Source organism: Pseudomonas sp. Z5-35 (assembly GCF_051131945.1).
Classification (GTDB): Bacteria; Pseudomonadota; Gammaproteobacteria; order Pseudomonadales; family Pseudomonadaceae; genus Aquipseudomonas; species Aquipseudomonas marvdashtae.
This window is the reverse complement of sequence record NZ_CP071640.1, coordinates 171,438-283,134: the sequence shown is the minus strand read 5'-3', so window position 1 is coordinate 283,134 and position 111,697 is coordinate 171,438. Positions and strand designations below refer to the sequence as shown.

The window sequence follows — 111,697 nt, the reverse complement described above, 5'->3', positions numbered from 1 at the left end:
CACGACCTGCTTCACCGCCAGGATACGCCGGACGTACAGGTCAGTGGCTCGACCCGTGAACAGGTTCGCGACCTGCTCGATCGGGTGGATCTGGTACTCGCCACCGATCCGGACGTCAGCAAGGGCTGATTCGGGCGGCTGCCTGGGGTATACTGACGTCACTCCCTGGGGTGCTTGCCAGTTGGTGATGTCCCTGAGCCGATACGCACAACCACGGGGGTTGCACGTTGGGGCCGGTGTGCATGTCCGCTTGACGGAAAGCCTTAACGCCTCCTGCAACTTCCACCTTGAACTTTCGGGTTCAAGGGCTAAGCCGACAGCGGTTCATCCGGGGAGCCTGATTCTCGAAACAATGCCAGTCATTGATGACTGGCATTGTCGTTTCTGGCGTTTGGCATTTCTGGTCGCATCGTTTGCGGTTACGCTGTCCGATGTCGCCGAATCGGAAGCATCGATATGACTGAACCTGCGTTGCTGCCTCGCCCGCAACTTCGACGCCTGCTGCGCCAGGCCCGTCGCGCCCTGACACCGGCCCAGCAGCGGCAAGCTGCTCGCGGGCTTAATCGGCAACTGGCCCAGCATCCGCTGTTTCGCCGCGCCAGACACATCGCCCTCTACCTGCCCAACGACGGCGAGATCGATCCGCGCCTGCTACTGCGCGCCGCCCAACGCCGGGGCAAGGCGGTCTACCTGCCGGTACTCAGCCCATGGCCGCAAACCAAGATGGTCTTCCAGCGAATCCAGCCCGGCGAGAAGATGCAGCCCAATCGCTTTCGTATCCCTGAACCGCGCAAGAATATCGCCCGGCAGCGCAAGGTCTGGACACTGGACTTGGTACTGTTGCCGCTGGTCGGATTTGACGATGCGGGAGGTCGACTGGGCATGGGTGGCGGCTTTTATGACCGCAGCCTGGCGTACCTGTCGCGACGCAGACAATGGCGCAAGCCGACGTTGCTGGGCTTGGCCCACGAGTGTCAGAAAGTCGAACGATTGGCGCAGGCAAGCTGGGATGTACCGCTACAGGGAACGGTCAGCGACAGGCGTTGGTACTTTGCACGAGAGACGCCGCGAGAATAGCGGCGTCCTGGAAAAGAAGCTCAGCGCTTGAGCGAGGGCGCTGGTTGGGTGATTTCCACCGGAGCATCGGTCTTATTGCTCCATAAACTCTGGGCGTAACCCGTGGTTACGACCCCGAGGCCGAACAGGATGACCAGTACCCACAACAAATCCGGTTTGCGTTTCATCGATTGCCCCCCTCAAGGCAGATCACACACGATGACAGCAGCGGTTTTCTTATTGGCCGTGCAGCAGCGTCAAGCTTGGAAGGCCGGCATTTTGCGGCAACCTGAACCCACACGCAAACTCTGGCGTCAACCGACTGTCGGTTTGTCATAAAATCGCTGAAATTTTTTAACTCAACATCCCCCAGGAGTAGAAATCATGGCCTATTGGCTGATGAAATCCGAGCCCGACGAATTGTCCATCCAAGGCCTGGAAAAGCTCGGCCAAGCGCGCTGGGACGGGGTTCGCAACTATCAGGCGCGCAACTTTCTGCGAGCCATGACAGTCGGCGACTCATTTTTTTTCTACCACTCCAGCTGCCCCGAGCCCGGGATCGCCGGGATCGGCAAAATCATCAAGGCCGCCTACCCCGACCCAACGGCTCTTGAGCCTGACAGCCATTACTTCGACGCCAAGGCCACCCTGGAGAAAAATCCCTGGACTGCGATCGACGTGGCCCATGTCGAGACGTTCTCCCGCGTCCTGAAGCTCGACTACCTGAAACAGCAGGCCGCCCTGGCCGAGATGCCGCTGGTGCACAAAGGCTCACGCTTGTCGGTGATGCCGGTAACGGCCGAACAGTGGGCGGCGGTCATTGCATTGAAATCTTGAACAAGATGCGGCTGGCCGCTGACCGGCGTGATTGGGCTTACTGGATGATCAGGTTGTTGAACAACAGATCCTCAACCATCGGCTTGCCGGTCTCGTCGTTCATGACCTGCTGGGTCTGCTTCAACGCTTCCTGACGGAGCTTTTCCTTGGCTTCGAGGTTATTCATGGTCTCGCTGGTCTGCTGGGCAAACAGCGCCACCAATTGATTGCGAATCAACGGCTCGTTTGCCTTCACCGCTGCAGCGGCGGCATCGCCGGTCACGCGCAAGGCAACGTCGGCCTTGTAGACCTTCAGCTTCGTCGTACCGTCCAGCCCATAATTGCCCACGAACGGTGGGCTCAGGGTGATGTAGCTGACCTTCGGCGGCGCCTCGCCCTCTTTGGCTTCTTCGGCCATCGCAGCCACAGGCAACGACAGGGCCAGCAACAACATGATCCACGCTTTCACATTCGACTCCTCATCCGATTTGCGGCCCAGCATACCGACCCGCCGTCCAAGCACAAGCTTATGAACAGCTATCAGGGCGGGGCATGCTCGTTGACCCCTTGACTCTCACACCTACACTTATCGGCCATCACTCCCAAAGGAATAGCCCTGATGAAAGCCGTGCTGTGCAAAGAATTCGGTCCCGCCGAATCGCTGGTGCTGGAAGACGTCGCCAGTCCCGTCGTAAAGAAGAATGAAGTGCTGCTGGACGTGCATGCCGCCGGGGTGAATTTTCCTGACACCTTGATCATCGAGGGCAAATACCAGTTCAAGCCACCCTTCCCGTTTTCCCCGGGCGGCGAAGCGGCGGGCGTCGTCCGTGAAGTGGGAGAAAAGGTCAGTCACCTGAAAGTCGGCGACCGGGTCATGGCGCTCACCGGTTGGGGCAGCTTCGCCGAGCAGGTGGCGGTACCGGGCTACAACGTGTTGCCGATTCCTTCGACCATGGACTTCAACACCGCTGCCGCCTTCAGCATGACCTACGGCACCTCGATGCACGCCCTCAAGCAGCGGGCCAACTTGCAGCCCGGTGAAACCCTGCTGGTGCTCGGCGCCTCCGGCGGAGTCGGCCTGGCGGCGGTGGAAATCGGCAAGGCCATGGGCGCCAGGGTCATTGCCGCCGCCAGCAGCGCGGAGAAACTCGCCGTGGCCAAGGCCGCCGGTGCCGACGAATTGATCAACTACAGCGAAAACAGCCTCAAGGATGAAATCAAGCGCCTGACCGACGGCCAGGGCGCCGATGTGATCTACGATCCGGTGGGCGGAGACCTGTTCGACCAGGCCATCCGCGCCATCGCCTGGAACGGCCGGTTGCTGGTCGTCGGCTTCGCCAGCGGACGCATCCCCGAACTGCCGGTGAACCTGGCCCTGCTCAAGGGCGCCGCCGTGGTCGGCGTGTTCTGGGGCTCATTCGCCCAGCGCCAGCCCCAAGACAACGCTGCCAACTTCCAGCAATTGTTCGGCTGGTTCGCCGAAGGCAAGCTCAAGCCGCTGGTGTCACAGGTGTACCCGCTGAGCAACGCCGCACAGGCGATCAATGACTTGGGACAGCGCAAGGCGGTGGGGAAGGTGGTTGTGCAGGTGCGTTGAAACCACGTCGGACAAAAAAAGGCCAGAACCGCTGATGAGGTGGTTCTGGCCTTTTTCTTTCTGCGAACCACGATTCCCACAGCGCCATTAGCTTATACGCACGCGACATGTTCGCTTAAGAACATCACCAATCGAAATTTCCACTATTTACGCGACAACGAGCGATGCTATTTTCGGTAACGAAACTGTAACATTCGCATCCGCCGTTATAACAAGAACTGGAGCACTTGAATGTTTGCCTTCTTCCGACCAGCCGCACACCAGGCAGTCCTGCCTGAAGAAAAAATAGACAGCACCTACCGACGCCTTCGCTGGCAGATTTTCGCCGGGATTTTCATTGGCTATGCGGGTTACTACCTGCTGCGCAAAAATTTCTCCCTGGCCATGCCATACCTCATCGACGAGGGTTACACCCGCGGCCAATTGGGCTTGGCCATGTCGGCCATTGCCATTGCCTACGGATTGTCGAAATTCTTGATGGGCCTGGTGTCCGATCGCTCCAATCCACGCTACTTCCTGCCATTTGGATTGTTGGTGTCAGCCGGTGTGATGTTCGTTTTCGGTTTTGCACCGTGGGCAACGTCCAGCGTAACCATCATGTTCATCCTCCTGTTCATCAACGGCTGGGCCCAAGGCATGGGCTGGCCGCCGAGCGGACGGACCATGGTGCACTGGTGGTCGCAGAAGGAACGTGGCGGCGTGGTGTCGGTGTGGAACGTGGCGCATAACGTCGGCGGCGGCCTGATCGGTCCGCTGTTCCTGCTGGGCATGGCCTGGTTCAATGATTGGCACGCGGCCTTCTATGTGCCGGCCACGGTGGCGCTGTTCGTCGCGGTATTTGCCTTCGCGACCATGCGCGACACCCCGCAATCGGTGGGCCTGCCGCCAATCGAGAAATACAAGAACGACTACCCTGAAGGCTACGACGCCAGCCACGAGAACGAATTCAGCGCCAAGGAAATTTTCGTCAAGTACGTGCTGCACAACAAGATGCTGTGGTACATCGCCATGGCCAACGTCTTCGTCTACTTGTTGCGCTACGGCGTGCTGGACTGGGCGCCGACCTACCTCAAGGAAGCCAAGGGCTTCACGGTGGACAAGAGCTCCTGGGCTTACTTCTTCTACGAATGGGCAGGTATTCCGGGCACGCTGTTGTGTGGCTGGATGTCCGACAAGATCTTCCGTGGCAATCGTGGCCTGACCGGCATGGTGTTCATGGCGTTGGTGACCGTGGCGACCCTGGTGTACTGGCTGAACCCGGCCGGCAACCCGACCGTCGACATGATCGCCCTGGTTTCCATCGGCTTCCTGATCTACGGCCCGGTCATGCTGATCGGCTTGCAAGCGCTTGAGCTGGCGCCGAAGAAAGCCGCCGGTACCGCCGCGGGCTTCACTGGGTTATTCGGTTACCTGGGCGGCTCGGTCGCGGCCAGCGCCGCCATGGGCTACACCGTGGACCACTTCGGCTGGGACGGCGGCTTCGTACTGTTGATCGGTGCCTGCCTATTGGCAATGGCATTCCTGGCGCCCACCCTGTGGCACAAGCAAATCGCCAGTCAGAGCCGCGAAGCGGTCGTCTGATCCAGCGTTGATTGGCAGCGCCTGAGCCGCGCCTCCAGATTCCGGTCTGGCATGGCGTGGCTGCGCAGGGCGTGGATGGTCTGCTCGACGTAATCGCGAGTCGTGCCATAACGCCCGCAGGCACTTTCGAACACTTGGCTCAGCACATGATCCGGCAGATTGCCGGCATAGCTGGGCAAGTGTCGCTCCAACACGAAACCCAACGCTTGGACCCGAGTGCCATCCTCAAGACGGCAGGTGAGCCAGTGCGGACGGTAGGACGGGACCGGCATTTCGCGTTGCCAGAGGGCAAACAGCGAATCTTCAAGATTCTCTTGTGGCAACCGGTAAGCGAAACCGCTGCAAGAACCGCCGCGATCCAGCCCGAACACCAAGCCCGGCAATTCGGGTGTACCGCGGTGCTCATGAGACCACAGATACAATCCGCGATGATAACCGTGGACCCGACCGCGCAACCGCTCCACTGCCGTGCATTCCGGCCGCCAGATCAACGAACCGTAGGCGAACAGCCAGACCGGGCCGCCCTGGTGAAGGCTCATGGTTGACTGCATCGAGGCGAGCAATTGCTCGCGGGTCAGCTGTGGACCCCATTCGAGTCGTGGCGGGTAAAGGGCGCAGGTTATGGCGGATTCGATAGCGGTCATGGCCGGTAGCGGTTGGCTCCTCGCGAATTGGCAACGCCAAGGGGCTGGCGTTTACCAGGAACGAAGGCAAGTTAGATGCCATCGGACTTCTATATACGTTATCGGTATCTAGCCCAAAGACTAAATATCGAAACGAAATATAAGGTGTTATATCGACGGGCCTTCGTTCTTGTGGCGAGGGAGCTTGCTCCCGCTGGACTGCGCAGCAGTCCCAGATGAGGCGGTCGCTGCGCAACCGAGCGGGAGCAAGCTCCTTCGCCACAAAGAGCTCACCGAGCCTGGATTGGACGAACGGGGCTTAAGCCCGCGGTGCGTATGCAAACACATCGGCACGCATCTGATGGGCATCCATGCCGGCTTCCACCAGCGCATCGAGCGTGGCGTAGATCATCGCTGGCGAACCGCTGGCGTAGACGTAGACACCCGAAAGATCGTCGATGTCCTCGCAGACCGCTTCGTGGAGCATGCCGCAGCGCCCTTCCCAGCCGCACAAATCGCTGACGACTTTGTGCAGGTACAGATTGGGCAGCGACTTCCATTCGTCCCAATGCTCGATCTCATAGAAATCTTCCGGACGCCGCACGCCCCAATACAGATGTACCGGGTGCTTGAACCCCTGCGCGCGGCAGTGCTCAATGAGGCTGTGCATCTGCGCCATGCCGGTCCCGGCGGCGATCAATACCAGCGGGCCATCCGGCAGCTCGGACAGATGTGTGTCGCCAAAAGGCATTTCGATGCGCACGTTGGGGTTGCGCTGCAGCTGCTCTAAAAGGCTCTGCGCACTGCTTTCGCGCACCAATACATGCAATTGCAGCTCGCGCCCCGAGTGCGGTGCAGAAGCCAGGGAGAACGCTGACTTTTCACCGTTCTCCCGCTCGATCATCAAATACTGCCCTGCGTGATAGCGCGGCGGCTTGCCCGCTGGCGCACGCAGGCGTACCCGCCAGACATCGCCGCCTACTTCGGCGCACTCGATAACCTGACATGCCAGGCTGCGTACCGGCAATTCTCCCGGCGCCAGCACGCCATCCCATAGCAGCACGCAATCCTCCAGGGGCTCGGCGATGCAGGTGAAGATCTCACCGTGATCGCGCACCTCTGCGGCCTGCTGCACGCGGCCCTCCACCAGCAACGCGCCACAGACGTGACAGTTGCCATTGCGGCAGCTTTGCGGGCATTCGTAGCCCAGGCGCCGCGCGCCATCGAGAATCCGCTCGGCCGGCTGTATCTCCAGCACCGCGCCGGAAGGCTGCAACGTTACACGCATCAATCTATTCCTAACTGATTCCAGATGGCATCGATCCGTTGGGTAACGGCCTCATCCTTGACGATAACCCGGCCCCATTCACGCGTGGTCTCACCGGGCCATTTATGCGTGGCATCGAGCCCCATCTTCGACCCCAGGCCGGACACCGGCGAGGCGAAGTCGAGATAATCGATCGGTGTGTTCTCGATCATTACCGTGTCGCGCTTGGGGTCCATGCGCGTGGTGATGGCCCAGATCACATCGTTCCAGTCTCGTGCATTGATATCGTCGTCAGTGACAATAACGAATTTGGTGTACATGAATTGTCGTAAAAACGACCAAACGCCCAACATGACTCGCTTGGCATGCCCTGGATACGACTTCTTCATGGTTACCACGGCCATGCGATACGAGCAGCCTTCCGGTGGCAGGTAGAAATCGGTGATCTCCGGGAATTGCTTCTGCAGGATCGGTACGAACACTTCGTTCAGCGCCAGGCCGAGGATCGCCGGCTCATCGGGTGGACGACCGGTGTAGGTGCTGTGATAAATCGGCTTGATCCGATGGGTGATGCGTTCAACGGTGAATACCGGAAAGCTATCCACCTCGTTGTAATAGCCGGTGTGATCGCCGTAAGGACCTTCGTTTGCCATTTCGCCCGGGTGGATCACGCCCTCGAGAATGATCTCGGCCGTGGCGGGCACTTGCAGGTCGTTGCCACGGCATTTCACCAGTTCGGTGCGATTGCCCCGCAGCAGGCCGGCAAATGCATATTCGGAGAGGCTGTCCGGCACCGGCGTGACGGCGCCGAGGATGGTCGCCGGATCCGCGCCCAGGGCCACCGATACCGGGAAAGGCTGGCCAGGGTGTTTTTCGCACCACTCACGATAATCCAGCGCACCGCCCCGATGGCTCAGCCAACGCATGATGACCTTGTTGCGGCCAATCACTTGCTGACGATAGATACCGAGGTTCTGGCGATCCTTGTTTGGCCCCTTGGTGACGGTCAGGCCCCAGGTGATCAGCGGCCCGACGTCGCCCGGCCAGCAGGTCTGCACCGGAAGCATGGCCAGGTCGACATCGTCGCCTTCGATTACCACTTCCTGGCAGATTGCGTCCTTGACGACTTTCGGCGCCATGGAAATGATCTTGCGGAAAATCGGCAGCTTCGACCAGGCGTCCTTCAGCCCCTTCGGCGGCTCGGGTTCCTTGAGGAATGCCAACAGCTTGCCGATTTCGCGCAATTCGCTGACCGCCTCGGCGCCCATGCCCAGCGCCACGCGCTCCGGCGTGCCAAACAGGTTGCCCAATACCGGAATGTCGTAGCCGGTCGGGTTCTCGAACAGCAGCGCCGGGCCTTTTGCGCGCAAGGTGCGGTCGCAGACCTCGGTCATTTCCAGCACAGGGGACACGGGCACCTGGATGCGCTTGAGCTCGCCGCGCTGTTCCAGACCGCTGATAAAGTCGCGCAAGTCGCGATACTGCATGCAAAGCCTCATGGTGACCGTGACGTTCGGGGGCCCCGAGTTTAACGCCGCCCGTTCAGAATAGTGAATGCACAGATAGCAAAAAGCCGGGTTTCCCCGGCTCTTGCTGGCCTGTTCGACTTACTTGCGTTTCATCGACAGGAAGAACTCATCGTTGGTCTTGGTCGTCTTCAGCTTGTCGATCAGGAACTCGATGGCTGCCACTTCATCCATTGGATGCAGCAGCTTGCGCAAGATCCACATGCGCTGCAACTCGTCATCGGCGGTCAGCAATTCTTCGCGACGGGTGCCGGAACGGTTGATGTTGATGGCCGGGAACACTCGTTTCTCGGCGATGCGACGGTCCAGGGGCAGTTCCATGTTGCCGGTACCCTTGAACTCCTCGTAGATCACTTCGTCCATCTTCGAGCCGGTTTCAACCAGCGCGGTGGCGATGATGGTCAACGAGCCGCCTTCTTCGATGTTCCGCGCGGCGCCGAAGAAACGCTTCGGTTTCTCCAGGGCATGGGCATCGACACCACCGGTCAGGACCTTGCCGGAGCTCGGGATCACGGTGTTGTAGGCACGGGCCAGACGAGTGATGGAGTCGAGCAGGATCACCACGTCCTTCTTGTGCTCGACCAGGCGCTTGGCCTTTTCGATCACCATTTCGGCAACCTGCACGTGGCGGGTCGGCGGCTCGTCGAACGTCGAGGCAACCACTTCGCCGCGCACAGTACGCTGCATCTCGGTCACTTCTTCCGGACGCTCGTCGATCAGCAGCACGATCAGATGAACTTCAGGATTGTTACGGGCGATGTTGGCCGCGATGTTCTGCAGCATGATCGTCTTGCCCGCTTTCGGCGGCGCCACGATCAGACCGCGCTGGCCTTTGCCGATAGGTGCGCACAGGTCGATGACACGACCGGTGAGGTCTTCGGTGGAACCGTTGCCGGCTTCCATCTTCATGCGCACGGTCGGGAACAGCGGGGTCAGGTTCTCGAAGAGAATCTTGTTCTTGGCGTTTTCCGGACGGTCGAAGTTGATTGTGTCGACCTTGAGCAGGGCGAAATAACGCTCGCCTTCCTTCGGAGGTCGGATCTTGCCAACGATGGTGTCACCGGTGCGCAAGTTGAAGCGGCGGATCTGGCTCGGCGAGACGTAGATATCGTCTGGGCCGGCAAGGTAGGAAGCGTCTGCGGAGCGGAGAAAGCCGAAGCCGTCCTGGAGAATCTCCAGCACGCCATCACCAGAGATTTCCTCGCCGCTTTTCGCGTGCTTCTTGAGCAGGGAGAAAATCACGTCCTGCTTGCGCGAACGGGCCATATTTTCTATGCCCATCTGTTCGGCCAATTCGAGCAGTTCGGTAATCGGCTTTTGCTTGAGTTCAGTCAGATTCATATAGGAATGACGTAATCATTTATGGAGGGGGAAATTAAGCTTTTGGCTTAATGAGGCCGCGCCGCGGAGAAGGCGACAGGATCGCGTACTTATTCGAAAGGAGAGCGTCGGCGACGGCTTGCAGGGGGCAATGGAGAAACCAGTGCGGGGCCGAATGTACCACCTGGGTTTGCAAGCGTCTAGCCCCGGATAACGAAAAAGCCCCGCGATTTGCGGGGCTTTTCCAGTGGCATTCGGCGCTTAGATGTTGGCGTCGAGGAAAGCAGCCAGTTGCGACTTCGACAGCGCGCCGACCTTGGTGGCCTCGACGTTGCCGTTCTTGAACAGCATCAGCGTCGGGATACCGCGCACGCCGTGCTTGGCCGGGGTTTCCTGGTTCTCGTCGATGTTCAGCTTGGCAACGGTCAGCTTGCCCTTGTAAGTCTCGGCAATCTCGTCCAGGACCGGAGCGATCATTTTGCAAGGACCGCACCACTCAGCCCAATAGTCGACCAGTACCGCGCCTTCGGCCTTGAGTACGTCAGCTTCGAAGCTAGCGTCGCTAACGTGTTTGATCAGATCGCTGCTCATGGAAATCTCCGGGGTCATCAGCAAAAAAACGTGGCCCATCATAGCTGCCCTTCCCGGGTTCAGGAAGCCGCAGTTGATTGAGTCTCGCTATGACGCTCGATGGCTTTGGGTATGGCTCGCCTCACGAAGCGGCAGGCGCAACGAAAGAAATACCGGTACGCAGGGCAGCGTTACGTACATGTTCCTGCATGGCTTTTTGCGCGGCGCCCGAAGCGCGACGAGCCAGGGCACGAAGGATCTTGCGATGCTCCTGCCAGGTTTCCATCGCCCGCTCCGCCCTGATGAACGGTAGCTTCTGACTTTCCAGGAAGATCTCCGCGCTGGCGGTAAGAATACTCAGCATCGCCTGATTTCCACTGGCCAGAAGGATCTGTCGATGGAAGTCGAAATCCAGCCGCGCTGCGGCGTCGAAGTCCCCTGCCTTCAACTCCCGGCGCATGGCTTGGACATTGTCATCCAGCGTATCGAGGTCATCAGCGCTCAACGTCACCGCCGCCAACCCGGCCGCGAACCCCTCCAGGGCATAACGCAGTTGGAAGATATCCACAGGCGAAACCTGGGACGCGAACGGCCAGCCCGGCGCCGGATCATTGGTGAGCACCCTTGCCGGTGATTGCACGAACACCCCTTTGCCCGGCTGGACGCTGATCATCCCCAGCGCACTCAACGATGAAAGCGCCTCGCGCAACGACGCTCGACTCACGCCCAACTGCAGCGCCAGGTCCCGTTGCGAGGGCAGCGAATCCCCCGGACCGAAGCCTTGGTCGGCGATCAGTTTGCGAATGGCTTGCAGCGCCACTTCAGGAACGGCACGGGAGATGGAATTCATGTTTTTCAGACGAACCAGGCCACTGAGCGGCTAGTTGTAAAGCTATTCACAGCGCCCGGCAAGTCGTGCCCCAGCGGGGTTCGGCGGCCAATACCGACGCCCGATAAAGGTGCGAAAAACCGCGCAACTGTTCAGACCAGTAAGACCGCGTCCCACCAGCAAACCTGCGGCTTTGGAGGACCCAACGGCTGCTTGGCATGGCCTGTGCTCTGTCCGAACGCAGAAATCACATCACCGATTGCGGAGATTCGCCATGATTCAGCGTTGCAGCGTTCTGCTCACAGCCTTGTTTGCCAGCCTGATGCTCACCCAGCTGCCCGCCCACGCCGATGGCCTGGAAGACGTGGTCAAGCGCGGCACGCTCAAGGTCGCGGTGCCCCAGGACTTCCCGCCCTTCGGTTCGGTCGGCCCGGACATGAAGCCCCGCGGCCTGGACATCGACACGGCGAAACTGCTGGCCGACCAGCTCAAGGTCAAGCTTGAGCTGACGCCGGTCAACAGCACCAACCGCATTCCGTTCCTGACCACCGGCAAGGTCGACCTGGTGATTTCCAGCCTGGGCAAGAACCCGGAGCGGGAAAAGGTCATCGACTTCTCCAGCGCCTATGCGCCGTTCTACCTGGCGGTGTTCGGCCCGCCTGACGCCGCCATCAACACCCTGGACGACCTCAAGGGCAAGACCATCAGCGTCACCCGTGGCGCCATCGAAGACATCGAGCTGAGCAAGGTCGCCCCCGAAGGCACCACCATCAAGCGCTTCGAAGACAACAACTCGACCATCGCCGCCTACCTGGCCGGCCAGGTTGACCTGATCGCCAGCGGCAACGTGGTGATGGTCGCCATCAGCGAACGCAACCCCAAGCGCGTTCCGGCGTTGAAAGTGAAACTCAAGGACTCCCCGGTGTACGTGGGCGTGAACAAGAACGAGCCGGCGCTGCTGGACAAAGTCAACCAGATCCTCGCCACCGCCAAGACCGACGGCAGCCTGGAGAAAAATTCCCAGACCTGGCTCAAGCAGCCGCTGCCGGCCGATCTCTGACCGTCGCTTGAGAGGCTGAGCATGGCTTATCAGTTCGATTTCCTGCCGGTGGTGCAAAACACCGAGCTGCTGTTGCGCGGCGCGCTGTTCACCCTGGAACTGACGGCCATCGGCACGTTGCTCGGGGTCGGCCTGGGCATCGTTGGCGCGGTAGTCCGGGCGTGGAATATCCGTCCGTTCGCGGCGATCTTTGGCGTGTACGTGGAGTTGATCCGCAACACGCCGTTCCTGGTCCAGTTGTTCTTTATCTTCTTCGGCTTGCCGTCCCTGGGCCTGCAGATTTCCGAATGGCAGGCCGCGGTGCTGGCGATGGTGATCAATCTTGGCGCGTATTCCACCGAGATCATCCGCGCCGGCATCCAGGCTATCCCGCGAGGGCAATTGGAAGCCGCTGCGGCCCTGGCGATGAGTCGCTTCGAAGCGTTTCGCCACGTGGTCCTGCTGCCGGCGCTGGGCAAGGTCTGGCCGGCGCTGAGCAGCCAGATCATCATCGTGATGCTTGGCTCGGCGGTCTGTTCGCAAATCGCCACCGAAGAGCTGAGCTTTGCCGCTAACTTCATTCAGTCGCGCAACTTCCGCGCGTTCGAAACCTATGCGCTGACGACACTGATCTACTTGTGCATGGCGCTGTTGATCCGTCAGTTCCTCAATTGGATCGGGCGTCGCTACATCGCCAGGAGCAGCCAATGAGCGATTTCACCTTCTGGGACGTGGTGCGCAACCTGCTCACGGGCCTGCAATGGACCTTGGCGCTGTCGCTGGTGGCGTTTATCGGCGGTGGCGTGATCGGGTTGCTGGTCATGGTGCTGCGCATCTCCAAAAGCGCCCTGCCCCGCAATATCGCCCGCACCTACATCGAGTTGTTCCAGGGCACGCCGTTGCTGATGCAATTGTTCCTGGTGTTCTTTGGCGTGGCCCTGGCCGGGGTGGAGATTTCGCCGTGGACGGCGGCGGCCATCGCCTTGACGCTGTTTACCAGCGCCTACCTGGCAGAGATCTGGCGCGGGTGTGTCGACTCGATTTCCAACGGTCAATGGGAAGCCTCGGCGAGCCTGGCCCTCAACCCACTGGAGCAGTTGCGCTACGTGATCCTGCCCCAGGCCCTGCGCATCGCCGTGGCGCCGACCGTGGGCTTTTCCGTGCAGGTGGTCAAGGGCACGGCAGTGACGTCGATCATCGGCTTTACCGAGCTGACCAAGACCGGCGGCATGCTCGCCAACGCCACCTTCGAACCGTTCATGGTCTATGGCCTGGTCGCCCTCGGTTACTTCCTGCTCTGCTACCCCTTGTCCCTCAGTGCGCGCTACCTGGAAAGGAGACTGCATGCCTCTGCTTAGAATTACCGCCCTGCATAAATACTATGGCGATCATCACGTACTCAAAGGCATCGACCTGAGCGTCGAGGAAGGCCAGGTGGTGGCGATCATCGGCCGCAGTGGCTCGGGAAAATCCACTTTGCTGCGCACCCTCAATGGCCTGGAGTCGATCAACGACGGTGTGATCGAAGTCGATGGCGAATACCTCGATGCCGCCCGCGCCGATTTACGCAGCCTGCGTCAGAAAGTCGGGATGGTGTTCCAACAGTTCAACCTGTTCCCGCACCTGACGGTCGGCGAGAACGTCATGCTGGCGCCGCAGGTTGTGCAAAAAGTGCCCAAGGCCAAGGCGGCCGAGCTGGCGCGGCAGATGCTGGAACGGGTCGGGCTCGGCGAGAAATTCGATGCATTCCCCGACCGCTTGTCCGGAGGCCAACAGCAACGGGTCGCGATTGCCCGCGCGCTGGCGATGTCGCCGAAAGTGCTGCTGTGCGATGAAATCACCTCGGCCCTGGACCCGGAGCTGGTCAATGAAGTGCTCAGCGTGGTGCGGCAATTGGCGAAGGAAGGCATGACGCTGATCATGGTCACCCATGAAATGCGCTTTGCCCGGGAAGTGGGCGACAAGCTGGTGTTCATGCACCAGGGCAAGGTGCATGAGGTGGGCGATCCCAAGGTGCTGTTCGCCGTCCCGCAGACGGCGGAGTTGGCGAACTTCATCGGCATGGTCGAGCCTGCCTGACGGTCAGTGAAAGCGCTTGTGGCGAGGGAGCTTGCTCCCGCTCGACTGCATAGCAGTCGCAGGATCTGCCTACCGATTCCTGCTGTTCCGGGTTGATTGCTTTGGGGCTGCTGCGCAGCCCAGCGGGAGCAAGCTCCCTCGCCACAAAGACATCCTGCAGGCTGCTCTGGCTCAAGGGTTTGGTTCAGGCGCGTTGGCGTAAGCGGTCGATCGTGGCAGGATGGCGAGGTTATCGACCGAGACTTTTTGACCATGCCGCCATCCCAAGCCAAGAATCTGTCCCTGATCGCTGCCATTGACCTGGGCTCCAACAGCTTCCACATGGTCGTCGCCAAGGCCCAGAACGGGGAAATCCGCATTCTTGAGCGACTCGGCGAGAAGGTTCAGCTGGCCGCAGGTATCGATGAAGAGCGCAAGCTCAGCGAAGAATCGATGCAGCGCGGGCTCGATTGCCTGAAACGTTTTGCCCAGTTGATCAACGGCATGCCCCTGGGTGCCGTGCGGATCGTGGGCACCAATGCCCTGCGCGAGGCGCGCAACCGGGGCGAGTTCATCCGCCGCGCCGAAGAGATCCTCGGCCATCCGGTGGAAGTCATTTCCGGCCGCGAAGAAGCCCGCCTGATCTACCTTGGCGTCTCCCACACCCTGGCCGACACCCCGGGCAAGCGCCTGGTGGCGGACATCGGCGGCGGCAGTACCGAGTTCATCATCGGCCAGCGCTTCGAGCCGCTGCTGCGTGAAAGCCTGCAGATGGGCTGCGTCAGCTACACCCAGCGTTATTTCCGCGACGGCAAGATCACCCCGGCCCGCTACGCCCAGGCCTACACGGCGGCGCGCCTGGAAATCATGAGCATCGAGCATGCGCTGCACCGCCTCACCTGGGACGAAGCCATCGGCTCCTCAGGAACCATCCGGGCCATCGGCCTGGCGCTCAAGGCCGGCGGCCATGGCACTGGCGAAGTCAACGCCGAGGGCCTGGGCTGGCTCAAGCGCAAGGTGTTCAAGCTCGGTGAAGCGGACAAGATCGATTTCGAAGGCATCAAGCCCGACCGCCGGGCGATTTTCCCGGCGGGCCTGGCGATTCTCGAGGCGATCTTTGACGCCCTCGAACTGCAACGCATGGACCACTGCGAGGGCGCCCTGCGCGAAGGCGTGCTGTACGACCTGCTGGGGCGTCATCATCACGAAGACGTGCGCGAACGTACCCTGGGCTCGCTCATGGAGCGTTATCACGTCGACCAGGAGCAGGCGGCGCGGGTCGAGCGCAAGGCGCTGCATGCCTTCGACCAGGTGGCCGATGACTGGGACTTGAACGACGGGGTCTGGCGCGAGTTGCTGGGTTGGGCCGCCAAGGTCCATGAGGTGGGCCTCGATATCGCCCATTATCACTACCACAAGCACGGCGCCTACCTGATCGAGCACTCGGACTTGGCGGGTTTCTCCCGGGAAGACCAGCAGATGCTCGCGCTATTGGTCCGCGGCCACCGGCGCAACATTCCCAAGGATAAATTTGCCGAGTTCGGCGATGACGGCATCAAGCTGATTCGCCTGTGCGTGTTGCTGCGCTTCGCAATCCTGTTCCACCACATCCGCGGCACCCAGGAAATGCCCCAAGTGGTCCTGCGGGCTGATGGCGATGAACTGGACGTGCTGTTTCCTGAAGGCTGGCTGGAAGAGAACCAACTGACCCAGGCCGACTTTGCCCAGGAAGCGGAATGGCTGACTCGGGTCGGGATCATGCTGAATATTCATTGAGTCCGGCGACAACACCCACCCTTGTGGCGAGGGAGCTTGCTCCCGCTCGGCTGCGCAGCAGTCGCAGGATCTGTCTGAAATGGAATTTCCCCTGACACACCGAGCTGAATGGCTTCAGGGCTGCTTCGCAGCCCAGCGGGAGCAAGCTCCCTCGCCACAAAAGCCAAGCTCGTCTCCGGACGTTTAACGAACAGCCAACACCGGGCTGCTCAGGCGATCCAGCAAGGTCGCCTGGGCGCTGCGCGGGTTCTGGTTGCCGGTCGGCGTGTTGCGGATGTAGCGGCCGTCCGACTGCAGGCTCCAGCTGTGGGTATTGTCGGTGAGGTAGCTTTCCAACTCTTTCTTGACCCGCAGGATCAGCTTCTTGCCTTCCACCGGGAAGCAGGTCTCGACACGCTTGTCGAGGTTGCGCTCCATCCAGTCGGCGCTGGACAGGAACATCTGCTCCTCGCCGCCGTTGAGGAAGTAGAACACCCGCGTGTGCTCCAGGAACCGCCCGATGATCGAGCGCACGTGGATGTTGTGGGAGACCCCTGGGATGCCTGGCCGCAGGCAGCACATGCCGCGCACCACCAAATCGATACGCACGCCCGACTGGCTGGCCTTGTACAACGCACGGATGATCTTCGGATCGGTCAGCGAGTTGAACTTGGCGATGATGTGCGCCGGCTTGCCGTCCAGGGCGAACTGCGTCTCCCGGGCGATCATGTCGAGCATGCCCTTTTTCAGGGTGAACGGGGCATGCAGCAACTTCTTCATGCGCAGCGTCTTGCCCATGCCGATCAACTGGCTGAACAACTTGCCGACGTCTTCGCACAAGGCGTCGTCGGAGGTCAGCAGGCTGTAGTCGGTGTACAGGCGGGCGTTGGCGGCGTGGTAGTTGCCGGTGCCCAAGTGGGCGTAACGCACGATCTCACCGGCTTCACGGCGCAAGATGAGCATCATCTTGGCGTGGGTCTTGTAGCCGACCACGCCGTAGATGACCACCGCACCGGCCGCTTGCAGACGGCTGGCCAGCTGCAGATTGGATTCCTCATCGAAGCGCGCCCGCAATTCGATCACCGCCGTGACTTCCTTGCCGTTTCGCGCCGCGTCCACCAGGGCATCGACGATTTCCGAATTGGCGCCGCTGCGATACAGCGTCTGGCGCACCGCTAGGACGTGCGGGTCCTTGGCGGCCTGGCGCAGCAGGTCGACCACCGGCGTGAACGACTCGAACGGGTGCAGCAGCAGGATGTCCTGCTTGCTGATCACGCTGAAAATATTCTCGCTGTTTTGCAGCAGTTTCGGGATCTGCGGCGTGAACGGCAAGTATTGCAGTTCCGGATGGCTGTCCAGGCCAGTGATGCTGAACAGTCGGGTCAGGTTGACCGGGCCGTTGACCTGGTACAGCTCGGTCTCATGCAGGTTGAACTGCTTGAGCAGGTAGTCGGACAGGTGTTTTGGACAGGTGTCGGCCACTTCAAGGCGCACCGCATCACCGTAGCGACGGGAGAACAACTCGCCGCGCAAGGCGCGGGCCAGGTCTTCGACGTCCTCGGTGTCCACCGACAGGTCGGCGTTTCGGGTCAGGCGGAACTGATAGCAACCCTTGACCTTCATGCCCTGGAACAGGTCATCGGCATGGGCATGGATCATCGACGACAGGAACACATAGTTGTCGCCTGGGCCGCCGACGTCTTCCGGCACACGGATGATTCGCGGCAGCAGGCGCGGCGCTGGAATGATCGCCAGGCCGGAATCGCGACCGAAGGCGTCGATGCCTTCCAGTTCGACGATGAAGTTCAGGCTCTTGTTGACCAGCAACGGGAACGGGTGCGTCGGGTCGAGACCGATCGGGGTGATGATCGGCGCGATCTCGTCGCGGAAATAACGGCGCACCCAAGTCTTGATCTTGGTATTCCAGTTGCGGCGACGGATGAAGCGCACCTGATGCTTTTCCAGCTCCGGCAACAGGATGTCATTGAGGATCGCGTACTGGCGGTCCACGTGACCGTGGACCAGTTCGCTGATACGCGCCAAGGCCTGGTGCGGTTGCAGGCCGTCGGCGCCGGCCTGTTCACGGGCGAAGGTGATCTGCTTCTTCAGGCCGGCGACGCGAATTTCGAAGAACTCGTCCAGGTTGCTGGAAAAAATCAGCAGGAACTTCAGCCGCTCCAGCAACGGATAGGACTCATCCAGCGCCTGTTCCAGCACACGGATGTTGAATTGCAGTTGCGACAGCTCGCGATGGATGTACAGGCTGCTGTCATCCAGGTTCGGGATGGCAATCGCCGGAGCCGGGGCCGGCTCGGTGACGGCCGGGGGAGCGGGCTCCAGCTCCGGCGGGGTCTCGACGACTTGCTCGACCACGGGTTGAGCGTCTTTTACGGCGACTTCAGAAAGTCCTTCGGTATTCATCGCAAGTTCCTGGGAGGCTATTTCTGCTCTCGTAACAATTGGGCGGCGCGCACGGCGAAGTAGGTCAGGATGCCATCAGCACCCGCACGTTTGAAAGCGGTCAGGGACTCGAGAATCACCCCTTCGCTCAACCAGCCGTTCTGGATCGCGGCCATGTGCATCGCATACTCACCGCTGACCTGATAAACAAAGGTCGGCACTTTGAATTCTTCTTTGACCCGGCAAAGAATGTCGAGGTAAGGCATGCCCGGCTTGACCATGACCATGTCTGCCCCTTCTGACAAGTCGGCAGCTACTTCGTGCAGGGCTTCATGGGCATTGGCCGGGTCCATCTGATAAGAGGCCTTGTTGGCCTTGCCCAGGTTCAGGGCCGAGCCGACCGCGTCGCGGAACGGGCCGTAATAAGCGCTGGCGTACTTGGCCGAATAGGCCATGATGCGCACGTTAACGTGGCCTGCGATTTCAAGGGCCTCGCGGATCGCCTGGATGCGCCCGTCCATCATGTCCGACGGCGCCACCACCTGGGCACCCGCCTCGGCGTGGGACAGCGCCTGCCTGACCAGTGCATCGACGGTAATGTCGTTCTGCACGTAGCCTTCTTCATCGAGGATACCGTCTTGCCCGTGGGTGGTGAACGGGTCCAATGCCACGTCGGTGATCACCCCCAGTTCCGGGAAGCGCTCGCGCAGGGCACGGGTCGCACGCTGGGCAATGCCCTCCGGGTTCCAGGCTTCGGCGGCGTCCAGCGACTTGAGGTCTGGCGGCGTGACCGGAAACAGCGCCAGCGCCGGAATGCCCAGCTCGACCCAGTGGGCGGCTTCTTCGAGCAGCAGGTCGATGGTCAGGCGTTCAACCCCAGGCATCGACGCCACCGCTTCGCGACGGTTCTCACCGTCCAGCACGAATACCGGCAGGATCAGGTCATCGGTGGTCAGCACGTTTTCACGCACCAGCCGACGAGAAAACTCATCACGGCGGTTGCGACGCAGCCGGGTGGCGGGGAACAGACGATTGGCGGGGGTAAAGCTCACGGCAGACTCCTGGGCCCGCAAACGGGCGAGCGTGACAGTTATATGCGGACATTATGACGAACGTATGACAGTTGTGCTAAGGCGCGACCGGTAGTCGCAGGCATTGTCTTCTGTAGGAAATGTTCACGTCGAGACACATCTCGATACTTTCCTGAATGTGCCTGAAGGGTTAGGCTGCGCGTTCATTTCGCCAGCACCCAGACAATGCTCCAACAATTTCTGCATGACTTCGGCTACTTGGCCTTGTTTATCGGCACGTTCTTCGAAGGCGAAACCATCCTCGTGCTCGCAGGTTTCCTGGCGTTCCGTGGCTACATGGACATCAACCTGGTAGTGGTCGTGGCGTTTTGCGGCAGCTACGCGGGCGATCAGCTGTGGTATTTCCTGGGGCGCAAGCATGGGCGCAAGCTCCTGGCCCGCAAGCCACGCTGGCAACTGATGGGTGATCGCGCGCTGGAGCACATTCGCAAGCATCCGGACATCTGGGTCCTGAGCTTTCGCTTTGTCTATGGTTTGCGCACGGTGATGCCGGTGGCGATCGGCCTTTCGGGCTATCCGCCGGGCCGCTACCTGCTGCTTAACGGCATTGGCGCGGCAATCTGGGCGACAGCGCTGGCCGCCGCTGCCTATCACTTCGGCGCGGTGCTCGAAGGCATGCTGGGCAGCATCAAGAAATACGAGCTGTGGGTTTTGGGTGCCTTGCTGTTGCTGGGCTTGGGCTTGTGGCTGCGTCGACGCATCAAGAATGCGCGACTGGCCAAGAAAGTCCTTGAGGCCGAGCGCCTCGAACAAGCCAAGGCCGGCGAACCTACGACGCCAACCGAGTAAGCCGGCTGCGGCAGCCGTACAGCTTCATGTCCACGGGCGATTCTCCTGGGCTACAACATCACCGCGTCCCTTATCAAGTCCTTGATAAGCCACCGCCGCATCGGCCCATAACTGCGCATTGAACTGCAGGTGTGCCCAGAGTGGGTTACAGCCCGCCAGCGGCGTGGTCACGCCAAAAATCACCGGCTCGCAATCGTCTTCTTCCTGAAAGACACCGAACAGACGGCCCCAAATAATGAACACACCGCCGTAGTTGCGATCCATGTAGAGAGGGTCGGCCAGATCCCCCTATGGCAACGAGTGGCAAATTAGTGGACATTTAACGCCATGTATCTGGAGAAAAGCCCATGAGCAAAAAAGTTGCAGTGATCCTTTCCGGCTGTGGCGTGTATGACGGCGCAGAGATCCACGAAAGCGTGATTACCCTGCTGCGCCTGGACCAGCGTGGCGCTCAGGTCCAGTGCTTCGCGCCCAACATTGCCCAACTGCACGTGATCAATCACCTGACCGGCGAAGAGATGCCCGAGAGCCGCAACGTCTTGGTAGAGTCGGCGCGTATCGCCCGGGGCAACGTGAAAGACCTGCGCGAAGCCAGGGTCGAGGATTTTGATGCGCTGATCGTGCCCGGTGGCTTCGGCTCGGCAAAGAACCTGTCCAATTTCGCCATCGAAGGCGCCGGATGCAGCGTCCAACCAGAAGTCCTGGCACTGACCGAGGCCTTTGCCGAGGCCGGGAAGCCAGTGGGGCTGATCTGCATTTCACCGGCCCTGGCGGCAAAGATCTATGGCCCGGGAGTGACCTGCACCATCGGCACGGATGCCGACACAGCTGCGGCCGTGACCAAGATGGGCGGGACGCATGAAGAATGCCTGGTCACCGACATCGTTGAAGACACCGCCCGCAAACTGGTCAGCACGCCCGCCTACATGTTGGCGCAGAACATCAGCGAAGCTGCTTCAGGCATCAACAAGCTGGTGGACCGGGTGTTGGAACTGACGCACGAAAACGACGCCTGACACCATCCGACCTGGCGGGAAGGCTCAGGACAAGCGGGCCAAACGCGTCAGTATCCGGTCCAGCGCATTGGCAAACCCCTGCTTGTCCCGTTCGCTGTAAGCCGCCGGGCCGCCGGCCATATGCCCCTGTTCACGCAGATCGGTGAACAGGTTGCGCACCGCCAGGCGGTCACCCATGTTCTGCGCGTCGAACTCCTTGCCGCGGGGATCCAGGGCAGCGACGCCCTTCTTCACGAGACGGTCGGCCAACGGCACGTCGCTGCAAATCACCAGTTCACCCGGCACGGCATGCTCCACCAGATAGTCGTCCGCCGCGTCAGGACCGCTGGGCACCACGATCAGCTTCACCAGGGCCAGGCCCGGCTTGGTCTGCGGTTGCCCGGCGACCAGCAGCACCTCGAACTGGCGCTTCAAGGCGAACTTGACCACCAGCTCCTTCGCCGCCTTCGGGCAGGCATCGGCGTCGATCCATACACGCATTGCGTTGTTTCCTCATGTTGATGTTCAGGAAACCTGAACTCGACGCTTCTGCGCCACCCAGCTACGCCCGTACAACACAACGATGGCCGTCATCGCCACAGCCTGGGCCGCGAGTGAATACGCATCGGCATGGATGCCCAGCCAATCGAAGTCGAAAAAGGCCACCGGGTGGGTGCCGAAGATCCCGGCTTCCTGCAAGGCCTTCACCCCATGCCCGGCGAATACCACCGACAACGCACATAGCAGCGCAGCGTTGATGCTGAAGAACAGCGCCAGCGGCAATTTCGCCGAACCTCGCAAAATCACCCAGGCCAACCCTACCAGCAGGACCAGCGCCGTCGCGCCGCCCGCCAGCACGGCGTCATGCCCGGCAGGACCGGCCTGCAGCCATAGGGTTTCGTAAAACAGGATCACTTCGAACAGCTCCCGATAGACCGAGAAGAACGCCAGGATGGCAAAGCCGAAACGACCACCGCCGCCCACCAGGCTGCTCTTGATGTAGTCCTGCCAGGCCGCTGCGTGGCGTCGGTCGTGCATCCACACCCCCAACCACAGCACCATCACGCTGGCGAACAACGCCGTCGCACCTTCAAGCAGCTCCCGCTGCGCGCCGCTGACGTCGATCACATACGCAGCCAGGCCCCAGGTCGCCAAGCCGGCAAGCAATGCCAACCCCCAACCGACGTTGACGCTGCGAACCGCCGATTGCTGCCCGGTGTTGCGCAGGAACGCCAGGATAGCCGCCAGCACCAGAATCGCTTCGAGGCCTTCACGCAGCAAGATCAGCAAGCCGGAGATGTAGCTCAGCGACCAGCTCAATCCATCACCGCCCAACAGGCCGGCGGACTCCTTCAACTTGGCCTTGGCAACGTCCAGACGCTGCTCGGCCTGCTCGACTGGCAAGCCATCCTGCAGTGATTGACGGAAGGCCATCAAGGTCTTTTCGGTGTCTTTACGCACGTTGGCGTCGACGTTATCGAGGGAGCTTTCCACCAGCTCGAAGCCTTCCAAGTACGCCGCTACCGATAAGTCGTACGCCTGGTCACGATCACCGGCACGATACGCCGCGATGCTTTTGTCCAAAGTCGCGGCGGTGTAGTCGAGCAACTGCGCCGGACCGCGCTGCACTTGTGGTGGCTGGGCCCGCTGGGCGCGGAAAGTTGCGGCCGACGCAGGGCCCTGGGCGGCCAGGATTTCCGCCGGGGTCTGGCGGGCGAGGTCGGCGAGGTTGTACGGCTGTTCACTCTTGGCCGCCGCCGGGTCGGCGCTGAAGCTGGCAATGTAGGTCGCCAGGTCCCAACGCTGACGGTCATCGAGCTGGTCAGCGAAGGCCGGCATGTCCGTGCCTTCGACGCCCATGCCCAATGTGTTGTAGATCGCATAGAGGCTCAGCCGATCCAGGCGTTGGCCGTCACGCAGGTTCGCGGGTGGCGGCTCCAGGCCGACGCCGGCAGGACCGTCGCCGGCGCCAGTGTCCCCGTGGCAGACCGAGCAATGCTGGGCGTACAGCGGCGCACCGCGGGTCGGATCCGGGGTGATGATCGGCGCCTGGCTGACTTCGTACGCCACGGCCAGCTGTGCGCCCAACTGCCGCGCCAGGCGGGAAACGTCACCACCGTCCTGGCGCTCGGTAATCGCCTTGTGCAAAGAATTGATGCCTTGACTCAACTCGGCCTTTTCCGGTTTGGCCGGCAGTGCGCCGACCAGCCCCTCCAGCGCCCCGGTAAATTCAAGTTGCTCACGGTATTCAGCCTCGTCGACGACCTTTCCGGCCTCGACAGTTGCCGGGTAATCCGCCCCGATGTAATCCAACAAATGCAGGGCCTGGGGCGCACCTTCAATAGGGTCAGCCAGCAAGCTGGCACTGCATAGCGCAAGCAAGGGCAACGCCAGCCAGGCCAGGAAACGAAACGGGGCAGTCATGAATGACTCTCGATTGGAAATAAGAAGTAACACATTGTTCACTTCCAATGCCCTTGGCTCAAGTGCCGATGCGCTTTCGGCGCACATTTTCATCGGATGTTCATGCTTTGGAGATGACATCACAAAAACATCATTTAGCGATTAAAAAGCCACTATCTAACTAAAACCCCTGTTTATAATGCGCGGCCCTCTTATAGACAGACGGCATAAACGCTCCTCTGGTCTTGAGGAACCGACGGCACCCCGGTGCCTGTCCGTGGATCGTCCCAGCCCGACCCGCACACCCGGCTGATACTCAGGGAAGAAGTGTTCATGGCATCCCGTGCCCTTTTTTCGGTCGCCCTTGGCGCGATCACTTTGCTGTCCGGCTGTTCTGCCTTTCGCAATTACGACAGCGAGTTGGCCCAGACCAATCAGCAACTGGCCTCCGGCAACGTCGACGCGGCGTTGACCCTGCTGGAAAAGAACAATTCCGGCCAGGACAAAGACCTGCTGTATTTCTTCGAAAAAGGCGAGCTGCTGCGCGCCAAGGGCGACCTCTCCGGCAGCCAGACCGCCTGGGGCAGCGCCGACCAGCAAGTCGGGCAGTGGGAAGACGCCGTCAAGCTCGATACCGCCAAGTACCTGGCGCAGTTCGGCAGCTTCCTGGTCAACGACAAAGTCCGGCGCTACGAGGGCTACGACTATGAAAAAGTCATGCTCACCACGCAGATGGCCTTGAACTTGCTGGCCGTGAACGATTTCGACGGCGCCCGGACGCAGATCAAGAAGACCCACGAGCGCGAAGCCGTGATCGCCGACTTGCGCGACAAGGAATACCTCAAGCGCGAGGAGGACGCCGAGAAGCAAGGAGTCACGACCGAATACAAGGACCTGCGAGGTTATCCGGTGGCGAGCCTGGACGCCCCGGAAGTGGTGAGCCTGAAAAACAGTTATCAGAGCGCGTTCAGCCATTACCTGGCCGGTTTCGTCTACGAAGCCCTGGGTGAAAAAGATCTGGCCGCCCCGGGTTATCGCAAAGCCGCCGAACTGCGCCCCAACACACCGCTGCTGGAGCAGGCGCTGCTCAACCTCGACAAGCCTGCCGCCAAGGACGACGACAGCGACATCCTGGTCGTGGTGCAGAGCGGCCTGGCACCGTCCCGGGATTCAATCCGCGTCCCGCTGCCCTTGCCCATCAGCGGCAATCTGGTCATCACGCCATTGTCGTTCCCGCTGATCAAGCCAGACACGTCCACCGCTACCTTTACCCAGATCGGCATCGACGGCCGTCAGCTGGACCTGACCCAGCTCAACAGCACCACGGCCATGTCCCGCCGCGCCCTGCGCGATGACATGCCAGGGATCATCCTGCGCACTTCCGTGCGGGCGATTACCCGTGGCGTGGCGCAAAAACAGATCAACGAAACCAATCCCCTGGCCGGCCTGGCCGTGGGCATCACCTCGGCCGTGCTCGAAGGCGCCGACACCCGGACCTGGCGCACCCTGCCGGATTACACCCAGGTGGTGCGCCTGCGCCTGAAAAAAGGCGAACACCAGGTCACCCTGCCCAGCGCGGTAGGCGGCTCGGTGGTCAAGGTCAAGATCGACCAGCGTTACCAAGTCATCAGCCTGCGGGCGGTGGGCAATCAGGTCTTCGCCGGCGGCCTCGCGGCCCAGGTGATCCCGAGCGCCAACCCGACCGCCATCGCTCTCAAGCAACCTTAAGAACGGAGTCTTGTTCACATGCGTTTAAAACTGATCGCCGTCGGCGTCCTGGCCTTGCTGGCCGGTTGCGCCACCCCGCCGCCGGAACCCGGCAGCGCCGCCAGCAAGGTCGTGGCGATGGGCAAGACCAAGAATATCGTGGTCGGCGCCATGCGCGTCGCCCGGGAAAACGGCTACATGACCGTCAACGTGCAGTTGAGCAATACCAGTTTCAACAACAAGACGATGTATTACCGCTTTGCCTGGCTGGGGCCGGAAGGTTTTCCGATCGCGGAAGAGGAAAGCTGGAAAACCCTGACGCTGTATGGCGAACAGACGCGCTTCCTGCCGGCCATTGCGCCAACATCCAAGGCGGTGGACTTCCGTTTGGAAATCAACACCCCGTAAGGCTGGCCGGACAAAAACCTTTTTGCAGTTATTTGAGAGCACCCACATGTTTGTACGCATTTCATCCCTTGCCCTCGTCGCCCTGCTCGTCAGCGGCTGCGCCAACAATTCACCGGTCCTGGGCAACAAGAACATCAGCTATGGCGACACCAAGGCCGTGGAAACCGTCACCAACGAGTTCGGCTCCACCGACCTGCAAATGATCGCCGAATCCATGACCCGCTCCCTCGCCCAATCGGGCGTCTTGCAGGGCCGTCCGGTGGTCCAGGTCTATGACGTGAAGAACAAGACCAGCGAATACATCGATACCCGCGAAATCACCACCAGCATCAAGACCCAACTGATGAAGACCGGCGCGGCACGCTTTGCCAGCGACAACAACGCCATGGACAGCCAGGTTGACCAGCTCAAGCTGCAAAACCAGAGTGGCCTGTACAAAAAGAGCACCGTGGCCAAGACCGGCAACATGATCGCAGCCAAATATCGCATCGAGGGTTCCATCAGCTCGATCGTCAAGCGCAGCGAAGACTACAAGGACGTCTTCTACAAATTCAGCCTGCAATTGATCGACGTTGAAAGCGGTCTGGCCGAATGGATGGACGAGAAAGAAATCCGCAAGACGACGGAGCGCTAACCCATGCGCACATGGATCGGCATTATGGCCCTGGCTTGCGCGTTCAGCGCGCAGGCGGCCCCAAGAGTCGCAGTGACTGACCTGGCGTATCAGGAACGCGTGGAGGAATACATCCATACGGTTTCGGCCCAGAGCAATTTCCAGGCGAACCCCTACAGCGCCAGCGCTTCGTCAAGCTACAGCGAGATGGAGGCCACCAGCAGCTATATCGAGCAAGGTGAACTGCGCAAGTTTACCGGTGACATCAAGGGTGAAATCCTGCGCAGCGGGATGTTCCAGCTGGTGCAGGGCACGCCGTATACGGCATCGTCCAAGGGCGACGTCTACGACGTGATCAAGCGAATCAAGGCGGGAAATTTCAAGGGCGCCGACTACGTGCTGTTCGGCACCGTGTCGGACATCGATTTCACCCGCGACATCAACGAACTGGGCACTGCAGACAGTTACTCGGCTGTGCTTGCGCTGACGCTGGTGGCCGATTTCAGCCTGATCAATACCAAGACCTTTGAAATCACCTCGGCGTTTACCGCCATGGGCGAAGGCCAGGACACCAAGCTGTTGAACCATCGGGACGTGCGCATAAGCCTCAATCGTCCGCGGGTGGTACGTGAGGTGTCCAAGGCCCTGGGAGAAGACGTGGCGCGGCAGATGAGCGAGCAGCTCGGCGGCCCGAGCCATGAACGGGCTGGGGAACCGGTGCAGCGTAATAACCTGCCGAGGGATACGGCGCCGGTGATCCTGCGCTGAATCGCATTGCCAGCTAACTGCTTTTTCGTGGCGAGGGAGCTTGCTCCCTCGCCACAAAAGCTCACCTTCGCCGCAGTAGCTACACCGAAGCCCTGCGAATCGTCGCCAGCAAACCCGCCGCGCCGATGAACAGCCCGGCAAAGGTTCGGTTCATCCGCCGTTGCTGTTTCGGCGTGCGCAACAGGCGCAGGACCTTGGACGCCAGTCCGGTGTACCCGGCCATGACGATGAGGTCGACGCAGATCATGGTCAGGCCCAGGATCAGGTATTGCTTGATCAAGGGTGCGTGGGGATCGATGAACTGCGGCAGCACCGCAAGCATGAACACCAAGGCCTTGGGGTTGCTGATGTTGACCAGGAAGCCTCGAAACACCAGCGCCAGCGGCTTGCCGATGGGTCGCACGGCCGCGTCGTCGCTGAGGTCAGCGGGAATGGCCCGCCACTGCTTGACACCCAGATAGACCAAGTACGCGACGCCAAACCATTTGATCGCATAGAACGCGGTGGCGGACGCGGTGAGGATCGCGCCAACACCCGCCGCGACGATCACGATTTGCAGCGCCAGGCCCAACTGCAAGCCCAGGGCGTTCCAATATCCGCGCCAAAAGCCGTATTGCAGGCCGCTGGACATCGATGCAATCGCACCCGCGCCCGGCGAAAGGCTGATAACCCAACATGCGGCGAAGAACGCCAGCCACGTTTCCAGCAACATCGCACACCTCGGCTCAGACTCGTCGAAACGAATAAGCTAATGCGCCGCCGTGCGGATCACCACCGTTTTTTTCCGAAACCAGGGGGAATCGGTCTACTCGACAAAACCGCCGACCGGGAAGGCCTCGCTGCCACGCCAGCGTCGGACCGAACGCTGGAAGAACAGACTATTGGGCACTTGCACCATGGAACTACCGGTACCCAGTTCTTCGGGTTCGATCAGCGTGGTGTAGAGCAGGTTGATGGCCACGACCCGCCCCTTGATGCCGGGTTTGTCGGTGGCCTCTACCAGCTCGACCACGTCACCGAGGCGGAACGGCCCGACGGTGTAGATCAGAATGGCGCACAGCAGGTTCGACAGCACGCTCCAGATCGCGAAGAACGCCACCGCCGCCACCGCGACGAACCCCGACAACGCGGTCCACAGCACGGTGGCAGACACGCCCAGGCGCTCCAGGGCCACCAGCACCGCGCTGCCCATGATCAGCCAGCGCAGCACGCCACGCAGGATGATCACCAACTGGGTCGGCAATGGGTAGCGTTCGCCAAGGCCCGTCAGCGCGCGCGCCACGAAACGTTGGGCAACATAACCCGACAACAGGATCAGCAGGATTTGCACGCCGAGCCAGATCGGCTCGATCCACATGACGGGTATGGGCAAGGACAACGCTTCCATCAGGACAACGCCTCCAACTCCGCTTGCAGGTTTTCGAGCAATTCCAGGGCTAGCATCCACGCCTCCTCAAGTTCCGCTTCCTTGACCTTCAGCCTGGCCTGTTCAGCCAGCAGATCACGCAGCTCATCCTTGCGTGCCGCCTCGTAGAGACCACTGTCGCCAAGGCTGGTTTCGATTTTCTGCAGTTTCTCATGCAGCTTGCCCAACTCGGCTTCGAGCTTGTCGGCCTCGCGCTTGTGCGGCGCCAATTGCTGACGCAACGCCGCGGCGGCCTGGCGCTGGGCTTTCTTGTCGGTCTTGTCCGGGTTCACCGGCGTGCTGCTGACGGGTGCGTTGCGCTGGCGATATTCCACCAGCCAGCGCGCATAGTCTTCGAGGTCGCCATCGAACTCTTCGACTTTGCCGTCGGCCACCAGGAAAAAGTTGTCCGTGGTGCTCTTGAGCAAGTGCCGATCGTGGGACACCACCAGCACCGCCCCGCTGAATTCCTGCAAGGCCATGGTCAAGGCCAGGCGCATTTCCAGGTCCAGGTGGTTGGTCGGTTCGTCGAGCAACAACAGGTTCGGCCGGTCCCAAGCGATCAGCGCCAGCGCCAGTCGAGCCTTTTCGCCACCGGAAAAATTCAGCACCGGCTCGTCGATCCGTGCACCGCGGAAGTCAAAACCGCCAAGGAAATCCCTCAGCGTCTGCTCGCGCTCGGTCGGCGCCAGGCGTTGCAGATGCAGCAACGGACTGGCCTTGGCATCCAGGGAATCCAATTGATGCTGGGCGAAATAGCCGACCACGGTGTTTTCACCCCGCGTCAGGCGTCCGGCCAACGGCTGCAGCTCACCGGAAAGGTTCTTGATCAGGGTCGACTTGCCGGCACCGTTGGGCCCCAGCAGACCGATTCGCGCACCGGGGGTCAATTGCAACTTGACCTTCTCCAGAACGGTTTTATCGCCATAGCCCAATCGCGCGTCGGACAGATCGATCAGCGGACTGGATATCTTGGACGATTCGCGGAAGACAAAATCGAACGGCGAATCGACATGGGCCGCCGACAGCTCTTCCATCCGCTCCAGTGCCTTGATCCGGCTCTGGGCCTGGCGGGCCTTGGTGGCCTGGGCCTTGAAGCGAGCGATGTAGCTTTCCATGTGCGCACGCTGCGCCTGCTGCTTCTCGTACGCCTGCTGCTGTTGCGCCAGGCGCTCGGCGCGGGCACGCTCGAAGGCGCTATAACCGCCGCGGTACAAGGTGATCTTGCGCTGGTCGACGTGCGCGACGTGATCCACCACGGCGTCGAGGAAGTCGCGGTCGTGGGAAATCAGCAGCAGCGTGCCGGGATAGTTCTTGAGCCAGTCCTCAAGCCAAATGATCGCGTCGAGGTCGAGGTGGTTGGTGGGCTCGTCGAGCAACAGCAGGTCCGACGGGCACATCAAGGCTTGCGCCAGGTTCAGGCGCATCCGCCAGCCACCGGAGAAATCGCCGACCTGGCGATCCATCTGCTCGTTGGTAAAACCCAGCCCGGCCAGCAATTTGCGTGCGCGGGCATCGGCGGTGTAGCCGTCGGCGCTATCGAGCTCGGAGTGCAGGCGAGCCTGGGCGGCGCCATCATGGGCCGCTTCGGCGGCCTCAAGGTCGCGCTGAACCTGACGCAGACGCAAGTCGCCGTCGAGCACATAATCCACCGCCAGGCGTTCGAGCGTATCGACCTCCTGGCGCATATGGGCAATGCGCCAATCGGCCGGCAGGAAGCAATCACCGGAATCGGGGTGCAACTCGCCGCGCAACAAAGCGAACAGGCTTGATTTGCCGGCGCCGTTGGCACCGATGAGGCCGGCTTTGTGGCCGGCGTGCAGGGTCAGCTCGGCGTCTTCTAGCAGACGTTGCGGGCCACGCTGTAAAGTCAGGTTCTGAAGTCGAATCATAATGGCGGCGGAGTCTACCAGCTTCGCTCGCAACTGGCGCGAGTAGCACGATGTCCTCTGATCTATGGAGCTTTGCGGTCAACCTTTATGCCAAGCCTGGCGTGGAGCCTGCGTGCCTGGCGCTACAGGCGTGTGGCGCGAACGTCTGCCTGGTGCTTTGTGGGCTGTGGCTGGAACGACGCGGTGTGATGTGCAACGAACAACGACTGCAACAGCTTTGGCAGCTGGCCGAGCCTTGGGACGCAGCGGTCGTACAACCGTTGCGCACGTTGCGTACCCGATGGAAAGAGCACGCCCTCCGGAACACAGGGCTGAGTGATCTTCGCGAACAGGTCAAGAGGCTGGAACTGGAAGCCGAACGGCAATTGCTCGAACGATTGGAGGCAGCGGCCCAAAGCTGGCCAGAAGGACAACAGCAAGATGCAGCGCAATGGCTGCCAAGGCTGGCGGCGAGCGCCGACCTACCCAACCACGACGCGCTGCATCAGCTGCGCGTCGCGGTATCGCGTGCTTAAGAAGCGCTAGGTGGCGTGGTGCTCGATGCCGTGGTGACGCTTGGATTCAGCGCCGGTGCTGGCGTGCTCGCCGCAGGAGCGGATGTCGCTGCTGGCGTGGTTGCTGGAGCCGCAGGCTTGGCGGCTGGAGCAGTCGCCGGTTTTGCCGCAGCGGGCTTCTTCACGGCAGGCTTGGCAGCAGGTTTTGCAGCGGCCGGCTTGGTCGCGGCGGGTTTAGCGGCAGGCTTGGCCGCAGCAGGCTTGGCCGCAGCTTTGGCAGCAGCTGGCTTGGCCGTTGGCTTCGCAACTGGCTTGGCCGCGGCGGGTTTTGCAGCAGCAGTCTTGGCTGCCGCAGGCCTGGTTGCCGGTTTGCCAGCGGCAGGTTTCGTGGCTGCTTTGGCAGCAGGTTTGGCAGCAGCAGTTTTCGTCGCGGCGGGTTTGGCGGTGACGGTCTTAGCGGCAGGCTTGGCAACCGGCTTGGTGGTCGCTTTTGCAGCAGGCTTGGCAGCAGCGGGTTTGGCGGCCGCGGTTTTTGCAGCAGGCTTGGCGGCAACCTTGGTGGAGGCGGTTTTCGCGACAGGTTTCACAGCGCTGGCGGCAGCGGTTTTTTTCGCGGCGGGTTTGGCCGCTGGCTTGCCAGGCGCTTTTGCCCCAGCCTTGACGGCTGGCTTGGCAACCACCTTGGCCGCGGGTTTTGCCGCGACAGGTTTAGCGGCCGGTTTCTTGGCCGATACAGCGGCAGGCTTGGCAGCACGAAGACTCAGCGCCTTGCTCGCAGCTTCCTGGACGCGACCGACACCTTGGGCCAACTTCAGGCTTTCCTGGGCATCACGTTTGAGTTGGAGGATGTACGCACGGGTTTCGGATTGACGATCCTTCAAGGCATCGAGCAAGTTTTCGAGTTCTTTCACGCCGTCCTTGGCCTTGGCTTGTGCCTTGGCCTTGCCGGCGGTTGCCGCGTCTTGCAGCTTGGTGCGCGACTTGTGCAGTTTTTCCTGCGCCTTGCCGCGTTGCTTTTCCAGTTTGGCGAGCAGTTTTTCAGCATCAGCCAGGGCTTGGGAGCAGGCATTTTCCAAATGCTCGAGCAAGCTGCCCGACAGTTGTTGGAGCAAGTGCAACGGAGTATTTACAGGCTTCTTGGTGGCCGACATGGTTTACCTCCTGACTGACGTGAGTGCGGCTCATACTAGACCTCTGCTTGAACCGCCGCTAGGGCATGTTGACACTACTCATGGCGTTGCGTTGCACGAGACGAAAAATCTTCTGCGTCGTCGCCTGGGCAACTCGCTTTTATTGATATCGGCACTGGCATAATCCCTCGAATCGAGGCCGGAGAAAGAACACATGTCGCGTCACCTTTTTTTACTCCTTTGCATGGTTTGCTCCATGGCTCAGGCCGCCGAAAAAACCAACGCAAACGATGCCCGCGACCTGGCCTACAGTCTCGGCGCAAGCCTGGGCGAACGCCTGCGCCAAGACGTGCCCGACCTACAGATACAGGCTCTGGTCGAAGGTCTGCAACAAGCCTACCTCGGCAAGCCATTGGCCCTGGAGGATGAACGCATCGAACGAATCCTGGCCGAACACCAGGCGCAACTGACGGCGCAGTCGGCAACACCGCAAGAAGCAATGGCGCTGAAGACGGAGCAGAAATTTCTCAGCGAGGAAAAAAACCGGCCAGGCGTCCAGCAACTGCCGGACGGCATTCTGCTGACCGAACTCAAGTCAGGCAGCGGCGCGAAAGCCGGACCCCACGGCAAGGTCCAGGTGCGGTATGTCGGTAAATTGCCGGACGGCACCGTATTTGATTCCAACCATCAGCCGCAGTGGTTCAACCTTGACAGCGTGATTGATGGCTGGCGCAGCGCACTGCCGCAGATGCCGGTGGGCGCGAAGTGGCGCTTGGTGATTCCCTCGACCCTGGCCTATGGCGCCGAAGGTGCAGGAGACGTGATTCCTCCATTCACGCCGCTGGTGTTTGAAATCGAATTGCTCGGCGCGACGACCTGAAGCCTTGAACGAAAAACGGCGCGCAATGCGCACCGTTTCCTGTTACTGCAAGCCCCTCAAGCCTGGGCGGTAGCCTCTTCCTTGTGGGCGTTGTGCAGCACCTCGATCAGGCAATCCTCCAGCTCGAAACGCTCATGCAACAAACCGCCCAGTTCCTTGAATTTTTCCGCTACGCATTTGCCTTCATCGCAGAGGTCATTGAAGGCCAGCAGCTTCTCGGTAATGACGTCGATGCGCGGATAAATCGTATCGGCCAGTTCCAGGCCACGCTTGTCATTGAAGGCCTTCGCCTCGCCCGTCAGCTGTTCGTAGATCTCGAAATGACCGGCCGACACATAGTCCACCAGCACACCGCAAAACTCCTGCAAAGGCTTGCGACTTTCACTCAGTGCTTCAGGCTTGTCGCCAAGAGCATCATAGGCTCGAACCAGTTCGTGACGCTCCTGCAACCAGCGGTCGATCAGCAGATGCACCCCACCCCAGCGTTCCTGAGCATTCTGACAACTTTCGAGCATGGTGATTTCTTCCCTTCTGAGTCATCCCCTCGCAGTCTGAAACACGCCTGTATAACCAGGGGCAAGCCAGACACAACATGATCGAGTGGCATGATTCCAATGATACGTGCGGGCCAGATTATGCCCGCACGACAGCTGCTTCAAGGTACGCAGGAGATAAAGTTCATACAAGTGTTTAATCCAGCGCCCGGACCAACTGCGACGTCTTGCCACTAAAGGGCCGTAGCAGGGCATTCCAGGCCAGGCGCAACAGCAGGTAGGTCATCGAAACAGATACGGCGAGAAAAAACAGCAGGCTCCATTCGGGGACGCTCAGATCGAACAGCGTCCAAGTGATGTTCGTGCAATCGGACGCGCCATTGGCAACGTGACGCATGGCGTGCCACCAGGAATCTGCCCCTCTCAGGTGGGTAATGCAGTCAGGCCAAAGCTCATCAGAACCGGTCTGCACCAGAACATTGCGCCACGCCAGGGCCAGCCCTGCCGACGCGAAAATCACCGCCGTTGCTGCATAAACCATGCAGCCCCTTCGGCCTGGGCCATGTACGCATGCACCCAGGCAATTCATCAGGAACAGCATCAGGCATAACCGTTGCAGAATGCACAAGCTGCACGGGGAAAGGCCGACCGCGTATTCCAGATAACTGGCGACGCCCAAAGCCAAGGCTGCTGCGATGGAAGCCATGAAAAACAAGAAGCGTGAGCTGGCCAAAGACATGGCGGTTCCGTAACAGGAGAGACAAGCTGTTACGGTAGAGGAAAGCCCTCTGGCCTTTCAAGGCAGGCTGTTGCGGAGAGTTCGCCAGGAGTGGATGGAATTCCCGACAGACATCATGGGACTTAGCGTCATCAGCCGTAGGACTTTGCTGAAGGCACGCCGGGAGCCCCTAAATCGGACGAAATTCAACGCTTCCCCGCTACAGTGCCTTCGCCACAAACAACATCCGTCTCAAGTGGCCAGGACTTGGGACGAAACCGGCAAGGGCGCCGCCAGCAAGCGCTCATCCAGCAATCCCAAGCCCTCCTGGAACAACTGATTACTGCGCTCGGCGTCCCCCAGCTGTGCCAGCAACCGGGCCAGCTCCGCACACGCCTCGGGATTGCGCTGGGCCCGCAGGCTGCTTTCGAGATAATCCCTGGCCTTGCCCCATAAACTGTTTTGCAGGCACAGGCGCCCCAACGTCAGGAGCAGGCTCGGATCATTCGGATGGTCCTTGAGCCAACCCTCGGCCGCTTGAAGTTGCCGGATCGGATCACCGCCACGAACCAATCCGTACAAACGTGCCAGGTGGCTGTCGTAATGGCGCTTGAGCGCGGCCCGCAAAACCTCTTCGGCTTCCACTTGGGCCCCCAGTTGCCGAAGTTGCTCGGCGTAGGCCAATACCAGTGCCGGCTCCTGGCGCTGGGCGGAGGTCAGCTGTTGCCAGGCGCGGCTGAGCGATTGCAGGCCGACACTGCCGTCGGCTTCGCGTTGAGCCGCCAGGGTGAGGTTCTCGCCCCAGGCCCGACGCTCCAGTTCCGCCAGTTCGGCCGCTGGCAGGACTTTGTCCTTGCGCAACTCCGGCAGCAGCCGGATCACCGCCGACCAATCCCCGCGTTGCTGGTGCAGTCGCTGGAGTTGGCGCAAGGTCTGGGCATTATGGGGATGACGTTCATGCATGGCTTGCAGCGTGCCCAGCGCACCGTCGGTGTCGCCCCGATCCGTCTGCAGTTGCGCATGCGTCAACGCAATGGCCAGCTCAGCCTGGGGCTGGCGCTCCAGGGCACGCTCCAGCAGACTGTCGCTTTGCTCGTAGAGGCCTTGCTCATTGGCCGCACGGGCGGCACCGAGGTAATACAGCAGGGGTTGGCGCTCGGCTTCGGCGGCACGATGCAAATGTCGCTGGGCGCTGGCCCAGCGCCCTTCGGCCAAATCCAACTGGCCGTGTTCGATCGCCACTTGCACGCGACGGCTGCGATTGCGTCGCGACCACGGGTTGACCACGCCACTGGAAGTAGTCACCAGCCCGATCAACGCACTCGCGCCCCGCCACACCAGCCAGAGCACCGCGACCAACGCCAGGGTGACCCAGAGTCCGGCTTCGTAACGGAAATTCTTGTACGCCACCAGCACGTAACCCGAATGCTCGGCAATCGCCATGCCGAGCACGGCGGCAACGGCAATGACGACGAACAGAATCACGTAGAGGCGTTTCATGGCGTGGTCTCCTGCTCGCCCGCCTTGGGCATCGGCTTGACCGATTCCTCGGCATTCACATTGCGGCGCTCAAGATAGGCCTGGACGGCGCTCAGGGTGCCGGTCAGGTCCGGCGTGACCACCGTCACCGGCGACTTGCTCAGTTCAACGACTCGCTCAAGCATGACTTTGCTCTGCGGGTTGTCCTGATTGAAATTGTTCTTGAGCACGTCACGAGCTTCGGCCAGCGCCTGGGTATACACCGCTGCCTGGCCGTTGAGGGCGGCCCATTGCGCCTGCTCCAGCGCCAGGCTCAAGGCCAGGCGCACCTGCATCAGGCTCTGCCCGGCCAGGAGCGGGCGGACGTTTTCGTCGGCATTGAAATCGATGCGGATGTAACGCGAGAGTCGGTCCCACCACTGCGCCCACCGGCTGGCGCCATCGCCATCGGCGGTCAGGCCCAACAGGGATTCACCGCGATCCTTGTATTCGGGAGCCAGCTCCGAAAGCTTCAGCACCTGGTCACGCAGGGCGCCCAGTTGCAAGAACAAGCCGGTGCGATCCGGTTGTTCGGTACTGCGCAGCGCTGCAAGGGTCTTGGCCAACTGCTCGCGAGCGGCGAACGAGCCCGGGTCGTTCTGTTCGCGCAGGATTTCGTCCGCGCCCTGGACCAGCGCCTGAGCGCTGCTGATGTCTTGCAGCGCTGAAAGACGCAGGCTGGCCAGGCGCAACAGATGTTCGGCCTCGGCCAGGCGCCAATCCTTGCGACTGGCACCCAACACGGTTTCCAGGCGCTGATTGAGGCGTTGCTGATCGCCTTGCAACTGGGCGACCTGGCGCCGCCGCTCTTCCAGCTCTTGAGCCGGCGGCAGTTGCTCCAGGCGCTCGTTCAGGCGTTGATCATTGAGCTTCAGGCTCTGAGCCTGGTCATTGAGCGCCTGGACCTGGGCGGATTGTTGTTGGGTATTGGCCTGCAAGTGACGCACTTGCCAGATGCCCCAACCACCCACGGCTACGCCAGCGGCGCCCAACAACAACGCGACAATTGCCAGGCCGTTGCCGCGACGCGGCGCCGTGGGGGCCGGCGTTTCAATCGGCGCTTCGATCGCTGGCTGGTCTTGATCTTTTGGCAAGGCTGTTTCGCTCACGTATCCATCCTTTGCATTAGAAAACGGCACGGATTGTTCCCGTAAAGCCGCCAGCAAAGCCGCGGCGCTGGCGCCACGGCAATCCACAACTGTCCGGGCCCCGGCGGCACGCGCCAACTCGGCGACCCTGGGGCTTGGAACAAACAACGGTAGCCGCGCCAGGGCGGGCCACGCTTGACCGGCAAGCCGGTGCAGATGCTCGAAGCTCTGCCCACTGCTGACCACCAGCGCGTTCAGGCGTTCCGCTTCGACCTTCGCCGGCAACTCACCTTCGTGGTAATGCGGCAGGCCGCGCCGGTACAGTTCCAGGTAATCGACACTAGCACCTTGCTCGCGCAAGCGCTCCGCCAGCAAGCCGCGCCCGCCTTCACCACGCACGATCAAGACACGGGCCTCGGGCCGTTCGATAGCCTCCCGCAATGCTGCGAGTTCAAGCAAGGCTTCGCTGTCATCGCCGTCATCAGGATAAAAAACGCTCAGGCCGGCGTCGGCAAGAATTCGCCCGGTCGCGGCCCCTACGCTGAACCATGGCAGCTGCGGCGGATGCGACCCGTGTTGGCGCAACAGTTCCACGCACAGACGCGCGGCGGGTTTGCTGACTACAATCACCGCACAATACTGATCCAGCGCCTTGAGCATGGCGAGCCCGGACTCGGACACGGGAACCGGCTCGATATCCAATAACGGCAAGCTGCTGCTATAGACCCCCGCTTGCGCCAACACAGCCGCCAAGGCCGAAGACTCGTCCGCCGGCCGGGTGAGCAGCAGCCGCCACCCCTTCACGCGTGACCTGCCTCGCCGTAGACCTTCTTGAGGATGTCGTCGGCGCCCTGGCTCAACAGGTCTTCGGCGACCCGCACACCCAACGCTTCGGCGTCGCGGCGCGGCGCCCGTGCTTCGGCGCTGAGCAGTTGGTCACCGTTCGGATCGCCCACCAGGCCGCGCAACCAGACCTGCTCTCCTTCAAGCACGGCGTAGCAGGCAATCGGTACCTGGCAACCGCCGTTCAGATGCTTATTCAGCGCTCGCTCAGCGAAGACTCGCACCGCGGTGTCTTCATGGTGCAGCGGCGCCAGCAGGGCGTGAATTGCGCTGTCCGCGCTGCGGCACTCGATACCCACCGCACCCTGTCCACCGGCGGGCAGGCTGTCATCGACGCTGATGGCTGAGGTGATGCGGTCCTCGAAGCCCAGGCGTATCAAGCCTGCGGCGGCCAAGATGATGGCGTCATACTCGCCGGCATCGAGCTTGGCCAGGCGCGTGTTGACGTTGCCTCGCAGGAAACGGATCTGCAGGTCGGGACGACGGCTCAGCAATTGCGCCTGGCGACGCAGGCTGGACGTGCCCACCACGCTCCCGGCAGGTAGCGCTTCCAGGCTGGGAAATGTATTTGAGACGAACGCATCGCGCGGATCTTCCCGCTCGCAAATACAGAAAAGGCCCAGGCTTTCAGGGAAGTCCATGGGCACATCTTTCATGGAATGCACGGCAATGTCGGCCTCGTTGTCCAACAAGGCGGTCTCAAGCTCCTTGACGAACAGGCCCTTGCCACCGATTTTCGACAGCGGCGAGTCCAGCAGCTTGTCGCCGCGACTGACCATGGGCACCAGCGTCACGGTCAGGCCCGGATGGGCGCTCTCGAGGCGGGCTTTGACGTATTCGGCCTGCCAGAGGGCGAGGGCACTTTTACGGGTGGCGATGCGGATCTCGCGAGAGGACATGGATCAATCCGTACTTAAAAGATACGGCAGATAATAACAGCTCAACCAAATCCGCTTTGACTTGAATCACGACGTCAATGCCTCCCTGGCCGCCAGTCCCGAAAAACGCATCGCTTTGGAAAGTTATTAGAGCTGCTGCATCATTTTGCGGACGCCCGCCACATGTCGTCGGCTGACAATCAACGCATCGCCGTTGAGCCCTTTGAGATAAAGCTGGAAATGTCCCAGGGGGGTGCGCTGCAAACGTTCGATACGTTCACGAGCCACCAAGGCATTGCGGTGGATGCGCACGAATCGCTCGCCGAACTCATCTTCAAGTGCCTTGAGTGGCTCGTCCAGCAGCACTTCGCCGCTTTCATGGCGCAAGGTCACGTATTTATGGTCCGCGATGAAATAGACCACTTGGTTCAAGGGAATCAGCTCGATCCCCTTGCGAGTCCGCGCGCTGATATGGCTGCGCGGACCGCTGCCGCTTTCCGCAGCCGGACGCGTGAGCGCTGCCAGTTGCGTGCGGTTAGGCCGCTCAGCCTTGCGCAGCGCCTCTTCCAGCGCCTCGACAGAAACCGGCTTGATCAGATAACCCACGGCACCGGCCTGCAACACCTCAGGAGGAAAGTCGTCCCGAGTGGTACAGAACACCACCGCAGGCGGTGACTCTCGTTCGCACAGTTTGGCCGCGACCTGCAAGCCGTCCAAGCCAGGCATGCGAATGTCGAGCAGCACGATATCCGGTTTGTGGCTGTCGATAAGGGCCAATGCCTCTTCGCCATTGGTGGCGCTCGGCTCCAGGACACTGTAACCCTCGAGTTCACCGAGCGTTCGGCTCAGGCGCTCGCGGGCCAGTGGTTCGTCGTCAACGATCAGGACATTCATATTGCGCTGGATTCCTGCGTGAGTCTCGCACAAGGATAGCGTAGACAGGGGAAGTGACATCCGTCACCGCGATCCACGCTAAGACTCGTTCGAGGGCCAAAAAGTGCCGCGAGGCGGTTGCCTATCTTTACCAGCGCTTGCCGACCGATGCTCGAGGCCTGTTGTCGCACAGCGTCGCCACAGGGATTGTGATCACTCGATCTGACCAATATGGGTACCCCCCTTTGTTTAATGGGTGCGTCCGATGCGTCTTGGATGAAAAGCAAAACCCCTACCGTCCACTGTAGACGGTTGCCAAGACGATATTGCTCAATCGAAAAATAACCTTGAGCAAAAAAACCGCCGGACGCCGGCAAAAAACCTGCCGACCAGTGCCAGCGCCAGCCCCGGCAACCCTGTTATCATCCGCCGCAGCCTTCAACCGCTAATTTTTTCCAGCCGATCACGAGCGAATTCATGAGCACTGACAAGACCAATCAGTCCTGGGGCGGCCGCTTCAGTGAACCCGTCGACGCCTTCGTCGCCCGCTTCACCGCCTCCGTCAACTTCGACCAGCGCCTGTATCGCCACGACATCATGGGCTCGATCGCCCACGCCACCATGCTGGCCAAGGTCGGCGTGCTGACCGATGCCGAGCGCGACAGCATCATCGATGGCCTGAAGACCATCCAGGGCGAGATCGAGGCCGGCCAGTTCGACTGGCGCGTGGACCTTGAAGACGTGCACATGAACATCGAAGCGCGCCTGACCGATCGCATCGGCGTGACCGGCAAGAAGCTGCACACCGGTCGCAGCCGCAACGACCAGGTCGCCACCGACATCCGCCTGTGGTTGCGCGATGAAATCGACCTGATCCTGGCTGAGATCACTCGCCTGCAAAAAGGGCTGCTGGAGCAGGCCGAGCGCGAGGCCGAGAGCATCATGCCGGGCTTCACGCACCTGCAAACCGCACAACCTGTAACGTTTGGGCATCACATGCTCGCCTGGTTCGAAATGCTCAGTCGCGACTATGAGCGCCTGGTCGACTGCCGCAAACGCACCAACCGCATGCCCTTGGGCAGCGCCGCGCTGGCCGGCACCACGTACCCGATCGATCGTGAATACACCGCGCAGTTGCTGGGCTTCGACGCCGTGGGCGGCAACTCGCTGGATAATGTCTCGGATCGCGATTTCGCCATCGAATTCTGCGCCGCCGCGAGCATCGCCATGATGCACCTGTCGCGCTTCTCCGAAGAGCTGGTGCTGTGGACCAGCGCGCAGTTTCAATTCATCGATCTGCCCGACCGCTTCTGCACCGGCAGCTCGATCATGCCGCAAAAGAAAAACCCCGACGTGCCGGAACTGGTGCGGGGCAAGAGCGGCCGGGTGTTCGGCGCGCTGATGGGCCTGCTGACCCTGATGAAAGGCCAGCCGCTGGCCTACAACAAGGACAACCAGGAGGACAAGGAGCCGCTGTTCGATGCCGCCGACACCTTGCGCGATTCGTTGCGCGCGTTCGCCGACATGATCCCGGCCATCAAGCCCAAGCATGCGGTCATGCGCGAAGCGGCCCTGCGCGGCTTCTCCACCGCCACCGACCTGGCCGATTACCTGGTGCGCCGTGGCCTGCCGTTCCGTGACTGCCATGAAATCGTCGGCCACGCGGTGAAGTACGGCCTGGACAACGGCAAGGACTTGGCGGAGATGAGCCTGGACGAGCTGCGCCAGTTCAGCGATCAGATCGAGCAGGACGTGTTTGCGGTGTTGACCCTGGAAGGTTCGGTCAACGCTCGTGACCACATCGGTGGTACCGCACCCGCCCAGGTAAAAGCCGCGGCTATTCGAGGCCAGGCGCTGCTCGCCAGCCGCTAGCACCTGAGTTTGCGAGCAAGCCCCGCCCTCACATTGGACCTCTGGTGAACAAAGGTCTGGTTGGGGGGCGAGTTTGCCCGTGCAGGGATCCTTCAGAACAGCAAGAAATCACTTCCGGGCGGAAATCTTTGCCAGAAACGCTGGCATCTCTGCGTCCCGATCCGCTGCGATCCGTTGCACGTGCGAATTCTCTCCCAACAGTTCCATCAAGGCCTTGGCAGCGGGCATATCCGCCAGCAGGTCGACATCCAACACCTTCTTGCCCACCTGCAAGACCAGCGAAAGGCTGTAGTAAAAATACAGATCAGCGATGCTCAAGCTATCGCCCGCCACGTAGGGGGCGAACTTGCCGTGCCGGCCGAGCGAAGCGAACCCAAGCAACAGCTCGCTCTTGGATTTTTCCTTGATCGCGTCGGGCACCGGCATGCCAAAAAACGCCTCGGGGTAGCAGGCACGCCCGGGCAGCTCGATGTACAGCTCGATTTCCCGGCACAACGCCAACACCCGGGCGCGCTCGAATGGATCGGCGGGCAACAGGGCTTTGCCCGGCTGGGTCTGCTCGATGTATTCCAGGATCACGCTGGTCTCGTTGATAAACCCCTGTTCGGTCTTGAGCACCGGCACCTTGCCACGAGGGCTGATGGCCAGCGCTTCAGGGGTCTGACCGCCGTAGAACGGAACCTCTTCAAAGGGAAGTCCCTTCTCCAGCAGCGCCAGCTTGACCATGTTGTAATAATTGCTGACGGAAAAACCATAGAGCTTGAGCATGACATAGCCTCCAGGCCGTGCGGGGTTGGCAGCCTTGGGTTATAGACCGCCGGGACATTTCGCGCCAGGCGCATCACGCTGCTGAATGCAGGTAAACTGGCGGCCTTTTCTACAGGAGGTTGCCATGAGCGAGCCAAGCGACATCGACCACGACGAAGAAGAATTCGTCGAAAACACGCTGATCCAGGCCATCGAGAACCAGATCGAAAGCGACAACCCGCCAGCGGCCAAGGCCATCTTCAACAAGCTGACCCTGGTGGGTTATGAGCGTGAAGAAATTCTCAACCTGATGGCCCACGTGCTAGCGGTGGAAATCGACGCGATCCTGGAAGAAGACCGCCCGTTCAATACCGAGTGGTACGAAGCCGCCTTGCGCGCCTTGCCTGAGCTGCCGCCGGAAAAGAAATAAACCGACGGGCAACGTTGCTCTTGTGGTGAGGGGATTTATCCCCGCTGGCCTGTGCAGCAGGCCCAAAAATGTAATAAATCCATTTTTCAGGGCCGCTTCGCGCCCCAGCGGGGATAAATCCCCTCACCACAAGAGCAGCCTGGACTTGCTACAAAAAAACAAAAAAGCACGACACAGGCACTGGACAGCTCGGCCGAGTGCGCTCACCTTAGTGGCGCTGTCGACCAAATTCCTAGAAAGTCTGGAGTCCTTATGTCGCTTACCCCTGAGCTGGTTGCCGAACTGGAAATCCTTGCACTCTTCAACCTGGACAGTTCCCAGGAAGGCCTGAAAATCCATCAGACCGCTGCCCCGAAAGCCATCGCCGCTGCCAAGCGCCTGTTTGAAAAAGACCTGATAGACCAACCCGATGGCGGTTATCTGACCAGCCTGGGACGTGATGCCGCGCAAAATGTGCAAACTGTCTTGACGATTCTCCGCGCCGAAGAAACCGCCTGAATCTTTTCTCCTCGCCCACGGAAATCCCTTTGCATCGGGATTTCCGCAGGCGCTTAGGCTTCGTTCGTAAAAAATCCTGACGTCAAAATCACTTTCAGCTCAAGAATTCCCCAACTCGGGCGCTAACCTGCCATCACTTGTGCTTCCCCACGTTCGACGCCGCGAGCCGGTTTGAGCTGACATGACCCGCAACCACGAAATACGCCCCGATCTGGACGAGGGAATCGACCGCAAGGTCCTGAGCCAACTGCGCGCGCGTTTTCTCAAGCTCAATACCAGCCGGATGGAGCGTGCCCTCGAAGGACTGTCGACCCGCCAGCAAGGCGTGTTGACGCTGCTCCCGCTGTTTTTCCACGTCAATCATCCGCTGCTGCCCGGCTACGTCTCGGGCAGCACGCCCGCCGGCTTGTCCAATTACGAGCCCGACGCCAACGTCCTCGCCGAGGCCCAACGGCTGACCCGCTCGTTTTCCTACAAGCCGCGCCATGGCAGCAACCCACCGCGACCCATTCTCGGCCTGTTCCTGATGGGCAGCCTCGGCACCCTGGCCCAGGCCGACCAGAGCGATATGGACGTATGGGTATGCCACGGGCCGGACCTGAGCGACGAGGAATTGGCCGAGCTGCGCAAAAAATGCGAGCTGCTGGAAATCTGGGCCGCTACCCAAGGCGCCGAAGCCCATTTTTTCCTCATCGACCCGGCACGGTTCGTCCGCGGCGAGCGGGACAACCAACTCAGTTCGGACGACTGCGGCACCACCCAACACTATTTGTTGCTGGACGAGTTCTACCGCACCGCGATCTGGCTGGCCGGGCGTACGCCAATCTGGTGGCTGGTGCCGGTCTATGAAGAAGAGAATTACGAGCAATACACCCACACACTGATTTCCAAGCGCTTCATCCGTGCCGACGAAACCCTGGACCTGGGGCATCTGTCCTACATCCCGCCGGGCGAGTTCATCGGCGCCGGGCTCTGGCAGTTGTTCAAGGGCATCGAGTCACCCTACAAATCCGTGCTCAAGCTTTTGCTGACCGAGGTCTACGCCAGCGAACACCCGGATGTGCGCTGCCTGAGCCTGCGCTTCAAGCAGGCGGTGTTCGCCAATCGCCTGGACCTGGACGAGCTGGACCCGTACATGGTGATTTACCGCCGTCTCGAGGAATACCTCAACGCCCGCGGTGAACCGGAACGTCTGGAGCTGATTCGCCGCGCGCTGTACCTGAAGGTCAATCGCAAGCTCACCGGCCACGCCCGCAGCAGCGGCTGGCAACGCAACCTGCTCGAACGCCTGGCGCGGGACTGGGGCTGGGATCAACGCCAACTTGCGCTGCTCGACAGCCGCAGCCAATGGAAGGTGCGCCAGGTCAGTAATGAGCGGCGCGCACTGGTCAACGAACTGACCTACAGCTATCGCTTCCTGACCCAGTTCGCCCGCACCGAAAAGACCGTCAGCCTGATCAACAAGCGCGACCTCAATGTCCTTGGCCGACGGTTGTATGCGGCCTTCGAGCGCAAGGCCGACAAGGTCGAGTTCATCAATCCGGGAATCGCGCCGGACCTGGCGGAAGACACGCTCACGCTGGTCCAGTCGCCGAACAAGAAAGAGCCGGGACAGAACCAGTGGGGCCTGTACAACGGCAGTCTGAATGCCCTGGAATGGGAGAATTTCGCGCCGATCAAGCGCAGCCGCGAATTGCTCGAATTGCTCACCTGGAGCCACCGCAACGGCGTGATCGACAGCAGCACGCGCCTGGCGCTGCACCCCGGCGACAGCGACCTGAGCGAGTTCGAGCTGTTCAACCTGCTGGGCAGCCTGCAACAGTCCATCGCCCTGCCCCTGGCCACGGTTGATGAAGAACAGCTGCTGCGCGCCAGCGTACCCAGTGAAGTGCTGATTCTGGTCAACGTCGGTGTTGACCCGCTCAAGCATCACCGCGACTTGAACATCCTGATGACCACCGAGCGCACCGACTCGTTGAGCTACGCCGGTGTTCGCGAAAACCTGGTGTTGACCCTCGACCAGGTCACGCTCAACAGCTGGAATGAAGTACTGGTCAACCGGTTCGACGGCGAGCACGCCCTGCTCGATTGCCTGCGCGACTACCTCAACGACCTGCCCCTCACGCAGCGCCAGCCACGCTTGCAGGTGCGCTGTTTCTGTCACAACCGCGCGCAATTCATCGCGCGACGGGTTGAAGAAGTCATCGAGACCGCCCAGACCTTGCTGCTGAGCAAACTCAATTACCGCTACCTGCTTCAGGTCCAGCAGCATTATCACGTGCTGGAGCTGGTGCCCGGCCAAGTCAACCATGTGGCGTTGGCCAGCCTGCCGGCGTTGATGGACTACCTGGGCGAAGAGCTGACGGCGTACAGCCCGCTGCATCTGGACCCGATGGCGCTGGAGGATCACGACGCGGCCTTGATCCTGCCCATGGGGCAGCCCGAGTGCATCCAGGTGTTCTACCGGGTCTACGAGGAAGAAGCGGAGCTGTATGTGCTCGATGAATTCAACGCGTTGTGGCAGCAGCGCCTGCCTTATCACGATGAACAAAGCCTGCTGGTTCCGTTGCAGCGCTTCCTGCAGTCGGTGCTGTACCGCCGCGACGCCTTGTTGCCGATGGACGCTACCCAGCCGCTGACCCTGGAAGTCCTTTATTACCAACTCCTACCTTCGGGTAACGGGCGGGCCCGGCGGGTCGAATCACGGCAGGCGCCGCAAACGCCGGTCAACAAGCCCTTCTACGACGTACAGGCGATCATCGGTAAAGCGGCGCACGGGCAAGTGCACGTCACCCTCTATTGCGATCAACGGGAGTTTTCGGAGCTGGAGCAAGGCGACCAGCTGTTTCACGTGGTCGCCAGGGAAATCGTCGGGCAGCGCCGCGAAGCCGAGCGCTATCGCTGCTATATCACCGACCTGGACCTCTCCGGCCTGGTGGGTGACGGTGCCTGCCCAAGCATTTTGTTCCTGCGCTACAAGGCCGACCTGGAGCGTGCGCTGAACGAGGCATTGAATCAGGTCTGACGGGGTTCAGGACGGGAAATCACCGCCATTGGCCGGCTGGGACTCGACTTCCAGCAAAGTCAGCTTCAAGGTCTTGCCACCCGGCGCCGGCCAGTCGATGTGCTGCCCCACCTTCAGGCCCAGCAAGGCACTGCCCACCGGAGCCAGGATAGAAATCCTGCCCTCGTCGGCATTGGCGTCCTTCGGGTATACCAGCGTCAAGTGATAGTCCTTGCCGCTGCTTTCCTCGCGGCAATGCACGCGCGAATTCATGGTCACGACATCGGCGGGCACTTCATCGTGGCCGACCAGTGTATCGGCACGATCCAGTTCAGTTTGCAACGCGATCACACCGGGAAGCGTTTCATCCAGGCTGTCGATCAAGCGCTCCAGACGTTGTACGTCCAGGCGAGTCAGGGTGATGGAAGGTGCGGTCATGATCCAGGCAGACTCCTTTCTTCTGCACGAAAAAAGCAAAACCCCGCCACATAAAGACGGGGTTTTCACGCGCCTCGATGAGTTGAGGCGTTGCTGGACACTACCACAGCTCAATAAATATACAACCCAAGGGATCACGCCACGGGTGTCATGACAAAGACTTGCGCCGGGCCGCCTCGGCACAGATCACCCGCCGACGCTCATCATCCGCCGAGCGCCATTCGCGAATATCTTCCACGTGCCGGAAACAACCGAGGCAGACTTTCTGCTCATCCAGCTTGCACACGCTGGTGCAAGGCGACGGGACGGCGGGGCTCACGTTGCTGTAGAGCGGCTTGGGTGGCCGCGCAGGGGCTGTCTGGCTCACGCGGTCACAGCCCTTCGAAATCGAGCTCCACGCCCGCCTGCTGCTTGACGATGCGCTCGAGCATCTCGCCCAACTGCTCTTCGCTCTTGTCGCACATCCAGCGCTCGCTTTCTTCGTCGTAGTCGAAGTGGAAACCACCGGACACCGCGGCGAGCCATAACTGCCGCAACGGCTCCTGGCGGCTGAAGATCAGCTGGCTGCCGTTTTCGAACTTGACGGTGAGGACACCGGCGGAAATTTCCAGATCGATATCCAGACCACTTTCATCGAACACATCCTCCAGCGTTTGCTGGGTCGCATCGACCAGGTCGTGGAAACGGGCTTCAGTCAAACTCATTGCGGCAACCTCGAAAATGTCTGCTCATGCTCAAGCGCCGCAAGATACGGACGCTTCCCGGCGATTGCAAAGGATATACCGGTTGAGACAACCAGCGCCGCCGGACGGGCGCCCCGTTGCATAGGCAAGCTGACGGGTGGCCGGTATACTCCGGCGCAATTAAAGCATTTTCAAGGATTTCGCCATGAAGCGCCTGATCTCTTCCCTTGCTGCGCTCGTCGCGGTTGCCTGCCTTGTCACAGCTTGTGGTCAAAAGGGTCCGCTGTACCTGCCTGATGACAGCAAATCTCCCGAAGAACAGGCAGAACAGGCCAAGTCGTCGCAATCCAAGTCACACGCGCACGACACCCACACCACTTACTAAGGGACCGCCATGGACGCTTTTAACTACCGTGGCGGGGAGCTGTTCGCGGAAGGGGTTGCCCTGTCCGCGATAGCCGAACGTTTCGGCACGCCGACCTACGTCTACTCCCGTGCCCACATCGAAGCCCAGTACCGCACGTTCGCCGATGCGCTCGTGGGCATGCCGCACCTGGTGTGCTTCGCGGTGAAAGCCAATTCGAACCTGGGCGTCCTCAACGTCCTGGCGCGCCTTGGCGCCGGCTTCGACATCGTCTCCGGGGGCGAGCTCGAACGCGTTCTGGCGGCTGGCGGCAGCCCCGACAAGATCGTCTTCTCCGGTGTCGGCAAGACCCGCGAAGACATGCGCCGTGCCCTGGAAGTCGGCGTGCACTGCTTCAACATCGAGTCCACCGACGAGCTGGAGCGCCTGCAGGTCGTTGCCGCCGAACTGGGCGTCAGCGCGCCGATTTCCCTGCGAGTGAACCCAGACGTCGATGCCGGAACCCATCCGTACATTTCCACCGGCCTCAAGGAGAACAAGTTCGGCATCGCCATTGCCGACGCCGAGGACGTGTACGTGCGCGCCGCCCAACTGCCGAACCTGGAAGTGTTGGGCGTCGATTGCCATATCGGCTCGCAGCTGACCACCCTCGAACCGTTCATCGACGCCCTCGACCGCCTGCTGGCGTTGGTCGATCGCCTCGGTGATTGCGGCATCTACCTGCGTCACATCGACCTGGGCGGCGGTGTCGGCGTGCGCTATCGCGACGAAGAGCCGCCATTGGTGGCCGACTACATCAAGACCGTGCGTGAGCGCCTCGAAGGCCGCGACCTGGCGTTGATGTTCGAGCCGGGACGCTACATCGTCGCCAACGCGGGCGTATTGTTGACCCAGGTCGAGTACCTCAAGCACACCGAGCACAAGGATTTCGCCATCGTCGACGCGGCCATGAACGACCTGATCCGCCCGGCGCTGTACCAGGCCTGGATGGACGTCACCGCCGTGTGCCCTCGCGAAACCGCATCGCGCAACTACGACATCGTCGGACCGATTTGTGAAACCGGCGATTTCCTGGCCAAGGGTCGGGAGCTGGCGCTGGAAGAAGGCGATCTGCTGGCCGTGCATTCGGCCGGTGCCTATGGGTTTGTCATGAGTTCCAACTACAATACCCGCGGCCGCTGCGCCGAGGTGCTGGTGGACGGTGATCAGGCATTCGAAGTGCGTCGCCGCGAGACGGTAGCCGAGTTGTTTGCTGGCGAAAGCCTGCTGCCGGAGTAAAACCATGCTGCTGCGTTTTACCAAGATGCACGGCCTGGGCAATGACTTCATGGTCCTCGACCTGGTCAGCCAGCACGCGCACATCCTGCCCAAGCATGCCAAGCAATGGGGCGACCGGCACACCGGCATCGGTTTCGACCAACTGCTGATCGTCGAGGCGCCGAATAACCCGGACGTGGATTTCCGTTATCGGATCTTCAACGCCGACGGTTCGGAAGTCGAGCAATGCGGCAACGGTGCGCGCTGCTTCGCCCGCTTCGTGCTGGACAAGCGCCTGACCGCCAAGCGGCAGATTCGCGTCGAGACCAAAAGCGGCATCATCGAACTGGATGTTCGCAGCGACGGCCAGATCGGCGTCAACATGGGCGCCCCGCGCCTGCTACCGGCGGACATTCCCTTCCAGGCACCGGCCCAGGCGCTGAGCTATCAGGTGGACGTCGGCGGTACCTCGGTGGAATTGGCGGCGGTGTCCATGGGCAACCCTCATGCCGTACTGCGCGTAGACGATATCAACAGCGCGCCGGTGCATGAGCTGGGGCCGAAGATCGAGCATCACCCGCGTTTCCCTGCCCGGGTCAACGTGGGCTTCCTGCAGGTCATCGACCGCCACCGCGCGCAACTGCGCGTCTGGGAACGCGGGGCCGGGGAAACCCAGGCTTGCGGCACCGGCGCCTGCGCCGCCGCTGTCGCCGCGATCAGCCAAGGCTGGATGGATTCACCGCTGCTGATCGACCTGCCCGGCGGGCGCTTGTCCATCGAATGGGCAGGCCCAGGCCAACCGGTGCTGATGACCGGCCCGGCCGTACGCGTATACGAAGGACAAGTTCGTCTTTGAGTGAGCCAAATCCATGACCGACAAGCCACAGGTTCCAGCACCGCAGCCCGACGAATCCCCGAGCCAGAACCCTGAAGCCGCGGCAGTCGCCGCGTATCTGGAGGCTCATCCGGACTTCTTTGTCGAGCATGAAGATCTGCTCGCAACGATGCGCATCCCCCATCGGCGCGGCGACACCGTGTCGCTGGTCGAGCACCAGATGAAAATTTTGCGCGAGCGCAATATCGAAATGCGCCATCGCCTTTCGCACCTGATGGACGTTGCTCGCGACAATGACCGACTCTTCGACAAGACCCGTCGCCTGATCCTGACCTTGATGGACGCCAGCACCCTCGAAGACGTAGTGATGGGTGTCGAGGACAGCCTGCGGCAGGATTTCCAGGTGCCTTTTGTCAGCCTGATCCTGTTTGGCGACAACGCCATGCCGGTGGGCCGCTGGGTGACCCACGCTGAAGCTCAGACGGCTATCGGCGGCCTGCTCACGGAAAACAAAAGCGTCAGCGGCAGCCTGCGCGAGCATGAGCTGGACTTTCTGTTCGGCGAAGAGCAGCGCAAGCAGATCGGCTCTACCGCAGTCGTAGCCGTTGCCCATCAAGGCGTGCATGGCGTACTGGCCATCGCCAGCCGCGATCCGCAGCACTATAAAAGCTCGGTGGGCACGCTGTTCCTGAGCTACATCGCCGAAGTGACAGGCCGGGTACTGCCACGGGTGGCCGGCTCGCTGCGCTCGGTACGCTGAGATGGAGCGGCAACTGGAGGCCTACTGCGAACACCTGCGCAGTGAGCGCCAGGTGTCGCCTCACACGTTGTCGGCCTATCGCCGCGACCTGGAGAAAGTGCTGGGCTGGTGCCAGAAACAGAACATTGGCAGCTGGCCGGCCCTGGATATCCAACGCTTGCGCAGCCTGATCGCTCGCTTGCATCAACAGGGGCAATCGTCCCGCAGCCTGGCACGGCTGCTATCGGCGGTGCGCGGTTTGTATCAGTACCTCAACCGCGAAGGCCTGTGCGATCACGACCCTGCCACCGGCTTGGCACCGCCCAAGGGCGAACGCCGCCTGCCGAAGACCCTCGATACCGACCGCGCCCTGCAGCTACTGGAAGGTGCCGTCGAGGAAGACTTCATGGCGCGACGGGACCAGGCAATTCTCGAGCTGTTCTATTCCTCCGGGTTGCGGCTTTCAGAGCTGACGGGGCTGAACCTGGATCAACTGGACCTGGCCGACGGCATGGTCCAGGTACTTGGCAAGGGCAGCAAGGCACGCCTGCTGCCCATCGGCCGCAAGGCCCGCGAAGCCCTGGAGCTGTGGCTGCCGCTGCGGGCGCTGACCAATCCGGCCGACGACGCGGTTTTTGTCGGCTTGCAGGGCCGGCGCCTCGGCCCGCGGGCCATCCAACTCCGCGTCAAGGCCGCCGGCGAGCGTGAACTGGGGCAGAACCTGCACCCACACATGCTCAGGCATTCATTTGCCAGCCACCTGTTGGAATCCTCCCAGGACCTGCGTGCCGTCCAGGAACTGCTCGGCCACTCGGACATCAAGACCACCCAGATCTATACCCACCTGGATTTCCAGCACCTGGCGACGGTCTATGACAATGCCCATCCCCGGGCCAAACGCATCAAGGGCGACGAATCATGACCATCGAGCTCATCACTTTCGACCTGGACGACACGCTATGGGACACCGCACCGGTGATCGCCAGCGCCGAAGCGGTCCTGCGCCAGTGGCTGACCGACAACGCGCCGGACCTGGGCGATTTTCCAGTGGAGCGCTTGTGGGCGATCCGCACGCAAGTGCTCAGCGAAGAACCGGACCTCAAGCACCGCATCAGCGCACTGCGTCGGCGAGTGCTGTTCCGGGCGCTGCAAGATGCCGGTTACGACCAGTGGCGTGCCTCGGAGCTGGCAGACCAGGGTTTCGAGGCGTTCCTGCATGCACGGCATCAGTTGGAGGTCTTTCCCGACGTGCAGCCAACCCTGGAAATCCTGGCCAATCATTTCGCGCTTGGCGTCGTCACCAACGGCAACGCCGACGTGCGCCGCCTGGGGCTGGCGGACTACTTCAAGTTCGCCCTGTGCGCCGAAGACATCGGCATCGCCAAGCCGGACGCGCGGCTGTTTCACGAAGCCTTGCAACGGGGCGACGCCACGGCGCAGACGGCCGTGCATGTCGGTGATCATCCGGGTGATGACATCGCCGGCGCCCAACAAGCCGGCCTGCGCGCCGTGTGGTTCAACCCGACAGGCAAAGCCTGGGACGCCGATCACGCCCCGGACGCGGAGATCCGCAGCCTGACCGAACTGCCGGGGTTGTTGGCTGGATGGCATAGCCAGCGCTAAACCCGAGCTGAGCCCAGTTCTGTAGAAGCCGGCCCGAAAACCTCAGTCCATGAAAAAGCCCGCAGCGACGGCGGGCTTTTTCAGCAAGCAAGGGCAGAGACTCAGATAGGGCGGCTGCCGTACTTGTTGTCAGGCTTCTTGGGCGGATCGGCGACCACGTTGGCCTCCACTTCCTGCACCTTTCCGCCCCTGGCCAGGAATTCCTCCATGGCCTTGGCGAGCGCGTCACGCTCCTTGTTCTTGGCCTCTACGCTCGGCAATTCGTCGATCGATACCGCCGCCTTGGCCTTGCCTTTGGCGGTCGGAACCGGGACATCGGCACCGTCGTCTTCAGCGACCTCTTCAGCCGCCGCTTCCAGGCCTTCTTCGGCCTCGTCTTCGTCACCTACTTCGAGGTCGTCGTTTTCCAGATCATCGTCGCTCATGTTCTACCTCATGACTTGCGAAAAGCAGATTAGTTATAGCCCAGCTTCGCCATCTGTCGAAGGCTGCCAGAAAAAATTCAACATCCGCCGGCAATCAGCGGTCATGCCCCTTCACCGTACAAGGTGGCGAGGACTTTACGGGCACCGCCATGATCACGGTGCTCGCCCAGATAAACACCTTGCCAAGTACCCAACGCCAACCGTCCCGCCGTCACCGGAAGACTGAGCTGACATCCCAGCACGCTGGCCTTGAAGTGCGCCGGGAGGTCGTCCAGGCCTTCGTCGTTGTGCTCATAGTCGGCGGTTCCTTGTGGGATCAGCCGATTGAAAAATCGTTCGAAGTCTCGACGTACCGCCGGATCGGCGTTCTCGTTGATGGTCAACGAGGCCGAGGTATGCTGCAGCCACAGATGCAACAGACCGACACGACATGCCTTGAGTTCAGGCAGGCCGGCGAGTAACTCGTCCATCACCAGATGAAAGCCCCGAGGCCTTGCCCGCAGGGTTATCAGCGTCTGTTGCCACATACAGATCTCCGCACGTTCGGCGCGCATTCTAGCGCGCTCTGGGAAAAAACAAAGGGCCTAATATTCCTGCGTTCATGTAAGTCTTTGGCGGTAGAAAAACCCATGTCGCATACACAACAAAAGGCGTCGGAAAAACCAGCACGCCCTGTGAGCAATGACAAAATCCAGACAAAAAAATGCCCGGCGAACCGGGCATTTTTTTACGCGTCGATTACAGGTTGTAACCGCGCTCGTTGTGCTGGGCCAAGTCCAAGCCCACGGCCTCCTCTTCCTCGGAGACACGCAGACCCATGACGGCGTCCAGTACCTTGAGAATGATGAAGGTGACGATGCCGGTGTAGATCACGGTGAAGCCAACACCTTTGAACTGGATCCACACTTGCGCACCGATATCGGTCACGGTGCCGAAGCCACCCAAGGCTGGCGCCGCGAACACGCCGGTGAGGATGGCGCCGAGGATACCGCCGATACCGTGCACGCCAAAGGCATCCAGGGAATCGTCATAGCCCAGTTTACGCTTGAGCGTGGTGGCGCAGAAGAAGCACACCACACCCGCCGCCAAGCCGATGACCAGGGCGCCCATTGGGCCCACGGTGCCAGCAGCAGGGGTAATGGCGACCAGGCCCGCCACCACGCCCGAGGCGATGCCCAGTGCGCTTGGCTTGCCGTGGGTGATCCACTCGGCAAACATCCAGCCCAGCGCTGCGGCAGCAGTAGCGATCTGGGTGACCAGCATCGCCATGCCGGCGGTGCCGTTGGCCGCGACGGCGGAACCGGCGTTGAAACCGAACCAGCCCACCCACAGCATGGCCGCGCCCATCAGGGTGTAACCCAGGTTATGCGGCGCCATTGGCGTGGTCGGGAAGCCTTTGCGCTTGCCCAGCACCAGGCACGCTACCAGGCCCGCGATACCAGCATTGATGTGCACCACGGTGCCGCCGGCGAAGTCCAGCACACCCCAATCCCACATCAGGCCGCCGTTGCCGGACCAGACCATGTGCGCAATCGGCGCGTAAACCAAGGTGAACCACACGCCCATGAAGATCAGCATGGCGGAGAACTTCATCCGCTCGGCGAAGGCGCCGACGATCAGGGCCGGAGTGATGATCGCGAAGGTCATCTGGAAGGTGATGAACACTGCTTCAGGGAACAACGCCGCCGGACCGGTCAGGCTGGCTGGGGTGACGCCCGCCAGGAATGCCTTGCCAAAGCCGCCGATGAAGGAGTTGAAGTTGACGACGCCCTGCTCCATGCCGGTGGTATCGAACGCGATGCTGTAGCCATAGATGACCCACAGGACGCTGATCAGACCGGTAATAGCGAAGCACTGCATCATCACGGAAAGAATGTTTTTCGACCGAACCATGCCGCCGTAGAACAGCGCCAGGCCAGGGATGGTCATGAACAGAACAAGAATCGTGGCCGTCAGCATCCAGGCGGTGTCGCCGGAGTTGAGGACTGGGGCTGCCGCTTCTTCTGCCATGGCCAGGCCAGGCATTGCGAAGGACAACAGGGCTCCTAGCCCTGCGAATTTACGCAGAGTCATATTGTTTTCTCCTGGGGCGTTGGGTTTGACGGCTTAGATAGCGTCGGTATCGGTTTCGCCGGTACGGATGCGAATGGCCTGTTCCAGATTGACCACAAAGATCTTTCCGTCACCAATCTTGCCGGTGTTGGCAGCCTTGGTAATCGCCTCGATGACCCGGTCGAGATCCTTGTCGTCAATGGCGACGTCGATCTTCACCTTGGGCAGGAAGTCGACCACGTATTCCGCGCCTCGATACAGCTCGGTGTGACCTTTCTGCCGCCCGAAGCCTTTGACTTCAGTAACGGTAATGCCCTGCACGCCGATCTCGGACAGCGACTCGCGTACGTCGTCCAACTTGAACGGCTTGATGATGGCAGTGACTAGCTTCATGAAACTCTCTCCCGAATTGGTGGACTTGCCCCAGGAAAACAAACCCGACTCAAGTCTAAGCGCAGTGCCTGGCTTTGTAACGCGTCGTCGGCCCAAGTCGCCCGACTGGCGCCAGCTGACTACTCCTGACGAAACTCCCCGTTCCGCCTTTGCACTGCATTCGTCACAGCGACTGCATCAGTGCATGGGTCACCAGCCACTAAGCAGAAAGCTTGCCATCTGTGCCCAACCCCCTGATTTCAACCCTTTACCCGCTGCGCCAGCCTGCCCCGCGCCACGAACCGCAGCGATACGCACAACAACGGTGCGACGATGCCCGGCACCGTGCGCGAAAAGCGTGCATCCGCGCCTGGCGAATTGACTATAGACACTGCGTGATACACTGCCCGACATCGTTTCCAGGACACCTGCCATGCTTGCGCCAAAAGACCTCCTCGACGCCCTCAGCGGCCACGCCTCCCGCCTGTTGAGCGGCGACACTCCCCTGCCGAAAAGCGAAATCGAAAGCCAGTTCAAGGCGTTGCTGCAAAGCGGCTTCAGCAAGCTGGACCTGGTGAGCCGGGAAGAATTCGACAGCCAGATGGTCGTGCTGGCCCGGACCCGGGCGCGGTTGGAGAGTCTGGAGGCGAAGGTGGCTGAGTTGGAGGCGAGGCTCGGCGCCGACGCAGGATGATTTCGATACGCTGCGAATTCCTGGACGTCTCTGCCCGCTTCGGTATTGAGCTATATACCCTCGCTACAAGCGTGGGGTTCAACCCGCCCTCAAATCAAGCGCACTGAGGGAGGCGTTTGACCTGATCACGGATTACGGAACCTCGCTCGATTTCAGCTTTGCGCAGGTCGTATGTGGACTGCAAATTCAGCCAGAACTCTGCGGTAGTATTCAGACAGATCGATAACCTGAGGGCCATATCGGCGCTCACACCTCGACGCTGCAGCACAATGTCGTTCACCGTTGGTGTTGAGACATTCAACGCCCTTGCCAGGGCCGCCGCTGTAAGACCCGAAGGCTCCAAGTATTCTTCTTTGAGAATTTCGCCGGGATGAACCGGACGCATACCGTTCTTAGTCATTACTCACCTCAGTGATAGTCGACGATTTCTATGTTTTCCGGTCCGTTAGGACTCCAAACAAAACAAACCCGCCATTGTGCGTTGATGCGGACACTGTGTTGCCCTTTGCGATTTCCCTCCAGAGCCTCCAGCCGATTACCGGGTGGAGATTTAAGGTCCGTCAGCACGACAGCCGCATCAAGCATCGCTAGCTTGCGCTCCACCACACTTAAAATACCTGACCACTTGCGAGTTTTACCGTTGCGAAACAGAAACTCGGTTTCCGAACACCTGAAGCTAACGATCATAGATTAAAGCTTAACGTTATGCATTAATCCTGAGTATAGAAGCGCGAATTGGCAAATCAAACAGGCCTTCTCCGTAAATAGCTGCGCTTACAAGAATCTCGGAAAAAGACCACCTCGCAAAATTTCTCCTAGAATCGTTCCCGCTTTTTCCTCACCCACACCCGAACAATTCCGATTGATTCCCACAGAAATGGGCTGTATATCCCCCCGTTCCCGCTTGAATGGCGTATCCGCAACATCCTGCCAACATTTCCCCCTCAACTGCCGCACCCAAGTCCTCTCCCCGGACTAGTCTTCAATAGCCGCAGGACGCGGCTCTTTATTCATTCAAGGAACGCTTCATGTCGCTTGCCATCGTCCACAGCCGCGCCCAGGTGGGAGTGGAGGCTCCTGCCGTTACCGTTGAGGTTCACCTGGCCAATGGCTTGCCATCGCTGACCATGGTCGGCCTGCCAGAAGCCGCCGTGAAGGAAAGCAAGGATCGGGTGCGCAGCGCGATCATCAATTCGGGGCTGAACTTCCCGGCGCGGCGCATCACCCTGAACCTGGCGCCGGCGGATCTTCCAAAGGACGGCGGCCGCTTCGACCTGGCCATCGCCTTGGGAATTCTCTCCGCCAGCGTGCAAGTGCCGACACTGATGCTGGACGACGTTGAATGCCTCGGTGAACTGGCGTTATCCGGCGCCGTTCGGCCTGTGCGCGGCGTACTCCCGGCAGCGCTGGCGGCGCGCAAGGCTGGGCGCATGCTGGTGGTGCCGCGAGCGAACGCCGAGGAAGCCTGCCTGGCATCGGGGTTGAAGGTGATCGCCGTGGATCATCTGCTCGAAGCGGTGGCGCACTTCAATGGCCACACGCCCGTCGAGCCGTTTGTTTCCAACGGGCTGCTTTCGGCCAGCAAGCCTTATCCGGACCTGAGCGAAGTACAAGGCCAGACCGGCGCCAAGCGCGCACTGCTGATCGCTGCGGCGGGGGCTCATAACCTGTTGTTCAGCGGCCCACCTGGCACTGGCAAGACGCTGTTGGCAAGTCGTTTGCCGGGGTTATTGCCACCGTTGGCGGAAAGCGAAGCCCTGGAGGTCGCGGCGATACAGTCTGTCGCCAGTTGCGTGCCGTTGAGCCATTGGCCGCAACGCCCGTTTCGCCAGCCTCATCATTCGGCGTCCGGGCCGGCGCTGGTGGGAGGCGGGTCCAAGCCGCAGCCGGGGGAAATCACCCTCGCCCACCATGGCGTGCTGTTCCTCGATGAACTGCCGGAGTTCGACCGCAAGGTGCTGGAAGTCTTGAGAGAGCCGCTGGAGTCAGGTTTCATCGTGGTTTCGCGGGCCCGAGACCGGGTGCGCTTTCCGGCACGCTTTCAACTGGTGGCAGCGATGAACCCCTGCCCTTGTGGATATCTCGGCGAGCCCAGCGGCCGATGTTCCTGCACGCCGGACATGGTGCAGCGTTACCGCAACAAGCTGTCCGGTCCTTTGCTGGACCGCATCGACCTGCACCTGACTGTCGCCCGGGAAGCCACGGCTCTGACCCCAAGGAGCGAACCGGGTGACGACACGGCCACCGCAGCCGAACGGGTGGCCGAAGCCCGTGAACGCCAGCAAGCACGACAGGGTTGTGCCAATGCGTTCCTCGACCTGCCGGGCCTGCGTCGGCATTGCAAATTGTCAGCAACCGATGAAGCCTGGCTGGAGACCGCCTGCGAACGGTTGACCCTGTCGCTACGAGCCGCCCACCGCTTGCTCAAGGTCGCCCGGACCTTGGCCGACCTCGAGCAGGTTGAACGAATCAGTCGAGAACACCTGGCCGAAGCCCTGCAATATCGGCCGGCTACGCCTTGAAAAGGCTCACGGTTTGCTCAGGTCCACCAACGGTGTCTCTCGTACCTCGATTTTTTGATCGCCCTGGATGTCGTCGATGCGCTTGAGGGCCTTGTCCACGGAAACCTTGTCTGCCAGAAGGCTGTAGTGGATCTGGAATTGCTTGCGCTCTTTCGGTGCGATGGTCGGCACCAGGCCCAGCGGACGCTGGTAGCGGCGGTTATAGGAAAAACTGGTGCCCGGCTCCAGGCCGGTCACGTAGCCCTGGCCTTGGGTGTCGGTGTTTTTCCACAGGGAAAAAACCGGAAGCGTGCCGGTGTTGAAACCCACCGCAACGCCGAGGCTGCCGGCCTTGTTATGCAAGACGGTCAGTGTATCGCCCTTCGCGTCGGCGTATGGCACGACGTTATAGACCGTTTCATCGTAGTCCTTGGTTGGGGCTCGATAGGTTTGCCAGTCTTTCAGGTCGCCCTTGGCCTTGTCGTTGAATGGCGAGACTTGCTTGACCGGCGCTGCGAAGCGAGCACCTTGCTCCAGGAACGGGGTGCTGAAATTGCTGTGGTAAAGCGCCTGGTATTCCTTCGGATAATCGCCATTGTTGGTCAGCGTGTCGTTGAGCGCGAACGTCACGCTGCCGGGCTCAGTGACGAGTTCGGTCTGCACCGAGAAGTCGACTTTCTTGAATGCCTGCTCCTTCAGCTCGCCTCGCAGGGTGATTGCATAGGGCGGTTTCTCGTCGATGTGCAGCGTGACCTTGTTCGCCGGGATATTGGCCGCGCGACCATGCAATGTCAGCAGCTCTCCGTTATCCATACCCGGATGGCCGACCCATTCGTAGCCGCAGCGGGTCACCAGCTCATTGAAACCTTCCAGCCAGCCCAGGCCGCCTCGCCCGTTGAGCTCGATGAACGCCGGGTTGACCACTTCCTTGACCGGCGAATCCCAGCCCATGCGCACATCACCGACCGAGGCTTGCAGCACATTCATGCCTCGGGTCGGGACGACCGATAGCTTCAGGGTGCCGTTATCGATGTCGACCACGCTGACGCCTTCCTGCCGACCTCCGTGCAGGGTGCGCATCGTCACGGAAAATGGCTTGTCGGTCTTGACGCCCAACTGCTGGCTGGTGATTTGCCACGGCTGGGCGGCCTTGTCGGTATCGAGCAAAACGTAATCCCAAGCCATCGCATGGGAGGCAGCACCCAAGGCGCTTAGGGCAACGAGGAGTTTGAGCGAATTCATGAACGGAGCCTTTTCTTGGAGTTGTGCGGTTTTTATAGACTTGAAGAAACGTTTCAGCAAGCCTGAAAACAGCAATTACCTGAAAAAGGAACACAACTGACCAAGACTACCCCAACCCGTGGCGAGGGAGCTTGCTCCCGCTCGGCTGCGTAGCAGTCGCAAAACAGTAAGATGCGGCAGAAAGCAGAGGCCCGCTTCGCAGGCCAGCGGGAGCAAGCTCCCTCGCCACGGGGGACTGGATCGGCTTGAGGTCCGAGCGTTGGGGTTGAAACGGCTGTGGTGAATCACAGCCATCATCGCGAGCAAGCTCCCCAAACGTTTCGGGAGCTTGCTTGGTGATGGAGCGCCTCAGCGGAACCGATCAACCTCTTTGCGCAGGTCCTGCGCCAGGGTTTCCAGTTCCTTGGCGGTGATCGCCAGGTTGGAGACCACTTCGCGCTGCTCGGTGTTGGCCATGGCAATGCTTTGCAGGTTGCTGCTAAGCAGGGTCGCGGTGCTGCTCTGTTCTTGGGTGGCCGTGGTGATCGCCGAGAATTGCTGGCCGGCCGAGCGACTTTGTTCATCGATGCGCGCCAGGGCCATGGCCACATTGGCGTTACGTGACAAGCCTTCCTGCATCAGCAGGTTGCCCTTCTCCATCGTACTGATGGCGTTGCCGGTTTCCTGCTGGATGCTGTTGATCATGCCGGAAATTTCATCAGTAGCCTGACGGGTACGCGACGCCAGGCTGCGCACTTCATCGGCCACCACGGCAAAACCACGGCCCTGCTCGCCCGCGCGGGCAGCTTCGATGGCGGCGTTCAGCGCCAGCAGGTTGGTTTGTTCAGCGATAGACGTAATCACGCCCACGATGCCGCCAATTTCCTGGGAACGCTGGCCCAGGGTGTTGATGACCGTAGCCGTACTGTTCAGCGCGCCAGCTATCTGCTCCAGTGACGATGAAGCTTCGTCCATGGACGTGCGACCAATCTGGGTTTGCTGGGCGTTTTCCTGGGCCAGGCGCTGGGTATTGCCCATGTTGTCGGCAATGTTCAGGGAGGTGGCGCTGAACTCTTCGACCGCGCCGGCCATGCTGGTGATTTCGCCGGACTGTTGTTCCATGCCCTCGTAGGCCCCGCTGGACAACCCGGACAGGGCCTGGGCACGGCTGTTGACCTCTTGCGAGGCTTTGCGGATGTGCTCGACCATGGTCGACAAGGCTTGGCTCATCTGGTTGAACGCGCGGGCCAGCTGGCCGATCTCATCATGGCTCGACACGTTCAGGCGCACGCTCAAATCACCGGCGCCCAACGCTTCGGCCTGACGCACCAAGTCGCCCAACGGCGCCAGTTTGCTGCGCAGCAGCCACATCGCTGACCCGACGGCCAGCAGCATCGCCAGCAAGCTGCCGATAGCCAGTTGCGTACCGACACTCCAGGTCACGGCACTGATTTCAGCTTTCGGCATGCTCGCCACGACGGCCCACGGCCCGCCTTCAAACGGCACGGCAACACTGTAGAATGCTTCTGCGGTGTCGTCCCAGAAGGCCGCTTTACCTGGCTTCTTGACCAGGTTCGTGATGGTTACGGCAGCTTTGTCCAACGCCTGCACGCCTGCTGGCGGCACCAGCCATTTGCTTTGCTCATCCAGCAACGCCAGCGAACCGGTCTTGCCGATGCGGAAGCGCTTGAGGTTCTCGAACTGTGCATTCTGTGCATCGGTGTAATCGAAGCCTACGTACAACACGGCGATGATCTTGCCGCTGCTGTCGCGAACCGGCGTGTACTGCGACATGTAGAAACGCCCGAACAGCAGCGCCCGGCCGATATAGCTCTGCCCGCTGATCACTGGGCCGTAGGCCGGACCGGCGCGGTCGAGCACGGTGCCGATGGCCCGCGTGCCGTCCTGTTTGCTGACCGAAGTGCTGACCCGGATGAAATCGTCGCCGCTGCGCACGAATATCGTGGCCACCCCGGCGGTCATCGTCTTGAAGTCATCGACTTCCTTGAAATTGTTGTTCAGGACTTCGCTGCCCAGGCTCAAGCCCGGGGTTTGTACGCCCGCCACCGCCACCGGTTGGTCAGGATGCACGCTCAGGCCCGCGCTGAAGCGCTTTTCAAACAGACCGGCCAACCGCTGAGTGCTCTCGCGCAAAGTGCCATGGAATGTATTGAGCTGATCGGCCATCAGGCGAGCTTCGCTGGCCAGGTGCTCTTCACGGGTGGCAAGGTTGGCGGTGTCCAGCGAGCGCAAGGCGAAGACGGTACTGCCGGTGATCACTATCGCCAGTATCACAGCGAGGGCAAGGCCAAGCTGAGAGGCGATCCGGGCGCGAGGTTGAGACATGACGGCTCCTGGCCGAGAGACTGGGATCGTCCTGATCACGTCACGCGCTCGGCTATTTTTTGGGTGATGGGTGTAGGCAGTCCCTTTCTGATACGAAAGTACTACCTCCACACCTTCGGCGGCGAAACCAAATACTTGAGCGATTCGGGAGGATTAATATCAAGTGGCTAGCACTGGCGCTGCAACGGTTCAGCCAAGACGCTTCACGTCGGGAAGCTGCATGGCCGTGACCTCGCTTTGCAAAAAATCGCTGAGCCGGCGCAAACGTTCACCACCGGGACGAGTCTTCGGCCAGACGAGGTAATAGTGCTCACCGCTGGCGACCGCAGTTGGCCACGGCAGGCTCAAGCGCCCCTGGGCGACGTCCTCGGCGACCATCAGCAAATCCCCCATGGACACGCCGTAGCCGCGCGCCGCAGCGATCATGCCCAGTTCCAGCGTGTCGAACACTTGCCCGCCCTTGAGCGAAACCTTGTCGGCCAACCCCATGCGCTGCAGCCAGTTGCGCCAGTCACGGCGATCCGGTGTGGGATGCAGCAGTTCGGCACTGGCCAACCGCGCCAGATCCCAAGGTTGGTCGTTCAACAGGTTCGGCGCGCCGACCGGAATCAACTCCTCGGGGAACAGCAGGCTGGCTTCCCAATCCGCCGGAAAATGCCCATTGCCCAGCAGTACCGCGCAATCGAAAGGCTCGGTATTGAAGTCCACCGAGTCGATGTCCATCCAGGCGCTGGTCAATTGCACCTCGTTGCCGGGCTGCAAGTGCCGAAAACGGCTCAGCCGCGCCAACAGCCAACGCATGGTCAGGGTCGAGGGTGCTTTCATGCGCAGGATGTCGTCTTCCCCGTGCAAGGTATGACAGGCGCGCTCCAGCGCCATGAACCCTTCTCGCACGCCCGGCAACAGCAAACGCGCCGACTCGGTCAGCTGCAAATTGCGGCCGCTGCGCTGGAACAACCGACAGGCGAAGTGATCTTCCAACGTGCGGATGTGCCGGCTGACCGCGCTTTGCGTGATCGACAACTCTTCAGCAGCCCGGGTGAACGAGCTGTACCGCGCCGCCGCTTCGAATGCACGCAGCGCATAAAGAGGAGGAAGACGACGAGACATGGCGAAGCTCCATGAAGGCGATATCGGCACCCTAGCAGAATGCGCCCCGGCATGAGTTTTAATCATGCCAGCAATCGTATTTATCCTTTTGTGCAAACCACCGCGAGCGCCGAGAATCGACGCTTTACTGCCTTGTTTGAACATGGAGCGTGATGATCATGCAGCATCCGGCGCGTACTGAACTCTGGGCCATCCTGCGGCTGGCGGGGCCGTTGATTGCCTCGCAGTTGGCACACATGCTGATGGTGCTGACCGACACCCTGATGATGGCGCGCCTGAGTCCCGAAGCCCTGGCCGGCGGCGGGCTCGGGGCGGCCACTTATTCGTTCGTCTCGATTTTCTGCATCGGCGTGATCGCGGCGGTGGGTACATTGGTTGCGATTCGCCAGGGCGCCGGCGATATTGAAGGCGCTACCCGGCTGACCCAGGCCGGATTATGGCTGGCCTGGTTGATGGCGCTGGTGGCGGGTTTGCTGCTGTGGAACCTCAAGCCGGTGCTGCTGATGTTCGGCCAGACCGAAACCAACGTGCTGTCCGCCGGCCAGTTCCTGCTGGCGCTGCCGTTCGCCCTGCCCGGCTACTTGAGCTTCATGGCCCTGCGCGGCTTCACCAGTGCCATCGGCCGGGCCACACCGGTCATGGTGATCAGCCTCGGCGGCACGGTGGCCAACTTCCTGCTCAACTACGCGCTGATTACCGGTATGTTCGGCCTGCCAAGTCTCGGCTTGATGGGAATCGGCCTGGTAACGGCCATCGTCGCCAACTGCATGGCTCTGGCACTCGCCTGGCACATCCATCGCCACTCGGCCTACCGTGCCTATCCATTGCTCAAAGGCTTGTCACGGCCCAATCGCCAGTACCTCAAGGAGCTGTGGCGCCTGGGCCTGCCGATTGGCGGCACCTACGCGGTCGAAGTCGGTTTGTTCGCGTTCGCCGCGCTGTGCATGGGCACGATGGGCAGCACGCAATTGGCGGCGCACCAGATCGCTCTGCAAATCGTCTCGGTGGCGTTCATGGTCCCGGCGGGTATGTCCTACGCCATCACCATGCGCATCGGCCAGCACTACGGCGCCGGACAGCTGCCGATGGCGCGCCTGGCCGGGCGGGTCGGGATCGGCTTTGGCGCGGCCGTCATGCTGGCCTTTGCCATGGTGTTCTGGCTGCTGCCGAACCAGCTGATTGGCCTGTTCCTGGACCACAACGACCCGGCCTTTCGAGGGGTCATCGACCTGGCAGTCAGCCTGCTGGCCGTGGCGGCGTGGTTCGAGCTGTTCGACGGCGCGCAAACCATTGCCATGGGCTGCATCCGTGGCTTGAAGGACGCCAAGACCACGTTCCTGGTGGGTTTGGGTTGCTATTGGCTGATCGGCGCACCGGCCGCCTGGTGGATGGCCTTTCATCTGCATTGGGGACCGACTGGCGTTTGGTGGGGCCTGGCCCTGGGTCTGGCCTGCGCGGCGGTGAGCCTGACGTTGGCGTTCGAGTGGAAGATGAAGCGGATGATGCGCAGTGAGCCTGGGCAGCAGGATTTCGAGGCCATCCAGGCCAAGTGAAATCCAACAAAGATTGCTTCAGGTTCCGGCTTCCTGGACTGCCTGGCCACCTTCGAACGTCAGGTACTCGACCAATTCGGGTAACGGCAACGGTTTGCTGATCAGGAAACCCTGCACCTGATCGCAACCGAAACCACGGAGCAAGTCCAGTTGCTCCGGGGTTTCGACGCCTTCGGCCACCACCTCCAGGTTGAGGTTATGGGCCAGGTTGATCATCGCGTGCACCAGTTTGCGATTCTCTTCGCGCTGCTCCATGCCGCCGACGAAGCTCTTGTCGATCTTGAGCAGGGCGATGGGCAAGCTATTGAGGTGCACGAATGAGGAGAACCCGGTGCCGAAGTCGTCCAAGGAGAAGCGCACCCCCAGCCGACCCAGGGCGTCCATGGTCTGCTTGACCAGGTCGCTGCGGCGCATGACCGCGGTTTCAGTGAGTTCGAACTCCAGCCACTGGGCCTCGACGCCCCGCTCGGCGATCAATCGGCTGAGGGTCGGCAACAGCTGGCTGTCCTGGAACTGCCGGAACGACAGGTTTATCGCCATGTGCAACGGCGCCAATCCTCGCTCGCGCAGGGCCTGCATGTCCCGCAGCGCCCGGGAGATCACCCAATAGCCCAACGGCACGATCAAGCCGCTCTGCTCGGCCAACGGCACGAACTCGCTCGGCGGCAATAGTCCGCGCTCACCGTGACGCCAGCGCACCAGGGCTTCGAGGCCAACGATCGTTCCATCAGCAAGGTTCAGCCGGGGCTGGTAATGCAACTCCAGCTCATCGCGGCGCAGCGCCCGGCGCAATTCGGTTTCCAGGTCGGCGAGGCTGCGGGCATTGCGATTGATACGCTCGTTGAAGATATGAAAGGTGCAGCCTTGCGTGCTCTTGGCCTGCTGCATGGCGATATGGGCGTGCCACATCAGCGGGTCGGCACCGGCCTGTGCCCGGGCGTGGGCGATACCCAGGCTGCAACCGATCAACAGGCTTTCGCCGTCCACCCAGTAAGGCTCGGCCATGGCTTCGATGATGCGCTCGGCCATCCACTCCGCTCGCTGGGGCGCGCGGCGGGTGTCGATCAGCAAGGCGAACTCGTCGCTGCCCAGCCGCGCCAGTTGATCTCCGGCCTCAAGCGACCCCTTGAGACGCGAGACCACCTGCAGGATCAGGCGGTCCCCGGCCTGGTGGCCTAGCGCGTCGTTGGCGTGACGAAAGTTGTCGAGGTCAAGGTGACCGAGCGCCAGGCCACGGCCATCGTTCTCGGCCAGGCGCGCCGCCAGCAAGGTCTGGAAGCCCTGGCGGTTGGCGATGCCCGTCAGCGGGTCCTGCTCGGCGAGCCGTTGCAAGGTGTTTTCCAGCACGCCACGCTCTCGCACGTGTCGCAGGCAACGACGCAGTGTCGCCTCATCGAGTACGTCACGCACCAGCCAGTCGCTGACGCCGTCCGGCGGGGTCGAAGGCTCGTGCTCAAGCAAGAGGACCGTTGGCAGACGGCAGCGACCGGGCGCAGGCTGCAAGCTCGCAACAGTCAGCAGCACCGCGTTGCGGTTGTCTTCAAACAGGCTGCTGACCGACTCCCAGCTCGGGGCGCTGATCAACACGACCGAGGGCCTCATGGGCGCCAGGCACTCGCGCAATATCGCTGACCACTCAGGCGTTTCGGCCAACAACAGCAAACGCAAGGGTTCGACAGGCGTAGACAAGCTGACTCCCTAGACTCTGCAAGGTGGTAGGCGCAGGGCATTATGACTCGCCAATGGGCAATCACCAATGCCAATGGTTCTCAAACACAAGCTTTTAACGCTTTTCACAACTGAAAAACGAACGTTAGACCTAAATCCCGTCCGCATCCTGAGCGAAAGTAACAAAAGCGGCAAATAGAGATGACGTTCGCCGTCACAAGTCGGACAGAGCAGCACAATTCTGCGAGCCTGTTAAAATGCCGGCCCATTTGGCAAACGACTCCCTGAACCCGTCATGTCCCGACTCAATCCCCGGCAGCAAGAAGCCGTGAACTATGTCGGCGGCCCTCTTTTGGTGCTCGCCGGCGCAGGCTCCGGCAAGACCAGCGTGATCACCCGCAAGATCGCGCACCTGATCCAGAATTGTGGCATCCGCGCCCAGTACATCGTCGCCATGACGTTCACCAACAAGGCCGCCCGGGAAATGAAGGAGCGGGTCGGTGGCCTGTTGCGCGCCGGCGAAGGCCGCGGCCTGACGGTCTGCACCTTCCACAACCTGGGCCTGAACATCATCCGCAAGGAACACGCGCGACTGGGCTACAAACCGGGCTTCTCGATTTTCGACGAGACTGACGTCAAGGCCTTGATGACGGACATCATGCAGAAGGAATACTCGGGCGACGACGGTGTCGACGAGATCAAGAACATGATCGGGTCCTGGAAAAATGACCTGGTCCTGCCGCCCGAGGCCCTGGAAAACGCCCGCAACCCCAAGGAGCAGACCGCTGCCATCGTCTACGCCCACTACCAGCGCACGCTCAAGGCGTTCAACGCGGTGGACTTCGACGATCTCATCCTGTTGCCGGTCAAGCTGTTCCAGGACCACGCCGACATTCTCGAGAAATGGCAGAACAAGGTCCGCTACCTGCTGGTGGACGAATACCAGGACACCAACGCCAGCCAGTATCTGCTGGTGAAGCTGCTGATCGGCAAGCGCAACCAGTTCACCGTGGTGGGCGACGACGACCAGTCGATCTATGCCTGGCGTGGCGCACGTCCGGAAAACCTGATGCTGCTCAAGGACGACTATCCGTCGCTCAAAGTGGTGATGCTGGAGCAGAACTACCGCTCCACCAGCCGCATCCTGCGCTGCGCCAACGTGCTGATCTCCAACAACCCCCACGAATTCGAAAAGCAGCTGTGGAGCGAAATGGGCCACGGCGACGAGATCCGCGTGATCCGTTGCCGCAACGAAGACGCCGAAGCCGAGCGCGTCGCTATGGAAATCCTCAGCCTGCACCTGCGTACCGACCGGCCGTACAGCGACTTTGCGATCCTGTACCGCGGCAACTACCAGGCCAAGTTGATCGAGCTGAAATTGCAGCATCACCAGATCCCCTATCGCCTGTCGGGGGGCAACAGCTTCTTTGGTCGCCAGGAGGTGAAGGACCTGATGGCCTACTTCCGCCTGATCGTAAACCCGGACGACGACAACGCCTTCCTGCGGGTGATCAACGTGCCGCGTCGGGAAATCGGTTCGACCACCCTGGAAAAACTCGGCAACTACGCCACGGAGCGCAAGATATCGATGTACGCCGCCACCGACGAAATCGGCTTGGGCGAACACCTGGACAGCCGCTTCACCGACCGCCTGGCGCGCTTCAAGCGCTTCATGGACAAGGTCCGCGAACAGTGCGCCGGGGAAGATCCGATTTCAGCGCTGCGCAGCATGGTCATGGACATCGATTACGAGAACTGGCTGCGCACCAATAGCTCCAGCGACAAGGCCGCCGACTACCGCATGAGCAACGTCTGGTTTTTGATCGAGGCGTTGAAGAACACGTTGGAAAAAGACGAAGACGGCGACATGACTGTCGAAGACGCCATCGGCAAATTGGTGCTGCGCGACATGCTCGAGCGCCAGCAGGAAGAGGAAGAAGGCGCTGAGGGCGTGCAGATGATGACCCTTCACGCCTCCAAGGGCCTGGAATTCCCTTACGTGTTCATCATGGGCATGGAAGAGGAAATCCTGCCGCACCGTTCCAGTATCGAAGCCGACACCATCGAAGAAGAACGGCGCCTGGCCTACGTCGGGATTACCCGGGCACGCCAGACGCTGGCCTTTACCTTTGCCGCCAAGCGCAAGCAGTACGGCGAAGTGATCGACTGCGCGCCGAGCCGCTTTCTCGATGAGCTGCCGCCGGACGACCTCGCCTGGGAAGGCAACGACGACACGCCGACGGAAGTCAAAGTCGTTCGCGGCAACAGTGCCCTGGCCGATATACGCGCAATGCTGAAGCGCTAAAATTACCTTTTTTTCACCGAAACTCAGGCGCTGAACGCGTCATCAGAGGAGGCTTCATGGAAGCCCTGCAGCAGAAAATTCGTGAACAAGGCATCGTGCTTTCCGATCAGGTCCTGAAAGTCGACGCTTTCCTGAACCACCAGATCGACCCGCACTTGATGAAGCTGATCGGCGACGAATTTGCCGCGTTGTTCAAGGATTCGGGCATCACCAAGATCGTCACCATCGAAGCCTCGGGCATTGCCCCGGCGATCATGACCGGCCTGAACCTCGGCGTACCGGTGATCTTTGCCCGCAAGCAGCACTCCCTGACCCTGACGGAGAACCTGCTCTCGGCCACCGTGTACTCATTCACCAAGAGAACCGAAAGCACCGTAGCCATCAGCCCGCGCCACCTGACCAGCAGCGACCGCGTGCTGATCATCGATGACTTCCTGGCCAACGGCAAAGCTTCCCAGGCGTTGATTTCCATCATCAAGCAGGCCGGCGCGACCGTCGCCGGGCTGGGCATCGTGATCGAGAAATCGTTTCAGGGAGGCCGCGCGGAACTGGATGCCCAGGGCTATAGAGTCGAATCCCTGGCGCGGGTGAAATCGCTGGCGGGTGGGGTCGTGACGTTCCTCGACTGACGCCCCGATAGCCTTGTGGGAATGGATTTGCTCGCTCCCAAGGGTTGTGTCCGCTCAGTGGATCGCGGTGGCCTTGAGCCCCGCGAGCAACAAGCGCTGGGACAGCTCCTCCTTCAGGCCTTCAGGGTTCGTCAACTGCATCCGCTCCAGATGCCCGGCATACTCCCATGGCTCCGGAGCATCGAGCGCGGCTTTGCCCAGCTCCAGGATTTCGGTGAGCTTGAACTTGCTTTTAAGCCAGTTCAGCGCCCGCAGCAAATCGCGCTCCAGCCCATCGAAATCGCAGCCCAACGGGTACTCCGGAAACAGATTCGGATGCCGCGCCTGGATCGCCTGCAAACGCTCCGACGTGTTGTCGGCGAAACGCGGATCGAGACGAAAGTCCTTTGGCAGTTTGCCGGCGCTTTGTGCCTGCTCGATCAGCCCAGGCTGGAAGCGTGAATCGCTGATGTTCAGCAACGCTTCGATCACGGCGGCGTCGGTCTTGCCGCGCAAGTCAGCGATGCCGTACTCGGTCACCACGATGTCCCGCAGGTGCCGGGGAATTGTGCAGTGGCCGTACTCCCAGACGATATTCGAACTGATCACGCCCCCCGATTCGCGCCAGCTGCGCAAGAGCAGGATCGAGCGGGCCCCTTCCAGCGCATGCCCCTGGGCAACGAAGTTGTACTGGCCGCCCACACCACTGAGCACCCGCCCGTCCTCCAACTGGTCAGCCACCCCGGCGCCCATGAGCGTCATGGTGAAGACGGTGTTGATGAAGCGCGCATCGAGTCGCTGCAAGCGCTTGAGCTGTTCTTGGCCGTACAGCTCGTTGATGTAGCTGATGCGGGTCATGTTGAATTCGAAGCGCCGGCTCTGCGGCAGTTCGCGCAAGCGCTCATAAAAGCTGCTCGGACCGAGGAAAAAACCGCCATGAATGCAAATGCCGTCAGGTTGCGCCGCCTCGTCGAGAGTCCCTGCGTTGGCCTGTTCCTGGGTCGGTTCGTCGGGATAGACCTTGCGCCGAATGATTCCGGCCTCCGCCAACACCAGCAGACCGTTGACGAACATTTCGCTGCAACCGTACAGCCCCTTGGCAAACGGCTCGACCCCACCCTCGCGCTCGATCAACTGCGCCCACTGGCTGAGGTTCACGTCGGCGAGCAGCGCCTGGTAACCGGCGTTATCGGCCTGACGCGCCAACAACGCCGCCGTCAACGCATCGCCCATCGAGCCGATGCCGATCTGCAGCGTACCGCCGTCGCGCACCAGGGTGCTGGCGTGCAGGCCGATCAAATGATCCTGGAACCCCACCGGCATGTTCGGCGTGGAGAACAGCGTGTGGCTGTCCTTTTCATCGATCAGCAGGTCGAAGCCGTCGATGCCGATTTCCGCGTCGCCCGGCATGTAGGGCAAATCGCTGTGGACCTGCCCCACTATGAGAATGGTTTCCCCCGCCTCGCGCCGCTTGGCGACCATGGGCAACAGGTCCAGGGTAATGTCCGGGTTGCAGCTCAGGCTCAGGCGATCCGGATGCTCCGGGTCGCTGGCCACCAGCTGCGCGATCAGGTTCAGGCCCATCGCGTTGATGTCCCGGGCCGCGTGGCTGTAGTTGCTGCTGACGTAGTCCTGCTGGGCGGATGCACTGTGCAACAAGCTGCCCGGTTGCATGAAGAATTGCTGGACGCGAATGTTCGCCGGCAGGCTGTCGCGCTGCAGGTCGGCAAGGTAATCAAGCTCGGGATAGTCGCCGAAGACCCTCTCGACAAACGGCTCGAGGAAGCGCTTCTGCAACCCGTCGCCGAGGTTCGGCCGGCCCAGGCTCAGCGCCGTATAGATGGTCAGCTGCCGCTCGGGCAGTTGCGCGATGCGCCGGTACAGCGCGTTGGCGAACAGATTGGGCTTGCCCAGCCCCAGAGGCATGCCGAGGTGGATATGCGCGGGCAAGCGCTCGAGCACGTCATCCACCGCCTGTTCGATTGAACACAACTGAACCATCCGACCCTCCGGGACATTCCATGAATGTGGGTTGGACCGAGCTTGCCGGGTCTTGGTTGCGATGAACAGCCTGGAAAAAAGACCCAGGCGCAAAAAAGCCGCTCGTAAGCGGCTTTTCGTGAAAGATCCCGGAGGATTACAGACCGGACATCTCTTTGATAGCACCCTTGAGTTCTTCATCGGTGCAATCGGCGCAGGTGCCCTTAGGCGGCATCGCGTTCACGCCGGTGATGGCCTTGGCCAGAATGCCGTCGAGGCCGCCTTGATGGTCGGCACGCTCTTTCCAGGCAGCCTTGTCACCGACTTTCGGCGCGCCCAGCAGGCCGGTGCCGTGGCACGCGTTGCAATGTTTGGCGATGACATCCTTGGGTGCCTTGGCACCACCGGCGCCGCCAGCCGAGGCCACGACTTCCATACCCTTGCATTCCTTGCCCTGAACGCAAACCTGGCCAACGGGTTCGAGGCGCTTGGCGATTTCGTCGTTGGGCGCCGCTTGGGCGCTCGCAGCCCATAGGGCCAATACGGTTGCTGGTGCAGCCAGCATTTTCATAATTAGGTTCACGCGTACACCCTCAATGGTGGCTAGTCACGCCTGCGGCCACGGTTTGCAGGCGGGCGCAAGTATAGCGGTAAGCCTGTCACTCTGAAACAACCCCAAAGTCGCAAGGGTCTTGTTCGTCACGACAGCCCAACGTGCGGGCGCCTTTGCCATCCGGGCTTGGCGCCTCTTTGTTTAGAAATTGGCCGGTGTGGCTGCGCTGATCAGTCGCGCCGGAGCATCGAACGGATTGCGAAAACGGTGAGGCTTGGTGCTTTCAAAATAGTAGCTGTCGCCTGCCTCGAGCACGAAAGTTTCGGCACCGACCACCAGCTCCAGCCGTCCTTCCACCAGAATCCCGGTTTCCTCGCCTTCGTGGGTGAGCATCTCGTCACCGGTGTCGGCGCCTGGCGGATAGATTTCGTTCAAAAAGGCAATCGCCCGGCTTGGATGGGCCCTGCCCACCAGTTTCATGGTCACGGCGCCGTCGGAGATGTCGATCAGTTCGTTGGCTTTATAGACGATCTGGGTCGGTTTCTCCTGGAGGATTTCTTCGGAGAAAAACTCGACCATGGACATGGGAATCCCGCCAAGGACCTTGCGCAGCGAGCTGATCGAGGGGCTCACGCTGTTTTTCTCGATCATCGAAATGGTGCTGTTGGTGACGCCCGCGCGCTTGGCGAGTTCACGCTGGGAAAGGCCTTTGAGTTTACGAATGGATTGCAGTCGTTCACCGACGTCCAATGCTGGAGCCTCCAGGGAATCAGGTTGTGTGGAAAGTGAGCGTTATCATGGCGACAGCGTTCAGTATTTACAACACCTTGGCCCGAATCCTGTGCGGCGAAGCGACTTTCGGTAGGCTGCGTTTTGCCTCAGGTCCCGGAATAGAGCCGTGGCACTCGTCGCAGGTTGCAGAAAATCTGGTAGGGAATGGTGTCGGCGGCTTTCGCGACATCGCTGGCGAGGATGTTTTTGCCCCACAGCTCCACGGTCGAGCCGAGCCCGGCCTGAGGAATATGGGTCAGGTCCACGCACAGCATGTCCATCGATACTCGTCCGACCAGCTGGCTGCGCTGGCCATCCACCAGGACCGGCGTACCGTTCGGCGCCTGGCGCGGGTAGCCGTCGGCATAGCCCATGGCAACCACGCCGACCCGGGTCGGTTGCGCCGTCACGAAGCGAGCACCGTAGCCCACCGGCTCGCCGGCGGGAAGCTCGCGCACGCTGATGATCCTGGACTCCAGTGTCATGACCGGTTGCAGGCGCGAAGCCACGGCATTGGCTTCCTCGAACGGCGTCGCACCGTACAGCATGATGCCTGGCCTTACCCAATCGCTCGGTATTTGCGGCCAACCCAGAACCGCCGGCGAATTGCGCAGGCTGACCTCGGCCGCCAAGCCCTGGCGGGTCTGCTCGAACACGGTCAGTTGTTGCAGGCTGCAGGGGTCATGCAACTCGTCGGCGCGGGCGAAGTGGCTCATCAGTACGATCTTCGCCACCTTGCCGCTCGCCAACAGGCGACGATACGCCGCCTGATAGTCGGTCGGGTGCAATCCGACCCTATGCATGCCTGAATCGAGCTTGAGCCAGACCGTGATCGGCGCGCCCAATGTTGCGCGTTCAATCGCTTCGAGCTGCCACAACGAATGCACCACGCACCAGAATTCGTGCTCGACGATCAACGGCAGTTCATCGGCCTCGAAGAATCCCTCCAACAGCAGGATCGGTCCGGCAATCCCACCGGCCCGCAGCTCCAGGGCTTCTTCGATGCAAGCCACGGCGAACCCGTCGGCCGTTTCCTGCAAGGCCTCGGCGCAGCGCACCGCGCCATGCCCATAGGCGTCTGCCTTGATCACGGCAAGGGCCTTGGCCCCGGTAACTTCGCGGGCCAGTTGGTAGTTGTGACGCAAGGCTTGGAGATCGATCAGGGCGCGGGCAGGACGCATGGCGGCAGGCTTCTAGGCGGACATGAATAAAAAACCGGCGCGGGCTGGCAGGATGGACCACCCACAGCGCCGGGAGAGGGATCGTTTGGCCGGTATTAAGGCAGCGCAGCCACGACGGACAGCTCCACCAGGATCTCTGGCTCACACAGCTTGGCCTCCACCGTGGCCCGGGCCGGGGCGACGCCTTTGGGTAACCATTTGTCCCAGACCGCGTTCATGCCTGCGAAGTGAGCCTCGATTTCCTTCAGGTAGATCGTCACCGATAACAGTCGCGTCTTGTCGGTCCCGGACAGGTCAAGCAGACGTTCGACGTTGGCCAAAGCCTCGCGGGTCTGCTGTTCGATACCGGCGCTCATGTCGTCGCCGACCTGCCCGGCCAGATAAACGGTGCCGTTGTGCAGGACGACCTGACTCATGCGGTCATTGGTGAGCTGGCGCTGTATTGACATGTTTCGCGGACTCCTGAGGTTTGCTGCCATAACGGGAAATATCGAGGCCTTCGGCGCTGATCTGCGGCTTTTTCTTCGCCATCAGATCCGCCAGCAAGCGACCGGAACCGCACGCCATGGTCCATCCGAGGGTGCCGTGGCCGGTATTGAGGAACAGGTTCTTGAACGGCGTGGCGCCGACGATCGGCGTGCCGTCCGGGGTGGTCGGACGCAGGCCGGTCCAGAAGCTGGCCTGGGCCAGATCGCCGCCCAGAGGATAAAGGTCGTTGACGATCATCTCCAGGGTTTCACGCCGGCGCGGATTGAGCGAGAGGTCAAAACCAGCAATTTCCGCCATGCCGCCGACGCGAATGCGGTTGTCGAAACGGGTGATAGCGACCTTGTAGGTTTCGTCGAGAATGGTCGAGGTCGGTGCCATCGCCGGGTCGGTGATCGGCACGGTCAGCGAATATCCCTTGAGCGGGTATACCGGCGCACGAATACCCAGCGGCTTGAGCAATTGCGGCGAGTAGCTGCCTAGGGCGAGGACGTAACGGTCGGCGGTTTCCAGCTTGCCGTCGATCCAGACGCCGTTGATGCGATCGCCGGCAAAATCCAGGCGCTCGATGTTCTGGTCAAAGCGGAACTGCACGCCGAGCTTCACCGCCATTTCCGCCAGGCACGTGGTAAACATCTGGCAATCGCCGGTCTGGTCGTTAGGGAGGCGCAAAGCACCGGCCAGGATGTTGGTGACATTGGCCAAGGCCGGCTCGACCCGGGCGATGCCTTCGCGGTCGAGTACTTCGAACGGTACACCGGATTCTTTCAACACGGCGATGTCTTTTGCCGCACCATCGAGCTGGGCCTGTGTGCGGAACAGCTGGGTAGTCCCCAGGCTGCGGCCTTCGTAGGCAATACCGGTTTCGGCACGCAACTCGTCAAGGCAGTCGCGGCTGTACTCGGACAGGCGGACCATGCGCTCCTTGTTGATCGCATAACGATTGGCGGTGCAGTTGCGCAACATCTGCGCCATCCACAGGTACTGGTCGATGTCGGCGGTGGCCTTGATCGCCAGCGGCGCGTGGCGCTGCAACAGCCATTTGATCGCCTTGAGCGGCACGCCCGGCGCGGCCCACGGCGAGGCGTAACCCGGCGATACCTGGCCGGCGTTGGCGAAACTGGTTTCCATGGCAGGCGCCGGCTGACGGTCGACCACCACTACTTCAAACCCGGCACGGGCCAGATAGTAAGCACTGACGGTACCGATGACGCCGCTACCCAAGACCAGAACGCGCATGTTGAAGCCCTCATCGCGGATAACCGCTGACGTTTGTTATACAAAGCCGTATTGAGCGCAGTGTAAAAAAGATCAGGCAGTGCTTTTCACTATATAAATACCTATATTTGGCGAGAATTCTCGGCAAAAACCCTTTTCACGGAGGCGCATCACCTGTGCGTACCAATACCCAGACCAAACGCGAGCTGGACAAGATCGACCGCAACATCCTGCGCATCCTCCAGGCGGACGGGCGCATCTCCTTCACTGAGTTGGGCGAGAAGGTCGGTCTCTCCACCACGCCCTGTACCGAGCGGGTGCGGCGCCTTGAACGCGAAGGGATCATCATGGGCTACAACGCCCGGCTCAACCCGCAGCACTTGAAGGGTAGCTTGCTGGTGTTCGTCGAGATCAGCCTGGACTACAAGTCTGGCGATACTTTCGAAGAATTCCGACGCGCCGTGCTGAAATTGCCTCACGTGCTGGAATGTCACTTGGTATCAGGGGATTTTGACTATCTGGTGAAAGCGCGGATTTCCGAGATGGCCTCGTACCGCAAGTTGCTGGGCGACATCCTGCTCAAGTTGCCGCATGTGCGCGAATCCAAGAGCTACATCGTGATGGAAGAGGTGAAGGAAAGCCTGAACCTGCCGATTCCGGATTGATCCGGCCTAGACCAACACCTGCCGGGTGCTCGCCATGTATTCATGGATCTGCTTCTCGACGCGCGGATGAATCAACTCTACCGGACGCCGTCCATTTGGGCATGGCAAGGTCGCCGTGGTGCCGAACAACCGACAGATCAGCGGTCTTTCATCGTAAACCGTGCAGCCGTTCGGCCCCAAGTGCACACAGTCGAGCGCTTCCATGGCGGCGTCCTGTTCGGCGCGAGTCTTGCGCGGCAGGCGAGCCATTTCCTCAGGCGAGGTGGTCACCGGTCCGCAACAGTCATGGCAGCCCGGCACGCACTCGAACGTAGGAATCTGCTGACGTAGCGTGCGGATTTTTTGACTGTTGCAGCTCATCGAGGCGATACCGAATCGGGACAGCCGTGGATTCTGCCTCAAAAGCCACAGGCCAGACAGCGCCAGGCGACCGGTGTTGCCGACGAACGAATCCACGGCTTATGCTCCGTAAAATTTCTCAAACACAACAATCAGGATTACGCACATGAACGCCCGTGTTCAGCAACCGGTCCCGAGCCACGCGCACGCCGCCTCTTACTACGCCGCCAGCAGCCTGCCACAGCCGGACCATCCGGTGCTGCAAGGCGAGTTGGTGGCGGATGTCTGCGTGGTGGGCGGCGGGTTTTCCGGGTTGAACACCGCGATCGAATTAGCCGAACGCGGCATGAGCGTTGTCCTGCTGGAAGCACACAAGATCGGCTGGGGCGCCAGCGGGCGTAACGGCGGCCAGCTGATTCGCGGTGTGGGCCATGGCCTCGATCAGTTCGCCCCGGTCGTTGGCGCCGACGGCGTCCGCCAAATGAAACTGATGGGGCTTGAAGCGGTGGAAATCGTCCGCCAACGAGTCGAGCGCTTTCAGATTGCCTGCGACCTCACCTGGGGTTACTGCGACCTCGCCAACAAACCCGACGACTTGCAAGGCTTCGCCGAAGAGGCCGAGGAACTGCGCAGCCTGGGTTATCGCTACGAAACCCGACTGCTGCGAGCCGATGAAATGCACAGCGTGGTGGGCTCGGATCGCTACGTTGGCGGCCTGATCGACATGGGCTCGGGTCACCTGCATCCGCTTAATCTGGCGCTGGGCGAAGCGGCCGCGGCGCAGCAATTGGGCGCCCGGCTGTTCGAACGATCGGCCGTCGTGCGTATCGACTATGGTCCGCAGGTCAAGGTACACACCCAGCAAGGCTCAGTTCGCGCGAAGACGCTGGTGGTGGGGTGCAATGCTTACCTCAATGGCCTGAACCAGGAACTGAGCGGCAAAGTGTTGCCCGCCGGCAGCTACATCATCGCCACCGAACCCTTGAGCGAAGCCCAGGCAGGGGCGCTATTGCCGCAAAACATGGCAGTCTGTGACCAGCGGGTAGCCTTGGATTACTACCGGCTTTCGGCGGACCGCCGCTTGTTGTTCGGCGGCGCTTGTCACTATTCCGGTCGCGACCCGCAAGACATTGGCGCTTATATGCGTCCTAAGATGCTCAAGGTGTTCCCGCAATTGGCGGACGTGAAGATCGACTACCAATGGGGCGGGATGATCGGCATCGGCGCCAACCGTTTGCCGCAGATTGGCCGGTTGAAGGATCAACCGAATGTGTATTACGCCCAGGCCTACTCCGGCCACGGCGTAAACGCCACACACCTTGCCGGCAAGTTATTGGCCGAGGCCATCAGCGGACAGCAAGGCGGGGGATTCGACTTGTTTGCCAAGGTGCCGCATATGACTTTCCCGGGTGGGAAGCACTTGCGCTCTCCCCTGCTGGCGCTGGGGATGTTGTGGCATCGGCTGAAAGAATTGGTTTAACCAAAACCGTGGTGAGGGAGCTTGCTCCCTCGCCACAGGGTTTCGTACTCATTTTTCATCTAGCTTCAAAGCCGCCAGAACGGCTTGAGGCCTTCTGCCCGGGCCTGCTCCCGGGTCAGCCCGATGTCTTGCAACTGTTCGGGTGTGAGCTCCAACAAGGCTTTGCGTGTATGCAGGCGATGCCAGAACAGGCCCCAGCGACTCAGGCCGGACGGAGCATTGCGCAACATTGCCTCACGCAGCCCCTTTTCCTGCCCTGCCACCAGTTCCTGACTGTGTAACGTCAGCCGCACATCGCTCAAGCCGTTCATTTTTGATCGCTCCTGTTTACTTGGGTAGCCAGAGCTTTCATGATGCGCGGACAGACAAAAGCGATACAGATTCAAATAATGTCTTTTATAAGCATACAGAATCGACATTTTTAAGACTGAATTGCAGTTTTGCTTCCCATCTGTATCGGTTTCCGTTTTCTATCTCATCGGGATTGCACCATGACCCTCTACGTGAACCTCGCCGAACTGCTTGGTACTCGCATCGAACAGGGCTTCTACCGCCCCGGCGACCGGCTGCCGTCGGTGCGCGCCTTGAGCACGGAACATGGCGTCAGCCTGAGCACCGTCCAGCAGGCCTATCGCGTGCTGGAGGACAGCGGGCTGGCGACGCCGAAACCCAAATCCGGCTACTTCGTCCCGGTCAGCCGCGAATTGCCGGAACTGCCGGCGGTAGGTCGTCCGGCCCAGCGGCCGGTGGACATCTCCCAGTGGGACCAGGTCCTGGAACTGATACGCGCTGTACCGCGCAAGGACGTGGTGCAGCTCGGGCGCGGCATGCCCGACATCCATTCACCGACGCTTAAACCGTTGCTGCGCAGCCTGGCGCAGATCAGTCGACGGCAAGACATGCCCGGCCTGTATTACGACAATATCTACGGCAACCTCGAGTTACGTGAACAGATCGCCCGGCTGTCCCTGGACTCCGGCTGCCAGCTGGGCGCTAACGATTTGATCGTCACCACCGGCTGTCACGAAGCATTGTCAGTGAGCGTGCGCGCCACTTGCGAACAGGGCGATATCGTCGCGGTGGATTCGCCAAGCTTTCACGGCGCCATGCAAACATTGAAGGGCCTGGGCATGAAAGCCCTGGAAATCCCCACTGACCCGCTCACCGGTATCAGCCTGGAAGCATTGGAGCTGGCACTGGAGCAATGGCCGATCAAGGCCATACAGTTGACACCCAGCTGCAATAACCCGCTGGGCTACATCATGCCCGAGGCCAACAAGCGCGCCCTGCTGACCCTGGCGCAACGCTTCGATGTGGCGATTATCGAAGACGATGTGTATGGCGAATTGGCGTACACGTACCCCCGTCCGCGCACGATCAAATCCTTCGACGATGACGGCCGCGTCCTGCTCTGCAGTTCTTTTTCCAAGACCCTTGCACCGGGCCTTCGAATTGGCTGGGTTGCACCCGGTCGATACTTGGAGCGGGTGCTGCACATGAAATACATCAGCACCGGCTCCACCGCCCCGCAACCGCAGATTGCAATCGCGGAGTTTCTCAAGGGTGGGCATTTCGAACCCCATCTGCGCCGCATGCGCACCCAATACCAGCGCAATCGCGACGTCATGATGGATTGGGTCAGCCGCTATTTTCCCCAAGGCACCCGCGCCAGCAGGCCCCGCGGCAGCTTCATGCTGTGGGTCGAACTGCCTGAGGGTTTCGATACGCTGAAGCTCAACCGCCTGCTGCATGACCAAGGTGTGCAGATAGCCGTCGGCAGCATCTTTTCGGCGTCAGGCAAATACCGCAATTGCCTGCGCATGAATTACGCTGCCAGGCCAACGGCACAAATCGAGGATGCAGTGCGCAAGGTCGGTGCCGTGGCTATCGCACTGTTGAACGAAACCCAGCGAGACACCGTCTGACCGAGTAGGCAGGGAAGCAGCATCCAACAGCCGACCCACGCAAACAATCGGAACGAGCCTACGTGAGATCCAGACCGATCCTGCACGCGCTATTGCTAGTCGCCTCGCTGCTGGGCGGCTGCGCCAGTTTTGATGTCACCCGCGAACCCTCCCAGGCGCTGCCGGCCTCCGATTCAGCGTTCGGCCGCTCGGTGGCGCAACAGGCTGCGCCGCATGAAGGCCGCTCAGGCTTCCGCCTGCTTTCCGACAGCACCGACGCCTTCATCGCCCGAGCCGAACTGATCCGCAATGCGCAGAGCAGCCTCGATTTGCAGTACTACATCGTCCATGACGGCATTAGCACGCGCATGCTGGTGGACGAGCTGCTCAAGGCTGCAGATCGCGGCGTGCGTGTGCGCATTCTGTTGGATGACACCACTAGCGACGGCCAGGACCAGATCATCGCAACCCTCGCCGCCCACCCTCAGATACAGATCCGCCTGTTCAATCCGCTGCACCTGGGACGCGCCACTGGCGTCACCCGCAGCCTTGGACGTCTGTTCAACCTGTCACTGCAACACCGCCGCATGCACAACAAACTGTGGCTGGCGGACAACAGCATGGCCATCGTCGGCGGCCGCAATTTGGGGGATGAGTATTTCGACGCCGAACCGAACCTGAATTTCACTGACATCGACTTGCTCGGCGTCGGGCCGGTGGCCGAACAACTGGGGCACAGCTTCGACCAATACTGGAACAGCGCGCTGAGCAAGCCCATCGAACAATTCTTGTCCCATCAGCCTACTGCCAAGGAATTGGCCAACAGCCGCTTGCGCCTGCAACAATCGTTGGAACAAACGCACAAGGAGAACCACGCGCTTTATCAGCAGTTGACCGCCTACAAGACCCAGCCCCGCCTGGACACGTGGCGCAAGCAATTGACCTGGGCCTGGAACCAGGCACTGTGGGACGCGCCCAGCAAGGTCCTGGCCAAGGATGAGCCAGACCCGCAGCTCTTGCTGACCACACAACTGGCCCCGGAGCTGACCGGCGTCAGCAAAGAACTGATCATGATCTCGGCCTACTTCGTCCCCGGCCAGCCAGGCTTGGTGTACCTGACCAGCCGCGCCGACGCCGGCGTATCGGTGAGCCTCTTGACCAATTCCCTGGAAGCGACAGACGTACCCGCAGTGCACGGCGGCTACGCGCCGTATCGCAAGGCCCTGCTGCGACATGGCGTACGGCTGTTCGAGTTGCGTCGCCAACCCGGCGACAGCGGCAGCAGCCCGCACCTGTTCTACAGCAAGTCCTACGGCGAGTCGGACTCCAGCCTGCACAGCAAGGCGATCATCTTCGACGGGCAGAAATCTTTCATCGGCTCGTTCAACTTCGACCCCCGCTCAGTGCTGTGGAATACCGAAGTCGGCGTGCTGGTGGACAGTCCTGAGCTTGCTGGCCAAGTGCGCGAACTGGCCTTGCAGGGCATGGCGCCGACCCTGAGTTATCAGGCCCGGCTCGATGATGCTGGTGAGCTGGTATGGACCACCGAAGACAACGGCAAGCTGCACGACCTGGATCGCGAGCCAGGCAGCTGGTGGCGCCGATTCAACGCCTGGTTCGCCACGACGATCGGGTTGGAGCAGATGCTTTAGACGTCGATCGCTTTCATGGCAATCGAATTTGTGGGCGGGCCGCTTGTGTCGCTCCGAACGCACCTTGGCGCAACAATAGGATCACCAACCCGAACGCGCCCGCCGCCATGAACAAGGGCAGCGCATGCCCACTGACCCACTGGCTGCCCGCCCCCGCCACCAGGGGACCGACCAGGCAGCCGGTCCCCCACAATTGCGCGACATGGGCATTGGCCCGCACCAGCGCATCGTCGCGGTAACGCTCGCCGATCAGGATCAGCGACAAGGTGAACAATCCTCCCGCGCTGGCACCAAACAGCACCCACAACGGCCAGATGAACACCGTGTCGATCAGCAACGGAACCGCCAGGCTCGATAACATCAGCACCACCGCACAACCGGTGAACAACGACCGGCGCGACAGGCGATCAGCCAGCGCACCAATGGGCAACTGCAACAAAGCATCACCCACCACCACCGTACTGACCATGGCCAGGGCAATATCGGCATTGAAGCCTTGGCGCAGGCAATAGACCGGTAACAGCGTCAGGATCATCGCCTCGAACGCCGCGAACAATGACACGGCCCAGCCAATCGCCGGCAACCCTCGGCAAAAGCCCCAGAGATCCTTGAACGTGACACCGCTGGACTCGCTGGTGGGCGCACCCTTGCGGCCGAGCAATAGCAACGGCGAAACCAGCAACAGACCGACACCCACCCAGAAACCATAGTCGTGTTCGGTGCCCAGCGCGCCTAGCAACAAGGGGCCGGACAGTTGGCTCAGGGCATAACTGCTGCCATACAGCGCCACCAATCGCCCGCGCCATTGCTCGATGACCAACTGATTGATCCAGCTTTCACCCAGGATGAACACCAGAGTCAGGACCACGCCAATCAGTAGCCGCAGCAGCAACCAGACCGGATAGCTCGGCAAGAGCGCGAGCAGACCGATGGACAACGCCCCGCCCCACAGGCAGAGACGCATCAATGCGGCCGTGCCGAAACGCGCCGCCAGCCGGCTCGAAACCTTCGCCCCGACCAGCACGCCAATCGCCGGCATGGCGGCCATGACGCCAATGGCGAACGAGCCGTAACCCCAGCCCTCCAGGCGTAGCGACACCAGCGGCATCGTCACGCCCAGGGCCAGGCCAACACTCAGGACGGATGCCAACACGGCGAAATAGGTCGCCCAACGCATTTCCACGCTCCTGTGGACAATCAACTTTCAACCCTGCACAAAGCAAATGTGGGAGCGGGCTTGTTCACGAAGACGGTTTCCCATTCAACAGCCAGGTTGAGTGAAGCTCCGCCTTCGCGAGCAAGCCCGCTCCCACAAGGTTTTTACAGTTACAGCTTGATCCAGGTCGCCTTCAGTTCAGTGTACTTGTCGAGGGCATGCAGCGATTTGTCGCGACCGTTGCCCGACTGTTTGAAGCCACCGAACGGCGCCGTCATGTCGCCGCCGTCGTACTGATTGACCCACACGCTGCCGGCGCGCAGTGCCTTGGCGGTCAGGTGAGCCTTGGAAATGTCCTTGGTCCACACTGCCGCAGCCAGGCCGTATGGCGTGTCGTTGGCGATCTGGATGGCCTCTTCGGCGCTGTCGAAGGCAATGACCGACAACACCGGGCCGAAAATTTCTTCCTGGGCAATTTTCATCGCGTTGCTCACGCCGTCAAAAATCGTCGGCTCGACGTAAGTGCCACCGGTTTCTTCGAGAATCCGCTTGCCGCCGGCCACCAGCTTGGCGCCGTCGCTGTGACCGGCCTCGATGTAGGACAGCACGGTATTCATTTGCTGGGTATCGACCAGGGCGCCGACGTTGGTCGCCGGGTCCAGGGGGTTGCCTGGCTTCCAACCCTTGAGGGCTTCGATCACCAACGGCAGGAACGTATCCTTGATGGAACGCTCAACCAACAGCCGCGAACCGGCGGTGCAAACTTCGCCCTGGTTGAAGGCAATGGCGCTGGCGGCGGATTCGGCGGCGGCCTGCAAGTCGGGGGCGTCGGCGAACACGATGTTCGGGCTCTTGCCACCGGCTTCCAGCCAGACGCGTTTCATGTTGGATTCACCGGAATAAATCATCAATTGCTTGGCGATTCGGGTGGAACCGGTGAACACCAGCGTGTCGACATCCATGTGCAAGGCCAGGGCCTTGCCGACGGTGTGACCGTAGCCCGGCAACACGTTCAGCACACCTTTCGGGATACCGGCCTCGATAGCGAGGGCCGCAATGCGGATCGCGGTCAGCGGGGATTTTTCCGATGGTTTCAGTACCACGGAGTTACCGGTGGACAATGCCGGGCCGAGCTTCCAGCAGGCCATCATCAGCGGGAAGTTCCACGGAACGATGGCACCGACTACCCCAACCGGCTCACGAGTCACCAGGCCCAGTTGGTCGTGAGGAGTAGCGGCCACTTCATCGTAGATCTTGTCGATGGCTTCACCGCTCCAGCTCAAAGCTTGGGCGGCACCGGGCACATCAATATTCAGCGAGTCGCTGATTGGCTTGCCCATGTCTAGCGTTTCCAACAGAGCCAGCTCTTCGGCGTTCTGCTTGAGCAGACCGGCAAAGCGAATCATCACGGCTTTGCGCTTGCTCGGCGCCAGGCGCGACCAGACGCCGGAATCGAACGTGGCGCGAGCATTTTCGACAGCCCGCTGGGCGTCGGCCACGTCGCAGCTGGCGACTTTGCCCAACAGGCGGCCATCGACCGGGCTGACGCAATCAAAGGTTTCGCCGGACACCGCATCGGTGTATTCACCGTTGATGAAGGCGCGGCCTTCGATCTTCAGGTCGCGGGCGCGCTGTTCCCAGTCGGCACGAGTCAGGGTGGTCATGCGAGTGTCCTCCTCTTGTTTGGGTACGAACGCCATGCAATGCCCAGCGTTCAAGAATTCTGCCTTGCCGATATGTATTCGGCACAAGGCACTCGCCACCCTAAACCAGCGGCCGGGGGTGTTTCAATATATTTGACACAAAACCAGCAAACGGCCTTGCGATGTTCGTTTTAATAAACATAGACTTTTGTTCTTCCAGCCATCCGCGCCGCAAGCACCGAGGGTAACCGCATGAGCATCCAGGACATCGTCGATTTCAGCCAGGCCAATACCACCGCCGACCGCTATCGCCCGGACCCGGCCAAGGTGCTCAAGGGAAACCCTGAGCAAGCCGTCTTCAATCATTACAACAGCCCATGCGGACAGATGAACGCCGGGGTCTGGGAAGGCGAGGTCGGCCAGTGGACGGTCAACTACACCGAACACGAGTACTGCGAGATCGTCCAGGGTGTCTCGGTGCTGCGTGACGACGATGGGAATGCCAAGACACTTCGAGCCGGCGACCGCTTCGTGATTCCCGCCGGGTTCAAAGGCACATGGGAAGTGCTGGAGCCGTGCCGCAAGATTTATGTGGTGTTTGAGCATAAAGGCTGAAACTCACCCTCAGGAATCGACAACAAAAAAGGCCCGTATCTCGCGATACGGGCCTTTTTTGTAAGAGGGAAAAATCAATTACTTGATTTTGCCTTCCTTGTAGATCACGTGCTTGCGAACAACCGGATCAAATTTCTTGATCTCGATTTTGTCCGGGGTAGTACGCTTGTTTTTGTCGGTAGTGTAGAAGTGACCAGTACCGGCGCTCGAGATCAAACGAATCAATTCACGCATGATTAGCTCCCTTAAACCTTGCCATCGCGACGAAGTTCGGCCAGCACGACACTGATGCCACGCTTGTCGATGATGCGCATGCCCTTGGCAGATACGCGCAGACGCACAAAACGTTTCTCTTCTTCAACCCAGAAGCGGTGATGCTGCAGGTTCGGCAGGAAACGACGACGGGTTTTGTTGTTTGCGTGGGAAATGTTATTCCCAGTCACCGGACCCTTACCGGTAACTTGACAGACTCTCGACATGCCTCAGCCCTCTAAAACCACATGCCCAACCCGGCATGGGTTGGCCGCTTAATCTCTCAGTCATTTGGCGCCAGGCGCCGCGTTTCTTTAAGGGTCTTACCGGCTACACCTACAGTGAAGGAACCGGGCCCCTAGAAAAGAGCGCTGCTTTATACCAGAAAGACCCATGCACAACAACAGCCGGTGTGATTTGTCTTGCTGGGAAAACCTCGTCCGGCAGCCCCAGGCAGCTGGGGTAAGGGCCAGCGGCGTCCTGACCGCTCGTCGCGGCATGCAGGTTTTTTTCGGCCAACGGTTAGTTCAGGCCGCTGGTGCACCGGCAAACCGCAGGAAAGAGTGCCGGAAAATGCAAAAGGGGGATAGTCATTTGCGAGCGAGCCCACTAGGGTAGACCTTTTCCAGACTGCACTCGCAGATGGGCCTCCGACCTGCACAGGAAATCAATCATGCGCCTCGCTGCCCTATCACTGATGCTCGCCCCTCTGCTGATCAGCCCGCTGGCCCAGGCCGCTGCCCTGAGCGTGTGTACCGAGGCCAGCCCGGAAGGATTCGATGTCGTCCAATACAACTCGCTGACCACCACCAACGCCTCAGCCGACGTGCTGATGAACCGCCTGGTGGACTTCGACACGGCCAGCGGCAAAGTGGTCCCGAGCCTGGCCGAGAGCTGGGAAGTCTCAAGCGATGGCCTGGTGTATGTCTTCAAGCTGCGCCCACGGGTCAAGTTCCACCAGACCGACTACTTCACACCGCGCCGCGACCTGACCGCCGAAGACGTCAAGTTCAGCTTCGACCGCATGCTGGATCCGGCCAACCCTTGGCATAAGGTTGCGCAAAGCGGCTTCCCTCACGCCCAATCCATGCAGCTGCCGGCGCTGATCACGAAGATCGATGCGCTGGATCCATTGACGGTGCGCTTCACCCTCGACCATGCGGATTCAACTTTCCTGGCGACATTGAGCATGGGTTTTGCGTCGATCTATTCAGCCGAATATGCCGACCAGTTGATGAAAGTCGGCAAGCCGGAACAACTCAACAACCAGCCCATCGGCACTGGCCCGTTCATATTCAACCGGTTCCAGAAGGACGCCTCGATTCGCTACAAGGCCAATGGCGACTACTTTGGCGGTAAACCCCAAGTGGATCCGTTGATCTTCGCCATCACGCCGGATGCCAACGTGCGCCTGCAGAAATTGCGGCGTAACGAATGTCAGGTCGCCCTGTCTCCCAAGCCGCTGGACGTACAGGCCGCCAAGCAAGAGCCGACGTTGAAAGTGGAGCAGACCGAGGCCTTCATGACCGCGTTCCTGGCAATCAACAGCCAGCACCCCCCCTTGGACAAGCCCGAAGTCCGACAAGCCATCAACCTGGCCTTTGACAAGGCCAGCTACCTCAAGACCGTTTTCGAGGGCACCGCCGAAGCGGCCAACGGCCCCTACCCACCCAATACCTGGAGCTACGCCAAAAACCTGCCTGGCTATGCCCATGATCCGGCCAAGGCTCGTGAGCTGCTGACCAAGGCCGGACTGAAGGAAGGCTTCAAGACCACCTTATGGACCCGCCCCTCCGGCAGCCTGCTCAACCCCAATCCGAGCCTCGGCGCGCAGTTGCTGCAGTCGGACCTGGCGGAAATCGGCATCCAGGCGGAAATCCGCGTGATCGAATGGGGCGAACTGATCCGCCGCGCCAAGGCTGGCGAACACGACCTGTTGTTCATGGGCTGGGCAGGCGACAACGGCGACCCGGACAACTTCCTTACCCCGCAGTTTTCCTGCGCGGCGGTGAAGTCCGGCACCAACTTCGCCCGTTACTGCAATCCAGACCTGGACAAGCTGATCGGCGCCGGCAAGACCACCAGCGAACAAGGCGTGCGCTCCAAGCTCTATGAGCAGGCCCAGGCGCAGATCCAGCAACAGGCCCTGTGGCTGCCCTTGGCGCACCCCACGGCGTTTGCCCTGACCCGCAAGGATGTCCAGGGTTACTCGGTGAGCCCGTTTGGTCGCCAGGACTATTCGAAGGTCAGCCTCAAGCCGTAAGCTGCAAGCTGCAAGCTGCAAGCTGCAAGCCAAGAGCAGACCGCGCGCAGCTCTTACTTGCCGCTTCAAGCTTGAAGCTTGCCGCTGCCTCAAATCCACCCATACTCCGCCATGGACAGCGGCTCCCCATCGCCCACGATAAAATGGTCGAGCACCCGCACATCGATCAGCTCCAGCGCCTCCTGGAGCCGTTCGGTGAGCATCCGGTCGGCCTGGCTGGGCTCGGTGTTGCCGGAGGGGTGGTTATGGCACAGGATCACAGCGGCGGCGTTATGGGCCAGGGCGCGCTTGACCACTTGCCGGGGGTGAACAGTGGCCGTGGCGATAGAACCGTGAAAGAGCGCTTCAAACGCCAGCACCTGATGCCGTGAGTTGAGAAACAAGCAACCAAAGACTTCGTGAGGTTCGTGGCGAAGCATTGACTTGAGATAGTCACGAACGGCTTGCGGATCCTCCAGCATTGATTTTTGCCGCATCCGCTCAGCCAAATGTCGCCGGCCCATTTCGAGCACCGCCCGTAATTGCGCGAATTTCGCCGGGCCTAGCCCCATCTGACTGCTGAACGTGAGCTGATCAGCTTCAAGCAGCGCACGCAGGCAGCCAAATTGAGTCAACAGGTGTCGCGCCAGATCCACCGCGCTTTTGCCCGACACGCCCGTGCGTAAAAAAATCGCCAGCAGTTCGGCGTCTGAAAGACTCTCCGCCCCCAGCGCCAACAACCGTTCCCGCGGCCGCTCGGCTGCGGGCCAATCGCGAATACTCATGGCATCTCCCTGATAGTGGGCGCCGCTGTTCCGTAGCGGACGCTGTGATATCTTAGCCCATCTTTTTTGCAGGCGATTTGCACCCTGGCAGGCTGTTGCCAAGGGGTTCGTCTTGCACTGACCACTGAAAATCGAAAGGCAGGCCTATGCAGCGGCTGTATCGGAAACGCATCGTTCTGGGCGTCGGCGGCGGCATCGCCGCCTACAAGAGCGCCGAGCTGGTTCGCCGACTCATCGACCAGGGCGCGGAAGTGCGGGTCGTCATGACCCGCGGTGGCAGTGAATTCATCACGCCGCTGACCATGCAGGCATTGTCCGGACACCCGGTCCACCTGGATTTGCTCGACCCGGCGGCCGAGGCTGCCATGGGCCACATCGAACTGGCCAAATGGGCCGACCTGGTCTTGATTGCCCCGGCCACGGCCGACCTGATCGCTCGCCTGGCCCAAGGCATCGCCAACGATCTGCTCACCACCCTGGTGCTCGCCACCGACGCCGTGGTCGCCGTGGCACCAGCAATGAACCAGGCCATGTGGCGCGACCCGGCCACCCAGGCCAACCTGCAATTGCTCGAAAGTCGTGACCTCAAGGTTTTTGGCCCAGCCTCGGGCAGCCAGGCCTGTGGCGATGTCGGCATGGGCCGCATGCTGGAGGCTACCGATCTGGCCCAATGCGCCGCCGACTGCTTCAAGCGCGAGGCCCTGACGGGCAAGCATGTGCTGATCACCGCCGGACCGACCCAGGAAAACATCGACCCGGTGCGCTACATCACCAACCACAGCTCAGGGAAAATGGGCTTCGCCCTGGCCGAGGCAGCCGTCGAGGCGGGCGCCCGGGTGACGTTGATCACCGGCCCGGTGCACCTGCCAACCCCGGACCGGGTCACGCGTATCGACGTGGTCAGCGCCCGGGACATGCTCGCGGCCTGCGAAGCCGCCATCCCGTGCGACCTGTTCATCGCCTCGGCAGCCGTCGCGGACTACCGCCCCGAAGTCGTCGCCCCGCAAAAATTGAAGAAAGATCCTACCAGCGGTGATGGCCTGCTCCTGCAAATGGTGCGCAACCCTGACATCCTGGCCACCATCGCCACTCGCCCCGATCGTCCGTTCAGTGTGGGTTTTGCCGCCGAGACCGAACATTTGCTCGACTACGCCGCGCGCAAGCTCAAGGACAAGAACCTCGACTTGATCGTCGCCAATGACGTCGCCAACCCGAGCATCGGCTTCAACAGCGAAGAAAACGCCTGCAGCGTGATCGACCGCCAGTTGCACGCCACACTTTTCGCCCAGACCAGCAAGGGCAAGATTGCCCGCCAACTGATCACTTTTATCGCCGACCGGCTGAACCAGGTTTAACTTCATGCACGCTCTACAAGCCAAGATCCTCGACCCACGCATCGGTAACGAATTCCCGCTGCCGCAATACGCCACACCGGGCTCCGCCGGCCTTGACCTGCGGGCGATGCTCAAGCAGGACACGATCCTGGAGCCGGGCCAGACCCTGCTGATTCCTACCGGCCTGTCGGTCTACATTGGCGATCCCGGCCTGGCCGCGCTGATCCTGCCGCGCTCGGGCCTGGGCCATAAGCACGGCATCGTGCTGGGCAACCTGGTCGGCCTGATCGACTCCGATTACCAGGGCGAATTGATGGTGTCGTGCTGGAATCGCGGCCAGACCGCTTTCAACATCCAGGTGGGCGAGCGCATTGCCCAATTGGTATTGGTGCCGGTGGTCCAGGCACACTTCGAGCTGGTCCAGGAATTCGACGAGAGCCAGCGCGGCGCCGGCGGTTTCGGACATTCCGGCAGCCACTGATCCTCCGCTCCAGGCCGGGCGTCGTTCCCGGCCGCTTTATTAAGCTTCTGTTTCAGGACGAAAAATGCGCAACGGGTCGCGACGACGTTTCCCATCCGGAATCAAGGTTTTAGACCGTTAAGGCTGGGGTAACGCTATCTCATGGCACTTTCCCACCGCGAACTCTCTGTCAAAAACGCCGTCATACCCTTCAGCTTGAGCCTGCCGACGCCCGTCGTCGGCCTGTCCAGTCACTTTCCTGATAGAGCGCCCCGCCCATGAACACCCCAGCCGCAATCGCCCCAATCTTCCCTGACAGCATCTTTCGCGCCTACGACATCCGTGGCGTGGTGCCGGAAACCCTGACGGCTGAAACCGCCTACTGGGTCGGCCGGGCCATCGGCTCCCAAAGCCTGGCCCAGGGCGAACCCAACGTGAACGTTGGCCGTGATGGTCGCTTGTCTGGCCCGGAGCTGGTCGAGCAGTTGATCAAAGGCATCGCCGACAGCGGCTGCCACGTCACCGACGTTGGCCTGGTACCGACACCGGCGCTGTATTACGCCGCCAACGTGCTGGCCGGCAAATCCGGCGTGATGCTCACCGGCAGCCACAACCCGTCGAACTACAACGGCTTCAAGATCGTCATCGCCGGCGACACCCTCGCCAACGAGCAGATCCAGGCCCTGCACACCCGCCTCAAGACCAATGACCTGAGCAGCGGCCAGGGCAGCGTGACCAAGGTTGATATCCTCGAGCGCTACAACGATGAAATCGTCAACGACGTGAAACTCGCCCGTCGCCTGAAAGTGGTGGTCGACTGCGGCAACGGCGCGGCCGGCGTGATCGCCCCGCAACTGATCGAAGCGCTGAACTGTGAAGTCATCCCACTGTTCTGCGACGTGGACGGTAACTTCCCCAACCACCACCCGGATCCGGGCAAGTTGGAAAACCTGCAGGACCTGATCGCCAAGGTCAAGGAAACCAATGCCGACCTGGGCCTGGCCTTCGACGGCGACGGCGACCGCGTGGGCGTGGTGACCAACACCGGCAGCGTCGTGTTCCCGGACCGCCTGCTGATGCTGTTCGCCAAGGATGTCGTAGCACGCAACCCTGATGCGCAAATCATCTTCGACGTGAAATGCACCCGTCGCCTGATCCCGCTGATCAAAGAATATGGCGGTCGCCCGCTCATGTGGAAAACCGGTCATTCGTTGATCAAGAAAAAAATGAAACAAAGCGGCGCCCTGCTGGCCGGCGAGATGAGCGGCCACATCTTCTTCAAGGAGCGCTGGTTCGGTTTTGATGACGGCATCTACAGCGCGGCACGCCTGCTGGAGATCCTCAGCAAGGAGAAATCCACCGCCGAAGAGCTGTTCGCGACCTTCCCTAACGATATTTCCACGCCGGAAATCAATATCCATGTGACCGAAGAGAGCAAATTCAGCATCATTGATGCACTGCACGACGCCCAGTGGGGCGAAGGCGCCGAACTGACCACCATCGACGGTGTGCGGGTCGACTACCCACAAGGCTGGGGCCTGGTTCGCGCCTCCAACACCACCCCGGTGCTGGTGCTGCGTTTCGAGGCTGACAACGAGGCCGAACTGCAGCGCATCAAGGACGTGTTCCACACCCAACTCAAACGTGTTGCACCTGATCTCCAACTACCGTTTTGATTCACCACCGGAGCCCTGAATGACCCTCGAACGCGAAGCCGCCGCCAACACCGCCAAGGTCCTGTCCGAAGCGTTGCCTTATATCCGACGCTACGTCGGCAAGACCCTGGTGATCAAATACGGCGGCAACGCGATGGAAAGCGAGGAGCTGAAAACCGGCTTCGCCCGCGACATCGTGCTGATGAAGGCCGTGGGGATCAACCCGGTGGTGGTGCATGGCGGTGGCCCGCAGATCGGTGACCTGCTCAAGCGCCTGTCGATAGAGAGTCACTTCATCGATGGCATGCGCGTTACCGACGCGCAGACCATGGATGTGGTGGAGATGGTCCTGGGCGGCCAGGTGAACAAGGACATCGTCAACCTAATCAACCGCCACGGCGGCAGCGCCATTGGTCTGACGGGCAAGGACGCCGAGCTGATCCGGGCGAAGAAGCTCACCGTGACTCGCCAGACCCCAGAGATGACCCAACCGGAAATCATCGACATTGGCCAGGTAGGCGAAGTGGTCGGCATCAACACCGACCTGCTGAACCTGCTGGTCAAGGGCGATTTCATCCCGGTCATTGCACCGATCGGCGTGGGCGCCAATGGCGAGTCGTACAACATCAACGCCGACCTGGTGGCCGGCAAAGTCGCCGAAGCACTGAAGGCCGAGAAGTTGATGCTGTTGACCAACATTGCCGGCCTGATGGACAAGACCGGCAAGGTCCTGACCGGGCTGTCGACCCAGCAAGTCGACGAGTTGATCGCCGACGGCACCATCTACGGCGGCATGCTGCCCAAGATTCGCTGCGCGCTGGAAGCGGTACAGGGCGGCGTTGGCAGTTCGCTGATCATCGACGGCCGGGTTCCGAATGCGATTCTGCTGGAGATCTTCACCGATACGGGCGTGGGTACGTTGATCAGTAATCGCAAGCGGCCCTGATACCGATACCTGAAAACGCAAAAATCGCGACCTTGAAAGCTGCAAAGTGGCATTCGAAACACGAAGCCCATTGTTGCTGACAAGGCTCGCGATTTTTTTTCGGGCAGGAAAGTATTTGCGTCTCCTCCGATGATTTCAGTAACGCGCCCCGTTTCAACGAACGTTGAAAATAGGTTTTTGAGTGAAATTCCCTAGACGTCTTTCACTCAAGAGGCTATTTTCAGCGTTTGTTGAAAAGGTGGCTATCAATGAAAACTCTCGAAACAAGCTCAAAAGAGGCTCTTCAGGACCTCCTGAACAACGTACCAATCATCAGGATAAAAAGTTTCAAGACCACGCCGCCAGCCAAAGCCTGGACTCCCGACTTTATTGTGGAACTAGACGCCTCGGGGAAGCCGCATTCCCTGGCCTGCGAGATTAAAACCAGTGGACAGCCCAGATTTGTAATCGCAGCCACACTCCAGCTTCGTGACTACGTGAGTGAGTGGGACGCAGCGGTCACGCCGATTGTGATAGCCCCCTACCTTTCGCCTGCTGCCAGACAAGCATGCCGGGAAAAAGGGGTCGGCTATCTGGATCTGGAGGGCAACGCCTGGCTTTCGTTCGATGGGGTATTCATCGACCATCAAGTCGCAGAAAAGCCGCCCTCGGAGTACAGGGGACTGAAGTCCCTCTTCAAGCCAAAATCAGCGCAGATCCTTCGTACGATGCTGCGTGACCCCAATCATGCATGGCGAGTGATAGAACTCTCCGAGGCCGCTAACGTGAGCTTGGGTCAAGTCAGTAATGTGCGCAAAGCTCTGCTGGATCGAGAGTGGGGGCGAGCAACACCCGAAGGATTTTCCCTGTGCGACCCTCAATCACTTCTAGATGCATGGGTCCAAGCCTACGAGCCCCCATCCGGAGAGCGCAAAAAGTTCTACACCACCTTACACGGCAACGCCCTGGAAAATGCAGCACGGAGCGTCATCGGCGAACAGGGCAATGGGCGTACGGTTTTTTCTCTATTTTCCGCCGCGCAATGGCTCGCCCCCTATGCCCGTGTGAGCACGAATTATTTTTATGCGGACAGTGAAGGCCTGGAAAAATTAACTACAGCTATGCACTTGGTACCCGTTACAAAGGGTGAAAACGTGGTGATCACCGTTCCCCGGGACGAAGGGCTCCTTTTGGACGTCGTCGAGGCGGCGCCCGGAGCAATATGCACCAGCCCTGTTCAAACTTATTTGGATCTATCCATTGCCGGCGAGCGCGCAAAGGAAGCAGCCGAATATCTACGCCAGGAAAAACTGACATGGCCCCGATAGCGCCGCAGGAGCCTCAATCGGCCTTGGATTATGGAGACAGGACGACGACTGCCGTGAAAGCGGTACTCGTCGAAATGGGCCAGATCCTGGGTAGTTTCAAAGGAAAGTTCGCAGTGATCGGCGGCGCAGTGCCATGGCTGCTCCTTGCAAATGACGATATGCAGCATGTCGGTACACTCGATGTCGACTTGAGCCTTGATGCAGAAGCACTGGGTGATGGTGAATACGCGACTCTGGTCGAAGCCTTGATGGGCAATGGGTACGAGCAGAGAGGAGAGTTACGGCGCTTCCAACTCGTTCGCCAGGTTCCCGTGGATGACGGGGGAGCCCCGATAGATGTGATCGTGGATTTCTTGATGCCACGCGATGCCGCGATCATTCAAAATAAACCGCCCATCCTGAGCGACTTTGCAGTTCAACGTGCCGACGGCGCCGACCTGGCAATGCGGTTTTATCAGATGGTCGCAATTGAAGGACCTATGCCTACCGGCGGTACAAATCGAGTCGAGGTTGCCGTGTGCTCTATCCCGGCACTGCTCGCAATGAAAGGCTATGCCCTTAATGGACGACACAAGCAGAAAGACGCCTACGACATTTACTATTGCGTTCGCAATTTTCCGGGCGGCATAGCAGCGCTCGCGCAGGAGTGCCGCCCCGTACTTGAAACCGGAAGTGGCGAGCAAGGCTTTCTGTACATTTGCCAGAAATTTGATGTTGCCGACGGTTATGGCCCGACGTCCGTAAGGCGTTTCGTCGAAGATAGCCAGATCCTCGAGGATCGGACTCCAGATCAGTGGCAGCAGGATGCTTTCGGGCAAGTGGATGCCTTACTTCGCGCCCTTCATTTACGGGAGTGAAAACCAAGGCCCTGTTTCCAGGGCCTCCTTTATTTCAGACGCCGAACTGCGCCCGATAAGCCTCAACCGCCGGCAAATGCTGCTTGAGCTGCGGATCGTCGGCCAAAAATTCCAGCACCTGGTTCAGCGACACAATGCTGATCACCGGAATGCCGAAGTCGCGCTCCACTTCCTGGATCGCCGACAGCTCACCGTTGCCGCGCTCCTGGCGGTTCAGGGCGATCAGCACGCCGGCAGCCTTGGCCCCTTCCTGGGAAGCGATGATCTGCATCACCTCGCGAATGGCGGTACCGGCGGTGATGACGTCGTCGATGATCAGCACTTCGCCGGCCAGCGGCGCGCCGACCAGGCTGCCGCCTTCACCGTGGGCCTTGGCTTCCTTGCGGTTGAAACACCAGGGCAGGTCGCGACCGTGATGTTCGGCCAAGGCGACGGCGGTGGTGGCGGCCAGCGGGATGCCTTTGTAGGCCGGGCCGAACAGCACGTCGAACGGGATGCCGCTCTCGACGATGGCCGCGGCATAGAATCGGCCCAGTTGCGCCAGGGCGGTTCCGCTGTTGAACAGGCCGGCGTTGAAGAAGTAAGGGCTGGTGCGCCCGGACTTGAGGGTGAACTCACCGAAGCGCAAAACGCCGCGATCGATGGCAAAACGAATGAAATCGCGCTGATACGCCTGCATGAAAAAAAGCCTCAAATACCGCGGATTTAGCTAAATAGGTACACGCCGTGTATCATACACGCACGTGATTTTTGGGGCCATTTATGCGGATCATCAGTGTGAACGTCAATGGTATTCAGGCTGCAGTCGAGCGTGGTTTGCTCAGTTGGCTGCAAGCACAGAATGCCGACGTCATCTGCCTGCAGGACACCCGCGCCTCCGCCTTTGAACTGGACGATGCAGCCTTCCAACTGGATGGTTACTTCCTTTATGCCTGCGATGCCGAAGTCCCCGCCCAGGGTGGCGTGGCTTTGTACTCGCGGCTGCAACCGAAGGCTGTCATCAACGGTCTCGGTTTCGAGACGGCGGACCGCTACGGGCGCTACCTGCAAGCCGATTTCGACAAGGTCAGCATCGCGACCTTACTGCTCCCTTCGGGGCAGAACGGCGATGAAGATTTGAATCAGAAATTCAAGTTGATGGACGACTTCGCCCGTTACCTGGATAAACAGCGGCGCAAACGTCGCGAGTACATTTATTGTGGCTCGCTGTACGTGGCGCAACAGAAGCTGGATATCAAGAACTGGCGCGACAGCCAACAATCCCCTGGCTTCCTGGCGCCGGAACGGGCCTGGATGGACGAGATCATTGGCAACATGGGTTACGTCGATGCCCTGCGTGAAGTCAGCCGCGAAGGCGACCAATACAGCTGGTGGCCGGACAACGAGCAGGCCGAGATGCTCAACCTTGGCTGGCGTTTCGACTACCAATTGCTGACGCCCGGGTTGCGCCGCTTCGTGCGCAGCGCCCGCCTGCCGCGCCAGCCACGGTTCTCGCAGCATGCGCCACTGATCGTGGATTACGACTGGACGCTGACGATCTGAGACACCCACCCGCCGGGAGTGCCGCTGCCAGGCACACACGCAAAAAAGCCGACAAATACTGTCGGCTTTTTCGTGTCGGCGGCCCTGGTCGTCATGCCAGGCCCACCGAGATCCTGGAGGTATTGGACAATCTCAGGACCCGAGCAATGGCCTTAGTTCGTTGATCGCATACTCAGCGCATTGCTCATCGATTCTTCCGCTAGGTGCGCCACCTACGCCGATAGCGCCGATGACATCGTTACCCACCTTGATAGGTACGCCGCCAGTCAACGCCAGGGTCCCGGGAATGTTGGACAGGTTCGGGACATTCACCGAGCGCTCCATGAGCGTGCCCGTTGGGGTCTTGAAGGACACGGCGGTATAAGCCTTGCGCTCACTGCCGGCATAGGACGTAGGGCCCGCACCATTGGAACGCAGGCTCGCCAGCACTATTCCCGAACGATCCACCACCGTGGCGGCGACCGACTGGTTGTTCAGCGCACAGACGGCGACGGCGGTTTGCGCCAGTTGCATGGCATGCACGTAGGAAAGGTTTTTTTGCGAGATAACCGCTTGCTTGCTCACGGTCTGGGCCGTCAGTGGTTTAAGGGCTGGGACGGGGGCCGGCACCTGCGCATGAGCAGAGACAGCAGCGAGAGCAAACGCGGCAGCAAGAGCGAATGGGAGAAGTTTCATGGCAAATCCTGTTGTGGTTAGAACATCGCGAGGTGCATCCACTCACCCCGATGGAAAAACCATACTGGATCAAAAATAACCATCAGACTCGCTCACTTGTGGAACAGGATGTATCCACGCACGGCCAACCGGCACCAACAACCCATGCCATGTCGACACTGAACTCCGCCGCCTTGTATACAAACCGCCGGATTTCAGTGAGGTCTGGCGTCGTTATTTGCGAACATGGACAGTTACAAAGCAATCGGCAACAGCTCGCAAGGGAGCCATCGCCGAACACTTACCTGATCGTTATTTGACCAAACGCCAGGTAAACGGATACCGATACGGTTGCCCCTCATTAGCCTTGACCCCGCCAATGATGGTCAACACCAGAGCAGCAATCGCCACCAGCCCGAACAGGAAGAAGCCGATCACCACGATCATCAGCAGCAAGCTGATCGCCGCGGCGATCGCCACGGTGATCTGGAAGTTAAGCGCTTCCTTGCCCTGGGCATCGATGAACGGGTCGGATTCACGCTTGAGCTGCCAGATGACCAGCGGCCCGATCAGCGAACCGAACGGAATAAAAATCCCCAATAGCGCGGACAGGTGACAGAACATTGCCCATTGACGCGCCTCTTTTCCCGGCTGGGGCAGCAGGACTTGCTCATCACTCATGACACTCTCCTTGTCTGAAGCGCAAAACGATCAGTCGGCCAACGCGGCCTTTTGCAATTCGAAGATTTCGTTCATGCCTTTCTTCGCCAGCTCCAGCATAGCGTTCAAATCTTCCGGCTGGAACGGTGCGCCCTCAGCGGTGCCCTGGACTTCGATGAAGCCGCCAGCGCTGGTCATGACCACGTTCAGGTCAGTCTCGGCGGCGGAGTCTTCCAGGTAGTCCAGATCCAGCACCGGCTCGCCTTGGTACATGCCGACGGAAACCGCGGCGATCATCTGCTTGAGCGGGTCGCCGCCCTTGAGGCCGCCACGCTTCTTGATCACTTTCAAGGCATCCACCAGCGCGACCATGGCGCCGGTAATGGACGCGGTGCGGGTGCCACCGTCAGCTTGGATCACGTCGCAATCGACGTAGAGTGTCACGTCGCCCAGCTTCGACATGTCCAGCGCGGCACGCAGCGAGCGGCCGATCAAACGTTGGATTTCCAAGGTACGGCCACCCTGCTTGCCACGACTGGCCTCGCGCTGGTTCCGTTCGCCAGTGGCGCGCGGCAGCATGCCGTATTCGGCGGTCAGCCAGCCCTGGCCCTGGCCTTTGAGGAAGCGAGGCACGCCGTTTTCGACGCTGACGGTACAGATGACTTTGGTATCACCGAATTCGACCAGTACAGATCCCTCGGCGTGTTTGGTGTAGTTGCGGGTAATGCGGATCGAGCGAAGCTGATCGGCAGCGCGACCACTTGGACGTTTCATAGAGGACACCTGTACAGAGGACGGAAAACTGCCGAGCATTATAGAGCCGCGAATCGCCATAGGGGCAGTTCTAAAAAGCTGACGCGACGAGTGAGTGCGCTCAAAGCCCCAGCCGACGGGCTGCAGCGCTTTGTTACCGGAGCTGTTTGGGCGCTTGCGTCGCACTGCGCTACAATCCTGCGCCTTTGCTGTCCTTCAGCATTTATCCACAGATCCCAGGCCGCACGACCACCGACCGGTCGTGGCCGGCCTGCATTGCGAGGAACCCCCATGGTGCACAGCATGACCGCCTTCGCTCGTGTCGAAAAGGCCGGCGCCCAAGGCACGCTGAGCTGGGAGCTGCGCTCGGTCAACAGCCGTTACCTGGAGCCGCACCTGCGCCTGCCCGAGTCCTTCCGCGATCTGGAAGGCGCCGTGCGCGAAGCGCTGCGCCAGGGCCTGTCCCGGGGCAAACTGGAGTGCACCCTGCGTTTCACCGAAGAAATCACCGGCAAAGCCCTGCAAGTAGACCGTGAGCGCGCCGCGCAATTGGTCGCCGCCGCCGAAACCGTCGCCAGCCTGATCAACAACCCCGCCGCCCTGAATCCGTTGGAAGTCCTGGCCTGGCCCGGCGTACTGGTGGGCGACGCGAGCGACCCGCAAGCACTGAATGCCGAAGCGCTGGCGCTGTTCAATCAAGGTTTGAAAGAACTCAAGGCCGGTCGCGAGCGTGAAGGCGCGGAGCTGGCCCGGCTGATCAATGAACGCCTGACCTCCATCGAGGGAGACGTCGTCACCCTGCGTGAACTGGTCCCGCAGATGCTCGCCACCCAGCGCCAGAAAGTCCTCGACCGCTTCGCCGACATGAAAGCCGAACTGGACCCGCAGCGCCTGGAACAGGAAATGGTCATGCTCGCGCAAAAGAGCGACGTGGCAGAAGAACTGGATCGCCTGAGCACCCATATCATCGAAGTCCGCCGGGTGCTCAAGTCCGGTGGCGCGGCCGGCCGCCGCCTCGACTTCCTGATGCAGGAACTCAACCGCGAAGCCAACACACTGGGCTCCAAAGCCTTCGACCCGCGCAGCACCCAGGCTGCGGTCAACCTCAAAGTGTTGATCGAGCAGATGCGCGAACAAGTGCAGAATATTGAGTAAGGCTAACCCGACATGACCCACAGCACCGGCACCCTCTACATCATTTCCGCGCCCTCGGGCGCTGGCAAGACCAGCCTGGTCAAGGCATTGATCGATGCCGAGCCGCAGATCCGCGTCTCGGTCTCCCACACCACTCGCGCCATGCGCCCGGGCGAAGTGAACGGGGTGAACTATCACTTCGTCGACCGTGAAGAGTTCGTGCGAATGGCCGAGCACGGCGACTTCCTCGAGCGCGCCGAGGTCTTTGGCAATCTCTACGGCACGTCGCAAAGTTACCTGCAGCAGACCCTCGACGAAGGCCACGACCTGATCCTCGAAATCGACTGGCAAGGCGCCGAGCAGGTGCGCAAGCTGATGCCCCAGGCCCGTTCGATCTTCATCCTCCCGCCGAGCCAGCAGGCGTTGCGCCAGCGCCTGACGAACCGGGGCCAGGACAGCGACGAGATCATCGAAGGCCGGATGCGCGAAGCGGTCAGCGAAATGAGCCACTACGTCGATTACGATTACCTGATCATCAACGACGATTTCGCCCACGCACTGGACGACCTCAAGGCTATTTTCCGCGCCAGCCAGCTCCAGCAGAAACGCCAGCAGCAACGTTTCGGTAAATTATTGGCCGAACTGCTGGGCTGAACCGCTCTTCCCAAAACCGCTGCGAGGGCTTTACATTGGTGCTCGCAGCGCGTCGAGAGGTTGGTCAAAAAATCAGCGCTTCCCTAAACGCTGGTGTTTTTTTAAACTGTCGAGTCCGCTCGCCCAACCGGGCAGCGCGCATATTGCATTCGCTCCGAGGAATACCATGGCCCGCGTAACCGTTGAAGACTGCCTAGAACACGTGGAAAACCGCTTTGAGCTGGTCATGCTCTCTACCAAGCGTGCCCGTCAACTGGCCACCGGTGGCAAAGAGCCGTTGGTCCAGTGGGAAAACGACAAGCCTACCGTGGTAGCGCTGCGTGAAATCGCCGAAGGCCTGATGAGCTACGAGTTCATCGCCAACGCTGAAATCGTTGAAGACGAACCGCTGTTCGCGGCGTTCGAGGACGAGTCCAACGAGGCGGTCTAAGCCTATGCCTGGTCGACGTAGCACGGCGCGGGGTCACAGCAGACGGCAGGAGTCATCATCATGCCGAGCATAGACGCCCTCGCCGATCGCTTATCGGCCTACCTCGGCACGGACCAGGTCAATCTGGTCCGCCGAGCCTATTTCTACGCCGAACAAGCCCATGACGGCCAGCGCCGCCGCAGCGGCGAAGCGTACGTCACGCACCCGCTTGCAGTGGCGAATATCCTTGCCGACATGCACATGGACCATCAAAGCCTGATGGCCGCCATGCTGCATGACGTGATCGAAGACACCGGTATTGCCAAGGAAGCGCTCCAAGCGCAATTCGGCGAAACCGTGGCCGAACTGGTTGATGGGGTCAGCAAACTGACCCAGATGAACTTCGAGACCAAGGCGGAGGCCCAGGCTGAAAACTTCCAGAAAATGGCCATGGCCATGGCGCGCGATATCCGCGTGATCCTGGTCAAGCTCGCCGACCGTCTGCACAACATGCGCACCCTGGAAGTGCTGTCCGGCGAAAAACGCCGGCGCATCGCCAAGGAAACCCTAGAGATCTACGCACCCATCGCCAACCGCCTGGGCATGCACGCGATCCGCGTCGAGTTCGAAGACCTCGGCTTCAAGGCCATGCACCCGATGCGTTCGGCGCGGATCAACCAGGCCGTCAAGCGCGCCCGGGGCAACCGCAAGGAAATCGTCAACAAGATCGAAGAGTCCCTGAGCCATTGCCTGGCAATCGACGGCATCGAGGGCGAAGTCAGCGGGCGGCAGAAACACCTCTACGGCATCTACAAGAAAATGCGCGGCAAGCGTCGGGCCTTCAACGAGATCATGGACGTCTATGCGTTCCGGATCATCGTCGACAAGGTCGACACCTGCTACCGCGTGCTGGGCGCTGTACATAATTTGTACAAGCCGTTGCCGGGACGCTTCAAGGACTACATCGCGATCCCCAAGGCCAACGGCTACCAATCGCTGCATACCACGCTGTTCGGCATGCACGGCGTGCCGATCGAAATCCAGATCCGCACCCGCGAAATGGAAGAGATGGCCAACAACGGCATCGCTGCCCACTGGCTCTACAAATCCAGCGGTGACGAACAGCCCAAGAGCACCCACGCCCGGGCCCGGCAGTGGGTCAAGGGCGTACTGGAAATGCAGCAGCGCGCCGGTAATTCCCTGGAATTCATCGAGAGCGTGAAGATCGACCTGTTCCCGGACGAGGTCTACGTCTTCACGCCCAAGGGCCGGATCATGGAGCTGCCCAAGGGCTCCACGGCCGTCGACTTTGCCTATGCGGTGCACACCGACGTCGGCAACAGCTGCATCGCCTGTCGCATCAACCGCCGCCTGGCACCGTTGTCCGAACCACTGCAAAGCGGCTCCACCGTCGAGATTGTCAGCGCTCCCGGCGCACGGCCCAACCCGGCGTGGCTCAACTTTGTGGTCACCGGCAAGGCCCGCACCCACATCCGTCATGCGCTGAAACTGCAACGTCGCTCCGAATCCATCAGCCTCGGCGAACGCCTGCTGAATAAAGTGCTGAACGGCTTCGACAGCTCGCTGGACAAGATCCCGGCCGAACGCGTGCAGATCATGCTCAACGAATACCGCCTCGAATTGATCGAGGACCTGCTCGAAGACATCGGCCTGGGCAATCGCATGGCCTACGTCGTCGCTCGCCGCCTGCTGGGCGAAGGCGAACAGCTGCCAAGTCCCGAAGGCCCGCTGGCGATTCGCGGCACCGAAGGCCTGGTGCTCAGCTATGCCAAGTGCTGCACGCCAATTCCGGGCGACCCGATTGTCGGTCATCTGTCCGCCGGCAAGGGGATGGTGGTGCACCTGGACAACTGCCGCAACATCAGCGAAATCCGCCACAACCCGGAAAAATGCATCCAGCTCTCCTGGGCCAAGGATGTCACCGGCGAATTCAATGTCGAGCTGCGGGTCGAGCTGGAGCACCAGCGCGGCCTGATCGCCCTGCTGGCCAGCAGCGTCAACGCCGCCGACGGCAACATCGAGAAGATCAGCATGGACGAACGCGATGGCCGCATCAGCGTTGTCCAACTGGTGGTCAGCGTGCACGACCGCGTGCACCTGGCCCGCGTGATCAAGAAACTGCGCGCCTTGACCGGCGTCATCCGCATCACCCGGATGCGCGCATAGCGCCTCAACTGCCGCCCTCATTACAAGGAGTCATCAATGACCAAGACCGTTATCTCCAGCGACAAGGCCCCGGCCGCCATCGGCACTTATTCCCAGGCGATCAAGGCCGGCAACACGGTCTATATGTCGGGCCAGATCCCACTGGACCCGAAAACCATGGAGCTGGTCGAGGGCTTCGAAGCCCAGACCGTGCAGGTATTCGAGAACCTGAAGGCCGTGGCCGAGGCTGCGGGCGGTTCGTTCAAGGACATCGTCAAGCTCAACATCTTCCTCACCGACCTGAGCCACTTCGCCAAGGTCAACGAGATCATGGGCAAGTATTTCGACCAGCCTTACCCTGCCCGCGCCGCCATTGGCGTGGCCGCCCTGCCAAAGGGCTCGCAGGTCGAGATGGACGCCATACTGGTCATCGAGTAATACAGGTCGGCGCAGCGTCCCCCGCTGCGCCGTTTTCGTTCTGAAAGGAATCCACCATGCGCAAAGCGCTTGCTCTCTCGCTGCTCGCCCTGCTTCTCGGCGGCTGCGCCAGCGACCCTGCCGACCGTGACATCAGCGGCACCTGGATCAACCAGGCGGCCATCGACGCTGCCGCCAAGGGTGGCCCGCTTCGCGAAGCGCTGCAGGGCTACGGCCCGAACCTGGAGTGGGATGTCAACACTCGGGCCGGCCAGGCGCGCTACACCAACGGCTTCGAAAACGTCGAAGGCAAGTTGCTCGGCGAACAGGACGGCGCCTGGAAGGTCGACTTCTACGGCAGCTCGGCCAGCGAACTCAAGCGCGACGGCGACCAGTTGAGCCAGGCTGCCACCGAGAACGAACCGCAGCAGGTGTTCGACCGTGCGCAAGTCCAGGTACCGGAAGGCGCACCGATCGGCGCCAGCTTCGAGCGCGCGTTATATGCCGCCTACCTGGGTGGCACTTGGAAAATCAACGAAGGTCCCGGCCAAGGCGCCACGGTGCAATTTCAACCCGACGGCCAGGTCAGCGGCCTGCCCGGCGCTGATCGCTACGCATTGTGCCTGGCTGGCGACTGCGCCTCCATGAGCGGCGGCAACGACAACATCTGGCTGCAACAGAACGGCCAGGGCAACACCTGGATCTTTGCCCGTGACGGCAAGAAACTGGAAATCTTCCAGACCGTGAATGCAGCACTGGCCGATGAGATGCCGTCGTTCACGCCGGGTGATCGCAAATGGGTGCTTGAAAAGCAGTAGCCCTGCCTGAAGGAGCCCTGGTGGGAGCGAGCAAGCTCGCTCCACAGCGGTTTTTGGCGACTGGAAAATCAGCAACGCCCTTCGAGAATCGCCGCATACCCTTCGCGAAAACTCGGATAACGCGGCGTCCAGCCCAAGGCCTTGGCCCTGGCGTTGCTGCAACGCTTGCTGCCGGCACGACGCACGCTGGCGTCTTCGGCCCACTCGGAGATGCCCATGTATTCGCGCAGCCAGCCCACCACCTCCGCCAACGGCGCGGGCGCATCGTCGACGCCGATGTAACAATCCTCCAGCGCCTTGCCCTGGCGATCGGCTTCCAGCAGGAACGCCAGCAGGCCGGCGGCATCGTCGGCGTGGATGCGATTGGCATATAGCGGCGGATCGGTCACTACGCGATAACCCTGGCGCACCTGGCTCAGCAACCACTCACGGCCCGGACCATAGATGCCGGTCAAGCGCACGCAACTGGCCGGGATACCGCTGTCCAAGGCCACCTGTTCGGCTTCGAGCATCAGCCGACCGGAATATCCGCCGGCCACCGTAGCCGAGGTTTCATCCACCCATTCGCCCTGCTGCTGCCCATAAACGCTGCTGCTGGACACAAAAAGCAGGCGCTTGGGCTGCTGGCCATGCTGTTTCAACCAGCCCAACACATGTTGTAACCCTTCGACGTAAGCCTTGCGATAGCCCGCTTCGTCATGGTCGGTGGCGGCGGCGCTGTACACCAGGTAATCCAACGGATCCGTGGGCCAATCGGCGGGGCATTGTTCGCTGAACAAATCCCCCGCCACCCCAATGACCCCGGCTGGCAGGTTAGAAACCGTCCGCCGCAAGCCATGGACCCGCCAATGCTCAGCCACTAATTGGCTGGCCAGGCGGCCGCCGATATCACCGCAGCCGGCGATCAAAACAGAAGGCGCGGACATCAAGATTTCCTCTGGCAAAGCCGCAGACTAGCCTCCGCAGGGGACGAGCGGCTAGCCATGTGAGAAAAAAAGTTACTGTATTACTTTTGTTAACAAGAATTACTTGCAATAATGCGTGCCACTTTTGTTCTCGGCCTCACGAGGCCTGGAAGAACATCAACCTTCTTTTTTTCTCAGGTCCGGCCAGCATGACACGCTCACTCTTCTCCGCTTCGCCAACCAACCGCCCTCGCGCCTGGAGCGCCACGGCGGCCTTGCTGCTTAGCCTGCTGTTGGCGCCCGGCGCTTTTGCCGATGCGCAAACGCCGGCCACCGCTCCCGCCACGGGGCCAGCCGCTACCCAGGCGCCGACCGACGCTGCCGCTCCCGTAGCGACGCCAGCAGCCAGCGACCCGACCCAGGCCGTGGAAGCCAGCGCCGCAGACGCCCCTCAAGTGCTCGAAGCCGATAACACCTTGGGCATGGCCCACGACCTGTCGCCTTGGGGCATGTACAAGAATGCCGACATCATCGTCAAAGCCGTAATGATCGGCCTGGCCATCGCCTCGATCATCACCTGGACCATCTGGATCGCCAAAGGCTTCGAGCTGCTGGGCGCCAAGCGTCGCCTGCGGGGTGAAATCGCTGCGCTGAAAAAAGCCACCACCCTCAAGGAAGCCAGCGCCACCGCTGCGAAGGAAGGCACCCTCGCCAACCTGCTGGTGCACGACGCGCTCGAAGAGATGCGCCTGTCGGCCAACAGCCGCGAGAAAGAAGGCATCAAGGAACGCGTGAGCTTCCGCCTCGAGCGCCTGGTCGCCGCCTGCGGTCGCAACATGAGCAGCGGCACCGGCGTGCTCGCCACCATCGGCTCCACCGCACCGTTTGTCGGCCTGTTCGGCACCGTCTGGGGGATCATGAACAGCTTCATCGGCATCGCCAAGACCCAGACCACCAACCTCGCCGTCGTAGCCCCCGGCATCGCCGAAGCCCTGCTGGCAACGGCGCTGGGCTTGGTCGCGGCAATCCCGGCCGTGGTCATCTACAACGTTTTCGCCCGTTCCATCGCTGGCTACAAGGCGCAAGTGTCCGACGCTTCGGCCGAAGTCCTGCTGCTGGTCAGCCGCGATCTGGATCACCTGCCGCCCGAGCGCGGCGCGCAACCGCACATGGTGAAAGTGGGGTAATCGGCCATGGGCCTGCATTTGAAAGAAGGCGCAGACGACGATCTGGCCGAGAACCACGAAATCAACGTCACGCCGTTCATCGACGTGATGCTGGTGCTGTTGATCATCTTCATGGTGGCCGCCCCGCTCGCCACCGTGGACATCAAGGTTGATCTCCCCGCGTCGACGGCCAAGCCGTCGCCACGCCCTGAGAAACCGGTGTTCTTGAGCGTCAAGGCCGACCAGCGCCTGTTCCTGGGCGAAGAGGAAATCAAGGTCGACAGCCTCGGCGCGACCCTGGACGCCAAGACCCAGGGCAAGAAAGACACGACGATTTTCTTCCAGGCCGACAAAGGCGTGGATTACGGCGACCTGATGAGTGTGATGGACGCCCTGCGCGGTGCCGGCTACTTGAAAGTCGGCCTGGTCGGACTCGAGACGGCGCCGAAGAAATGATCACGACGCGCCAAAAGCTGACGCGTTACAGCGGTAGCCTGGCCGTGGTGCTAGGCGTGCATGCGCTTGCCATCGCGCTGGCGCTGAACTGGACGACACGTGCGCCCATCGAATTGCCCCCCCAGGCAATGATGGTCGAACTGGCGCCAGTTCCTGCGCCACCACCGCCTGCGCCACCGAAAGTCGTCACACCGCCGCAACCTCCCGAGCCGGTCGAAGAATTGCCGCTGCCTAAACTGGCCGAAGCACCGAAGGCGGAAATCGCCGTGCCCAAACCGGTCAAGCCCAAGCCCAAGCCACAACCGCCCAAGCCCAAGCCAGTGGAGAAAAAGCCGGAGCCGCCGAAGGAAACGCCGTCGGAGCAAAAGCCCGCCGACACACAGCCAACCCAGGCACCGACCGAGAAGTCAGCGCAACCGGCTCCTGGTCCGTCCCCCGCACAGATGGCGGCCAAGGCCAGTTGGCAAGGCACGCTGCTCGCGCACCTGGGCAAGTACAAGAAGTACCCGGCCAGCGCCCAAGCACGTGGCAAGGAAGGCATGAACCGCCTGCGGTTCGTGGTGGATGCCGAAGGCAACGTGGTGTCGTTCGAACTGGTGGGCAAGTCAGGCAATGCCGATCTGGACCGGGCCACCCTGGAAATGATCCGTCGCGCCCAGCCGCTGCCCAAGCCACCGGCCGACCTGTTGAGCAACGGCACGGTGGAACTGACGGCACCGTTCCTCTATTCCATCGACAAGCGCCGGCGCTGAGTTCCAGACACGCCCCGCCACATGAAAACAAGGCACCGAAAGGTGCCTTTTTCATATCCGGCAACGACCCAACTCACATTCGCCAGTGTCGCACCGCGCCCGCAGTCTGATAACGTGCGTCTATCGATTGCAGCCGGTATGCTTGGCTCGCAACTTCACGGACGCTCGCCATGACCCTCACAGAATTACGCTACATCGTGACCCTCGCCCAAGAGCAACATTTCGGCCATGCGGCCGAGCGTTGCCATGTCAGCCAACCGACGCTTTCGGTGGGCGTGAAAAAGCTTGAAGACGAGCTCGGTGTGCTTATTTTCGAGCGCAGCAAAAGCGCGGTGCGCCTCACGCCGGTCGGCGAAGGCATCGTTGCCCAGGCGCAGAAAGTGCTGGAGCAGGCCCAGGGCATTCGCGAACTGGCCCAGGCCGGCAAGAACCAACTGACCGCCCCGTTGAAGGTCGGCGCGATCTACACCGTCGGACCGTACCTGTTCCCGCACCTGATTCCGCAACTGCACCGGGTCGCCCCGCAGATGCCGTTGTACATCGAAGAAAACTTTACCCATGTGCTGCGCGACAAGCTGCGCAACGGCGAGCTGGACGCCATCATCATCGCCCTGCCGTTCAACGAAGCCGATGTCCTGACCCTGCCGCTCTACGATGAGCCGTTCTATGTCTTGATGCCAGCGCAACATCCGTGGACTCAGAAAAAAACCATCGACGCCGCCCTGCTCAACGACAAGAGCCTGCTGTTACTGGGTGAAGGCCACTGCTTCCGCGACCAGGTGCTCGAAGCCTGCCCGACCCTGACCAAGGGCAGCGAAGGCGCCAAGCACACCACGGTGGAGTCCAGCTCCCTGGAAACCATTCGCCACATGGTCGCCTCGGGGCTGGGCATTTCGATCCTGCCGCTGTCCGCGGTAGACAGCCATCACTACGCTCCAGGCGTGATCGAAGTGCGTCCACTGACGGCGCCCGTGCCGTTCCGCACCGTTGCCATCGCCTGGCGCGCCAGCTTCCCGCGACCCAAGGCCATCGAGATCCTCGCCGATTCGATCCGCCTGTGTTCCGTGGCCAAGCCGCCCGCCGCCAAGTAAGCCGCTGCCATGACTGAGCTGTCGAAAGTGCCGGTCACGACGCTCAAGGGTGTTGGTGAGGCCATGGCCGAGAAATTGGCCAAGGTCGGCCTGGAAACCCTTCAGGACGTGCTGTTTCATCTGCCGCTGCGTTATCAGGATCGCACCCGCGTGGTGCCCATCGGTCATTTGCGGCCGGGGCAGGATGCGGTGGTGGAAGGCACCGTCAGCGGCGCCGACGTGGTCATGGGCCGACGGCGCAGCCTGGTGGTGCGCCTGCAGGACGGCACCGGCGGGCTCAGCCTGCGCTTCTATCATTTCAGCAACGCGCAAAAGGAAGGCCTCAAGCGCGGCACCCGCGTGCGCTGCTACGGTGAGGCGCGGCCCGGTGCCTCCGGGCTGGAGATCTATCACCCGGAATACCGCGCCATCACCGGTGACGAACCGCCGCCCGTGGCCGAAACCCTGACGCCGGTCTACCCGCTCACCGAAGGCCTGACCCAACAACGCCTGCGCCAGCTCTGCCAACAAACCCTGACCCTGCTCGGCCCCACCAGCCTGCCCGACTGGCTGCCCAAGGAACTGGCGAGGGACTACCAATTGGCGCCGCTGGCCGATGCGATTCGCTATCTGCATCACCCGCCCGCCGATGCCGACGTCGAAGAACTCGCCCTCGGGCATCACTGGGCCCAGCATCGCCTCGCCTTCGAAGAACTGCTGACCCATCAACTGTCCCAGCAACGCCTGCGCGAAAGCCTGCGCTCGCTGCGCGCCCCGGCCATGCCCAAGGCGACGAAACTGCCGGCCCGCTATCTCGCCAACCTTGGTTTTGCCCCCACCGGCGCCCAGCAAAGGGTCGGCAACGAAATCGCCTACGACCTCAGCCAGCCCGAGCCGATGCTGCGGTTGATCCAGGGAGACGTTGGCGCCGGCAAGACCGTGGTCGCCGCCCTCGCCGCGCTGCAAGCGCTAGAGGCGGGCTATCAAGTAGCGTTGATGGCGCCCACCGAGATCCTGGCCGAACAACACTTCATTACCTTCCAGCGCTGGCTCGAACCGCTGGGCATCGAAGTCGCCTGGCTGGCCGGCAAACTCAAGGGCAAGAACCGCGTCGCCGCCCTGGCGCAAATCGCCGCAGGCGCGCCGATGGTGGTCGGCACCCACGCCTTGTTCCAGGATGAAGTGCAGTTCAAGAACCTGGCCCTGGTGATCATCGATGAACAGCACCGCTTCGGTGTCCAACAGCGACTGGCCCTGCGGCAGAAAGGCGTCGGCGGAAGGATGTGCCCGCACCAACTGATCATGACCGCCACGCCAATTCCCCGGACATTGGCGATGAGCGCCTACGCCGACCTCGACACCTCGATCCTCGATGAATTGCCCCCAGGCCGCACGCCAGTCAACACCGTGCTGGTCACCGACACCCGCCGGGTCGAAGTGATCGAACGCGTGCGCGGCGCTTGCGCCGAAGGGCGGCAGGCCTATTGGGTGTGCACGTTGATCGAAGAGTCGGAAGAGCTGACCTGCCAGGCGGCCGAAACCACTTACGAAGACCTCACTGCCGCCCTCGGCGAGTTGAAGGTCGGGCTGATCCACGGTCGCATGAAACCCGCCGAAAAAGCCGCGGTCATGGCCGAATTCAAAGCCGGAGCCCTGCAATTGCTGGTCGCCACGACGGTGATCGAGGTTGGCGTCGATGTGCCCAATGCCAGCCTGATGATCATTGAGAACCCCGAGCGCCTGGGCCTGGCGCAGCTGCATCAGCTGCGTGGCCGGGTTGGCCGGGGCAGCGCCGCCAGCCATTGCGTTCTGTTGTACCACCCGCCGCTGTCACAGATCGGTCGCCAGCGGCTGGGGATCATGCGCGAAACCAATGACGGTTTTGTCATCGCGGAGAAAGACCTTGAATTGCGCGGCCCCGGTGAAATGCTCGGCACGCGCCAGACGGGTCTGCTTCAATTCAAAGTGGCCGACCTGATGCGCGACGCCGATCTGCTCCCGGCAGTACGCGACGCCGCCCAGGCATTGCTCGAACGCTGGCCCGACCACGTCAGCCCGTTGCTGGACCGCTGGCTGCGTCACGGACAGCAATACGGCCAAGTGTGAGCACGCGCTCAGTTTTCTGGACGCGCCCGCTGGACAAGCTGGTTATACTGACCAACTTGTAGGAAAACGGATACAGACCATGACTGAAGCTGCCCTCGTCCCCGAAGCTCCGCACGCTCCGTCTGTTATTCGGCAGTTGCTCGAGAAATTGGGCATCGCCTTTGACGAAGTCCTCGAGCGACCGGGCCTCAACCCCGCTCGCAAAGTGCAGGCCGTGCTGTTGCACGATGCCGTGGGCGCGCTCATGGTGCTGTTTCCGCAAAACCAGTTGCTGGACCTCAACCGGCTGGCCGAGCTTACCGGTCGTAAACTCACGGCGGTGCCGACCGAACGCCTGGAACGCATGCTCGGCAAGCACAACCTCAGCCTGCTGCCCGGCCTGCCGGCGCTGACCAGTTCCCCTTGCCTGTACGAAGAAGGCCTGCTGCGCGAGCCCAAGCTGCTGATCAACTCGGGCGAGCCGGGGTTGCTGCTGGAAGTCACCAGCGAAGCCTTCAGGACTATGCTCACCAAGGCCAGCGCCGCGACCTTCGGCGAGCCCTTGAGCAATATCACGCCAAACCTGGACCGCCCGGACGACGACCGCAAGGAAATCACCCTGGCCGTGCAGGCGTTTACCGCGCGGCGTATCCAGCAACGCCTGGAAGAAACCATCGAGATTCCGCCGCTGGCCGAAACCGCGCAGAAAATCATCAAGCTGCGCGTCGACCCCGACGCGACCATTGATGACATCACTGGCGTGGTGGAAACCGATCCGGCCCTGGCCGCGCAGGTAGTGAGCTGGGCCGCGTCGCCGTACTACGCCTCGCCGGGCAAGATTCGCTCAGTGGAAGACGCCATCGTCCGGGTGCTGGGCTTCGACCTGGTCATCAACCTGGCGCTGGGCCTGGCCCTGGGCAAAACCCTGAGCCTGCCCAAGGACCACCCGCAACACACCACGCCGTACTGGCAGCAGTCGATCTACACCGCCGCCGTCATCGAAGGCCTGACCCGCGCCATGCCCCGCGCACAGCGCCCCGAAGGCGGCCTGACCTACCTGTCGGGCCTGCTGCACAACTTTGGTTACCTGCTGCTGGCCCACGTGTTCCCGCCGCATTTCTCACTGATCTGCCGACACCTGGAGGTCAACCCGCACCTGTGCCACAGCTACGTGGAACAGCACCTGCTGGGCATCAGCCGCGAGCAGATCGGCGCCTGGCTGATGCGCTACTGGGACATGCCCGACGAACTGGCCACCGCCCTGCGCTTCCAGCACGACCCCCACTACGACGGCGAATACGCCGCCTACCCGAACCTCGTCTGCCTGGCCGTGCGGCTGCTGCGCTCACGCAGCATCGGCTCCGGCCCGGATGAAGACATCCCCGACGCGCTGCTCGAACGCGTGGGGCTGACCCGGGAAAAGGCCAACGACGTGGTCAGCAAGGTGCTTGAGGCTGAAACGCTGCTGCGGGAACTGGCTTCGCAGTTCAGCCATTGATTGCTGGCGCAGGCAGTTGAGCTTTTGTGGCGAGGGGATTTATCCCCGCTGGACTGCGCAGCAGGCCCAAAAAGGCTACTGCGGTAAGCCTGCACAACCGAGAAGCCAGGTTTTAGGGCTGCTTCGCAGCCCAGCGGGGATAAATCCCCTCGCCACAATCATCCACTAGGCTTTAGGCTTCCTCGGCTTCAAATACTTCATCAGCCCCTGAAACCAGATCACCAGCGCCGGGTTGCCTTTGATCTGGATCGACTTGTCCTGGATCCCGGTCATGAACGCCAACTGCTTGTTCTTCGCCTGCATCGTGG

At 61.0% G+C, this 111,697-nt stretch carries 112 protein-coding genes, 1 other RNA gene and 4 pseudogenes (2 of these 117 only partly in view); 59 read left to right on the top strand and 58 right to left on the bottom strand.

The window, feature by feature from the left end; translation table 11 throughout:
* From J3P95_RS01350 to J3P95_RS01340, 3 genes are all read left to right on the top strand, one after another.
* Positions 1-129, top strand: partial view of a cell division protein ZapA gene (locus tag J3P95_RS01350; protein ID WP_039590276.1) — the 3' end only. The gene continues 189 nt to the left of window position 1, outside the view; the window shows 129 of its 318 coding nt (coding positions 190-318); its start codon lies beyond the left edge, outside the window; its stop codon occupies positions 127-129.
* Between the two features lie 30 nt (positions 130-159).
* Positions 160-339: non-coding RNA, 6S RNA (ssrS, locus tag J3P95_RS01345), on the top strand.
* Positions 340-456: 117 nt separating this feature from the next.
* Entirely contained in the window at positions 457-1,077 is a 621-nt protein-coding gene (locus J3P95_RS01340; protein ID WP_434560084.1) for a 5-formyltetrahydrofolate cyclo-ligase, read from the top strand.
* Between the two features lie 20 nt (positions 1,078-1,097).
* On the opposite strand, the gene J3P95_RS01335 is transcribed toward J3P95_RS01340, so the two are convergent.
* The gene (locus J3P95_RS01335) at positions 1,098-1,244 is read right to left on the bottom strand and encodes a hypothetical protein (RefSeq protein WP_434560082.1); all 147 of its coding nucleotides are present in this window, start codon (positions 1,242-1,244) and stop codon (positions 1,098-1,100) included.
* 196 nt (positions 1,245-1,440) lie between these two features.
* On the opposite strand from J3P95_RS01335, the gene J3P95_RS01330 reads away from it, so the two are divergent.
* Positions 1,441-1,893, top strand: coding sequence for an EVE domain-containing protein (locus J3P95_RS01330; RefSeq protein WP_434579042.1), 453 nt, complete (start codon positions 1,441-1,443; stop codon positions 1,891-1,893).
* Between the two features lie 37 nt (positions 1,894-1,930).
* Here J3P95_RS01330 and J3P95_RS01325 read toward each other — a convergent pair whose 3' ends face one another.
* Entirely contained in the window at positions 1,931-2,341 is a 411-nt protein-coding gene (locus J3P95_RS01325; protein WP_186612798.1) for a flagellar basal body-associated FliL family protein, read from the bottom strand.
* Between the two features lie 150 nt (positions 2,342-2,491).
* Here J3P95_RS01325 and J3P95_RS01320 point away from each other — a divergent pair, with 150 nt between their 5' ends.
* A complete protein-coding gene (locus J3P95_RS01320; protein WP_434579044.1) occupies positions 2,492-3,469 on the top strand; it encodes an NADPH:quinone oxidoreductase family protein in 978 nt (325 codons plus the stop codon).
* A gap of 231 nt (positions 3,470-3,700) precedes the next feature.
* On the top strand, positions 3,701-5,050 hold the full coding sequence (gene glpT, locus J3P95_RS01315; protein ID WP_434560076.1) for a glycerol-3-phosphate transporter: 1,350 nt from the start codon (positions 3,701-3,703) through the stop codon (positions 5,048-5,050).
* On the opposite strand, the gene J3P95_RS01310 is transcribed toward glpT, so the two are convergent.
* The 6 genes from J3P95_RS01310 to J3P95_RS01285 all read right to left on the bottom strand — a co-directional run bounded on the left by J3P95_RS01310 (position 5,026) and on the right by J3P95_RS01285 (position 11,206).
* A complete protein-coding gene (locus J3P95_RS01310; protein WP_434560074.1) occupies positions 5,026-5,694 on the bottom strand; it encodes a gamma-glutamylcyclotransferase in 669 nt (222 codons plus the stop codon). The two genes, glpT and J3P95_RS01310, sit on opposite strands and share 25 nt — an antisense overlap.
* A gap of 298 nt (positions 5,695-5,992) precedes the next feature.
* Entirely contained in the window at positions 5,993-6,961 is a 969-nt protein-coding gene (locus tag J3P95_RS01305) for a CDP-6-deoxy-delta-3,4-glucoseen reductase (RefSeq protein WP_434579046.1), read from the bottom strand.
* Complete coding sequence (ubiD, locus tag J3P95_RS01300; protein ID WP_434560071.1) at positions 6,961-8,427, bottom strand: 4-hydroxy-3-polyprenylbenzoate decarboxylase; 1,467 nt, start codon at positions 8,425-8,427, stop codon at positions 6,961-6,963. The genes J3P95_RS01305 and ubiD overlap by 1 nt, the downstream gene beginning before the upstream one ends.
* Before the next feature lie 120 nt (positions 8,428-8,547).
* Entirely contained in the window at positions 8,548-9,807 is a 1,260-nt protein-coding gene (gene rho / locus J3P95_RS01295) for a transcription termination factor Rho (protein ID WP_017845130.1), read from the bottom strand.
* Between the two features lie 240 nt (positions 9,808-10,047).
* Entirely contained in the window at positions 10,048-10,377 is a 330-nt protein-coding gene (trxA, locus tag J3P95_RS01290) for a thioredoxin TrxA (RefSeq protein WP_003206727.1), read from the bottom strand.
* A gap of 121 nt (positions 10,378-10,498) precedes the next feature.
* Positions 10,499-11,206, bottom strand: a complete 708-nt coding sequence (locus J3P95_RS01285) for a FadR/GntR family transcriptional regulator (protein ID WP_434560069.1) — start codon at positions 11,204-11,206, stop codon at positions 10,499-10,501.
* Between the two features lie 253 nt (positions 11,207-11,459).
* Here J3P95_RS01285 and J3P95_RS01280 point away from each other — a divergent pair, with 253 nt between their 5' ends.
* From J3P95_RS01280 to ppx, 5 genes are all read left to right on the top strand, one after another.
* Positions 11,460-12,245, top strand: a complete 786-nt coding sequence (locus J3P95_RS01280; RefSeq protein WP_434560067.1) for a transporter substrate-binding domain-containing protein — start codon at positions 11,460-11,462, stop codon at positions 12,243-12,245.
* 21 nt (positions 12,246-12,266) lie between these two features.
* A complete protein-coding gene (locus J3P95_RS01275) occupies positions 12,267-12,935 on the top strand; it encodes an amino acid ABC transporter permease (RefSeq protein WP_434560065.1) in 669 nt (222 codons plus the stop codon).
* Complete coding sequence (locus J3P95_RS01270; RefSeq protein ID WP_434560063.1) at positions 12,932-13,582, top strand: amino acid ABC transporter permease; 651 nt, start codon at positions 12,932-12,934, stop codon at positions 13,580-13,582. Before J3P95_RS01275 ends, J3P95_RS01270 begins: the two co-directional genes overlap by 4 nt.
* On the top strand, positions 13,569-14,303 hold the full coding sequence (locus J3P95_RS01265) for an amino acid ABC transporter ATP-binding protein (protein ID WP_434560061.1): 735 nt from the start codon (positions 13,569-13,571) through the stop codon (positions 14,301-14,303). Before J3P95_RS01270 ends, J3P95_RS01265 begins: the two co-directional genes overlap by 14 nt.
* A 252-nt stretch (positions 14,304-14,555) precedes the next feature.
* Positions 14,556-16,058 (top strand): exopolyphosphatase, encoded by a 1,503-nt coding sequence (gene ppx / locus J3P95_RS01260; protein ID WP_434560059.1) that lies wholly within the window; start codon positions 14,556-14,558, stop codon positions 16,056-16,058.
* 183 nt (positions 16,059-16,241) lie between these two features.
* On the opposite strand, the gene ppk1 is transcribed toward ppx, so the two are convergent.
* Together ppk1 and hemB are read right to left on the bottom strand one after the other, a co-directional pair.
* Positions 16,242-18,458, bottom strand: a complete 2,217-nt coding sequence (gene ppk1, locus J3P95_RS01255) for a polyphosphate kinase 1 (protein WP_434560057.1) — start codon at positions 18,456-18,458, stop codon at positions 16,242-16,244.
* Between the two features lie 17 nt (positions 18,459-18,475).
* A complete protein-coding gene (gene hemB / locus J3P95_RS01250; RefSeq protein ID WP_434560055.1) occupies positions 18,476-19,489 on the bottom strand; it encodes a porphobilinogen synthase in 1,014 nt (337 codons plus the stop codon).
* 204 nt (positions 19,490-19,693) lie between these two features.
* On the opposite strand from hemB, the gene J3P95_RS01245 reads away from it, so the two are divergent.
* Entirely contained in the window at positions 19,694-20,317 is a 624-nt protein-coding gene (locus J3P95_RS01245) for a DedA family protein (RefSeq protein ID WP_434560053.1), read from the top strand.
* A 63-nt stretch (positions 20,318-20,380) separates the two neighbouring features.
* Here J3P95_RS01245 and J3P95_RS01240 read toward each other — a convergent pair.
* Positions 20,381-20,593: pseudogene (locus J3P95_RS01240) on the bottom strand (sterol desaturase family protein); the annotation flags it as partial.
* A gap of 71 nt (positions 20,594-20,664) precedes the next feature.
* Between J3P95_RS01240 and elbB the strand changes: the two are divergent.
* Positions 20,665-21,333 carry an isoprenoid biosynthesis glyoxalase ElbB gene (gene elbB / locus J3P95_RS01235; protein ID WP_434560051.1) on the top strand — a complete coding sequence of 223 codons (669 nt, stop codon included), beginning with the start codon at positions 20,665-20,667 and terminating at the stop codon, positions 21,331-21,333.
* A 24-nt stretch (positions 21,334-21,357) separates the two neighbouring features.
* Here the strand turns inward: elbB and J3P95_RS01230 are convergent, their stop codons facing one another.
* Both J3P95_RS01230 and J3P95_RS01225 read right to left on the bottom strand, forming a co-directional pair.
* Positions 21,358-21,813 (bottom strand): YaiI/YqxD family protein, encoded by a 456-nt coding sequence (locus tag J3P95_RS01230; protein ID WP_434560049.1) that lies wholly within the window; start codon positions 21,811-21,813, stop codon positions 21,358-21,360.
* 24 nt (positions 21,814-21,837) lie between these two features.
* Positions 21,838-23,736: an FTR1 family protein gene (locus J3P95_RS01225; protein ID WP_434579051.1), complete on the bottom strand. Its 1,899-nt coding sequence runs from the start codon at positions 23,734-23,736 to the stop codon at positions 21,838-21,840.
* A gap of 312 nt (positions 23,737-24,048) precedes the next feature.
* Between J3P95_RS01225 and J3P95_RS01220 the strand changes: the two genes are divergently transcribed.
* The 4 genes from J3P95_RS01220 to J3P95_RS01205 are packed head-to-tail and all read left to right on the top strand — an operon-like array spanning position 24,049 to position 27,211.
* Positions 24,049-25,443: a COG3014 family protein gene (locus tag J3P95_RS01220; RefSeq protein WP_434579052.1), complete on the top strand. Its 1,395-nt coding sequence runs from the start codon at positions 24,049-24,051 to the stop codon at positions 25,441-25,443.
* Positions 25,444-25,461: 18 nt separating this feature from the next.
* A complete protein-coding gene (locus J3P95_RS01215; RefSeq protein WP_434579054.1) occupies positions 25,462-25,830 on the top strand; it encodes a DUF1425 domain-containing protein in 369 nt (122 codons plus the stop codon).
* A gap of 46 nt (positions 25,831-25,876) precedes the next feature.
* Entirely contained in the window at positions 25,877-26,464 is a 588-nt protein-coding gene (gene lpoB / locus J3P95_RS01210) for a penicillin-binding protein activator LpoB (protein ID WP_186612758.1), read from the top strand.
* Positions 26,465-26,467: 3 nt separating this feature from the next.
* Entirely contained in the window at positions 26,468-27,211 is a 744-nt protein-coding gene (locus J3P95_RS01205; RefSeq protein WP_434579056.1) for a penicillin-binding protein activator LpoB, read from the top strand.
* A gap of 79 nt (positions 27,212-27,290) precedes the next feature.
* Here the strand turns inward: J3P95_RS01205 and rhtB are convergent, their stop codons facing one another.
* The 3 genes from rhtB to J3P95_RS01190 form a co-directional block, all read right to left on the bottom strand.
* Positions 27,291-27,923 carry a homoserine/homoserine lactone efflux protein gene (gene rhtB, locus J3P95_RS01200; RefSeq protein ID WP_434579058.1) on the bottom strand — a complete coding sequence of 211 codons (633 nt, stop codon included), beginning with the start codon at positions 27,921-27,923 and terminating at the stop codon, positions 27,291-27,293.
* Between the two features lie 93 nt (positions 27,924-28,016).
* The gene (locus tag J3P95_RS01195) at positions 28,017-28,598 is read right to left on the bottom strand and encodes a mechanosensitive ion channel domain-containing protein (protein ID WP_434560037.1); all 582 of its coding nucleotides are present in this window, start codon (positions 28,596-28,598) and stop codon (positions 28,017-28,019) included.
* Complete coding sequence (locus J3P95_RS01190) at positions 28,598-30,508, bottom strand: ATP-binding cassette domain-containing protein (protein ID WP_434560035.1); 1,911 nt, start codon at positions 30,506-30,508, stop codon at positions 28,598-28,600. Before J3P95_RS01190 ends, J3P95_RS01195 begins: the two co-directional genes overlap by 1 nt.
* A gap of 50 nt (positions 30,509-30,558) precedes the next feature.
* On the opposite strand from J3P95_RS01190, the gene J3P95_RS01185 reads away from it, so the two are divergent.
* Positions 30,559-31,023, top strand: a complete 465-nt coding sequence (locus J3P95_RS01185; RefSeq protein WP_434579060.1) for a TIGR02444 family protein — start codon at positions 30,559-30,561, stop codon at positions 31,021-31,023.
* Here the strand turns inward: J3P95_RS01185 and J3P95_RS01180 are convergent.
* A complete protein-coding gene (locus tag J3P95_RS01180) occupies positions 31,020-32,153 on the bottom strand; it encodes an AlgP family protein (protein WP_434579062.1) in 1,134 nt (377 codons plus the stop codon). The two genes, J3P95_RS01185 and J3P95_RS01180, sit on opposite strands and share 4 nt — an antisense overlap.
* Positions 32,154-32,346: 193 nt before the next feature.
* Between J3P95_RS01180 and J3P95_RS01175 the strand changes: the two genes are divergently transcribed.
* The gene (locus J3P95_RS01175; protein WP_434560029.1) at positions 32,347-33,012 is read left to right on the top strand and encodes an FKBP-type peptidyl-prolyl cis-trans isomerase; all 666 of its coding nucleotides are present in this window, start codon (positions 32,347-32,349) and stop codon (positions 33,010-33,012) included.
* A gap of 56 nt (positions 33,013-33,068) precedes the next feature.
* Here the strand turns inward: J3P95_RS01175 and rsd are convergent, their stop codons facing one another.
* The 8 genes and pseudogenes from rsd to J3P95_RS01135 all read right to left on the bottom strand — a co-directional run.
* A complete protein-coding gene (gene rsd / locus J3P95_RS01170; RefSeq protein ID WP_305497980.1) occupies positions 33,069-33,527 on the bottom strand; it encodes a sigma D regulator in 459 nt (152 codons plus the stop codon).
* 175 nt (positions 33,528-33,702) lie between these two features.
* The gene (locus tag J3P95_RS01165) at positions 33,703-34,245 is read right to left on the bottom strand and encodes a disulfide bond formation protein B (protein WP_434560027.1); all 543 of its coding nucleotides are present in this window, start codon (positions 34,243-34,245) and stop codon (positions 33,703-33,705) included.
* A gap of 231 nt (positions 34,246-34,476) precedes the next feature.
* On the bottom strand, positions 34,477-35,724 hold the full coding sequence (locus tag J3P95_RS01160; protein WP_434560025.1) for a heme biosynthesis protein HemY: 1,248 nt from the start codon (positions 35,722-35,724) through the stop codon (positions 34,477-34,479).
* On the bottom strand, positions 35,721-36,851 hold the full coding sequence (locus tag J3P95_RS01155) for a uroporphyrinogen-III C-methyltransferase (RefSeq protein ID WP_434581314.1): 1,131 nt from the start codon (positions 36,849-36,851) through the stop codon (positions 35,721-35,723). Before J3P95_RS01155 ends, J3P95_RS01160 begins: the two co-directional genes overlap by 4 nt.
* Positions 36,852-36,887: 36 nt before the next feature.
* Positions 36,888-37,634 (bottom strand): annotated as a pseudogene (locus J3P95_RS01150) (uroporphyrinogen-III synthase); the annotation flags it as partial.
* Positions 37,631-38,572 carry a hydroxymethylbilane synthase gene (hemC, locus tag J3P95_RS01145; protein WP_434560023.1) on the bottom strand — a complete coding sequence of 314 codons (942 nt, stop codon included), beginning with the start codon at positions 38,570-38,572 and terminating at the stop codon, positions 37,631-37,633. The gene hemC and the pseudogene J3P95_RS01150, both read right to left, overlap by 4 nt.
* 126 nt (positions 38,573-38,698) lie before the next feature.
* Positions 38,699-39,445: a LytR/AlgR family response regulator transcription factor gene (locus J3P95_RS01140; RefSeq protein ID WP_434560021.1), complete on the bottom strand. Its 747-nt coding sequence runs from the start codon at positions 39,443-39,445 to the stop codon at positions 38,699-38,701.
* Positions 39,442-39,591: pseudogene (locus J3P95_RS01135) on the bottom strand (sensor histidine kinase); the annotation flags it as partial. The gene J3P95_RS01140 and the pseudogene J3P95_RS01135, both read right to left, overlap by 4 nt.
* Positions 39,592-39,901: 310 nt before the next feature.
* Between J3P95_RS01135 and argH the strand changes: the two are divergent.
* Positions 39,902-41,296, top strand: coding sequence for an argininosuccinate lyase (gene argH / locus J3P95_RS01130; RefSeq protein ID WP_434579065.1), 1,395 nt, complete (start codon positions 39,902-39,904; stop codon positions 41,294-41,296).
* Positions 41,297-41,404: 108 nt separating this feature from the next.
* On the opposite strand, the gene J3P95_RS01125 is transcribed toward argH, so the two are convergent.
* Positions 41,405-42,064: a glutathione S-transferase family protein gene (locus J3P95_RS01125; RefSeq protein ID WP_434626271.1), complete on the bottom strand. Its 660-nt coding sequence runs from the start codon at positions 42,062-42,064 to the stop codon at positions 41,405-41,407.
* A gap of 124 nt (positions 42,065-42,188) precedes the next feature.
* On the opposite strand from J3P95_RS01125, the gene J3P95_RS01120 reads away from it, so the two are divergent.
* From J3P95_RS01120 to J3P95_RS01110, 3 genes are all read left to right on the top strand, one after another.
* Positions 42,189-42,473: a hypothetical protein gene (locus J3P95_RS01120; RefSeq protein ID WP_434579069.1), complete on the top strand. Its 285-nt coding sequence runs from the start codon at positions 42,189-42,191 to the stop codon at positions 42,471-42,473.
* A gap of 252 nt (positions 42,474-42,725) precedes the next feature.
* Positions 42,726-42,971, top strand: a complete 246-nt coding sequence (locus J3P95_RS01115; RefSeq protein WP_150724924.1) for a TIGR02647 family protein — start codon at positions 42,726-42,728, stop codon at positions 42,969-42,971.
* A 181-nt stretch (positions 42,972-43,152) separates the two neighbouring features.
* Positions 43,153-45,996 (top strand): class I adenylate cyclase, encoded by a 2,844-nt coding sequence (locus J3P95_RS01110; protein WP_434579070.1) that lies wholly within the window; start codon positions 43,153-43,155, stop codon positions 45,994-45,996.
* A 6-nt stretch (positions 45,997-46,002) separates the two neighbouring features.
* On the opposite strand, the gene rnk is transcribed toward J3P95_RS01110, so the two are convergent.
* The 3 genes from rnk to cyaY all read right to left on the bottom strand — a co-directional run bounded on the left by rnk (position 46,003) and on the right by cyaY (position 47,117).
* Entirely contained in the window at positions 46,003-46,413 is a 411-nt protein-coding gene (gene rnk, locus J3P95_RS01105) for a nucleoside diphosphate kinase regulator (RefSeq protein WP_434560013.1), read from the bottom strand.
* Positions 46,414-46,561: 148 nt separating this feature from the next.
* On the bottom strand, positions 46,562-46,780 hold the full coding sequence (locus J3P95_RS01100) for a DUF1289 domain-containing protein (RefSeq protein WP_434579071.1): 219 nt from the start codon (positions 46,778-46,780) through the stop codon (positions 46,562-46,564).
* 4 nt (positions 46,781-46,784) lie between these two features.
* On the bottom strand, positions 46,785-47,117 hold the full coding sequence (gene cyaY, locus J3P95_RS01095; protein ID WP_434560009.1) for an iron donor protein CyaY: 333 nt from the start codon (positions 47,115-47,117) through the stop codon (positions 46,785-46,787).
* Between the two features lie 184 nt (positions 47,118-47,301).
* Here cyaY and lptM point away from each other — a divergent pair, with 184 nt between their 5' ends.
* Genes lptM through J3P95_RS01065 form a run of 6 tightly spaced genes read left to right on the top strand, consistent with a single transcriptional unit; the run spans position 47,302 to position 51,914 of the window.
* The gene (lptM, locus tag J3P95_RS01090; protein WP_264428547.1) at positions 47,302-47,481 is read left to right on the top strand and encodes an LPS translocon maturation chaperone LptM; all 180 of its coding nucleotides are present in this window, start codon (positions 47,302-47,304) and stop codon (positions 47,479-47,481) included.
* Between the two features lie 9 nt (positions 47,482-47,490).
* Entirely contained in the window at positions 47,491-48,738 is a 1,248-nt protein-coding gene (gene lysA / locus J3P95_RS01085) for a diaminopimelate decarboxylase (protein WP_434579072.1), read from the top strand.
* Positions 48,739-48,742: 4 nt separating this feature from the next.
* Positions 48,743-49,573 (top strand): diaminopimelate epimerase, encoded by an 831-nt coding sequence (gene dapF / locus J3P95_RS01080; protein ID WP_434560005.1) that lies wholly within the window; start codon positions 48,743-48,745, stop codon positions 49,571-49,573.
* A 13-nt stretch (positions 49,574-49,586) separates the two neighbouring features.
* Positions 49,587-50,312 (top strand): DUF484 family protein, encoded by a 726-nt coding sequence (locus J3P95_RS01075; RefSeq protein WP_434560003.1) that lies wholly within the window; start codon positions 49,587-49,589, stop codon positions 50,310-50,312.
* Between the two features lies 1 nt (position 50,313).
* On the top strand, positions 50,314-51,213 hold the full coding sequence (xerC, locus tag J3P95_RS01070; protein WP_434579074.1) for a tyrosine recombinase XerC: 900 nt from the start codon (positions 50,314-50,316) through the stop codon (positions 51,211-51,213).
* Positions 51,210-51,914 carry an HAD family hydrolase gene (locus tag J3P95_RS01065; protein WP_434559999.1) on the top strand — a complete coding sequence of 235 codons (705 nt, stop codon included), beginning with the start codon at positions 51,210-51,212 and terminating at the stop codon, positions 51,912-51,914. Before xerC ends, J3P95_RS01065 begins: the two co-directional genes overlap by 4 nt.
* 101 nt (positions 51,915-52,015) lie before the next feature.
* Here J3P95_RS01065 and sutA read toward each other — a convergent pair whose 3' ends face one another.
* The 4 genes from sutA to glnK all read right to left on the bottom strand — a co-directional run bounded on the left by sutA (position 52,016) and on the right by glnK (position 54,784).
* On the bottom strand, positions 52,016-52,339 hold the full coding sequence (gene sutA, locus J3P95_RS01060) for a transcriptional regulator SutA (protein ID WP_434559997.1): 324 nt from the start codon (positions 52,337-52,339) through the stop codon (positions 52,016-52,018).
* Positions 52,340-52,440: 101 nt separating this feature from the next.
* Positions 52,441-52,866: a secondary thiamine-phosphate synthase enzyme YjbQ gene (locus tag J3P95_RS01055; protein WP_434579075.1), complete on the bottom strand. Its 426-nt coding sequence runs from the start codon at positions 52,864-52,866 to the stop codon at positions 52,441-52,443.
* 211 nt (positions 52,867-53,077) lie between these two features.
* Positions 53,078-54,412, bottom strand: coding sequence for an ammonium transporter (locus tag J3P95_RS01050; RefSeq protein ID WP_434559995.1), 1,335 nt, complete (start codon positions 54,410-54,412; stop codon positions 53,078-53,080).
* A gap of 33 nt (positions 54,413-54,445) precedes the next feature.
* Positions 54,446-54,784, bottom strand: coding sequence for a P-II family nitrogen regulator (glnK, locus tag J3P95_RS01045; RefSeq protein ID WP_002555808.1), 339 nt, complete (start codon positions 54,782-54,784; stop codon positions 54,446-54,448).
* Positions 54,785-55,196: 412 nt separating this feature from the next.
* Here glnK and J3P95_RS01040 point away from each other — a divergent pair, with 412 nt between their 5' ends.
* Positions 55,197-55,457: an accessory factor UbiK family protein gene (locus tag J3P95_RS01040; protein WP_186633741.1), complete on the top strand. Its 261-nt coding sequence runs from the start codon at positions 55,197-55,199 to the stop codon at positions 55,455-55,457.
* Positions 55,458-55,551: 94 nt separating this feature from the next.
* Here J3P95_RS01040 and J3P95_RS01035 read toward each other — a convergent pair whose 3' ends face one another.
* Together J3P95_RS01035 and J3P95_RS01030 are read right to left on the bottom strand one after the other, a co-directional pair.
* Positions 55,552-55,857 carry a HigA family addiction module antitoxin gene (locus tag J3P95_RS01035; RefSeq protein ID WP_434559993.1) on the bottom strand — a complete coding sequence of 102 codons (306 nt, stop codon included), beginning with the start codon at positions 55,855-55,857 and terminating at the stop codon, positions 55,552-55,554.
* An 8-nt stretch (positions 55,858-55,865) separates the two neighbouring features.
* Entirely contained in the window at positions 55,866-56,144 is a 279-nt protein-coding gene (locus J3P95_RS01030; RefSeq protein WP_434579076.1) for a type II toxin-antitoxin system RelE/ParE family toxin, read from the bottom strand.
* Positions 56,145-56,485: 341 nt separating this feature from the next.
* Here J3P95_RS01030 and J3P95_RS01025 point away from each other — a divergent pair, with 341 nt between their 5' ends.
* Positions 56,486-57,979, top strand: coding sequence for a YifB family Mg chelatase-like AAA ATPase (locus J3P95_RS01025; RefSeq protein WP_186633732.1), 1,494 nt, complete (start codon positions 56,486-56,488; stop codon positions 57,977-57,979).
* A 6-nt stretch (positions 57,980-57,985) separates the two neighbouring features.
* Here J3P95_RS01025 and J3P95_RS01020 read toward each other — a convergent pair whose 3' ends face one another.
* The 3 genes from J3P95_RS01020 to J3P95_RS01010 form a co-directional block, all read right to left on the bottom strand.
* Positions 57,986-59,200 carry an aldose 1-epimerase family protein gene (locus tag J3P95_RS01020; RefSeq protein WP_434579078.1) on the bottom strand — a complete coding sequence of 405 codons (1,215 nt, stop codon included), beginning with the start codon at positions 59,198-59,200 and terminating at the stop codon, positions 57,986-57,988.
* 348 nt (positions 59,201-59,548) lie between these two features.
* Positions 59,549-61,525: a methyl-accepting chemotaxis protein gene (locus J3P95_RS01015; RefSeq protein WP_434579080.1), complete on the bottom strand. Its 1,977-nt coding sequence runs from the start codon at positions 61,523-61,525 to the stop codon at positions 59,549-59,551.
* A gap of 189 nt (positions 61,526-61,714) precedes the next feature.
* Complete coding sequence (locus tag J3P95_RS01010; RefSeq protein ID WP_434579082.1) at positions 61,715-62,635, bottom strand: LysR substrate-binding domain-containing protein; 921 nt, start codon at positions 62,633-62,635, stop codon at positions 61,715-61,717.
* Positions 62,636-62,793: 158 nt separating this feature from the next.
* Here J3P95_RS01010 and J3P95_RS01005 point away from each other — a divergent pair, with 158 nt between their 5' ends.
* Positions 62,794-64,188 (top strand): NorM family multidrug efflux MATE transporter, encoded by a 1,395-nt coding sequence (locus J3P95_RS01005; protein ID WP_434581316.1) that lies wholly within the window; start codon positions 62,794-62,796, stop codon positions 64,186-64,188.
* A gap of 18 nt (positions 64,189-64,206) precedes the next feature.
* On the opposite strand, the gene J3P95_RS01000 is transcribed toward J3P95_RS01005, so the two are convergent.
* Positions 64,207-65,877 (bottom strand): putative bifunctional diguanylate cyclase/phosphodiesterase, encoded by a 1,671-nt coding sequence (locus J3P95_RS01000; protein ID WP_434579084.1) that lies wholly within the window; start codon positions 65,875-65,877, stop codon positions 64,207-64,209.
* Positions 65,878-66,151: 274 nt separating this feature from the next.
* On the opposite strand from J3P95_RS01000, the gene rep reads away from it, so the two are divergent.
* On the top strand, positions 66,152-68,161 hold the full coding sequence (rep, locus tag J3P95_RS00995; RefSeq protein WP_186612688.1) for a DNA helicase Rep: 2,010 nt from the start codon (positions 66,152-66,154) through the stop codon (positions 68,159-68,161).
* 56 nt (positions 68,162-68,217) lie between these two features.
* Complete coding sequence (locus J3P95_RS00990) at positions 68,218-68,790, top strand: xanthine phosphoribosyltransferase (protein ID WP_434559983.1); 573 nt, start codon at positions 68,218-68,220, stop codon at positions 68,788-68,790.
* 54 nt (positions 68,791-68,844) lie between these two features.
* Here the strand turns inward: J3P95_RS00990 and J3P95_RS00985 are convergent, their stop codons facing one another.
* The 6 genes from J3P95_RS00985 to dadA all read right to left on the bottom strand — a co-directional run bounded on the left by J3P95_RS00985 (position 68,845) and on the right by dadA (position 74,979).
* Entirely contained in the window at positions 68,845-70,770 is a 1,926-nt protein-coding gene (locus J3P95_RS00985; RefSeq protein ID WP_434579086.1) for an acetyl-CoA hydrolase/transferase C-terminal domain-containing protein, read from the bottom strand.
* Positions 70,771-70,906: 136 nt separating this feature from the next.
* Positions 70,907-71,320 (bottom strand): c-type cytochrome, encoded by a 414-nt coding sequence (locus J3P95_RS00980; protein WP_186634442.1) that lies wholly within the window; start codon positions 71,318-71,320, stop codon positions 70,907-70,909.
* A 183-nt stretch (positions 71,321-71,503) separates the two neighbouring features.
* Positions 71,504-72,052 (bottom strand): cupin domain-containing protein, encoded by a 549-nt coding sequence (locus J3P95_RS00975; protein WP_047226150.1) that lies wholly within the window; start codon positions 72,050-72,052, stop codon positions 71,504-71,506.
* A 128-nt stretch (positions 72,053-72,180) separates the two neighbouring features.
* Complete coding sequence (alr, locus tag J3P95_RS00970; RefSeq protein ID WP_434559979.1) at positions 72,181-73,254, bottom strand: alanine racemase; 1,074 nt, start codon at positions 73,252-73,254, stop codon at positions 72,181-72,183.
* 95 nt (positions 73,255-73,349) lie between these two features.
* Complete coding sequence (locus J3P95_RS00965) at positions 73,350-73,703, bottom strand: RidA family protein (protein ID WP_434559977.1); 354 nt, start codon at positions 73,701-73,703, stop codon at positions 73,350-73,352.
* Positions 73,675-74,979 carry a D-amino acid dehydrogenase gene (dadA, locus tag J3P95_RS00960; protein WP_434559975.1) on the bottom strand — a complete coding sequence of 435 codons (1,305 nt, stop codon included), beginning with the start codon at positions 74,977-74,979 and terminating at the stop codon, positions 73,675-73,677. Before dadA ends, J3P95_RS00965 begins: the two co-directional genes overlap by 29 nt.
* A 155-nt stretch (positions 74,980-75,134) precedes the next feature.
* Between dadA and J3P95_RS00955 the strand changes: the two genes are divergently transcribed.
* Positions 75,135-75,623 (top strand): Lrp/AsnC ligand binding domain-containing protein, encoded by a 489-nt coding sequence (locus J3P95_RS00955; protein ID WP_003206849.1) that lies wholly within the window; start codon positions 75,135-75,137, stop codon positions 75,621-75,623.
* Between the two features lie 6 nt (positions 75,624-75,629).
* Here the strand turns inward: J3P95_RS00955 and J3P95_RS00950 are convergent, their stop codons facing one another.
* On the bottom strand, positions 75,630-75,983 hold the full coding sequence (locus tag J3P95_RS00950; protein ID WP_030138200.1) for a YkgJ family cysteine cluster protein: 354 nt from the start codon (positions 75,981-75,983) through the stop codon (positions 75,630-75,632).
* Between the two features lie 145 nt (positions 75,984-76,128).
* Here J3P95_RS00950 and J3P95_RS00945 point away from each other — a divergent pair, with 145 nt between their 5' ends.
* Entirely contained in the window at positions 76,129-77,442 is a 1,314-nt protein-coding gene (locus tag J3P95_RS00945; RefSeq protein ID WP_434559973.1) for an NAD(P)/FAD-dependent oxidoreductase, read from the top strand.
* 65 nt (positions 77,443-77,507) lie between these two features.
* Here the strand turns inward: J3P95_RS00945 and J3P95_RS00940 are convergent, their stop codons facing one another.
* Positions 77,508-77,753: a DUF1127 domain-containing protein gene (locus J3P95_RS00940; RefSeq protein ID WP_186612674.1), complete on the bottom strand. Its 246-nt coding sequence runs from the start codon at positions 77,751-77,753 to the stop codon at positions 77,508-77,510.
* 180 nt (positions 77,754-77,933) lie between these two features.
* Between J3P95_RS00940 and J3P95_RS00935 the strand changes: the two genes are divergently transcribed.
* Both J3P95_RS00935 and J3P95_RS00930 read left to right on the top strand, forming a co-directional pair.
* The gene (locus J3P95_RS00935) at positions 77,934-79,367 is read left to right on the top strand and encodes a PLP-dependent aminotransferase family protein (protein ID WP_434579090.1); all 1,434 of its coding nucleotides are present in this window, start codon (positions 77,934-77,936) and stop codon (positions 79,365-79,367) included.
* Positions 79,368-79,429: 62 nt separating this feature from the next.
* Positions 79,430-80,998, top strand: a complete 1,569-nt coding sequence (locus J3P95_RS00930) for a phospholipase D family protein (RefSeq protein ID WP_434579092.1) — start codon at positions 79,430-79,432, stop codon at positions 80,996-80,998.
* 13 nt (positions 80,999-81,011) lie between these two features.
* Here J3P95_RS00930 and J3P95_RS00925 read toward each other — a convergent pair whose 3' ends face one another.
* Complete coding sequence (locus tag J3P95_RS00925) at positions 81,012-82,175, bottom strand: MFS transporter (RefSeq protein WP_434579094.1); 1,164 nt, start codon at positions 82,173-82,175, stop codon at positions 81,012-81,014.
* Between the two features lie 149 nt (positions 82,176-82,324).
* Positions 82,325-83,818 (bottom strand): aldehyde dehydrogenase, encoded by a 1,494-nt coding sequence (locus J3P95_RS00920; protein WP_434579095.1) that lies wholly within the window; start codon positions 83,816-83,818, stop codon positions 82,325-82,327.
* 231 nt (positions 83,819-84,049) lie between these two features.
* On the opposite strand from J3P95_RS00920, the gene J3P95_RS00915 reads away from it, so the two are divergent.
* The gene (locus tag J3P95_RS00915; RefSeq protein WP_434579096.1) at positions 84,050-84,412 is read left to right on the top strand and encodes a cupin domain-containing protein; all 363 of its coding nucleotides are present in this window, start codon (positions 84,050-84,052) and stop codon (positions 84,410-84,412) included.
* A 78-nt stretch (positions 84,413-84,490) separates the two neighbouring features.
* Here the strand turns inward: J3P95_RS00915 and rpmG are convergent, their stop codons facing one another.
* Both rpmG and rpmB read right to left on the bottom strand, forming a co-directional pair.
* Positions 84,491-84,646: a 50S ribosomal protein L33 gene (gene rpmG, locus J3P95_RS00910; RefSeq protein ID WP_007894709.1), complete on the bottom strand. Its 156-nt coding sequence runs from the start codon at positions 84,644-84,646 to the stop codon at positions 84,491-84,493.
* Between the two features lie 11 nt (positions 84,647-84,657).
* The gene (gene rpmB / locus J3P95_RS00905) at positions 84,658-84,891 is read right to left on the bottom strand and encodes a 50S ribosomal protein L28 (RefSeq protein WP_003177273.1); all 234 of its coding nucleotides are present in this window, start codon (positions 84,889-84,891) and stop codon (positions 84,658-84,660) included.
* Positions 84,892-85,337: 446 nt separating this feature from the next.
* Here rpmB and J3P95_RS00900 point away from each other — a divergent pair, with 446 nt between their 5' ends.
* Complete coding sequence (locus J3P95_RS00900; RefSeq protein WP_434559961.1) at positions 85,338-86,927, top strand: ABC transporter substrate-binding protein; 1,590 nt, start codon at positions 85,338-85,340, stop codon at positions 86,925-86,927.
* A gap of 89 nt (positions 86,928-87,016) precedes the next feature.
* Here the strand turns inward: J3P95_RS00900 and radC are convergent, their stop codons facing one another.
* Positions 87,017-87,691, bottom strand: a complete 675-nt coding sequence (radC, locus tag J3P95_RS00895; protein WP_434559959.1) for a RadC family protein — start codon at positions 87,689-87,691, stop codon at positions 87,017-87,019.
* A gap of 146 nt (positions 87,692-87,837) precedes the next feature.
* On the opposite strand from radC, the gene coaBC reads away from it, so the two are divergent.
* The 6 genes and pseudogenes from coaBC to J3P95_RS00865 all read left to right on the top strand — a co-directional run bounded on the left by coaBC (position 87,838) and on the right by J3P95_RS00865 (position 94,250).
* Positions 87,838-89,046 (top strand): bifunctional phosphopantothenoylcysteine decarboxylase/phosphopantothenate--cysteine ligase CoaBC, encoded by a 1,209-nt coding sequence (gene coaBC / locus J3P95_RS00890; protein ID WP_186612659.1) that lies wholly within the window; start codon positions 87,838-87,840, stop codon positions 89,044-89,046.
* Positions 89,047-89,050: 4 nt separating this feature from the next.
* Entirely contained in the window at positions 89,051-89,506 is a 456-nt protein-coding gene (dut, locus tag J3P95_RS00885) for a dUTP diphosphatase (protein WP_186633679.1), read from the top strand.
* A 251-nt stretch (positions 89,507-89,757) separates the two neighbouring features.
* Positions 89,758-91,161 (top strand): annotated as a pseudogene (locus J3P95_RS00880) (phosphomannomutase/phosphoglucomutase); the annotation flags it as partial.
* Between the two features lie 19 nt (positions 91,162-91,180).
* Positions 91,181-92,086: an acetylglutamate kinase gene (argB, locus tag J3P95_RS00875; protein WP_123426174.1), complete on the top strand. Its 906-nt coding sequence runs from the start codon at positions 91,181-91,183 to the stop codon at positions 92,084-92,086.
* Positions 92,087-92,334: 248 nt separating this feature from the next.
* Entirely contained in the window at positions 92,335-93,393 is a 1,059-nt protein-coding gene (locus J3P95_RS00870) for a type IV toxin-antitoxin system AbiEi family antitoxin (RefSeq protein ID WP_434559957.1), read from the top strand.
* The gene (locus J3P95_RS00865) at positions 93,381-94,250 is read left to right on the top strand and encodes a hypothetical protein (protein WP_434579097.1); all 870 of its coding nucleotides are present in this window, start codon (positions 93,381-93,383) and stop codon (positions 94,248-94,250) included. The genes J3P95_RS00870 and J3P95_RS00865 overlap by 13 nt, the downstream gene beginning before the upstream one ends.
* Positions 94,251-94,284: 34 nt before the next feature.
* Here the strand turns inward: J3P95_RS00865 and pyrE are convergent, their stop codons facing one another.
* Complete coding sequence (gene pyrE, locus J3P95_RS00860) at positions 94,285-94,929, bottom strand: orotate phosphoribosyltransferase (RefSeq protein ID WP_434559953.1); 645 nt, start codon at positions 94,927-94,929, stop codon at positions 94,285-94,287.
* Between the two features lie 83 nt (positions 94,930-95,012).
* On the opposite strand from pyrE, the gene J3P95_RS00855 reads away from it, so the two are divergent.
* Positions 95,013-95,792 carry an exodeoxyribonuclease III gene (locus J3P95_RS00855; RefSeq protein ID WP_013694557.1) on the top strand — a complete coding sequence of 260 codons (780 nt, stop codon included), beginning with the start codon at positions 95,013-95,015 and terminating at the stop codon, positions 95,790-95,792.
* Between the two features lie 132 nt (positions 95,793-95,924).
* Here the strand turns inward: J3P95_RS00855 and J3P95_RS00850 are convergent, their stop codons facing one another.
* The 3 genes from J3P95_RS00850 to rph all read right to left on the bottom strand — a co-directional run bounded on the left by J3P95_RS00850 (position 95,925) and on the right by rph (position 97,880).
* Complete coding sequence (locus J3P95_RS00850) at positions 95,925-96,467, bottom strand: GlcG/HbpS family heme-binding protein (RefSeq protein WP_434579099.1); 543 nt, start codon at positions 96,465-96,467, stop codon at positions 95,925-95,927.
* A 291-nt stretch (positions 96,468-96,758) separates the two neighbouring features.
* Positions 96,759-97,127 carry a DUF4870 domain-containing protein gene (locus J3P95_RS00845; protein WP_434559949.1) on the bottom strand — a complete coding sequence of 123 codons (369 nt, stop codon included), beginning with the start codon at positions 97,125-97,127 and terminating at the stop codon, positions 96,759-96,761.
* Positions 97,128-97,157: 30 nt separating this feature from the next.
* Positions 97,158-97,880, bottom strand: coding sequence for a ribonuclease PH (rph, locus tag J3P95_RS00840; protein ID WP_060740056.1), 723 nt, complete (start codon positions 97,878-97,880; stop codon positions 97,158-97,160).
* A 270-nt stretch (positions 97,881-98,150) separates the two neighbouring features.
* On the opposite strand from rph, the gene J3P95_RS00835 reads away from it, so the two are divergent.
* From J3P95_RS00835 to J3P95_RS00810, 6 genes are all read left to right on the top strand, one after another.
* On the top strand, positions 98,151-99,014 hold the full coding sequence (locus tag J3P95_RS00835; RefSeq protein WP_434559947.1) for a YicC/YloC family endoribonuclease: 864 nt from the start codon (positions 98,151-98,153) through the stop codon (positions 99,012-99,014).
* 12 nt (positions 99,015-99,026) lie between these two features.
* Positions 99,027-99,647 (top strand): guanylate kinase, encoded by a 621-nt coding sequence (gene gmk / locus J3P95_RS00830; protein WP_047735756.1) that lies wholly within the window; start codon positions 99,027-99,029, stop codon positions 99,645-99,647.
* A gap of 166 nt (positions 99,648-99,813) precedes the next feature.
* A complete protein-coding gene (gene rpoZ, locus J3P95_RS00825) occupies positions 99,814-100,077 on the top strand; it encodes a DNA-directed RNA polymerase subunit omega (protein ID WP_003177259.1) in 264 nt (87 codons plus the stop codon).
* 60 nt (positions 100,078-100,137) lie between these two features.
* Positions 100,138-102,243 (top strand): bifunctional GTP diphosphokinase/guanosine-3',5'-bis pyrophosphate 3'-pyrophosphohydrolase, encoded by a 2,106-nt coding sequence (spoT, locus tag J3P95_RS00820; RefSeq protein ID WP_434559945.1) that lies wholly within the window; start codon positions 100,138-100,140, stop codon positions 102,241-102,243.
* A 36-nt stretch (positions 102,244-102,279) separates the two neighbouring features.
* A complete protein-coding gene (locus J3P95_RS00815) occupies positions 102,280-102,660 on the top strand; it encodes a RidA family protein (RefSeq protein WP_085685905.1) in 381 nt (126 codons plus the stop codon).
* Positions 102,661-102,716: 56 nt separating this feature from the next.
* Positions 102,717-103,457, top strand: a complete 741-nt coding sequence (locus J3P95_RS00810) for a hypothetical protein (RefSeq protein ID WP_434559943.1) — start codon at positions 102,717-102,719, stop codon at positions 103,455-103,457.
* Positions 103,458-103,525: 68 nt separating this feature from the next.
* On the opposite strand, the gene J3P95_RS00805 is transcribed toward J3P95_RS00810, so the two are convergent.
* Entirely contained in the window at positions 103,526-104,383 is an 858-nt protein-coding gene (locus tag J3P95_RS00805) for an SDR family oxidoreductase (protein WP_434579102.1), read from the bottom strand.
* A 188-nt stretch (positions 104,384-104,571) separates the two neighbouring features.
* On the opposite strand from J3P95_RS00805, the gene exbB reads away from it, so the two are divergent.
* From exbB to J3P95_RS00775, 6 genes are all read left to right on the top strand, one after another.
* The gene (exbB, locus tag J3P95_RS00800; protein WP_434559939.1) at positions 104,572-105,549 is read left to right on the top strand and encodes a tonB-system energizer ExbB; all 978 of its coding nucleotides are present in this window, start codon (positions 104,572-104,574) and stop codon (positions 105,547-105,549) included.
* Positions 105,550-105,555: 6 nt separating this feature from the next.
* Entirely contained in the window at positions 105,556-105,984 is a 429-nt protein-coding gene (exbD, locus tag J3P95_RS00795) for a TonB system transport protein ExbD (RefSeq protein WP_305497902.1), read from the top strand.
* Positions 105,981-106,736 (top strand): energy transducer TonB family protein, encoded by a 756-nt coding sequence (locus J3P95_RS00790; protein WP_305497900.1) that lies wholly within the window; start codon positions 105,981-105,983, stop codon positions 106,734-106,736. The genes exbD and J3P95_RS00790 overlap by 4 nt, the downstream gene beginning before the upstream one ends.
* 170 nt (positions 106,737-106,906) lie before the next feature.
* Positions 106,907-107,827, top strand: coding sequence for a hydrogen peroxide-inducible genes activator (locus J3P95_RS00785; protein WP_186615182.1), 921 nt, complete (start codon positions 106,907-106,909; stop codon positions 107,825-107,827).
* Positions 107,828-107,836: 9 nt separating this feature from the next.
* Positions 107,837-109,912, top strand: coding sequence for an ATP-dependent DNA helicase RecG (recG, locus tag J3P95_RS00780; protein WP_434579103.1), 2,076 nt, complete (start codon positions 107,837-107,839; stop codon positions 109,910-109,912).
* A gap of 79 nt (positions 109,913-109,991) precedes the next feature.
* The gene (locus tag J3P95_RS00775; RefSeq protein ID WP_434559935.1) at positions 109,992-111,389 is read left to right on the top strand and encodes an HDOD domain-containing protein; all 1,398 of its coding nucleotides are present in this window, start codon (positions 109,992-109,994) and stop codon (positions 111,387-111,389) included.
* A 165-nt stretch (positions 111,390-111,554) separates the two neighbouring features.
* Here the strand turns inward: J3P95_RS00775 and J3P95_RS00770 are convergent, their stop codons facing one another.
* A protein-coding gene (locus J3P95_RS00770; RefSeq protein WP_434579105.1) for a helicase crosses the window boundary here: on the bottom strand, positions 111,555-111,697 show its final stretch. 235 nt of this gene lie beyond the right edge of the window; the window shows 143 of its 378 coding nt (coding positions 236-378); its start codon lies off the right edge, out of view; it ends in the stop codon at positions 111,555-111,557.

Bases quoted from the DNA above. Each gene is read 5' to 3' on its own strand.
- J3P95_RS01310 (WP_434560074.1), bottom strand. From the start codon at position 5,694: ATGACCGCTATCGAATCCGCCATAACCTGCGCCCTTTACCCGCCACGA.
- J3P95_RS00920 (WP_434579095.1), bottom strand. From the start codon at position 83,818: ATGACCACCCTGACTCGTGCCGACTGGGAACAGCGCGCCCGCGACCTG.
- coaBC (WP_186612659.1), top strand. From the start codon at position 87,838: ATGCAGCGGCTGTATCGGAAACGCATCGTTCTGGGCGTCGGCGGCGGC.
- J3P95_RS01025 (WP_186633732.1), top strand. From the start codon at position 56,486: ATGTCGCTTGCCATCGTCCACAGCCGCGCCCAGGTGGGAGTGGAGGCT.
- J3P95_RS01225 (WP_434579051.1), bottom strand. From the start codon at position 23,736: ATGACTGCCCCGTTTCGTTTCCTGGCCTGGCTGGCGTTGCCCTTGCTT.
- J3P95_RS00805 (WP_434579102.1), bottom strand. From the start codon at position 104,383: ATGTCCGCGCCTTCTGTTTTGATCGCCGGCTGCGGTGATATCGGCGGC.
- J3P95_RS01030 (WP_434579076.1), bottom strand. From the start codon at position 56,144: ATGATCGTTAGCTTCAGGTGTTCGGAAACCGAGTTTCTGTTTCGCAAC.
- J3P95_RS01005 (WP_434581316.1), top strand. From the start codon at position 62,794: ATGCAGCATCCGGCGCGTACTGAACTCTGGGCCATCCTGCGGCTGGCG.
- J3P95_RS01165 (WP_434560027.1), bottom strand. From the start codon at position 34,245: ATGTCTTTGGCCAGCTCACGCTTCTTGTTTTTCATGGCTTCCATCGCA.
- J3P95_RS01180 (WP_434579062.1), bottom strand. From the start codon at position 32,153: ATGTCGGCCACCAAGAAGCCTGTAAATACTCCGTTGCACTTGCTCCAA.
- J3P95_RS00985 (WP_434579086.1), bottom strand. From the start codon at position 70,770: ATGGTTCAGTTGTGTTCAATCGAACAGGCGGTGGATGACGTGCTCGAG.
- J3P95_RS01335 (WP_434560082.1), bottom strand. From the start codon at position 1,244: ATGAAACGCAAACCGGATTTGTTGTGGGTACTGGTCATCCTGTTCGGC.
- trxA (WP_003206727.1), bottom strand. From the start codon at position 10,377: ATGAGCAGCGATCTGATCAAACACGTTAGCGACGCTAGCTTCGAAGCT.
- gmk (WP_047735756.1), top strand. From the start codon at position 99,027: ATGACCCACAGCACCGGCACCCTCTACATCATTTCCGCGCCCTCGGGC.
- J3P95_RS01040 (WP_186633741.1), top strand. From the start codon at position 55,197: ATGCTTGCGCCAAAAGACCTCCTCGACGCCCTCAGCGGCCACGCCTCC.
- rpoZ (WP_003177259.1), top strand. From the start codon at position 99,814: ATGGCCCGCGTAACCGTTGAAGACTGCCTAGAACACGTGGAAAACCGC.
- J3P95_RS01190 (WP_434560035.1), bottom strand. From the start codon at position 30,508: ATGATTCGACTTCAGAACCTGACTTTACAGCGTGGCCCGCAACGTCTG.
- argH (WP_434579065.1), top strand. From the start codon at position 39,902: ATGAGCACTGACAAGACCAATCAGTCCTGGGGCGGCCGCTTCAGTGAA.
- J3P95_RS01265 (WP_434560061.1), top strand. From the start codon at position 13,569: ATGCCTCTGCTTAGAATTACCGCCCTGCATAAATACTATGGCGATCAT.
- J3P95_RS01050 (WP_434559995.1), bottom strand. From the start codon at position 54,412: ATGACTCTGCGTAAATTCGCAGGGCTAGGAGCCCTGTTGTCCTTCGCA.
- J3P95_RS01275 (WP_434560065.1), top strand. From the start codon at position 12,267: ATGGCTTATCAGTTCGATTTCCTGCCGGTGGTGCAAAACACCGAGCTG.
- rpmB (WP_003177273.1), bottom strand. From the start codon at position 84,891: ATGTCGAGAGTCTGTCAAGTTACCGGTAAGGGTCCGGTGACTGGGAAT.
- rsd (WP_305497980.1), bottom strand. From the start codon at position 33,527: ATGCTCGAAAGTTGTCAGAATGCTCAGGAACGCTGGGGTGGGGTGCAT.
- rph (WP_060740056.1), bottom strand. From the start codon at position 97,880: ATGAAACGTCCAAGTGGTCGCGCTGCCGATCAGCTTCGCTCGATCCGC.
- J3P95_RS00935 (WP_434579090.1), top strand. From the start codon at position 77,934: ATGACCCTCTACGTGAACCTCGCCGAACTGCTTGGTACTCGCATCGAA.
- J3P95_RS01330 (WP_434579042.1), top strand. From the start codon at position 1,441: ATGGCCTATTGGCTGATGAAATCCGAGCCCGACGAATTGTCCATCCAA.
- J3P95_RS01110 (WP_434579070.1), top strand. From the start codon at position 43,153: ATGACCCGCAACCACGAAATACGCCCCGATCTGGACGAGGGAATCGAC.
- J3P95_RS00870 (WP_434559957.1), top strand. From the start codon at position 92,335: ATGAAAACTCTCGAAACAAGCTCAAAAGAGGCTCTTCAGGACCTCCTG.
- hemC (WP_434560023.1), bottom strand. From the start codon at position 38,572: ATGTCCTCTCGCGAGATCCGCATCGCCACCCGTAAAAGTGCCCTCGCC.
- rnk (WP_434560013.1), bottom strand. From the start codon at position 46,413: ATGACCGCACCTTCCATCACCCTGACTCGCCTGGACGTACAACGTCTG.
- J3P95_RS00965 (WP_434559977.1), bottom strand. From the start codon at position 73,703: ATGTCAATACAGCGCCAGCTCACCAATGACCGCATGAGTCAGGTCGTC.
- J3P95_RS00950 (WP_030138200.1), bottom strand. From the start codon at position 75,983: ATGAGCTGCAACAGTCAAAAAATCCGCACGCTACGTCAGCAGATTCCT.
- radC (WP_434559959.1), bottom strand. From the start codon at position 87,691: ATGAGTATTCGCGATTGGCCCGCAGCCGAGCGGCCGCGGGAACGGTTG.
- spoT (WP_434559945.1), top strand. From the start codon at position 100,138: ATGCCGAGCATAGACGCCCTCGCCGATCGCTTATCGGCCTACCTCGGC.
- J3P95_RS00945 (WP_434559973.1), top strand. From the start codon at position 76,129: ATGAACGCCCGTGTTCAGCAACCGGTCCCGAGCCACGCGCACGCCGCC.
- dapF (WP_434560005.1), top strand. From the start codon at position 48,743: ATGCTGCTGCGTTTTACCAAGATGCACGGCCTGGGCAATGACTTCATG.
- J3P95_RS01055 (WP_434579075.1), bottom strand. From the start codon at position 52,866: ATGTGGCAACAGACGCTGATAACCCTGCGGGCAAGGCCTCGGGGCTTT.
- ppx (WP_434560059.1), top strand. From the start codon at position 14,556: ATGCCGCCATCCCAAGCCAAGAATCTGTCCCTGATCGCTGCCATTGAC.
- lptM (WP_264428547.1), top strand. From the start codon at position 47,302: ATGAAGCGCCTGATCTCTTCCCTTGCTGCGCTCGTCGCGGTTGCCTGC.
- sutA (WP_434559997.1), bottom strand. From the start codon at position 52,339: ATGAGCGACGATGATCTGGAAAACGACGACCTCGAAGTAGGTGACGAA.
- J3P95_RS01270 (WP_434560063.1), top strand. From the start codon at position 12,932: ATGAGCGATTTCACCTTCTGGGACGTGGTGCGCAACCTGCTCACGGGC.
- J3P95_RS01205 (WP_434579056.1), top strand. From the start codon at position 26,468: ATGCGCACATGGATCGGCATTATGGCCCTGGCTTGCGCGTTCAGCGCG.
- J3P95_RS01215 (WP_434579054.1), top strand. From the start codon at position 25,462: ATGCGTTTAAAACTGATCGCCGTCGGCGTCCTGGCCTTGCTGGCCGGT.
- rho (WP_017845130.1), bottom strand. From the start codon at position 9,807: ATGAATCTGACTGAACTCAAGCAAAAGCCGATTACCGAACTGCTCGAA.
- dut (WP_186633679.1), top strand. From the start codon at position 89,051: ATGCACGCTCTACAAGCCAAGATCCTCGACCCACGCATCGGTAACGAA.
- glnK (WP_002555808.1), bottom strand. From the start codon at position 54,784: ATGAAGCTAGTCACTGCCATCATCAAGCCGTTCAAGTTGGACGACGTA.
- lpoB (WP_186612758.1), top strand. From the start codon at position 25,877: ATGTTTGTACGCATTTCATCCCTTGCCCTCGTCGCCCTGCTCGTCAGC.
- J3P95_RS01035 (WP_434559993.1), bottom strand. From the start codon at position 55,857: ATGACTAAGAACGGTATGCGTCCGGTTCATCCCGGCGAAATTCTCAAA.
- J3P95_RS00790 (WP_305497900.1), top strand. From the start codon at position 105,981: ATGATCACGACGCGCCAAAAGCTGACGCGTTACAGCGGTAGCCTGGCC.
- exbB (WP_434559939.1), top strand. From the start codon at position 104,572: ATGACACGCTCACTCTTCTCCGCTTCGCCAACCAACCGCCCTCGCGCC.
- pyrE (WP_434559953.1), bottom strand. From the start codon at position 94,929: ATGCAGGCGTATCAGCGCGATTTCATTCGTTTTGCCATCGATCGCGGC.
- J3P95_RS00990 (WP_434559983.1), top strand. From the start codon at position 68,218: ATGGAAGCCCTGCAGCAGAAAATTCGTGAACAAGGCATCGTGCTTTCC.
- J3P95_RS00925 (WP_434579094.1), bottom strand. From the start codon at position 82,175: ATGCGTTGGGCGACCTATTTCGCCGTGTTGGCATCCGTCCTGAGTGTT.
- argB (WP_123426174.1), top strand. From the start codon at position 91,181: ATGACCCTCGAACGCGAAGCCGCCGCCAACACCGCCAAGGTCCTGTCC.
- J3P95_RS01075 (WP_434560003.1), top strand. From the start codon at position 49,587: ATGACCGACAAGCCACAGGTTCCAGCACCGCAGCCCGACGAATCCCCG.
- J3P95_RS00775 (WP_434559935.1), top strand. From the start codon at position 109,992: ATGACTGAAGCTGCCCTCGTCCCCGAAGCTCCGCACGCTCCGTCTGTT.
- cyaY (WP_434560009.1), bottom strand. From the start codon at position 47,117: ATGAGTTTGACTGAAGCCCGTTTCCACGACCTGGTCGATGCGACCCAG.
- lysA (WP_434579072.1), top strand. From the start codon at position 47,491: ATGGACGCTTTTAACTACCGTGGCGGGGAGCTGTTCGCGGAAGGGGTT.
- J3P95_RS00900 (WP_434559961.1), top strand. From the start codon at position 85,338: ATGCGCCTCGCTGCCCTATCACTGATGCTCGCCCCTCTGCTGATCAGC.
- J3P95_RS00815 (WP_085685905.1), top strand. From the start codon at position 102,280: ATGACCAAGACCGTTATCTCCAGCGACAAGGCCCCGGCCGCCATCGGC.
- recG (WP_434579103.1), top strand. From the start codon at position 107,837: ATGACTGAGCTGTCGAAAGTGCCGGTCACGACGCTCAAGGGTGTTGGT.
- elbB (WP_434560051.1), top strand. From the start codon at position 20,665: ATGAGCAAAAAAGTTGCAGTGATCCTTTCCGGCTGTGGCGTGTATGAC.
- J3P95_RS01115 (WP_150724924.1), top strand. From the start codon at position 42,726: ATGTCGCTTACCCCTGAGCTGGTTGCCGAACTGGAAATCCTTGCACTC.
- J3P95_RS01125 (WP_434626271.1), bottom strand. From the start codon at position 42,064: ATGCTCAAGCTCTATGGTTTTTCCGTCAGCAATTATTACAACATGGTC.
- J3P95_RS01305 (WP_434579046.1), bottom strand. From the start codon at position 6,961: ATGCGTGTAACGTTGCAGCCTTCCGGCGCGGTGCTGGAGATACAGCCG.
- J3P95_RS01140 (WP_434560021.1), bottom strand. From the start codon at position 39,445: ATGAATGTCCTGATCGTTGACGACGAACCACTGGCCCGCGAGCGCCTG.
- J3P95_RS01280 (WP_434560067.1), top strand. From the start codon at position 11,460: ATGATTCAGCGTTGCAGCGTTCTGCTCACAGCCTTGTTTGCCAGCCTG.
- J3P95_RS00865 (WP_434579097.1), top strand. From the start codon at position 93,381: ATGGCCCCGATAGCGCCGCAGGAGCCTCAATCGGCCTTGGATTATGGA.
- J3P95_RS00785 (WP_186615182.1), top strand. From the start codon at position 106,907: ATGACCCTCACAGAATTACGCTACATCGTGACCCTCGCCCAAGAGCAA.
- ppk1 (WP_434560057.1), bottom strand. From the start codon at position 18,458: ATGAATACCGAAGGACTTTCTGAAGTCGCCGTAAAAGACGCTCAACCC.
- alr (WP_434559979.1), bottom strand. From the start codon at position 73,254: ATGCGTCCTGCCCGCGCCCTGATCGATCTCCAAGCCTTGCGTCACAAC.
- rhtB (WP_434579058.1), bottom strand. From the start codon at position 27,923: ATGTTGCTGGAAACGTGGCTGGCGTTCTTCGCCGCATGTTGGGTTATC.
- xerC (WP_434579074.1), top strand. From the start codon at position 50,314: ATGGAGCGGCAACTGGAGGCCTACTGCGAACACCTGCGCAGTGAGCGC.
- J3P95_RS01160 (WP_434560025.1), bottom strand. From the start codon at position 35,724: ATGAAACGCCTCTACGTGATTCTGTTCGTCGTCATTGCCGTTGCCGCC.
- J3P95_RS01175 (WP_434560029.1), top strand. From the start codon at position 32,347: ATGTCGCGTCACCTTTTTTTACTCCTTTGCATGGTTTGCTCCATGGCT.
- ubiD (WP_434560071.1), bottom strand. From the start codon at position 8,427: ATGCAGTATCGCGACTTGCGCGACTTTATCAGCGGTCTGGAACAGCGC.
- J3P95_RS01015 (WP_434579080.1), bottom strand. From the start codon at position 61,525: ATGTCTCAACCTCGCGCCCGGATCGCCTCTCAGCTTGGCCTTGCCCTC.
- J3P95_RS00845 (WP_434559949.1), bottom strand. From the start codon at position 97,127: ATGAGTGATGAGCAAGTCCTGCTGCCCCAGCCGGGAAAAGAGGCGCGT.
- J3P95_RS01340 (WP_434560084.1), top strand. From the start codon at position 457: ATGACTGAACCTGCGTTGCTGCCTCGCCCGCAACTTCGACGCCTGCTG.
- J3P95_RS01065 (WP_434559999.1), top strand. From the start codon at position 51,210: ATGACCATCGAGCTCATCACTTTCGACCTGGACGACACGCTATGGGAC.
- J3P95_RS01120 (WP_434579069.1), top strand. From the start codon at position 42,189: ATGAGCGAGCCAAGCGACATCGACCACGACGAAGAAGAATTCGTCGAA.
- dadA (WP_434559975.1), bottom strand. From the start codon at position 74,979: ATGCGCGTTCTGGTCTTGGGTAGCGGCGTCATCGGTACCGTCAGTGCT.
- J3P95_RS00835 (WP_434559947.1), top strand. From the start codon at position 98,151: ATGGTGCACAGCATGACCGCCTTCGCTCGTGTCGAAAAGGCCGGCGCC.
- rpmG (WP_007894709.1), bottom strand. From the start codon at position 84,646: ATGCGTGAATTGATTCGTTTGATCTCGAGCGCCGGTACTGGTCACTTC.
- rep (WP_186612688.1), top strand. From the start codon at position 66,152: ATGTCCCGACTCAATCCCCGGCAGCAAGAAGCCGTGAACTATGTCGGC.
- J3P95_RS01285 (WP_434560069.1), bottom strand. From the start codon at position 11,206: ATGAATTCCATCTCCCGTGCCGTTCCTGAAGTGGCGCTGCAAGCCATT.
- J3P95_RS01220 (WP_434579052.1), top strand. From the start codon at position 24,049: ATGGCATCCCGTGCCCTTTTTTCGGTCGCCCTTGGCGCGATCACTTTG.
- J3P95_RS00980 (WP_186634442.1), bottom strand. From the start codon at position 71,320: ATGAAAATGCTGGCTGCACCAGCAACCGTATTGGCCCTATGGGCTGCG.
- J3P95_RS01320 (WP_434579044.1), top strand. From the start codon at position 2,492: ATGAAAGCCGTGCTGTGCAAAGAATTCGGTCCCGCCGAATCGCTGGTG.
- exbD (WP_305497902.1), top strand. From the start codon at position 105,556: ATGGGCCTGCATTTGAAAGAAGGCGCAGACGACGATCTGGCCGAGAAC.
- J3P95_RS01020 (WP_434579078.1), bottom strand. From the start codon at position 59,200: ATGAATTCGCTCAAACTCCTCGTTGCCCTAAGCGCCTTGGGTGCTGCC.
- J3P95_RS01010 (WP_434579082.1), bottom strand. From the start codon at position 62,635: ATGTCTCGTCGTCTTCCTCCTCTTTATGCGCTGCGTGCATTCGAAGCG.
- J3P95_RS00915 (WP_434579096.1), top strand. From the start codon at position 84,050: ATGAGCATCCAGGACATCGTCGATTTCAGCCAGGCCAATACCACCGCC.
- J3P95_RS00855 (WP_013694557.1), top strand. From the start codon at position 95,013: ATGCGGATCATCAGTGTGAACGTCAATGGTATTCAGGCTGCAGTCGAG.
- J3P95_RS00850 (WP_434579099.1), bottom strand. From the start codon at position 96,467: ATGAAACTTCTCCCATTCGCTCTTGCTGCCGCGTTTGCTCTCGCTGCT.
- J3P95_RS00940 (WP_186612674.1), bottom strand. From the start codon at position 77,753: ATGAACGGCTTGAGCGATGTGCGGCTGACGTTACACAGTCAGGAACTG.
- J3P95_RS01245 (WP_434560053.1), top strand. From the start codon at position 19,694: ATGCTCCAACAATTTCTGCATGACTTCGGCTACTTGGCCTTGTTTATC.
- J3P95_RS01230 (WP_434560049.1), bottom strand. From the start codon at position 21,813: ATGCGTGTATGGATCGACGCCGATGCCTGCCCGAAGGCGGCGAAGGAG.
- J3P95_RS00810 (WP_434559943.1), top strand. From the start codon at position 102,717: ATGCGCAAAGCGCTTGCTCTCTCGCTGCTCGCCCTGCTTCTCGGCGGC.
- J3P95_RS01195 (WP_434560037.1), bottom strand. From the start codon at position 28,598: ATGGAAGCGTTGTCCTTGCCCATACCCGTCATGTGGATCGAGCCGATC.
- J3P95_RS01185 (WP_434579060.1), top strand. From the start codon at position 30,559: ATGTCCTCTGATCTATGGAGCTTTGCGGTCAACCTTTATGCCAAGCCT.
- glpT (WP_434560076.1), top strand. From the start codon at position 3,701: ATGTTTGCCTTCTTCCGACCAGCCGCACACCAGGCAGTCCTGCCTGAA.